108 protein-coding genes, 3 tRNA genes, 4 pseudogenes and 1 riboswitch (2 of these 116 running past the window's edge) are annotated in these 110,468 nt (G+C 66.8%); of the genes and pseudogenes, 70 read left to right on the forward strand and 45 right to left on the reverse strand.

Features of this window, described 5'->3' with window-relative positions:
* The 8 genes from NMQ03_RS02440 to NMQ03_RS02475 form a co-directional block, all read left to right on the forward strand.
* On the forward strand, positions 1-38 hold the 3' end of the coding sequence (locus tag NMQ03_RS02440) for a glycosyltransferase (RefSeq protein WP_255174232.1). The gene continues 997 nt to the left of window position 1, outside the view; the window shows 38 of its 1,035 coding nt (coding positions 998-1,035); its start codon lies beyond the left edge, outside the window; the stop codon is at positions 36-38.
* Entirely contained in the window at positions 35-1,300 is a 1,266-nt protein-coding gene (locus tag NMQ03_RS02445; RefSeq protein WP_255174233.1) for a glycosyltransferase, read from the forward strand. Before NMQ03_RS02440 ends, NMQ03_RS02445 begins: the two co-directional genes overlap by 4 nt.
* A 95-nt stretch (positions 1,301-1,395) precedes the next feature.
* A complete protein-coding gene (locus tag NMQ03_RS02450; protein ID WP_255175518.1) occupies positions 1,396-2,037 on the forward strand; it encodes an SIS domain-containing protein in 642 nt (213 codons plus the stop codon).
* The gene (locus NMQ03_RS02455; protein WP_255174234.1) at positions 2,034-3,428 is read left to right on the forward strand and encodes a PfkB family carbohydrate kinase; all 1,395 of its coding nucleotides are present in this window, start codon (positions 2,034-2,036) and stop codon (positions 3,426-3,428) included. Before NMQ03_RS02450 ends, NMQ03_RS02455 begins: the two co-directional genes overlap by 4 nt.
* A gap of 43 nt (positions 3,429-3,471) precedes the next feature.
* A complete protein-coding gene (locus tag NMQ03_RS02460) occupies positions 3,472-4,188 on the forward strand; it encodes an SDR family oxidoreductase (RefSeq protein WP_255174235.1) in 717 nt (238 codons plus the stop codon).
* Positions 4,189-4,271: 83 nt separating this feature from the next.
* Positions 4,272-5,723, forward strand: coding sequence for an aldehyde dehydrogenase (locus NMQ03_RS02465; protein WP_255174236.1), 1,452 nt, complete (start codon positions 4,272-4,274; stop codon positions 5,721-5,723).
* Positions 5,720-7,255: a D-glycero-beta-D-manno-heptose 1-phosphate adenylyltransferase gene (gene rfaE2 / locus NMQ03_RS02470; RefSeq protein ID WP_255174237.1), complete on the forward strand. Its 1,536-nt coding sequence runs from the start codon at positions 5,720-5,722 to the stop codon at positions 7,253-7,255. Before NMQ03_RS02465 ends, rfaE2 begins: the two co-directional genes overlap by 4 nt.
* Positions 7,256-7,315: 60 nt before the next feature.
* Positions 7,316-8,218: a spermidine synthase gene (locus NMQ03_RS02475; RefSeq protein ID WP_255174238.1), complete on the forward strand. Its 903-nt coding sequence runs from the start codon at positions 7,316-7,318 to the stop codon at positions 8,216-8,218.
* 47 nt (positions 8,219-8,265) lie between these two features.
* Here NMQ03_RS02475 and NMQ03_RS02480 read toward each other — a convergent pair whose 3' ends face one another.
* The gene (locus NMQ03_RS02480; RefSeq protein ID WP_255174239.1) at positions 8,266-9,162 is read right to left on the reverse strand and encodes a LysR family transcriptional regulator; all 897 of its coding nucleotides are present in this window, start codon (positions 9,160-9,162) and stop codon (positions 8,266-8,268) included.
* Positions 9,163-9,289: 127 nt separating this feature from the next.
* Here NMQ03_RS02480 and NMQ03_RS02485 point away from each other — a divergent pair, with 127 nt between their 5' ends.
* Positions 9,290-10,669 carry an MFS transporter gene (locus NMQ03_RS02485; RefSeq protein WP_255174240.1) on the forward strand — a complete coding sequence of 460 codons (1,380 nt, stop codon included), beginning with the start codon at positions 9,290-9,292 and terminating at the stop codon, positions 10,667-10,669.
* Positions 10,670-10,749: 80 nt separating this feature from the next.
* A complete protein-coding gene (locus NMQ03_RS02490) occupies positions 10,750-11,499 on the forward strand; it encodes a 3-hydroxybutyrate dehydrogenase (RefSeq protein WP_255174241.1) in 750 nt (249 codons plus the stop codon).
* Between the two features lie 4 nt (positions 11,500-11,503).
* On the opposite strand, the gene NMQ03_RS02495 is transcribed toward NMQ03_RS02490, so the two are convergent.
* Both NMQ03_RS02495 and NMQ03_RS02500 read right to left on the reverse strand, forming a co-directional pair.
* Complete coding sequence (locus NMQ03_RS02495) at positions 11,504-11,767, reverse strand: hypothetical protein (protein WP_255174242.1); 264 nt, start codon at positions 11,765-11,767, stop codon at positions 11,504-11,506.
* Between the two features lie 167 nt (positions 11,768-11,934).
* Complete coding sequence (locus tag NMQ03_RS02500; RefSeq protein WP_255174243.1) at positions 11,935-12,309, reverse strand: helix-turn-helix domain-containing protein; 375 nt, start codon at positions 12,307-12,309, stop codon at positions 11,935-11,937.
* Between the two features lie 121 nt (positions 12,310-12,430).
* Here NMQ03_RS02500 and NMQ03_RS02505 point away from each other — a divergent pair, with 121 nt between their 5' ends.
* Positions 12,431-13,294: an SDR family oxidoreductase gene (locus NMQ03_RS02505; RefSeq protein ID WP_255174244.1), complete on the forward strand. Its 864-nt coding sequence runs from the start codon at positions 12,431-12,433 to the stop codon at positions 13,292-13,294.
* Between the two features lie 122 nt (positions 13,295-13,416).
* Here the strand turns inward: NMQ03_RS02505 and NMQ03_RS02510 are convergent, their stop codons facing one another.
* The 3 genes from NMQ03_RS02510 to NMQ03_RS02520 all read right to left on the reverse strand — a co-directional run bounded on the left by NMQ03_RS02510 (position 13,417) and on the right by NMQ03_RS02520 (position 16,261).
* Positions 13,417-14,493 carry an ABC transporter substrate-binding protein gene (locus NMQ03_RS02510; protein WP_255174245.1) on the reverse strand — a complete coding sequence of 359 codons (1,077 nt, stop codon included), beginning with the start codon at positions 14,491-14,493 and terminating at the stop codon, positions 13,417-13,419.
* A gap of 65 nt (positions 14,494-14,558) precedes the next feature.
* Positions 14,559-15,425 carry an ABC transporter permease gene (locus tag NMQ03_RS02515; RefSeq protein WP_255174246.1) on the reverse strand — a complete coding sequence of 289 codons (867 nt, stop codon included), beginning with the start codon at positions 15,423-15,425 and terminating at the stop codon, positions 14,559-14,561.
* On the reverse strand, positions 15,422-16,261 hold the full coding sequence (locus tag NMQ03_RS02520) for an ABC transporter ATP-binding protein (RefSeq protein WP_255174247.1): 840 nt from the start codon (positions 16,259-16,261) through the stop codon (positions 15,422-15,424). The genes NMQ03_RS02515 and NMQ03_RS02520 overlap by 4 nt, the downstream gene beginning before the upstream one ends.
* A 231-nt stretch (positions 16,262-16,492) precedes the next feature.
* On the opposite strand from NMQ03_RS02520, the gene NMQ03_RS02525 reads away from it, so the two are divergent.
* The 3 genes from NMQ03_RS02525 to NMQ03_RS02535 all read left to right on the forward strand — a co-directional run bounded on the left by NMQ03_RS02525 (position 16,493) and on the right by NMQ03_RS02535 (position 19,662).
* A complete protein-coding gene (locus NMQ03_RS02525; protein ID WP_224024622.1) occupies positions 16,493-17,266 on the forward strand; it encodes an IclR family transcriptional regulator in 774 nt (257 codons plus the stop codon).
* 141 nt (positions 17,267-17,407) lie between these two features.
* Positions 17,408-18,733 (forward strand): CaiB/BaiF CoA-transferase family protein, encoded by a 1,326-nt coding sequence (locus tag NMQ03_RS02530; RefSeq protein ID WP_255174248.1) that lies wholly within the window; start codon positions 17,408-17,410, stop codon positions 18,731-18,733.
* On the forward strand, positions 18,733-19,662 hold the full coding sequence (locus tag NMQ03_RS02535) for a hydroxymethylglutaryl-CoA lyase (protein WP_255174249.1): 930 nt from the start codon (positions 18,733-18,735) through the stop codon (positions 19,660-19,662). The genes NMQ03_RS02530 and NMQ03_RS02535 overlap by 1 nt, the downstream gene beginning before the upstream one ends.
* A 55-nt stretch (positions 19,663-19,717) precedes the next feature.
* On the opposite strand, the gene NMQ03_RS02540 is transcribed toward NMQ03_RS02535, so the two are convergent.
* Entirely contained in the window at positions 19,718-21,226 is a 1,509-nt protein-coding gene (locus NMQ03_RS02540) for an amino acid permease (protein ID WP_255174250.1), read from the reverse strand.
* A gap of 227 nt (positions 21,227-21,453) precedes the next feature.
* Here NMQ03_RS02540 and NMQ03_RS02545 point away from each other — a divergent pair, with 227 nt between their 5' ends.
* The 5 genes from NMQ03_RS02545 (at position 21,454) to NMQ03_RS02565 (ending at position 28,041) form a co-directional block, all read left to right on the forward strand.
* Positions 21,454-23,097, forward strand: a complete 1,644-nt coding sequence (locus NMQ03_RS02545) for an HNH endonuclease signature motif containing protein (RefSeq protein WP_255174251.1) — start codon at positions 21,454-21,456, stop codon at positions 23,095-23,097.
* Between the two features lie 136 nt (positions 23,098-23,233).
* Complete coding sequence (locus tag NMQ03_RS02550) at positions 23,234-24,076, forward strand: IclR family transcriptional regulator (RefSeq protein WP_255174252.1); 843 nt, start codon at positions 23,234-23,236, stop codon at positions 24,074-24,076.
* 156 nt (positions 24,077-24,232) lie between these two features.
* On the forward strand, positions 24,233-25,942 hold the full coding sequence (hutU, locus tag NMQ03_RS02555; RefSeq protein ID WP_255174253.1) for a urocanate hydratase: 1,710 nt from the start codon (positions 24,233-24,235) through the stop codon (positions 25,940-25,942).
* A gap of 98 nt (positions 25,943-26,040) precedes the next feature.
* The gene (gene hutH, locus NMQ03_RS02560) at positions 26,041-27,633 is read left to right on the forward strand and encodes a histidine ammonia-lyase (protein ID WP_255174254.1); all 1,593 of its coding nucleotides are present in this window, start codon (positions 26,041-26,043) and stop codon (positions 27,631-27,633) included.
* A 162-nt stretch (positions 27,634-27,795) separates the two neighbouring features.
* On the forward strand, positions 27,796-28,041 hold the full coding sequence (locus tag NMQ03_RS02565; RefSeq protein ID WP_255174255.1) for a hypothetical protein: 246 nt from the start codon (positions 27,796-27,798) through the stop codon (positions 28,039-28,041).
* A gap of 76 nt (positions 28,042-28,117) precedes the next feature.
* Here NMQ03_RS02565 and NMQ03_RS02570 read toward each other — a convergent pair whose 3' ends face one another.
* On the reverse strand, positions 28,118-28,375 hold the full coding sequence (locus tag NMQ03_RS02570) for a hypothetical protein (RefSeq protein WP_255174256.1): 258 nt from the start codon (positions 28,373-28,375) through the stop codon (positions 28,118-28,120).
* Between the two features lie 205 nt (positions 28,376-28,580).
* On the opposite strand from NMQ03_RS02570, the gene NMQ03_RS02575 reads away from it, so the two are divergent.
* Positions 28,581-29,462 (forward strand): fumarylacetoacetate hydrolase family protein, encoded by an 882-nt coding sequence (locus tag NMQ03_RS02575; RefSeq protein ID WP_255174257.1) that lies wholly within the window; start codon positions 28,581-28,583, stop codon positions 29,460-29,462.
* Here the strand turns inward: NMQ03_RS02575 and NMQ03_RS02580 are convergent.
* The 4 genes from NMQ03_RS02580 to NMQ03_RS02595 are packed head-to-tail and all read right to left on the reverse strand — an operon-like array spanning position 29,459 to position 32,952.
* Positions 29,459-29,851, reverse strand: coding sequence for a universal stress protein (locus NMQ03_RS02580; RefSeq protein WP_255174258.1), 393 nt, complete (start codon positions 29,849-29,851; stop codon positions 29,459-29,461). The genes NMQ03_RS02575 and NMQ03_RS02580 overlap by 4 nt on opposite strands.
* A 51-nt stretch (positions 29,852-29,902) precedes the next feature.
* Entirely contained in the window at positions 29,903-31,441 is a 1,539-nt protein-coding gene (locus NMQ03_RS02585) for a tripartite tricarboxylate transporter permease (protein WP_255174259.1), read from the reverse strand.
* Complete coding sequence (locus NMQ03_RS02590; RefSeq protein WP_255174260.1) at positions 31,442-31,945, reverse strand: tripartite tricarboxylate transporter TctB family protein; 504 nt, start codon at positions 31,943-31,945, stop codon at positions 31,442-31,444. It abuts the gene before it with no gap.
* Positions 31,942-32,952, reverse strand: a complete 1,011-nt coding sequence (locus NMQ03_RS02595; protein WP_255174261.1) for a tripartite tricarboxylate transporter substrate binding protein — start codon at positions 32,950-32,952, stop codon at positions 31,942-31,944. The genes NMQ03_RS02590 and NMQ03_RS02595 overlap by 4 nt, the downstream gene beginning before the upstream one ends.
* Positions 32,953-33,260: 308 nt before the next feature.
* Here NMQ03_RS02595 and NMQ03_RS02600 point away from each other — a divergent pair, with 308 nt between their 5' ends.
* Both NMQ03_RS02600 and NMQ03_RS02605 read left to right on the forward strand, forming a co-directional pair.
* Positions 33,261-34,841 (forward strand): sensor histidine kinase, encoded by a 1,581-nt coding sequence (locus NMQ03_RS02600; protein WP_255175519.1) that lies wholly within the window; start codon positions 33,261-33,263, stop codon positions 34,839-34,841.
* A complete protein-coding gene (locus tag NMQ03_RS02605) occupies positions 34,838-35,503 on the forward strand; it encodes a response regulator (RefSeq protein WP_255174262.1) in 666 nt (221 codons plus the stop codon). The genes NMQ03_RS02600 and NMQ03_RS02605 overlap by 4 nt, the downstream gene beginning before the upstream one ends.
* 45 nt (positions 35,504-35,548) lie before the next feature.
* Here the strand turns inward: NMQ03_RS02605 and hutG are convergent, their stop codons facing one another.
* The gene (gene hutG, locus NMQ03_RS02610; RefSeq protein ID WP_255174263.1) at positions 35,549-36,502 is read right to left on the reverse strand and encodes a formimidoylglutamase; all 954 of its coding nucleotides are present in this window, start codon (positions 36,500-36,502) and stop codon (positions 35,549-35,551) included.
* Positions 36,503-36,698: 196 nt separating this feature from the next.
* On the opposite strand from hutG, the gene NMQ03_RS02615 reads away from it, so the two are divergent.
* Positions 36,699-38,003, forward strand: coding sequence for a sodium:proton antiporter (locus NMQ03_RS02615; protein ID WP_255174264.1), 1,305 nt, complete (start codon positions 36,699-36,701; stop codon positions 38,001-38,003).
* An 80-nt stretch (positions 38,004-38,083) separates the two neighbouring features.
* On the opposite strand, the gene NMQ03_RS02620 is transcribed toward NMQ03_RS02615, so the two are convergent.
* Positions 38,084-39,526, reverse strand: a complete 1,443-nt coding sequence (locus NMQ03_RS02620; RefSeq protein WP_159633691.1) for an NCS2 family permease — start codon at positions 39,524-39,526, stop codon at positions 38,084-38,086.
* A gap of 111 nt (positions 39,527-39,637) precedes the next feature.
* On the opposite strand from NMQ03_RS02620, the gene NMQ03_RS02625 reads away from it, so the two are divergent.
* Positions 39,638-40,291 carry a copper resistance CopC family protein gene (locus NMQ03_RS02625; RefSeq protein ID WP_255174265.1) on the forward strand — a complete coding sequence of 218 codons (654 nt, stop codon included), beginning with the start codon at positions 39,638-39,640 and terminating at the stop codon, positions 40,289-40,291.
* A 55-nt stretch (positions 40,292-40,346) separates the two neighbouring features.
* Here the strand turns inward: NMQ03_RS02625 and NMQ03_RS02630 are convergent, their stop codons facing one another.
* Positions 40,347-40,982, reverse strand: a complete 636-nt coding sequence (locus NMQ03_RS02630; RefSeq protein WP_255175520.1) for an NAD(P)-binding protein — start codon at positions 40,980-40,982, stop codon at positions 40,347-40,349.
* 422 nt (positions 40,983-41,404) lie between these two features.
* Between NMQ03_RS02630 and NMQ03_RS02635 the strand changes: the two genes are divergently transcribed.
* The 5 genes from NMQ03_RS02635 (at position 41,405) to NMQ03_RS02655 (ending at position 48,566) form a co-directional block, all read left to right on the forward strand.
* The gene (locus tag NMQ03_RS02635) at positions 41,405-42,445 is read left to right on the forward strand and encodes a universal stress protein (protein WP_255174266.1); all 1,041 of its coding nucleotides are present in this window, start codon (positions 41,405-41,407) and stop codon (positions 42,443-42,445) included.
* A 39-nt stretch (positions 42,446-42,484) separates the two neighbouring features.
* The gene (locus tag NMQ03_RS02640; RefSeq protein WP_255174267.1) at positions 42,485-45,334 is read left to right on the forward strand and encodes a PEP/pyruvate-binding domain-containing protein; all 2,850 of its coding nucleotides are present in this window, start codon (positions 42,485-42,487) and stop codon (positions 45,332-45,334) included.
* 84 nt (positions 45,335-45,418) lie between these two features.
* Positions 45,419-46,600, forward strand: a complete 1,182-nt coding sequence (locus NMQ03_RS02645) for a hypothetical protein (protein WP_255174268.1) — start codon at positions 45,419-45,421, stop codon at positions 46,598-46,600.
* 45 nt (positions 46,601-46,645) lie between these two features.
* A complete protein-coding gene (locus tag NMQ03_RS02650) occupies positions 46,646-47,692 on the forward strand; it encodes an ABC transporter ATP-binding protein (RefSeq protein ID WP_255174269.1) in 1,047 nt (348 codons plus the stop codon).
* A complete protein-coding gene (locus NMQ03_RS02655) occupies positions 47,682-48,566 on the forward strand; it encodes an ABC transporter permease (protein ID WP_255174270.1) in 885 nt (294 codons plus the stop codon). Before NMQ03_RS02650 ends, NMQ03_RS02655 begins: the two co-directional genes overlap by 11 nt.
* Positions 48,567-48,614: 48 nt before the next feature.
* Here NMQ03_RS02655 and NMQ03_RS21080 read toward each other — a convergent pair whose 3' ends face one another.
* The 5 genes from NMQ03_RS21080 to NMQ03_RS02675 all read right to left on the reverse strand — a co-directional run bounded on the left by NMQ03_RS21080 (position 48,615) and on the right by NMQ03_RS02675 (position 52,660).
* Positions 48,615-48,947: a C40 family peptidase gene (locus NMQ03_RS21080; RefSeq protein WP_369693194.1), complete on the reverse strand. Its 333-nt coding sequence runs from the start codon at positions 48,945-48,947 to the stop codon at positions 48,615-48,617.
* Positions 48,895-50,136 carry a glycoside hydrolase gene (locus tag NMQ03_RS02660; protein ID WP_369693195.1) on the reverse strand — a complete coding sequence of 414 codons (1,242 nt, stop codon included), beginning with the start codon at positions 50,134-50,136 and terminating at the stop codon, positions 48,895-48,897. The genes NMQ03_RS21080 and NMQ03_RS02660 overlap by 53 nt, the downstream gene beginning before the upstream one ends.
* A 183-nt stretch (positions 50,137-50,319) precedes the next feature.
* Complete coding sequence (locus tag NMQ03_RS02665; RefSeq protein WP_255174271.1) at positions 50,320-51,240, reverse strand: cation diffusion facilitator family transporter; 921 nt, start codon at positions 51,238-51,240, stop codon at positions 50,320-50,322.
* A gap of 10 nt (positions 51,241-51,250) precedes the next feature.
* Positions 51,251-51,679 (reverse strand): metallopeptidase family protein, encoded by a 429-nt coding sequence (locus NMQ03_RS02670; protein WP_255174272.1) that lies wholly within the window; start codon positions 51,677-51,679, stop codon positions 51,251-51,253.
* A gap of 9 nt (positions 51,680-51,688) precedes the next feature.
* A complete protein-coding gene (locus NMQ03_RS02675) occupies positions 51,689-52,660 on the reverse strand; it encodes a DMT family transporter (RefSeq protein WP_255174273.1) in 972 nt (323 codons plus the stop codon).
* Positions 52,661-52,739: 79 nt separating this feature from the next.
* On the opposite strand from NMQ03_RS02675, the gene NMQ03_RS02680 reads away from it, so the two are divergent.
* Positions 52,740-53,423 (forward strand): thioredoxin domain-containing protein, encoded by a 684-nt coding sequence (locus NMQ03_RS02680; RefSeq protein ID WP_255174274.1) that lies wholly within the window; start codon positions 52,740-52,742, stop codon positions 53,421-53,423.
* A gap of 41 nt (positions 53,424-53,464) precedes the next feature.
* Here the strand turns inward: NMQ03_RS02680 and NMQ03_RS02685 are convergent, their stop codons facing one another.
* Entirely contained in the window at positions 53,465-54,478 is a 1,014-nt protein-coding gene (locus NMQ03_RS02685; RefSeq protein ID WP_255174275.1) for a PHP domain-containing protein, read from the reverse strand.
* Between the two features lie 164 nt (positions 54,479-54,642).
* Here NMQ03_RS02685 and NMQ03_RS02690 point away from each other — a divergent pair.
* The 9 genes and pseudogenes from NMQ03_RS02690 to NMQ03_RS02730 all read left to right on the forward strand — a co-directional run bounded on the left by NMQ03_RS02690 (position 54,643) and on the right by NMQ03_RS02730 (position 59,494).
* Positions 54,643-54,715 (forward strand) — tRNA-Glu (locus NMQ03_RS02690).
* A 91-nt stretch (positions 54,716-54,806) separates the two neighbouring features.
* A tRNA-Asp gene (locus NMQ03_RS02695) sits at positions 54,807-54,880 on the forward strand.
* A gap of 48 nt (positions 54,881-54,928) precedes the next feature.
* Positions 54,929-55,004, forward strand: a tRNA-Phe gene (locus NMQ03_RS02700).
* Between the two features lie 443 nt (positions 55,005-55,447).
* Positions 55,448-57,040 (forward strand): glycoside hydrolase family 68 protein, encoded by a 1,593-nt coding sequence (locus NMQ03_RS02705; protein ID WP_255174276.1) that lies wholly within the window; start codon positions 55,448-55,450, stop codon positions 57,038-57,040.
* A 198-nt stretch (positions 57,041-57,238) separates the two neighbouring features.
* Entirely contained in the window at positions 57,239-57,688 is a 450-nt protein-coding gene (locus tag NMQ03_RS02710) for an Asp23/Gls24 family envelope stress response protein (RefSeq protein ID WP_255174277.1), read from the forward strand.
* Positions 57,685-57,876, forward strand: a complete 192-nt coding sequence (locus NMQ03_RS02715) for a hypothetical protein (RefSeq protein WP_159633655.1) — start codon at positions 57,685-57,687, stop codon at positions 57,874-57,876. Before NMQ03_RS02710 ends, NMQ03_RS02715 begins: the two co-directional genes overlap by 4 nt.
* Complete coding sequence (locus NMQ03_RS02720; RefSeq protein WP_255174278.1) at positions 57,873-58,253, forward strand: hypothetical protein; 381 nt, start codon at positions 57,873-57,875, stop codon at positions 58,251-58,253. Before NMQ03_RS02715 ends, NMQ03_RS02720 begins: the two co-directional genes overlap by 4 nt.
* Positions 58,250-58,886 (forward strand): annotated as a pseudogene (locus NMQ03_RS02725) (hypothetical protein). Before NMQ03_RS02720 ends, NMQ03_RS02725 begins: the two are co-directional and overlap by 4 nt.
* On the forward strand, positions 58,883-59,494 hold the full coding sequence (locus NMQ03_RS02730; RefSeq protein ID WP_255174279.1) for a hypothetical protein: 612 nt from the start codon (positions 58,883-58,885) through the stop codon (positions 59,492-59,494). The pseudogene NMQ03_RS02725 and the gene NMQ03_RS02730 overlap by 4 nt, the downstream one beginning before the upstream one ends.
* A gap of 35 nt (positions 59,495-59,529) precedes the next feature.
* Here NMQ03_RS02730 and NMQ03_RS02735 read toward each other — a convergent pair whose 3' ends face one another.
* On the reverse strand, positions 59,530-61,338 hold the full coding sequence (locus tag NMQ03_RS02735) for a glycoside hydrolase family 13 protein (protein WP_255174280.1): 1,809 nt from the start codon (positions 61,336-61,338) through the stop codon (positions 59,530-59,532).
* Positions 61,339-61,478: 140 nt separating this feature from the next.
* Between NMQ03_RS02735 and NMQ03_RS02740 the strand changes: the two genes are divergently transcribed.
* The 5 genes from NMQ03_RS02740 to NMQ03_RS02760 all read left to right on the forward strand — a co-directional run bounded on the left by NMQ03_RS02740 (position 61,479) and on the right by NMQ03_RS02760 (position 66,161).
* Complete coding sequence (locus NMQ03_RS02740; RefSeq protein ID WP_255174281.1) at positions 61,479-62,768, forward strand: ABC transporter substrate-binding protein; 1,290 nt, start codon at positions 61,479-61,481, stop codon at positions 62,766-62,768.
* Between the two features lie 7 nt (positions 62,769-62,775).
* Positions 62,776-63,813, forward strand: a complete 1,038-nt coding sequence (locus NMQ03_RS02745; protein ID WP_255174282.1) for a carbohydrate ABC transporter permease — start codon at positions 62,776-62,778, stop codon at positions 63,811-63,813.
* Positions 63,810-64,709 (forward strand): carbohydrate ABC transporter permease, encoded by a 900-nt coding sequence (locus NMQ03_RS02750; RefSeq protein WP_255174283.1) that lies wholly within the window; start codon positions 63,810-63,812, stop codon positions 64,707-64,709. The genes NMQ03_RS02745 and NMQ03_RS02750 overlap by 4 nt, the downstream gene beginning before the upstream one ends.
* Entirely contained in the window at positions 64,706-64,954 is a 249-nt protein-coding gene (locus NMQ03_RS02755; RefSeq protein WP_236800876.1) for a hypothetical protein, read from the forward strand. Before NMQ03_RS02750 ends, NMQ03_RS02755 begins: the two co-directional genes overlap by 4 nt.
* A gap of 151 nt (positions 64,955-65,105) precedes the next feature.
* The gene (locus NMQ03_RS02760; RefSeq protein WP_255174284.1) at positions 65,106-66,161 is read left to right on the forward strand and encodes a LacI family DNA-binding transcriptional regulator; all 1,056 of its coding nucleotides are present in this window, start codon (positions 65,106-65,108) and stop codon (positions 66,159-66,161) included.
* A gap of 20 nt (positions 66,162-66,181) precedes the next feature.
* On the opposite strand, the gene NMQ03_RS02765 is transcribed toward NMQ03_RS02760, so the two are convergent.
* A complete protein-coding gene (locus NMQ03_RS02765; RefSeq protein WP_255174285.1) occupies positions 66,182-67,066 on the reverse strand; it encodes a hypothetical protein in 885 nt (294 codons plus the stop codon).
* 34 nt (positions 67,067-67,100) lie between these two features.
* Complete coding sequence (locus NMQ03_RS02770; protein WP_255174286.1) at positions 67,101-67,907, reverse strand: exodeoxyribonuclease III; 807 nt, start codon at positions 67,905-67,907, stop codon at positions 67,101-67,103.
* Between the two features lie 160 nt (positions 67,908-68,067).
* Between NMQ03_RS02770 and NMQ03_RS02775 the strand changes: the two genes are divergently transcribed.
* The 4 genes from NMQ03_RS02775 (at position 68,068) to NMQ03_RS02790 (ending at position 71,771) form a co-directional block, all read left to right on the forward strand.
* Complete coding sequence (locus NMQ03_RS02775) at positions 68,068-69,192, forward strand: enoyl-CoA hydratase/isomerase family protein (protein ID WP_255174287.1); 1,125 nt, start codon at positions 68,068-68,070, stop codon at positions 69,190-69,192.
* Positions 69,185-70,210, forward strand: a complete 1,026-nt coding sequence (mmsB, locus tag NMQ03_RS02780; RefSeq protein WP_255174288.1) for a 3-hydroxyisobutyrate dehydrogenase — start codon at positions 69,185-69,187, stop codon at positions 70,208-70,210. Before NMQ03_RS02775 ends, mmsB begins: the two co-directional genes overlap by 8 nt.
* Entirely contained in the window at positions 70,207-70,983 is a 777-nt protein-coding gene (locus NMQ03_RS02785) for an enoyl-CoA hydratase (protein ID WP_255174289.1), read from the forward strand. The genes mmsB and NMQ03_RS02785 overlap by 4 nt, the downstream gene beginning before the upstream one ends.
* A 119-nt stretch (positions 70,984-71,102) precedes the next feature.
* Entirely contained in the window at positions 71,103-71,771 is a 669-nt protein-coding gene (locus tag NMQ03_RS02790) for a DedA family protein (RefSeq protein ID WP_255174290.1), read from the forward strand.
* Positions 71,772-71,788: 17 nt separating this feature from the next.
* Here NMQ03_RS02790 and NMQ03_RS02795 read toward each other — a convergent pair whose 3' ends face one another.
* From NMQ03_RS02795 to NMQ03_RS02815, 5 genes are all read right to left on the reverse strand, one after another.
* A complete protein-coding gene (locus NMQ03_RS02795) occupies positions 71,789-72,574 on the reverse strand; it encodes a TipAS antibiotic-recognition domain-containing protein (RefSeq protein WP_255174291.1) in 786 nt (261 codons plus the stop codon).
* A gap of 80 nt (positions 72,575-72,654) precedes the next feature.
* Positions 72,655-72,990: a hypothetical protein gene (locus NMQ03_RS02800; RefSeq protein ID WP_224024689.1), complete on the reverse strand. Its 336-nt coding sequence runs from the start codon at positions 72,988-72,990 to the stop codon at positions 72,655-72,657.
* Positions 72,991-73,111: 121 nt separating this feature from the next.
* Positions 73,112-73,315 carry a cold-shock protein gene (locus tag NMQ03_RS02805; protein ID WP_013599688.1) on the reverse strand — a complete coding sequence of 68 codons (204 nt, stop codon included), beginning with the start codon at positions 73,313-73,315 and terminating at the stop codon, positions 73,112-73,114.
* A gap of 132 nt (positions 73,316-73,447) precedes the next feature.
* A complete protein-coding gene (locus tag NMQ03_RS02810; protein WP_255174292.1) occupies positions 73,448-74,074 on the reverse strand; it encodes a response regulator transcription factor in 627 nt (208 codons plus the stop codon).
* Entirely contained in the window at positions 74,071-75,303 is a 1,233-nt protein-coding gene (locus tag NMQ03_RS02815) for a sensor histidine kinase (protein WP_255174293.1), read from the reverse strand. The genes NMQ03_RS02810 and NMQ03_RS02815 overlap by 4 nt, the downstream gene beginning before the upstream one ends.
* Positions 75,304-75,499: 196 nt before the next feature.
* Between NMQ03_RS02815 and NMQ03_RS02820 the strand changes: the two genes are divergently transcribed.
* Together NMQ03_RS02820 and NMQ03_RS02825 are read left to right on the forward strand one after the other, a co-directional pair.
* A complete protein-coding gene (locus NMQ03_RS02820) occupies positions 75,500-76,072 on the forward strand; it encodes a heme-binding protein (RefSeq protein WP_255174294.1) in 573 nt (190 codons plus the stop codon).
* Positions 76,073-76,081: 9 nt separating this feature from the next.
* Positions 76,082-76,771: an ankyrin repeat domain-containing protein gene (locus tag NMQ03_RS02825; protein WP_255174295.1), complete on the forward strand. Its 690-nt coding sequence runs from the start codon at positions 76,082-76,084 to the stop codon at positions 76,769-76,771.
* Between the two features lie 126 nt (positions 76,772-76,897).
* Here the strand turns inward: NMQ03_RS02825 and NMQ03_RS02830 are convergent, their stop codons facing one another.
* The 4 genes from NMQ03_RS02830 to NMQ03_RS02845 are packed head-to-tail and all read right to left on the reverse strand — an operon-like array spanning position 76,898 to position 80,997.
* On the reverse strand, positions 76,898-78,082 hold the full coding sequence (locus tag NMQ03_RS02830) for an acetyl-CoA acetyltransferase (protein WP_255174296.1): 1,185 nt from the start codon (positions 78,080-78,082) through the stop codon (positions 76,898-76,900).
* Positions 78,079-78,750 (reverse strand): CoA transferase subunit B, encoded by a 672-nt coding sequence (locus NMQ03_RS02835; RefSeq protein WP_255174297.1) that lies wholly within the window; start codon positions 78,748-78,750, stop codon positions 78,079-78,081. The genes NMQ03_RS02830 and NMQ03_RS02835 overlap by 4 nt, the downstream gene beginning before the upstream one ends.
* A 37-nt stretch (positions 78,751-78,787) precedes the next feature.
* Complete coding sequence (locus tag NMQ03_RS02840) at positions 78,788-80,227, reverse strand: short-chain fatty acid transporter (RefSeq protein WP_255174298.1); 1,440 nt, start codon at positions 80,225-80,227, stop codon at positions 78,788-78,790.
* 53 nt (positions 80,228-80,280) lie between these two features.
* Positions 80,281-80,997 carry a CoA transferase subunit A gene (locus NMQ03_RS02845; protein WP_255174299.1) on the reverse strand — a complete coding sequence of 239 codons (717 nt, stop codon included), beginning with the start codon at positions 80,995-80,997 and terminating at the stop codon, positions 80,281-80,283.
* Positions 80,998-81,158: 161 nt separating this feature from the next.
* On the opposite strand from NMQ03_RS02845, the gene NMQ03_RS02850 reads away from it, so the two are divergent.
* Positions 81,159-81,956: an IclR family transcriptional regulator gene (locus NMQ03_RS02850; protein WP_255174300.1), complete on the forward strand. Its 798-nt coding sequence runs from the start codon at positions 81,159-81,161 to the stop codon at positions 81,954-81,956.
* Between the two features lie 103 nt (positions 81,957-82,059).
* Here NMQ03_RS02850 and nadE read toward each other — a convergent pair whose 3' ends face one another.
* Entirely contained in the window at positions 82,060-82,914 is an 855-nt protein-coding gene (nadE, locus tag NMQ03_RS02855; protein WP_255174301.1) for an ammonia-dependent NAD(+) synthetase, read from the reverse strand.
* A gap of 123 nt (positions 82,915-83,037) precedes the next feature.
* Between nadE and NMQ03_RS02860 the strand changes: the two are divergent.
* The 5 genes and pseudogenes from NMQ03_RS02860 to NMQ03_RS02880 form a co-directional block, all read left to right on the forward strand.
* Positions 83,038-84,201 (forward strand): annotated as a pseudogene (locus NMQ03_RS02860) (FAD-dependent oxidoreductase); the annotation flags it as partial.
* Positions 84,202-84,297: 96 nt separating this feature from the next.
* Positions 84,298-84,882 (forward strand): orotate phosphoribosyltransferase, encoded by a 585-nt coding sequence (gene pyrE, locus NMQ03_RS02865; protein WP_255175521.1) that lies wholly within the window; start codon positions 84,298-84,300, stop codon positions 84,880-84,882.
* A 143-nt stretch (positions 84,883-85,025) separates the two neighbouring features.
* A complete protein-coding gene (locus NMQ03_RS02870; protein ID WP_255174302.1) occupies positions 85,026-85,772 on the forward strand; it encodes a GAF and ANTAR domain-containing protein in 747 nt (248 codons plus the stop codon).
* An 82-nt stretch (positions 85,773-85,854) separates the two neighbouring features.
* Positions 85,855-86,475: a hypothetical protein gene (locus NMQ03_RS02875; RefSeq protein ID WP_255174303.1), complete on the forward strand. Its 621-nt coding sequence runs from the start codon at positions 85,855-85,857 to the stop codon at positions 86,473-86,475.
* A 69-nt stretch (positions 86,476-86,544) separates the two neighbouring features.
* Positions 86,545-87,585 (forward strand): thioesterase domain-containing protein, encoded by a 1,041-nt coding sequence (locus NMQ03_RS02880; protein WP_255174304.1) that lies wholly within the window; start codon positions 86,545-86,547, stop codon positions 87,583-87,585.
* On the opposite strand, the gene NMQ03_RS02885 is transcribed toward NMQ03_RS02880, so the two are convergent.
* Positions 87,582-88,418, reverse strand: coding sequence for an HAD-IIA family hydrolase (locus NMQ03_RS02885; RefSeq protein WP_255174305.1), 837 nt, complete (start codon positions 88,416-88,418; stop codon positions 87,582-87,584). The two genes, NMQ03_RS02880 and NMQ03_RS02885, sit on opposite strands and share 4 nt — an antisense overlap.
* A gap of 71 nt (positions 88,419-88,489) precedes the next feature.
* On the opposite strand from NMQ03_RS02885, the gene NMQ03_RS02890 reads away from it, so the two are divergent.
* From NMQ03_RS02890 to NMQ03_RS02900, 3 genes are all read left to right on the forward strand, one after another.
* Complete coding sequence (locus NMQ03_RS02890; protein WP_210411303.1) at positions 88,490-89,146, forward strand: TrmH family RNA methyltransferase; 657 nt, start codon at positions 88,490-88,492, stop codon at positions 89,144-89,146.
* Between the two features lie 239 nt (positions 89,147-89,385).
* Complete coding sequence (gene fbaA / locus NMQ03_RS02895) at positions 89,386-90,405, forward strand: class II fructose-bisphosphate aldolase (protein WP_255174306.1); 1,020 nt, start codon at positions 89,386-89,388, stop codon at positions 90,403-90,405.
* Positions 90,406-90,828 (forward strand): DUF3151 domain-containing protein, encoded by a 423-nt coding sequence (locus tag NMQ03_RS02900; protein WP_255174307.1) that lies wholly within the window; start codon positions 90,406-90,408, stop codon positions 90,826-90,828.
* Positions 90,829-90,951: 123 nt separating this feature from the next.
* On the opposite strand, the gene NMQ03_RS02905 is transcribed toward NMQ03_RS02900, so the two are convergent.
* Complete coding sequence (locus tag NMQ03_RS02905; RefSeq protein ID WP_255174308.1) at positions 90,952-91,581, reverse strand: uracil-DNA glycosylase; 630 nt, start codon at positions 91,579-91,581, stop codon at positions 90,952-90,954.
* Between the two features lie 211 nt (positions 91,582-91,792).
* The gene (locus NMQ03_RS02910) at positions 91,793-93,001 is read right to left on the reverse strand and encodes a cobalamin-independent methionine synthase II family protein (RefSeq protein WP_255174309.1); all 1,209 of its coding nucleotides are present in this window, start codon (positions 92,999-93,001) and stop codon (positions 91,793-91,795) included.
* A gap of 13 nt (positions 93,002-93,014) precedes the next feature.
* A riboswitch (SAM riboswitch) is annotated at positions 93,015-93,119 on the reverse strand.
* Positions 93,120-93,335: 216 nt separating this feature from the next.
* Here NMQ03_RS02910 and NMQ03_RS02915 point away from each other — a divergent pair.
* The 5 genes and pseudogenes from NMQ03_RS02915 (at position 93,336) to NMQ03_RS02935 (ending at position 98,278) form a co-directional block, all read left to right on the forward strand.
* Positions 93,336-94,400: a M14 family zinc carboxypeptidase gene (locus NMQ03_RS02915; RefSeq protein WP_255174310.1), complete on the forward strand. Its 1,065-nt coding sequence runs from the start codon at positions 93,336-93,338 to the stop codon at positions 94,398-94,400.
* Positions 94,401-94,634: 234 nt separating this feature from the next.
* A pseudogene (locus NMQ03_RS02920) lies at positions 94,635-95,919 on the forward strand (adenylosuccinate synthase).
* 191 nt (positions 95,920-96,110) lie between these two features.
* Positions 96,111-96,482, forward strand: a complete 372-nt coding sequence (locus tag NMQ03_RS02925; RefSeq protein WP_255174311.1) for a DUF1508 domain-containing protein — start codon at positions 96,111-96,113, stop codon at positions 96,480-96,482.
* Positions 96,483-96,776: 294 nt separating this feature from the next.
* The gene (locus NMQ03_RS02930) at positions 96,777-97,328 is read left to right on the forward strand and encodes an RNA polymerase sigma factor (RefSeq protein ID WP_255174312.1); all 552 of its coding nucleotides are present in this window, start codon (positions 96,777-96,779) and stop codon (positions 97,326-97,328) included.
* On the forward strand, positions 97,325-98,278 hold the full coding sequence (locus NMQ03_RS02935) for a hypothetical protein (protein ID WP_255174313.1): 954 nt from the start codon (positions 97,325-97,327) through the stop codon (positions 98,276-98,278). The genes NMQ03_RS02930 and NMQ03_RS02935 overlap by 4 nt, the downstream gene beginning before the upstream one ends.
* A gap of 61 nt (positions 98,279-98,339) precedes the next feature.
* On the opposite strand, the gene NMQ03_RS02940 is transcribed toward NMQ03_RS02935, so the two are convergent.
* The 7 genes from NMQ03_RS02940 to NMQ03_RS02970 form a co-directional block, all read right to left on the reverse strand.
* Positions 98,340-98,834, reverse strand: a complete 495-nt coding sequence (locus NMQ03_RS02940) for a CoA-binding protein (RefSeq protein ID WP_255174314.1) — start codon at positions 98,832-98,834, stop codon at positions 98,340-98,342.
* Positions 98,831-100,183 carry an O-acetylhomoserine aminocarboxypropyltransferase/cysteine synthase family protein gene (locus NMQ03_RS02945; RefSeq protein WP_255174315.1) on the reverse strand — a complete coding sequence of 451 codons (1,353 nt, stop codon included), beginning with the start codon at positions 100,181-100,183 and terminating at the stop codon, positions 98,831-98,833. Before NMQ03_RS02945 ends, NMQ03_RS02940 begins: the two co-directional genes overlap by 4 nt.
* The gene (sfnG, locus tag NMQ03_RS02950) at positions 100,183-101,373 is read right to left on the reverse strand and encodes a dimethylsulfone monooxygenase SfnG (RefSeq protein ID WP_255174316.1); all 1,191 of its coding nucleotides are present in this window, start codon (positions 101,371-101,373) and stop codon (positions 100,183-100,185) included. The genes NMQ03_RS02945 and sfnG overlap by 1 nt, the downstream gene beginning before the upstream one ends.
* Complete coding sequence (gene acs / locus NMQ03_RS02955) at positions 101,370-103,298, reverse strand: acetate--CoA ligase (RefSeq protein WP_255175522.1); 1,929 nt, start codon at positions 103,296-103,298, stop codon at positions 101,370-101,372. Before acs ends, sfnG begins: the two co-directional genes overlap by 4 nt.
* A gap of 14 nt (positions 103,299-103,312) precedes the next feature.
* Positions 103,313-104,215: an ABC transporter permease gene (locus tag NMQ03_RS02960; RefSeq protein ID WP_255174317.1), complete on the reverse strand. Its 903-nt coding sequence runs from the start codon at positions 104,213-104,215 to the stop codon at positions 103,313-103,315.
* Positions 104,215-105,264 (reverse strand): aliphatic sulfonate ABC transporter substrate-binding protein, encoded by a 1,050-nt coding sequence (locus tag NMQ03_RS02965; RefSeq protein ID WP_255174318.1) that lies wholly within the window; start codon positions 105,262-105,264, stop codon positions 104,215-104,217. The genes NMQ03_RS02960 and NMQ03_RS02965 overlap by 1 nt, the downstream gene beginning before the upstream one ends.
* A gap of 137 nt (positions 105,265-105,401) precedes the next feature.
* Positions 105,402-106,217, reverse strand: a complete 816-nt coding sequence (locus NMQ03_RS02970; protein ID WP_255174319.1) for an ABC transporter ATP-binding protein — start codon at positions 106,215-106,217, stop codon at positions 105,402-105,404.
* Between the two features lie 317 nt (positions 106,218-106,534).
* Between NMQ03_RS02970 and NMQ03_RS02975 the strand changes: the two genes are divergently transcribed.
* A complete protein-coding gene (locus NMQ03_RS02975) occupies positions 106,535-106,960 on the forward strand; it encodes a CoA-binding protein (protein ID WP_255174320.1) in 426 nt (141 codons plus the stop codon).
* Positions 106,961-106,984: 24 nt separating this feature from the next.
* Here the strand turns inward: NMQ03_RS02975 and NMQ03_RS02980 are convergent, their stop codons facing one another.
* A complete protein-coding gene (locus NMQ03_RS02980) occupies positions 106,985-108,019 on the reverse strand; it encodes an isopenicillin N synthase family oxygenase (RefSeq protein WP_255174321.1) in 1,035 nt (344 codons plus the stop codon).
* A gap of 45 nt (positions 108,020-108,064) precedes the next feature.
* On the opposite strand from NMQ03_RS02980, the gene NMQ03_RS02985 reads away from it, so the two are divergent.
* From NMQ03_RS02985 to NMQ03_RS03005, 5 genes and pseudogenes are all read left to right on the forward strand, one after another.
* Positions 108,065-108,478 carry an MmcQ/YjbR family DNA-binding protein gene (locus tag NMQ03_RS02985; protein ID WP_255174322.1) on the forward strand — a complete coding sequence of 138 codons (414 nt, stop codon included), beginning with the start codon at positions 108,065-108,067 and terminating at the stop codon, positions 108,476-108,478.
* On the forward strand, positions 108,471-109,019 hold the full coding sequence (locus NMQ03_RS02990; RefSeq protein ID WP_255174323.1) for a DUF1990 family protein: 549 nt from the start codon (positions 108,471-108,473) through the stop codon (positions 109,017-109,019). The genes NMQ03_RS02985 and NMQ03_RS02990 overlap by 8 nt, the downstream gene beginning before the upstream one ends.
* Positions 109,016-109,336, forward strand: a complete 321-nt coding sequence (locus tag NMQ03_RS02995; protein WP_255174324.1) for a putative quinol monooxygenase — start codon at positions 109,016-109,018, stop codon at positions 109,334-109,336. The genes NMQ03_RS02990 and NMQ03_RS02995 overlap by 4 nt, the downstream gene beginning before the upstream one ends.
* Before the next feature lie 15 nt (positions 109,337-109,351).
* Positions 109,352-109,640 (forward strand): annotated as a pseudogene (locus NMQ03_RS03000) (DUF503 domain-containing protein).
* Positions 109,641-109,923: 283 nt separating this feature from the next.
* On the forward strand, positions 109,924-110,468 hold the 5' portion of the coding sequence (locus tag NMQ03_RS03005; RefSeq protein WP_255174325.1) for a hypothetical protein. 232 nt of this gene lie beyond the right edge of the window; the window shows 545 of its 777 coding nt (coding positions 1-545); the start codon lies at positions 109,924-109,926; its stop codon lies beyond the right edge, outside the window.

Raw genomic sequence — 110,468 nt, forward strand, 5'->3', positions numbered from 1 at the left:
GGATCCTTGTTCCGGCGCGGGAGAGGAAGACCCCATGAAAATCGCGATGATTTCCGAACACGCCAGTCCCTTGGCGGCACTGGGCGGGGTGGACGCCGGCGGCCAGAACGTTCACGTGGCCGCGCTGTCCGAGGCCCTTGCCAAGCGGGGCCACCACGTCACCGTCTATACCCGCAGGGACGCAACGGAGCTCCCCGAACGGGTCCGGGTGGGACGCGGCCTCGAGGTGGTCCACGTAGACGCCGGGCCCGCCCGCCACGTGCCCAAGGACGACTTGCTGCCCTACATGGGGGAACTCGCGGACGGGGTGGCCAAGGACTGGGGGCAGCGGCCGCCGGACGTGGTTCACGGCCACTTCTGGATGTCCGGCCTGGCGGCACTGGACGCTGCGAGGCGGCCCGAAACCGGGTACCGCGTCCCCATGCTGCAGACCTTCCACGCCTTGGGCACCGTCAAACGGAGGCACCAGGGCGCCGAAGACACCAGCCCGGAGGAACGCCGCTGGCTGGAACCGGGAGTGGGACGTTCCGCGGACCGGATCATCGCCACCTGTTCCGACGAAGTCTTCGAGCTCAAGGCCATGGGCATCGCCACCGGAAAGATCTCGATCGCGCCCTGCGGCGTGGACCTGAACTTCTTTTCGCCGGAGGGGCCGGTGGCCGCAAGGAAGCGCCGCTACCGCATCCTGTCGGTCGGGCGGCTGGTGCCGCGCAAGGGCGTCGACCTGGTGATCCGCTCGCTCCCGTACCTCAAAGCGGCGGGATTCGAGGACGTCGAACTCCTGATCGTGGGCGGTGGCGGTGACTCGAACGTCATGCACAAAGACCCAGAAATCCGCCGCCTGCTGGACCTTGCCGCCGAGCTTGGTGTGTCCGGACACGTGACGCTGCAGGGCCAGGTGTCGCGGGCTGAAATGCCGGGCATCTTCCGCAGCGCCGACGCCGTGGTGTGCGCGCCCTGGTATGAGCCCTTCGGCATCGTGCCGCTGGAGGCCATGGCGTGCGGCGTTCCGGTGGTGGCCGCGGCAGTGGGCGGCCTGCGGGACACCGTGGTGGACCACGCCACCGGCCTGCACGTGCCGCCCCGGGATCCCGAAGCCATTGCATCGGCACTGTCGCTGCTCTTGGAAAACCCAGCCCTCAGGGCAAAGCTCGGCCAGGCCGGAGAGCGGCGTGCCCGCAGCCGTTACTCCTGGGACCGGGTGGCCGCGGAAACGGAAAAGGCCTACCAGCTTGCCGTGGCCGGGGCGCCGGCCAGCGCTTCAGCCGGAATCGTACCGATGGAAGGAGCCGCACTGTGACCGCCGAATCGTCCCTGCGTGAATCAACCCTGCGCGAACCAAACCTGCGTGAAGCAGACCTGAGGGCCCTGACCGCAGCCCCGGCACTGCCGGCGGTGCTCCCCGGTGCCACGTTCGTTGATCCCGCCAGCGCCGACGCGGTCCGCCTGCACCTGGACAACGTGCTTCCGGCCCTGGACTCGCTGCGCAGCCAGTCCGGCCGGCTCGCCGCCTGGGGCGTGGAGCTGGCACAGCGGCTGCTGCGCGGCCAGCGGCTCCTGGCTGCCGGCAACGGCGGATCTGCCGCCGAGGCGCAGCACCTGACCGCGGAACTGGTGGGCCGGTTCGACAGCGAACGCGTCCCCTTCTCCGCCATCTCCCTGCACGCCGAGTCGTCAGCCGTGACGGCCATCGCCAATGACTACGGCTTCGACGACGTCTTTGCCCGGCAGGTGCGTGCGCACGGCCGCTCCGGCGACGTGCTGATACTGCTGTCCACCAGCGGGAAGAGCCCCAACCTGCTGCGGGCCGCGGACGTTGCCGCCCGGCTCAATATGACCACCTGGGCGCTGACCGGCGCCGGTCCCAACCCGTTGGCGGATGCCTGCGATGAGGCAGTCATGATTGACGCCCTGAACGCCAATGCCCAGGAAGGGCACCTGATCGCCCTGCATGCCATCTGCCGCGCCTTCGACCTCGAGGTTGCCCGGCACACGCCGGCCCCTTTCCCCGGGATGGCGAACGGGGGCCGGCCATGAGGATCGTCGTCGTGGGTGACGTCATGCTCGACGTCGACCTCTCCGGTGAAGCCACCAGGCTCAGCCCGGACGCCCCCGTCCCCGTCGTGGACATTTCCGGCGTCCGCCGTCGTGCCGGCGGCGCAGGCCTGGTGGCGCGCATGCTGGCCCAGGACGGCTGGCCCGTCACCCTGGTGACAGTGCTGGGGGATGACGACGCCGGCAGCCAGTTGCGCACGCACCTCGCCGGAGTGCAGCTCGTGGCGGGGACCACCGGCTACCCGTCGCCGGTCAAGACCCGCGTGCGGGCAGGCTCCCATCCGGTGGTCCGCTTTGACCAAGGCTGCGAACGCACTCCAATCCCGGACGTCACCCCGGCCATGCTGCGCGCAGTGGAAAAAGCCGGTGTGGTTATTGTGGCCGACTATGGCAGGGGACTGGCAGCCAACCCGCAGCTGCGCGGGCTGCTGGGCCGCCTGGCCGGTTCGGTGCCCATCGTGTGGGACCCGCACCCCTCAGGCCCCGAGCCGGTGCCGGGGGTTGCCGTGGTGACACCGAACATTTCCGAAGCGACCAAGGCGGTCCAGGCCGCCGGCAACGTCCCCACCTCTGTGGACGATGTTGCGCAGGTCCTGCTGGAGCGTTGGCGCAGCCAGGCCGTCCTGGTGACCAAAGGCGAGGAAGGGGCGGTCCTGCTGCAGCAGGGGGATGCTTCTTCCCGCGCCGTTCCCGCCCCAAGGGTGGAAGCCGGGGACCCCTGCGGAGCCGGTGACCGCCTGGCGGCCGGCCTGGCGGTGCACCTCCTGGCCGGTCGCGGGCTTCCCGAAGCTGCGGCCCTCGCCGTCCACGACGCCGCCGATTTCCTGGCGGCCGGAGGCGTGTCGGCACTGCCTGATACCCAGGGGCAGGATGCGGCCCCGGACCGCCACGGGGGTGTACCGGCGCGGGGCCGGCGCACCACCGAACCGTTGCTGCTGGCCCGTTCCGTGCGCGAAAGCGGCGGGAAGGTAGTGGCGACCGGTGGCTGCTTCGACCTGATCCACGCCGGACACATCAGGTCCCTCGCCGCCGCCAGGGAACTGGGGGACTGCCTCATCGTGTGCCTGAACTCGGATGATTCGGTGCGGCGGCTCAAGGGCCCGCAGCGTCCCATCATCGGCCAGCACGACAGGGCCGAACTGCTCCTCGCGATGGAATGCGTGGACGCGGTGATGGTCTTCGACGAGGACACCCCCGGGGCCGCCCTGGACCGGCTCCGCCCCGATATCTGGGTCAAGGGCGGCGATTACAAGGGAGCCAGCCTTCCCGAGGCCGACCTGGTGGAAAGGTGGGGCGGCCGCTGCCTTACCGTTCCCTTCCACCCGGCCCGCTCCACCACAGGCCTGGCGGACGCGCTCGCCAAGGTCAGCTGAACTTCTTCCCACTTGTCTTGTTTTCCCCATTGAAAGGAACACCATGACCGCAGAATCAACCGCCACTGCCGCCACCACGCCCGGACGCGTCCTTGTCACCGGAGGTGCCTCCGGACTGGGGGCCGCCGTCGTCGACGCCGTCCTTCGCTCCGGCGGGACGCCGGTAGTCCTGGACCGCGACATCAGCACCGTCTCCGGGGTGAAGGCGTTCGAAGTGGACGTCGCGGACCGCGCGGCCGTGGAGCACGCAGTCCGGGAAGCCGCCGAAACCTTGGGCGGCCTGGACGCGGTGGTCACTGCTGCCGGGATCGACCGCTGCGGCAAGCTGGCCGACGTCGAAGCCGCCGAATGGGAAAAGGTCATCGGGGTCAACCTGATGGGCACCGTTTCGGTGGTGCGCGCGGCCCTGCCCTACCTCAAGGAAACCCACGGCCGCGTGATCACCGTGGCGTCCACCCTGGGCAAGCGCGCCGTGGCCGATGCCACCGCGTACTGCGCCTCCAAGTTCGGCGTGGTGGGGTTCAGCCACGCACTGGCCGCGGAAACCGGCGGCGAAATCGGCGTGACCACCATGATCCCCGGCGGCATGAAGACCCGGTTCTTCGATGACCGGACCGAGCAGTACAAGCCGCAGGACGATTCCCGGCTCAACGACCCCGCCAATACGGCGCAGGCCATCCTGTTCGCCTTGAACCAGCCCACCGGCTGCGAGGTCAGGGAAATGCTGATCTGCCATGAGGAAGAGGGCTCCTGGCCCTAAGCCGGGTACCGGCCGCCACACCCTGGCGGTACAGCAGGACCACCAGCACCGACATACCAGCACCGAAAGGCGGGAGGAACACCATGCCCACCACAGCCACTGAAACAACCGCAGGCAACGAAACAGTCGAGGGCGCCGGCATCACCATCCAGGACCCGCGGACCGGTGAAGTGCTCTGGACGGTTCCCCAAGCGGGCCCGGACGCAGTGAATGATGCCGTGGACGTGGCCCGCAGGGCTGCGCCCGGCTGGGCGGCGACGGCTCCGGCCGAGCGCGGTGCGGCACTCCGCGCCGCCGCCAAGGCGCTGGACGCTGCCGCCCAGGAGCTCGCGGGGCTGAATGCCAGCGAAACCGGGCGGCCGGAAGCGGAGGCGCTGGCAGGCATCGCCGCCGCCGTGTCCACCCTGGAACAATATGCCGAACTGGGCCCGGTCCACCGCGGCCACAGCCTCCGCGGCAGCCGGCTCGCCTCTGACTACACGGTCGCCGAGCCGCGCGGCGTGGCCGTCCTGCTGACCCCGTGGAATGATCCGGTGGCAGTAGCCTGCGGCTTGATTGGGGCCGCGTTGGTGACGGGCAACGCGGTCATCCACAAGCCCAGCGAGCGCTGCCCTCGGCTGGGCGAGGCGCTGGGCGAAGTCCTGGCACCGGCTTTCCCTGCCGGCGTCTTCCTGACCATCTCCGGCGGCGCGGACGTGGGGGCAGCCCTGTCACAGGCGGAGGTGGATGTGATCGCCCACGTGGGTTCCAGCGCCTCAGGTGCCCGGATCGCGGAGGCGGGAGCCCGTACCGGCGCACACGTCATCCGGGAAAACGGCGGCAATGATCCCCTGCTGGTGGACCGCGACGTGGACCCGGCGTGGGCTGCGGAGCAGGCAGCGATCGGCGCCTTCAGCAACAGCGGGCAGATCTGCACGGCCGTGGAACGCATCTACGTCCATAAAGACATCGCTGCCGCGTTCTGCAGCGCGCTGGAGGCCGAGGCCGCACTGCGGAACAGCAACGGATCCGTGGCGCCGCTGGTGGACCTCCGGATGCGGGACGCCGTCCACGGGCACGTCGCCGAGGCCCTGGGCCAGGGGGCCCGCGCCGTTGAGGGCGGTACCCTGCCGGACGGGCCCGGCTCGTTCTACCCGGCCACCGTGCTCCTTGGCTGCACCGAAGGGATGCAGGTCATGACTGAGGAAACCTTCGGGCCTGTGGCTCCGGTCCAGGTGGTGGACACGTTCGACGACGGCCTGCGCCTGGCGTGCAGCGGCAAGTATGGCCTGGCAGCCACCGTCCTGAGCAGCAACATTGGGCACATCCAGCAGGCGGTGGCGGCGCTGCCGGTGGGAACGGTCAAGGTCAACGCGGTCTTCGGCGGTGCTCCGGGCGGGGCAGCCCAGCCCCGCGGGGAGAGCGGCGCCGGGTTCGGCTACGGGCCCGAGCTGCTGGACGAGTTCTCGCAGGTCAAGGTGGTCCACATCGCCGCGCCACCGGCGCCGGCGGACCCCGGCACGGGATCCGTCATCGATGAACAGGACCTGCCATGAGCACGTCCCCGGACTCCATTGACCTCTCCACCCAGCGGGCATTGTCCGACTGGCTGCCGGGCAGGCTGGCAGCGGAACAGCCGTCGATCCTGGTGATCGGCGACGTCATGCTCGATGGCTGGTGGAGCGGCAGCATCGAACGGCTGTGCCGCGAAGCCCCCGCACCCGTGGTGGACATCCAAACCCGCGAATCGGTTCCCGGCGGGGCGGCCAACACCGCCATGAACCTTGCGGCCCTGGGGGCGAAGGTGGCGGTGGCCGGCATCATCGGCACGGATGACGCCGGTGAGGACCTGCGCGGGCAGCTTGCCGCGGCGGGCATCGATGTCCAGTACCTGCAGTCCCACCCGGACATGGTCACCACCACCAAGATCCGCATCAGCAGCGGTGGGCAGGTGATGCTGCGCCTCGACGACTCGGCCAAGGCTGTCCCGGCCGACGCCCTGGACGCGCTCGCCGCCTCGGTGCGTGCCGCCGTCGAACACCGGGACGCTGTCCTGGTGTGCGACTACGGGACCGGGGTGGTGGCGGACCCCGTCCGCACGGCCATGGCCGATGTCCTGGGGAGCGGCGCTGCTGGAAAGTACCGGCCGCTGGTGGTGGTCGATGCCCACGACCCCCGGGCCTGGGCTGCGCTGCAGCCTGACCTGGTGACTCCGAACGCGCAGGAAACGGCGCGGCTGCTGGACCGGAAGCTCCCGGAGGGACAGGCGCGGGTGGAAGCCGTGGCCGCCGAGGCGGAGGCGCTGCTCCAGGGCACCGGCTCACGCGCCGTAGTGGTCACTTTGGACCGGGACGGAACCGTCCTGCTGACTCCCGACGGCGTCCGGCACCGGACGTGGGCTCGGCCGGCTGCGGAGAAACAGGCATCCGGGGCGGGCGATACGTTTGTCGCTGCCCTGACGCTGGCCCGCGCGGCCGGCCTGCCACTGACCGCCAGCCTGGACCTGGCCCAGTCGGCTGCCGACGTGGTGGTCCACCAGCCCGGCACATCAGTGTGCAGCACCGCCCAGCTCAGCCGGTACCTGGAAGCCTTCGCCGATACTGCCCTGAGTGCGGACGAACTGGAGCGGCAGATGGAGCTCCACCGCGCCCAGGGCCAGCGGATCGTGCTGACCAACGGGTGCTTCGACGTCCTGCACAGCGGCCATACCCGGTACCTCAACCAGGCCAAGCAGCTGGGCGACATCCTGGTGGTGGCGCTGAACAGCGACGATTCCGTGCGCCGGCTCAAGGGGGACGGTAAGCCCATCAACAACATGGCAGACCGGGCAGCGGTGGTGGCGGCGCTGAGCTGCGTGGACTACGTCACGGTGTTCGATACCCCCACGGCAGCGCCGCTGATCCGCAGGCTCCGGCCCGAGGTGTACGCCAAGGGCGGGGACTACACCCCCGAAATGCTGGCGGAAACCCCCGCGGTGGAGGAGTACGGCGGCCGCGTGGCCATCCTGGACTACGTGGCGGAACGGTCCACCACCGCCGTGGTGAACCGGATCCGGGACGGCCAAGGGGCTGCCAGCCCTGCCACCTAGGGCCCGCCAACCAGGGCCTGTCACATAGGGTTGAAGCATGACTGAAGCGGAGCACGGGTAATGGGCAAACGCGGAAAGTCAGGAGGCAGGGCCGGCCGCCCGGCAGCCGGCGTGGTCGAGGTGCCCAGGGGATCCGTGGTGAACGGACCGGTGGAGGGCGTCTACTACATCGATACCGGCGACTGCGAGCTGATTGCCGACCAGGACAACTCCACCGGCTGGCTCCTGAAGATCAACGGCGTCATGAGCTCGCACATCGACCTCGCGGACCCCCTGTTCCTGGACTTCGAGTACATGCGGTGGATGGCGGCTCTCATTGAGTCCCGCTGGCCGCCGTCGGCCGCGCACAAATTGCGCGGGCTGCACCTGGGCGGCGGCGCCTGCTCCATGGCCCGCTACTTCTCTGCCGCCTACCCGGACGCGCGCCAGGTGGTGGTGGAGCTGGACGGGAAGCTCGCCGAGTACGTGCGCGGCTGGTTCGACCTTCCCAAGGCACCCCTGCTGCGGATCCGTGTGGGGGAGGCCCGAGCCGTCACGGAAACCCTCACCGCCCAGACCCGGGACTTCATCATCCGCGACGTCTTTGCCGGCGCATTGACCCCCCGCCCGCTGACCACCGCCGAATTCACCGCGCATGCCAAGCGGGTCCTGGCCCCCGGCGGGCTTTATGTCGCCAATTCCGGGGACGCACCGGACCTGAAAAACGCCCGGGAGGACGCCGCCACCATCGCGGCGGCCTTCAAACACACCGTGATCATTGCCGATCCCGCCATGCTGAAGGGCCGGAGGTACGGAAACATGGTGATGGCCGTCAGCGACGTGCCCTTGGGCGATGATCCGCAGCTCCGGCGCCGGCTCCTCGGCGGGGCCGTCCCGGCACACCTGTGGGATGACGCGCAGGTGCGGGCATTCGCGGCCGGAGCGCCGGTCCGCCACGATTCACCCCCATCGATTGCTGAGTAATCGTCGTTTTCAGCGGTCAAAACGGCATTTACTCAGCAATCGACGGGCTAACCCTTGCCCAAAAGCGCGCCGCGGTGCTCGGCCATCCGTTCCCGGAGTGCCTGCACGACGGCGGCCACCGCGGGACGGCGCAGTGAGTCGGGGCGCAGGACCATCCAGTAGGGGAGCAGTTCGCCGATCTTGTCAGGAAGCAGGCGGACCAGGTCATCGTGGAGATCGGCCATGAAGCACGGCAGGAACCCGACGCCCGCGCCGGCCCGGGTGGCCTCCACATGGACGAACACGTTGGTGGAGGTCAGCCCGTCCTTCATGGCGGGAACCAGCCGCCGCGGCGCGTCCAGGTCGTCCACCTGGAGCATCGAGTCCACGAAGTAGACCAGCGGGTGCCTATTCAGTTCTGCCACGGAGGCCGGCGTCCCGTGCTCCGCAAGGTAGGCGCGGGAGGCGTACATGCCCAGGCGGTATTCGCCGAGCCGGATGGCCTCCGCGCGGTGCACCTGCGGCTCGCCCACCACCACCTCGATGTCCAACCCGGACCGCTGCTGCAGCGCCCGGCGGGTCATGGTGACTACCTCCACGCTCAGGCCGGGGTGGTTCCGGCGCAGCCGCGCCACCGCCGGAGCGGCAATGTAGGCGCTGAAGCCATCCGTTGCGGTCATGCGCACGACGCCGGCAACCGGGTCGGGTGCCTGGCCGGCCGGTCCCAGCGTGCCCAGCACCGCCTCCACCTGTTCCGCAGCCCGCACGGCCCGCTCGCCCAGCTCCGTCAGCTCCCAGCCACCCGCGGCGCGGGACAGCACCCGGCCGCCCAGCGACTTCTCAAGCGCGGCGATCCTGCGTGAGACCGTGGTGTGGTTCAAGCCCAGGGCCTGGGCCGCCGTCGTGAATCTGGCAGAGCGGGACACTGCCAGAAGGACCAGCAGGTCATCAGGATTCGCATTCATATCTGCAATTGTGCACACATTGACTGCCTCTTTGGCCATTGAAGTGCATCCTTTGTGCAGCAATACTCATCTGAGTCACTTGTGCTGGAGATCACAGCGCGTGTCAATGTGGACACTAGGAGAAACAATGAGCGTAGAGCAGCGCCCGGCCAACAACGCCGGGCATGCACCCGAAGGATCAGGACTGAAGAGGATTGTTGCCGCCTCCATGGTGGGCACCGTTGTGGAATGGTACGAGTTCTTCCTCTACGCCACCGCTGCCACCCTGGTCTTCGGCAAGTACTTCTTTCCGTCAACGGGCAATGACCTGGACGGAATCATCCAGGCCTTCCTCACCTACGCCGTGGGCTTCATCGCCCGTCCCCTGGGCGGCATCGTGTTCGGCCAGATCGGTGACAAACTGGGCCGCAAGCCAACCCTGCAGCTCACCATCGTGATCATCGGCATCTCCACGTTCCTGATGGGCTGCCTGCCCGGCTTCGCCGACATCGGATACCTGGCCCCCGCGCTGCTGGTGGCCCTGCGCTTCATCCAGGGCTTCGCGCTCGGCGGCGAATGGGGCGGCGCCGTGCTCCTCGTGGCCGAACACAGCCCCAACAAGACCCGCGCCTTCTGGTCCAGCTGGCCCCAGGCCGCCGTCCCGGTGGGCAACCTCCTGGCCACCCTGGTGCTGTACATCATGTCCACCACCCTCAGCAGCGAGGCGTTCCTCGGCTGGGGCTGGCGGGTGGCGTTCTGGCTCTCCGCCGTAATCGTCTTCGTGGGCTACTACATCCGCACCAACGTCAGCGAGTCGCCCATCTTCCTCGAAGCCAAGGAACTGGTGGAGAAGGAACAGGCCGTCAGCTACGGCGTCTTCGAGGTCCTGCGCAAGTACCCCAAAGGCATCTTCCAGGCCATGGGCCTGCGTTTCGCGGAAAACATCATGTACTACCTGGTGGTCAGCTTCGCGATTGTGTACCTCAAGAGCGTGCACAAGTACGACACTTCATCGCTCCTGCTGGCGCTGCTGATCGCCCACGTGATCCACTTCGCCATCATTCCGCAGTACGGCCGCCTGGCGGACCGGACCGGCCGCAAGCCCGTCTACCTCGCGGGCGCCATCCTCGGTGCCACCTGGCCGTTCTTCGCCTTCCCGATGTTCGATACCCGGAACGCAGTGGTCATCGTCCTGGCAGTGACCATCGGCCTGTGCCTGCACGGCCTGATGTACGCGGGACAGCCGGTCATCATGGCCGAGATGTTCCCCACCCGCATGCGGTACTCGGGCGCATCCCTCGGCTCGCAGGTCACGTCCATCTTCGCCGGGTCCCTGGCTCCGTTGCTGGCCACCCAGTGGCTGAAGGACACCGGTTCGTGGGTGCCCACCGCCATTTACCTGGTAGTGGCCTGTGCCATCACCACCGTGGCCGTGCTAAGCCTGAAGGAAACCAAGGGCGTCGCCCTGGAGGATGTGGACAAGGAAGACGCAGCCCGCGAAGGCCTGCTGACCGCTGCACGGCGTTGAGCTGGCTGCCACTGGACTGATGGAGCCACTGGACCGTTTGGCCGCACAAGAGCGTTTGGCTGCACAAAAGGAGAACTGCAATGGATAACACGTTGAACGGACGCAAGGCGCTGGTCACCGGCGGCGCGAGCGGAATCGGCGCCGCGACCGTACGGGCACTTGCCGCGCGGGGTGCGAAAGTGGTGGTGGCCGACGTCGATTCCTCCGCCGCGGAGAGCCTTGCCGCAGAGGTGGGCGGCACGGCCTGGGCCGTGGACCTGCTGGACGTCCACGCCCTGGCCGGGCTGAGCCTGGACTGCGACATCCTGGTGAACAATGCAGGAATCCAGCGCATCAGCCCCATCGAGGAGTTCGATCCTGCGGACTTCCGCCGGCTAATCAGCCTGATGCTGGAGGCGCCGTTCCTGCTCATCCGGGCCGCCCTGCCGCACATGTACGCCAACAAGTTCGGCCGCATCATCAACCTGTCCTCCGTGCACGGCCTCCGCGCATCTCCCTTCAAAAGCGCGTATGTCTCCGCCAAGCACGGTCTCGAAGGACTCAGCAAGGTGACCGCACTTGAAGGCGGCCCGCACGGTGTCACGTCGAACTGCGTCAACCCCGGATACGTGCGCACGCCCCTGGTGGAAAAGCAGCTCGCGGACCAGGCCAAGATGCACGGAATCCCGGAGTCCGAGGTCCTGGCCAAGGTGATGCTCACTGAAGCCGCCATCAAGCGCCTGGTGGAACCGGACGAGGTAGCCTCCCTGGTGGCCTGGCTGGCGTCCCCGGATGCCGGCATGGTCACCGGTGCCAGCTACACCATGGACGGCGGCTGGTCCGCCCGCTAGGACATCACTCCAGGGGTTTGACCAGCCGGTGGTCGAAAAAGAAGACGCCGTACGGGGTCTTCACTCCCACTGATCGGCGGTCCTGCCACACGACGACCCCTTCGCGCCTGCCGCTGAAGGGGTCGTCGCCTATGACTGTGTCCCCTACCCGGTAAGGGCAGCGGGGGCTGAAGGCAGTCAGCGTCCGGCCCCACGCCCCTGAAAGGGCAGCCCCGAGGCTGACGGGCCGGCCCATGCCGGCAAGATCCTGTACGTAGTCCTTGGCCATGCGACCAACTCCTCCGGGCGGCAGCCCGCCGCCTGCTAACGGTGCTGGTTGGCGGAATGCTCCCAGCAGAGGATGGTCCTCCCATTCCGGCCGCCACCGTACGCCCACGTTATGCGCTATTCACACCAGCCACACCAGTAACAGGTACTCGAGTTTGGGTGCCGGTACTACTTGGCCTTTCCGGTCCCGTTGATGATCTCGTCGGCGTTGTCGAACGCCCAGGCCACCAGCGGCACCAGCAGCGCGCTCAACTCGTAGCCCCGCTCGGTAAGGCTGTAGTCCACCCGTGGAGGGATGACCGGCTGCGCGTTCCTGCTGACCAAACCGTCGCGTTCCAGCGTCCTCAGCGTCTGTGCCAGCATTTTCTCGCTGATGCCCTCAGCCCGCCGTCGTAAGTCACTCCACCGCTGCTCACCCTCGGACAGTGCCACCAGGATCAGGACGCCCCATTTGCTGGTGACATGGTCCAGCACGGTCCGGCTGGGGCAGCCGGCCGCGAACACGCCGTCGGCAAATGCGGGAGGCAGGGGAGCTGCTTTCATGGCCCCAGCTTACCTTGAGGTCAGTACCTTACTTCAAAGTACGTACTCTCTTTCGGGAAGTTATCTGCCGCCGGGCCGGTTGTGCCCACTGACAGAGTAAAAGTTCCCGAAAGGAATCATTGTGAGCATCGTTGTTACAGGCGCCACCGGACAGCTTGGCCGCCACGTTCTTGAAGCCCTCCTGGAACGCGGCGTGCTTACCGAAGATATCGTCGCGGCCGGCCGGTCCGTTGAAAAGCTCGCTGACTTCGCTGCACGCGGGGTTCATGTACAGCCCATGGACTATGCCGACGCCGCTTCAGTCCAGGCCGCCCTGAAGGGTGCCAAGCGCGTGCTGCTGATCTCCGGCAGCGAAGTGGGACAGCGGGTGGACCAGCACCGCACGGTCATCGAAGCCGCCAAGGCCGAGGGCGTAGAGCTGCTCGCCTACACCAGCATCGCCAACGCTGACACCACCGCCATGTTGCTGGCCGACGAGCACAAGACCACCGAAGCCCTGCTGCGTGAATCGGGTGTCCCCTTCGTGCTGCTGCGCAACGGCTGGTACCTGGAAAACTACACCGAACAGCTTCCCGGGACCCTCGCGCAGGGAGCCGTCGCAGGAAGCGCCGGTGACGGCAAGGTCAGCGGTGCCTCACGGGCCGACTACGCCCACGCAGCCGCCGCGGTCCTGGTGGCCGACGACCAGGCCGGCAAAGTCTACGAACTGGGCGGCGACGACGCGTTCAGCATGGCCGACCTCGCATCGGAGATCAGCGCTGCCACCGGAAAGTCCATCAGCTACAACAACCTGCCCGCGGGGGAGTACGCAGGCCTGCTCGCATCCGTGGGCGTGCCGGAGGCTTTCGCTGAAATCCTTGCGGACTCCGACCTTGGCATTGCGCGCGGCGATCTCCTGGTCAGCACCGGCGACCTCCGCCGGCTGATCGGGCGCCCGACGACGTCCCTTGGCCAGGCGGTCAGGGCCGCCGCTGCTGCCGCTTAGGACGGCGGAACGCCAAAGGTGCCCGGCCCCATGAGGGGCCGGGCACCTTTTTTGTTGTGCTTGCCGGGGCGCGGCGTTATTCGCTGGTTAGGCGCCGCCCGCGGTCAGGACATAGCGTGGCATCACTTCACGAGGTCGTTGGTGTACGTATCGGCCAGCTTGATCTCCTTGTTTCCGACGTCCGGGTTGGCTACCTGCTGGGTCTTCAGGACTGCCTGGACGCCGTCGTCGGTGAATGTGCCGTCCTTGCTCAGGGTCTTCTTGAGGTCCTCGATCACCTTGGCATAGAGGTCCTTGTCTCCGCCGGCGAAGCTTTCCGGCATCTTGGCCGCGATTTCGGCGCCCGAATGCCCGTTGATGTACTCCAGGGTCCGCTTGATGGCCTTGGCCAGCTTGGCGGCGGTGTCCTTGTTCTGGTTCAGCCACTCGGTCTTGGCGTAAAGGCAGGCGGAAGGCCAGGAATCGGTGGCGAATACTTCCTTCAGGCCCTCCGACGTGCGGACGTCCTCCAGCACTACGGGATTGTGGCCGATGCGCTTGGTGAGTACTGACACGTCCGGTTCGAGCATCACGGCTGCATCCACCTGGCCCTGCTCGACAGCGGCGACGGCGGAAGACCCGGCGCCGATGGCGGACACGGCTGCATCAGTCTGTTGCATGTTGTTCTTCGCCAGCAGGAACTTCACGAACATGTCCGTGGAGGAGCCCGGAGCCGTGACGCCGACGTTTTTGCCCTTTAGGTCGGCAATGGATTTGATCTGGCCTTCATTCTTCGGGGCCACCAGCAGCGCAAGGCCCGAGGACTGGCCCATGTCCACGAACGCCTTGATCTGCTGGTTCTTGGCCTGCATCTGGATGGTGTGCTCGTAATACCCGCTGGTTACGTTGGTGCTGCCGCCAATCATGGCGGTCAGGGCCTTGGAGCCGCCTTGGAGGTCCTGAAGCTCAACGTCCACGCCCTCATCCTTGTAGTACCCAAGTTGCTGGGCCAGGGTGGTCGGCAGGTAGGTCAGGAGGGTCTGTCCGCCGACGCCGATGACCACCTTGCCGCCCCCGCCGCCGGCAGCGGCGGATCCGCTTTGTCCGGGAGGGGCGGCCGCGGGGGCGCCACAGGCGGAGAGCGCCAGGGCAACCGACGCAATCAGGGCCAGTGGCCGGAGGAGGACCCGGCCACGGCGCCGGGTTGCTTTCTGTGTCATGAGTGTCCCTTTCAGGCGGGTTGTTGAGTTTCTGCGCCGGTAAAGCAGCTGTTGGCCGGTCGGGGTCAGGAAGACCGGACCGGGCGCCACCTGAGCAGGTGCCGTTCCAGGCGGTTGACGAGGAGGTCGATGATCAGCACGACGATCATGAGGATGAACATCCCCGCGAACACGCCCCTGGTATCGAATACGCCCTGCGCCTGTGCGATGGCGTATCCCACACCGCCCGAAGCGCCCAGGTACTCACCCACCACTGCGCCGGTAATGGCGAAGCCGACGCTGATATGCAGGCTGGAGAAGATCCAGGTCAGTGCACTCGGAATGAAGACGTGGCGCAGGAGCTGCTTTTCGCTGGCCCCCAGCATCCTGGCGTTGTCCACCAGGACCCGGTCCACGCTCTTGACGCCTTCCAGGGTGTTGAAGAAGACGATGAAAAACACCAGGGTGAAGCCGAATGCGACCTTGGACCAGATGCCAAGGCCGAACCACAGCAGGAAGATCGGAGCCAGGACCACGCGGGGGAGCGCGTTGAACATCTGGAGGAAGGGGTCCAGCAACCGTTCAAGGAAGCGGACGCGGGCGAGGATGAAGCCCAGGAGGAGTCCGACGGCGGCCCCGACCAGGAAGGCGAGGATGGCTTCCTGCATGGTCACCCAGAGATGGGGGAACACGAACCCTGAGGAGACCCAGAGCCACACGGTCTGGAAGATGTCCGAGGGAAGGGGGAAGAAGAATTCGTCAATCACCCCGGCCCGGCCCAGGACCTCCCACGCTCCCAGGACGAGAACCGTGAGGAGGAGTTGGATGCTCCGCATGGCCAGGGGCGACATTTCGCCCCGGCGGGCGGGGCGGCTGACCGGGCTGCGGTCATGGGTGCTGCCGGGTGAGCCGTTCCCGCGGGAACCCGGCCTCCGTGAACCGAGGATGGTCATGCTGCCTCACCTTCCTCCGCCATGGCGCTTTCGTAGGTCTTTGAGACTTCGATTTTCAGGCGGCCCCAGATCTCCCGGTGGAGGGCAACGAAGCGCGGGTCATCTCGGATGTCCAGCAGGTCGCGGGGGCGGGGAATGTCGATCTGGTAGCTTCCCACCACGGTGCTCCCGGGGCCTGCGCCCAGGATGAGCACTTCGTCGGACAAGGCAATCGCTTCGTCGAGGTCGTGGGTAATGAAGACCACCGCCTTGCCGGATTCCTGCCAAAGCTGCAGGAGTTCGTTTTCCATGATTTGGCGGGTCTGGACGTCGAGGGCAGAAAACGGCTCGTCCATGAGGAGGATGTCCGGGTTTACGATCCAGGCCTGGGCGATGGCGGTGCGCTTGCGCATCCCGCCGCTGAGCTGGTGCGGATAGCGGTCCGCAAAGTTCTTGAGGCCCACCTTTTCGAGCCAGCGCCGGGATTCCGAGTGGGCCTCGGCCTTGGAGACGCCGGCCATGGTCAGGCCCAGGCTGACGTTGTCGATGACGGTTTTCCACGGCAGCAGGGCGTCCTGCTGGAACATGTAGGACGCCCGGCGGTTCACTCCCGACACCGGTTCGCCGAAGCTCTTGACCTCGCCGAAGCTGGGTGTCAGAAGGCCTGCAGCCATGTTCAGGATGGTGGACTTTCCTGATCCGGTCGGGCCAACGATCGAGACGAAGCGGCCGGGTTCAACCTTTAGGTCGATGTCGCGGACTGCGAAGTAGGTCTCGCCTCCGGAGGTTGGAAATTGTTTGGTGCACCCGGTGAGCTCCACGGCATATCCGGACGTGGCTGGCTGTGCAGCTGGCATCTTTGCCTCTTCCCGGCCAACTCCGGCCGCTTGTTTCCCCCTGCTGGTTCACGCTCTCGGAACGATGATGGTGCATCGGTCCGCGTCCGGAGTCCCGTGTACGGACTCCGTTTGTACTACTCATCAGCAGAACTGGCCTGCCACATCGTGGGTTTTCCATCATGATGTGGACCTGATGCTAACAGTTACTTCGGTCACACTCAACGCCCCCACGGCTCATACACTTTCCCCATGAGCTCCAGCGAAACGTCGGCCACGCCCCTGTTGGTCCTGCGAAAGATCACTGCCATCCTCGATGCCTTTTCCCTCGTCCGGCCCGAGTTGTCGCTGGCTGAGATCCGTTCCAGCACGGGGGTGCCGCACTCCACGGTGCAGCGCCTGGTGGCGAACATGGTGCAGGAAGGGATCCTGGACCGGCACGGGGACCGTTACCGGGTGGGGGTGCGGATGGCCCACTGGGCGGCGCCGGCAACCCAGGGCCTGGATTTCCTGGAACTGCTGACCCCCGTGCTGCGGAGGCTTCGTGACGAACTGGGTGAGACGGCCTGCATCTTCCGCGAATCCCAGGGAAAGCGCGTCTGCATTGCCTTGGCCGAGACCCGCCGCATGCTCCGGCGGGCGGTGAGCGTGGGTGAAATCATGCCGCTGCACGTGGGTGCGGCGGGCCGGGTCCTGCTGGCCTGGAACCCGGAAGTTGCGGATGAGGTGTACCGGTCGGGCCTGGCGTCCCTGACCGACCAGACCATTACCGATGCCGCGAGCCTGGAGGAATCCGTTGCGAAAGTCCGGGCAGATGGTTTCGCCATCACTACCGGTGAGCGCGTGTCCGGCGCCAGCGGAATCTCAGCTCCGATTTTCGGGCCGCAGGGTGAACTCTTCGGGGCCCTGACGGTGATGGGTCCTGCGCTGAGGATGCCCTTCGATGTCTGTGCCTCCTGGGTGGAACAGGTGCTGGCGGCCGCCGAGGAGGGCACCCGGATGATCGGCGGCACCATCCCCCAGTAGAACCGGTTCTCGGATCCCTCTATCCACATTGTGAATTTGGGTCCACAATATGAGTTGTCGTGCCAACGATGCTTCGCGATCCACGGCAGGCCGGGCAACGCGGCCCGGGCACCGGCTGCCGACAGAACAGGAGTCCCAAAGATGGTGGAAACTTCACAGAGCGCGCCCACTGGCGGCGTGCGCCGTGGTCAGCACACAGACTTCGGACCTGGCGCCCGAGAGTGGGCCGGCCCCGGCGCTGCACCTGCCCTCGGTGCCGTGGGAACGGCCGGCGGGCCGCTCGCCGGCGTGCGGGTCCTGGAGCTCGGCTCACTGATCGCGGGCCCGTTTGCAGGACGGCAGCTCGCAGACTTCGGTGCGGAGGTTATCAAGATCGAGTCCCCTGACCGTCCCGACCCCATGCGTGAATGGGGCCGGGCCCGGATCCACGGCCACACCCTGTGGTGGTCGGTGCAGTCCAGGGGGAAGAAATGCGTGACTCTGGACCTCAAGTCGGCCCGCGGACGTGATCTGTTCCTGGAACTCTGCAGGGAAGCCGACGTCATCCTGGAGAACTTCCGCCCTGGAACACTCGAGAAACTCGGGCTCGCCCCCGAGGTGCTGTGGCAAAGCAACCCGGGCCTGGTCATCGCCAGGGTTTCCGGCTACGGCCAGACCGGACCGGATGCGAATAAGCCGGGCTACGCTTCCGTGGCCGAGGCCCGCGGCGGCCTGCGCCACCTCAATGGATATCCGGACCAGGCACCGCCACGGACGGGCATCTCGCTGGGGGACAGCCTGGCGTCGCTCTACGCGCTGCAGGGAATCCTGCTTGCCCTGTACTGGCGGGACGCCAAGGGAGGGACGGGGCAGGTTGTGGACGTGTCCCTCGTAGAGGCCTGCTTCTCCCTTTTGGAAAGTGCCGTTCCCGACTACGCGGCTGCGGGCGTTGTGCCGGGTCCCAGCGGTTCCGGTCTGAAGGGGATAGCGCCGTCGAATATCTTCCGCTCCAGCGACGGAAAGTGGGTGGTGATCGCTGCCAACCAGGACTCGGTGTTCGTGCGGCTGGCTGCCGCAATGGGCAGCCCGGAGCTGGCTTCCGACCCCCTCTACAGCAACCACGCATCCCGGGGTGTCAACCAGGAGGCGTTGGAACAACTGATCGCCGAATGGGCCGCCGGCTTCGACCACTCGGAACTGGTGGCGTGCCTTGATCGGCACGCTGTTCCCAACAGCACTGTGAGTACCATCGAGGACATCTTCGAAGACCCCCAGCTTCGGGCGCGCGGGATGCTGGTGGAAGTTGCCGACGAACAGTTGGGAACGGTGGTCCAGCCAGGCGTCATCCCCAAGCTGTCCCGGACCAGCGGGGGCATTGCATGGAACGGGCCGCTGGCGCCCGGCTCCCACAACAGCGACGTCTACGGGGGTCTGCTCAACATGGATGTCGAAGAACTGCAGCATGCCAAGGACGAGGGTGCCATCTGATGAACGGAATGACGGGAACCGGTACTCCCGGGGGAGCAGTCTCAATCGTGGACGTCAGTCCCCGGGACGGGCTGCAGAATGAAAAAGTTCCGGTCAGCACCCGCGACAAGCTGCGCCTTATCAACGATCTGATTGCCCTGGGCGCCAGGCGGATTGAGGCGGTGAGCTTCGTAAACCCCAAAAAGGTTCCGCAAATGGCCGATGCCGATGCCGTCATGGCGGGGGTGCCGCGGGACGCCGGTGCCAGCTACATCGGTCTGGTGCTGAACACCCGGGGCGCCTACCGGGCGGTGGATGCGGGGGTGGACGAGATCAACTATGTCCTGCCGGTGACCGATGCCTTTGCAGCGGCCAACCAGAACACGACGGTCGCCGCCGCCCTTGATGCCCTGGAGGAAGTATCCGGAATCGCTGCCTCGGCGGCCATCCCGCTCACCGTCACAGCCGCCGTCGCCTTTGGCTGCCCGTACCAGGGCGACGTGCCCGGGGAACAGGCTCTTTCGGTCGTCCGGAGCGCCCTGCAACGAGGCCAGCTGGCCGAGGTTGCCTTGGCGGACACCATCGGCTGCGCCGTCCCCTGGCAGGTCAACGGGGTCTTTGCCGCCCTGGCGTCTGAAACGGATATGCCGCTGCGGGCCCACCTGCACGAGACGCGCCACACTGCGTTGGCGAATACCTATGCCGCCATGGCGGCCGGGGTCAAGGTCTTCGACAGTGCCGTGGGCGGCCTGGGCGGTTGCCCCTTCGCCCCCGGCGCGGCCGGCAATGTTTCCACGGAGGACCTGGCATGGATGCTGGAGCGGGCAGGGTTTTCCACCTCGATTGATCCGCTGGCTGCGACCGAGCTGGGCCGCTGGATCTGCGCCAAGGTGGAGACCGCGCCGCGCTCGGGGCTGGCCGGCGCGGGAGTGTTCCCCAAGGCCGCGTAGGCGCCGGGGAACACTCCGCACCGAACTCCCGAACGGCGGCTATCGGCGTCTTTTCCTAGCCCCGGCTGCTCCGGGCGGCAGCCTCCATCCCGCCGTCCCTGGCGACCACCGGCAGCGGCGAGGTTTCGTCCTCAAGGTGGGCCCGCCGTCGTCCGTCACCCTTGATCCACAGCCGGTACGCCAGGACCAGCAGCCCCAGCCACACGGCGCCCACGCACAGTGCGATCCGGGTGTCCTCGAACGCGCCCAGCACGGCGATCACCAGCGCCATGAAAGCGATGGTGAGGACAGAGGCGGCAGGCCACCACGGGGAGGGGAATTCCGACGCCGGCAGACCCTTCCGCGCGATTTCCCGCTTCATGGCCACGTGGGACGCCAGGATCATCACCCACACCCAGACGGTGGCGAAGGTGGCGATGGAGGCAATAACGAGGAACACGTCTTCCGGGGTGACGGCGTTGAGGACCACGCCCACCAGCAGGATCCCGGCCATCATGACCACGGTCATCCAGGGGACGCCGTGCCGCGAGACCTTCCCGAAGGCTGCGGGCGCGTGGCCCTGGTTGGAGAGTCCGAAGAGGATGCGGCCGGCACCGAAGATGTCGCTGTTGATGGCCGACAGCGCCGCCGTGATGACCACCGCGTTGAGGATGTGCGGTGCGGCCGGGATGCCCAGGCTGCTGAAGATCTGGACGAACGGGCTGCCGCTGGTGCCCACCTGGTCCCACGGGAAGAGACTCATCAGGACGCCCAGGGTGAGGACATAGAACAGCAGCACCCGCACCGGCACCGTGTTGACGGCCTTGGGGATGACCTTCTTGGGATCTGCTGCCTCGCTTACCGTGATCCCCAGCGTCTCGATCCCGCCGAAGGCGAACATCACTACCGCGAAGGATGCCAGCAGGCCTTCGAAGCCGTTGGGGAACAGCCCTCCGTGCCCAACAAGGTTGCCCAGTCCGGGCACCACGGTGGAGTCCGCGGCCTGGAAGCCGAAAACAATGATGGCGGCGCCGCCGGCGATCATGGCGATAATGGCTGCCACCTTGATCAGCGAGAACCAGAACTCCAGCTCGCCGAAGACCTTGACGCTGAGCAGGTTAAGCGCGGCCAGGAAGCAGATGACGGCCAGGATCCAGATCCAGCGGTCCACCTGCGGGAACCAGAAGCCCATATAGATGCTGAATGCGGTGACATCGGCGATGGCTACGATCGCCATCTCGAACACGTACGTCCAGCCGGTCACGAAGCCGGTCAGGGGTCCAAGGTAGCGGCTCGCGTACTGGCTGAAGGACCCGGATACCGGGTGCCGCACCGCCATCTCGCCGAGGGCCCGCATCACCATGAACACTGCGGCGCCGCCGATGATGTATGCCAGCAGGACGGCCGGTCCTGCTTTCTGGATCGCCGAAGCGGAACCGTAGAAGAGGCCCGTACCGATGGCCGAGCCCAGGGCCATGAAGCGGATGTGCCGGACATTGAGGCCCCTGTTAAGGACTTGTCCGACGACGGCTGCCGGTTTTTGCGTTTCCACCGGACTTTGGGTCCGGGTTGGGGTGGGTTGCATAGAGTTACCTTCTCGTCTTTGGGAGGGGAGCCGCTAACCAGCAGACCATTTCCGGCCCGTTCGTGATGAGGCTCACGGAGGCTTGGTGTCTTCGGTTCCAGACTGTGGGCAGTGAGATGCGTTCGACGGCGGCACGCGGATTGACGCGCTGAGGCACCATCCGCTGCAGAGGGCCTGGCGGTAGCAGCCCCGGCGTGAATGTCAGTGGGTCGATGGATGATGTGGTTATGGGAATCAGCGGTGGTCTTGGGGCGGTGTTGGAGGGTGTCCGCGCCTCTGTTGCTGCCCTTGATGCGCTGGAGAAAGAGGACGCTTTCCTGGCTTCCGGGGCTCATGGTGGTGCCGGTGTGGATATTGGTGCGGGTACGGATGTGTTGCAGCGGCGGTATGGGATCCGGTTGGAGCGGCTGGAGCTTATGGCTCGGCTGGAAGCGCAACTGGCTGCGGTGAAAGCGGAGACCGCTGCTGAGGCAGTGGAGTTCCAGCAAGCGATGACGCCGCCGGACGCATCGATCCAGGACCGCACTTACGCGGACATGTCGGTGGTGGAGGAGATCGCCGGGGTGCTGACTATCAGCTCCGCGGCCGCGGGCGCGTTGGTGGAGCAGTCACGGCGCATCTGTTCCCTGCCGCTGGTGTTCGATGCACTGTCCGCCGGGGACATGTCGTGGCAGCACGCCCGCATCATTGCGGACGAGACCGAAGGCCTCACCCCGGAGGGCGCGCTGGCGTTGGTGGCGCATTTCTTCGACCCGGCTGCACCCCAGCCCGCCCGCGGCGCCGCCCCGGGTGAGCTCATTCCGTGCCGGTTTCGGGCCAAGGTCCGTGGGTGGCGGGAGCGCCATCATCCGGAATCGATCGAGAAGCGCCATGTAAAGGGTGTGGCGGACCGGCGGATGGAATACATCCCCGACCGGGACGGCATGGCCTGGGTCTCGCTCTACCTGCCAGGGGATACCGCGTGCGCGATCTGGAACCGGACCACCGCCACGGCCCGCGGACTCCAGGGCCCCGACGAAGAGCGCACCCTCACCCAGCTGCGCCCCGATATCGCCGCCATCCTCCTCCTCGGAGCCGGGCAGATGGCGGGCGAGGGGTCCACCGGCACCGCCCCGGGCACGCAGGGTGTCACCGGGATCGGGAAGCTCCCTGCGCCGCGGGCTGATGTCCTAGTGATGGTGCCGGTATTCGCCCTCCTCGGAGCGACCGACGAACCCGCCGTACTGGATGGCTTCGGCCCGATCCCGGCCTCCATGGCACGGAAACTGGTCGCCGACGGGGCGGAATCGTTCTACCGGGTCCTGGTCGACCCCAGGGACGGGGCACCGCTGGAGATCGGCCGGAAATACTACCGGCTCACGGAGGCCATCAAACGGTGGGTCAGGCTGCGCGATGCCAAGTGCACCTTCCCCGGCTGCACCAACCGCACCCCCGACAACGAAACCGACCACCTACAAGCGTGGCAACACGGCGGCACCACCAACGTCAGCAACCTGGCCCAACTCTGCCCCAAACATCACCGGCTCAAACATCACAGCCAATGGACACCGGACCCGGCCAACAAGAATGAACCACCCGGCTGGACCTCACCAACAGGCAGGCACTACAACCCAGAACACCCCGACCCCGAACCAACCCACTGGCCACAACGGCTCCTGGCGTTGTTCGGCGACGCCTCGGAACGGGAGACTTCAACCGGGGCACTGGAGTGGCCGGACGGGTACGTGCCCGAACACTTTGGCATGCTCCAGGAATTGGATGTGCCTGATGATCCTGGTCCCTCCGAAACTGAACTGGCGGCTGACCCTTTCCCTGAATGGTCTCTGTTCCTGGACTTTGAGGACCTGGAAGCGCCGGTTCTCTCGGGCTGAGCGTGCCGAGTCCCGGGAGCGTTTGTCTGGTATTTCAGACGATAAGGTTCAAAATGAGTCGCTCAAGGCTCCCGGAAGGACGCAAGCTTAAGTACGGGATACCGGACAGAGCTAGCCAGAAAGACACTTCCACTTCATGAGCACTGCACTAAGCGCCGCAACACCAAACGCCGAAGCCCAGGCTCCCCGGGTGTCCGCAAAGGCGTCGTCCAAGGTTCCCGCCGCAGAAAACACCTTGCGCATCCTCAAGTTGCTGGCTTCCAGACGGGGGCCGATGGCGGCGTCGCAGATTGCCTCCAGCCTGGACCTGCCCCGCTCCAGCGTGTACCACCTGCTGGGGGTGATGGAGGCGAATGGCTTCGTCCTTCATCTCCACGAGGAGCAGCGCTACGGCCTTGGCATCAGCGCCTTCGAACTCAGCTCCGCCTACTCCCGGCAGGAACCGCTGTCCAGGCTGGGCCGTCCCCTGCTCGCCAGCCTGGTGGACGCGATCGGCGAGAGCGCCCACCTTGCCGTGCTCCATGGCCGGGACGTGCTGTACATCGTCGAGGAACGGGCCAAGAACCGCCCGTCCCTGGTGACCGACGTCGGCGTCCGCCTTCCCAGTCACCTCACGGCCAGCGGCCGCGCCATCCTTGCCGCCCTGCCCAAGTCCCAGGTTCGTGCGCTCTACCCCAACGCCGCCGCCTTCAGCGCGCGGCACGAGGTGGCGGGTGCCATCATGAAGTACTCGGCGCTTTCCTCGCACCTGGACCAGGTCAGGCAACGCGGGTATGCCACCGAGCACGGCGAAGTGACCCCGGGCTTCGGTTCCATCGCCGCCGCCGTCACCGACCACCTGGGCTGGCCCACTGCCGCTGTCGCGGTCACCTTCCTGGAAGACAGGTTGGCCCCGGAGGAATGGCCGTCGCTGGCAGCCCGGGTCCAGAAGGTGGCTGATGAGCTCTCGGTCCGGATCCACGGACGCCCCACCAAGTAAAAGCTGTCAACCATGAACCCTGGCAGCAGGCCTCGGGCGCGTCTGGCATCCCGGACAGCACCCACGCAAAAGCCCTGTGAAGCCCTTCCCCGAGGGGCTTTAGTGGATACAGAACTTCTTTCCTCCACCAGATAAATCACCCAGAAGGAGCCCACCATGGCACCCGCCGATTTCACCACCGGTGCCCGCCCGGTCAAAGCAGCCCGCGGCACCGAGCTCACCGCCAAGTCCTGGCAGACCGAAGCGCCCCTGCGCATGCTGATGAACAACCTGGACCCTGAAGTGGCAGAACGCCCCGATGACCTGGTGGTCTACGGCGGCACCGGACGCGCCGTCCGCTCCTGGGCCGCCTTCGATGCCATCACCCGCACCCTGCAGACCATGGAAAAGGACGAAACCCTCCTGGTCCAGTCCGGCAAGCCCGTGGGCGTGTTCCGCACCAACGAGTGGGCGCCCCGCGTGCTGCTGGCCAACTCCAACCTCGTCGGCGACTGGGCCACCTGGCCCGAATTCCGCCGGCTCGAGGCCGAAGGCCTCATGATGTACGGCCAGATGACCGCCGGCTCCTGGATCTACATCGGCACCCAGGGCATCCTGCAGGGAACCTTTGAAACCTTCGCCGCGATTGCCCGGAAGCTCACCGGCGACGAAAACGGCACCCTCGCCGGCACCCTGACCCTGACCGGCGGCTGCGGCGGCATGGGCGGCGCCCAGCCGCTGGCCGTCACCCTGAACGAGGGCGCCTGCCTGATCGTCGATGTCGACGAATCCCGCCTGCGCCGCCGCGCCGGCAAGCGCTACCTGGATGAGGTGGAAACCGACCTCGACGCCGCCATCGCCAAGGTGCTCAAGGCCAAGGAGGAGCGCCGCGGCTGGTCCGTGGGCTACGTGGGCAACGCGGCCGAGGTCTTCCCCGAAATCCTGCGCCGCCACAATGCGGGCGAGCTCACCGTGGACATCGTCACGGACCAGACCTCGGCACACGATCCGCTGTCCTACCTGCCCGAGGGCATCACGGTGGACGAGTGGCACCGCGAGGCTGCAGCGGATCCGGAAGGCTTCACCAAGAAGGCCCAGGCCTCCATGGCCCGCCACGTGCAGGCCATGGTGGAATTTCAGGACGCCGGTGCCGAGGTCTTCGACTACGGCAACTCCATCCGCGACGAGGCCCGCAAGGGCGGGTACGAGCGAGCCTTCGCGTTCCCCGGCTTCGTTCCCGCCTACATCCGGCCGCTCTTCTGCGAAGGCCTGGGCCCGTTCCGCTGGGTGGCCCTCTCCGGCGACCCCGAGGACATCCGCGTCACGGACGAGGCCATCAAGGAGCTGTTCCCCGAGAACAAGCACCTGCACCGCTGGATCGACGCAGCCCAGGAACGGGTGGAATTCGAAGGCCTGCCGGCCCGCATCTGCTGGCTTGGCTACGGCGAACGCGCCAAGGCCGGTCTCCTGTTCAACCAACTCGTGAAGGAAGGCAAGGTCAAGGCGCCCATCGTGATCGGCCGCGACCACCTGGACTCCGGCTCCGTGGCCTCCCCGTACCGCGAAACCGAGGCCATGGCCGACGGCTCCGACGCCATTGCCGACTGGCCCATGCTGAACGCCCTCCTGAACACGGCCTCCGGCGCCACCTGGGTCTCCCTGCACCACGGCGGCGGCGTGGGCATCGGCCGCTCCATCCATGCCGGCCAGGTCTCCGTCGCCGACGGCACCGACCTCGCCGCCGAAAAGCTCGAACGCCTCCTGACGAACGACCCCGGCATGGGCGTGATCCGCCACGCCGACGCCGGCTACGAGCGCGCACTCGACGTTGCCAAGGAACGCGGCGTCAGGATCCCCATGCAGGAAACCGGAACCGAAAACAGCTGACCCGGCAAAACCCCGCATCGATTGCTCCGTAACTGCCGTTTTGAGCCTCCAAAAGGACCGTTACGGAGCAGTCGATGAATCAACCCAAGGAACTTAAATTGACCACGATTACCCACGAACCGCTGACTGTCACCCTCGGGTCCGCCGGCGTCACGCCCCAGGACGTTCTCGCCGTCGCGCGCCACGAGGCAAAGGTCACCATCGCACCCGAAGCCCTGGAAACCGTGGCCAAGGTCCGCGCCCACATCGACAGCCTGGCCTCCAGCGACACCCCTGCCTACGGCATCTCCACCGGCTTCGGCGCCCTGGCCAACCGCCACATCCCCAACGAGCTGCGTACCCAGCTGCAGAAGTCGCTGATCCGCAGCCATGCGGCAGGCATGGGCCCGGCAGTGGAGCGGGAAGTGGTGCGCGGCATCATGTTCCTGCGCGCCAAGACCCTGGCGTCCGGCCGCACCGGCGTCCGCCCCGTGGTCCTGCAGACCATGGTGGACGTCCTCAACGCCGGGATCACCCCGATGGTCCGCGAGTTCGGTTCGCTGGGCTGCTCCGGCGACCTCGCGCCGCTGTCGCACTGCGCCCTGGTCCTGATGGGCGAGGGGGAAGCGGAAGGGCCCGACGGCGTCACGTACGGCGGGCGCGGCGAGCGGCCCGTCGCCGAGCTGCTTGCAGAGCACGGCATAGAGCCCGTCACCCTCGCTGAAAAGGAAGGGCTGGCGCTGGTGAACGGCACCGAGGGCATGCTGGGCATGCTCCTCATGGCCATCGCGGACCTGCGCCAGCTGCTGGCGACGGCGGACATCACCGCCGCGCTGAGCGTCGAGGCGCTGCTGGGCACCGACCAGGTGTTCCTGCCCGAGCTGCACGCCGCGCTGCGGCCGCACCCGGGCCAGGCGGCCAGCGCGGACAACATGCTGCGCGTGCTCTCGGATTCGCCCATTGTGGCCTCCCACAAGGTGGGCGACTCCAGGGTCCAGGACGCCTACTCCCTGCGCTGCGCCCCGCAAGTGGCCGGTGCCGTCCGCGACACCGTGGACCACGCCGAACTGGTGGCAACCCGGGAACTGGCGGCAGCCATCGACAACCCCGTGGTACTTCCCGACGGCCGCGTCAGTTCCAACGGCAACTTCCACGGCGCACCCGTGGCGTACGTCCTGGACTACCTCGCCATCGCCGTCGCCGACCTCAGCTCCATCGCCGAACGCCGCACCGACCGGATGCTCGATCCTGCCCGTTCGCACGGCCTCCCGGCGTTCCTCGCTGCCGACCCGGGGGTGGACTCCGGCCTGATGATCGCCCAGTACACCCAGGCCGGCCTGGTCTCCGACAACAAGCGGCTGGCCGTTCCGGCATCCGTGGACTCGATCCCGAGCTCTGCCATGCAGGAGGACCACGTGTCCATGGGCTGGCACGCGGCGCGGAAGCTGCGCAAAGCCGTGGAGAACCTCCGCCGCGTCCTGGCCATCGAACTGGTGACCTCGGCCCGGGCCCTGGACATCCGCACGCAGCTTTCAGGCGGCGTGCTGACGCCGGGGCCTGCAGGCTCCGCTGTTGTGGCTGCCCTGCGGGCAGTGGTGGAGGGGCCGGGGACAGATCGTTTCCTGTCCCCGGAACTGGAGGCGGCTGACCGGCTGGTCGCTTCAGGTGAGGTGCTTCGCGCGGCGGAATCCGCCGTCGGGCCGCTCACCTGACACCGAAGAATCTTCAGCGCCTGCACGGCTTCTGTCCGAAGGGCGGAATTTCCGGCGCCGCGGCCCACCGCGGCGCCGGGAGTGTAGTAGAACTGAAGGTGTAGTGAAAGTCACATCAAAGAGGCTGTGGCGGCAGAACGATACAAAGGGGTAGAAGTTCAAATGAAAGCACGTGGGGCAGTTCTGTCGAGGCGCAACGCCCATTCCGCCGCGGTGTCCAACTGGAAGACCCTCCAGGCCGGGGACCGCGTCGAGATCATCAAGCATGCACATGTGGTGGCAGCCGGGGAGGTGGAAGAGGTGTCGCAGAGCGGCAACGTCCTCTGGCTGGTGCCGGCGGGACCTTCAGGTCCTGCGGAGAAAGAGCTTTTCCTGAAGTCCGACGGCGTTGAGGTCCGCCGCGGCTAGCAGTCCGGCCGTCAGCGACCAGCAACAAAAAATCCCCGCACGCCATGACGGTGTGCGGGGATTTTTGCGGTTATGGTCAGGCGGCGATGGACTCGTAGGTCTCGCCGAAGGGCACTGATTCGTCCAGGGCCACGGTGTAGCGTCCCGGGTGCAGCCTGGTAACCAGGATGCCACAGGCGGCGTCATGTGCTGCTACTTCAATCAGTTCGGCTACCGCCTCTTCCAGTCCGGCGTGGACCTCGCTGGCGCTGGAGAACTCCAGGCTGATGGACCGCGGCGCGGGTCCTTCGGGGGTCTGGGAGGCGGGGATGCGCTCCAAGGTAGCTGTAGTCATGTACTGAACTTTCTGTGTTTCGTGCCAGGATGGCTCCAACATTCTACCTTCTGCTCCCTTTATATGTCAGATGACTGTCCTTTGAAAGCCCCGATCAAGCGGTCACAAAGCGTTTCGTTCCCGACCGCGCGGCGAAATCAAGGACCATGGAGGCGGGGGCCCAGAGGGCCCGAAACCTGTCGATACAGCTTGAGGAGAATTCGGTATGAAGATCATGCGCCTGGGCGAAAGTGGCAGCGAGCAGCCTGCCGTCCTGGTTCCCTCCGCGGACGGCGTCGACCGGTACTTCAGCCTGCTGCCCCTCACCAACGACGTAAACGGCGCGTTCCTTGCCGCCGGCGGCCTGGACAAAACCCGGAAGGCCCTGGAGGCGGGGGAACTGCCGGTCCTGGAAGGTGCCGCTGCACTCCGCGGTGGTTCCCCCGTGGCCCGGCCCGGCTGCGTGGTGGGCATCGGGATGAATTACGCCGCCCACGCCGCGGAATCGGGGGCAGAGCCGCCCACCATTCCCGTGGTCTTCCTCAAACCCAGCAACACGGTCACCGGCCCGTTCGACCCCGCCCCGCTTCCGCCCCGCTCCACGCAGTACGACTGGGAGGTGGAACTGGGCATTGTCATCGGCAGGGAAGCCAGCTACCTCGGTTCCACGGAGGAAGCCGCCGCCTGCATTGCTTACTACGTCACCGCCAATGACTTTTCTGAACGGGAGTACCAGCTCCCGGGAGCTGCTTACCAGTGGACCAAGGGCAAATCGCTTCCCGGGTCAACGCCCCTGGGTCCATGGCTGGTCCCTGCAGAGGAGACCGACGGCGGAAACCTGCGGCTGCGCAGCTGGGTGAACGGTGAGCCCCGGCAGGATTCGACGTCGGCGGAGCTCATTTTCGATGCGCCCACCCTGGTCCACCACTGCAGCCAGTACATGCGCCTGGAACCGGGCGACGTGATCCTCACCGGAACACCGCAGGGGGTGGCCTTAAGCGGCCGTTTCCCCTACCTCCAGCCCGGCGACGTGGTGGAGGTAGAGGTGGACGGCCTGGGCCGCCAGCGCCAGGAGCTGTTCCGGACGCCGGCGGCCACAGCGGTTTAGCCCGCCTTTACCGCTAGGACCGGGCACTCAGCTTCAAGCAGGATCCGCTGTGACGTGCTGCCCATGATCAGCTTGCCCACCGGGGTACGGCGGCGCAGGCCGATCACGATCAGGTCGGCGTTGTGTTCCTCAGCGGCATCCAGCACCTCGGCGGCGGCGTCATGGCCGCGAACGGGCCGCTTGACCAGGTACTGGATACCCTGGCTGGCCAGCCGCTGCTCGATGTCGTGGATGTCGCCTTCCTGGGCGAAGCGGTTGTCCACGGTTGCCTCGCCCTTGGAGGAGTTGATCAGCACCAGGGTGGTGTTGCTCTTCCGGGCTTCGGCGATGGCCTGCGTCAGGGCGGCTTCGCCCTCGGGTGTCGGGACGTATCCCACAACGACGGTCATGGTGTCTCCTTGCTTCTGCTCGATGTGCGTGGATGGCTTTGGTGCGGCTGCTTAGTCACTGTAATCCGCTGCACCCGAGTTGGCCGGGATCAGCGGCCTGCGCTCGGGACGGTTGCGGCGGATCAGCTTGTAGGCAAAGGGCCAGACCAGGATGAGGGCAATGATGACATAGATGCCGACGGCGATCGGCTCACCCAGGAGCCCTGCCGGATCGCCCGCGCTCAGCTGAAGGGTCTTGCGGAGCTGCCCTTCGATCCGCGGACCCAGGATCACGCCGAGGATCAGCGGCAGCACGGGAAGGCCGAAGCGCCGCATCATGAACCCGAGTGCGCCCAGGATCAGCAGGATCACCAGGTCGAACGCCTGCAGGTTCACCGAGTAGGCGCCCAGGGTGGCGAAGAACAGGATGCCTGCGTACAGATACGGGCGGGGCAGCTGCAGCAGCTTGGCCCACAGCGGTGCCAGCGGCAGGTTGATGATCAGGAGCAGCAGGTTGCCGATGAACAGGCTGGCGATCAGGGCCCACACCAGGGGCCCCTGGCTTTCGAAGAGCTGGGGACCCGGCTGGATCCCGTAGCTGGTGAAGGCGGCGAGCATCACGGCTGCGGTGGCGTTCGTGGGCAGGCCCAGCGCCAGCATGGGGGTCAGGGTCCCGGCGGCCGCAGCGTTGTTGGCTGCTTCCGGACCGGCCACGCCTTCGATGGCACCCTTGCCGAACTCTTCCGGGTGCTTGCTGAGGCGTTTTTCCGTCACGTAGGACAGGAACGTGGGGATCTCGGCCCCGCCGGCCGGCAGGGCACCGAACGGGAAACCGAAGGCGGTACCGCGCAGCCACGGCTTCCAGGACCGCTTCCAATCCGATTTGCCCATCCAGGGCTGGCCCACGGGGATGGCATGCAGGGGAGTGCGGCGCAGGTGTGCCGCCACCCAGAGGGCCTCGCCCACGGCGAAGATGGCGACGGCCACCACCACGATGTCCAGGCCGTCCGCCAGGAGCGGCTGGCCGAACGTCAGGCGGCGCTGGCCGGTGACGGAGTCCATGCCCACCAGGCCGATGGCCAGGCCGAGGCCCAGCGAGGCGAAACCGCGCAGCCGGGAAGAACCCAGTACGGCGGTGACGGCCAGCAGTGCCAGGACCATGATGGCGAAGTAGCTGGGTGCGCCCAGGCTGACGGCGAACTTCACCACGATCGGTGCGCAGACGGCCAGCAGCGCCGTGCCAATGGTGCCGGCAACGAACGAGCCGATTGCCGCCGTCGCAAGCGCCTGCGCCGCCCGGCCCGCCTTGGCCATCTTGTTGCCTTCGATTGCGGTGACCACGGAGGACGATTCGCCGGGGGTGTTGAGCAGGATCGAGGTGGTGGAGCCGCCGTACATGCCGCCGTAGTAGATGCCGGCGAACATGATGAAGGCGCTGGTGGGTTCCAGCGCGTAAGTGACGGGAAGCAGCAGGGCGACGGTCATGGCCGTCCCCAGGCCGGGGAGGACGCCGACGGCGGTGCCCAGGATGACGCCGATCACGGCGTACAGGAAATTCATGGGGGTGAGGGCGGTGGCGAAACCGTCCATCAGGGAGGACCAGACGTCCATTTAGAGGATTCCTTCCAGGAGGCCGGCCGGCAGTGCGATGCCCAGGCCGAGGTAGAAGCCGTAGAAGGTCAACAGGGACAGGGCCACGGAGATCAACCCGTCCCGGACAAAGTGTCGGCTGCCCAGGGCCAGGACGCTGCCCCAGAACAGGACCGTTCCGGAGATCACCCAGCCGGCCCAGTCGATGAGCAGGATGTTCAGGATGAAGGCACCCGCCAGCGGCAGGACGGTCTTCCAGTCGGCGGGGTGCGTCAGGTCGACGTCCTCCCCGCCTTCGGCTTCACCCTTGCCGCCGCGCAGGACGTTGATGGCCAGCAGGACGGCGCAGGCCACCAGCATCCCGGCCACGATGAACGGGACGGTTTTGGGCCCGACCGGATCAGACTTCGAATACGGGGTGACCAGGCCGTTGGCGTCAAGGAAGACCAGGACGCCGGCCGCTCCGAGCAGGAGTGCAACTCCCAGCTCGGAGCGGCCTTTAAGGCCTGTGGTCAGGGATGTCACGCCAACCCAAGCTTGGTGAGGACGTCCGCCACCCGCTTGTCCTGCTCGGTGAGGAAGGTCTTGAACTGGTCGCCGGTGATGAAGGCATCGGTCCAGCTGTGGGTCTTCAGCGCTTCCTTCCAGCCCTCAGTGCCGTGCATCTTCTCCAGGGCCGCGATCAGGGCCGCCTTGTCCTTGTCGCTGATTCCCGGAGGGGCCACCACGCCACGCCAGTTGGTGAAAACGAGGTCGATGTTGGATTCCTTCAGCGTGGGTGCGTCCACACCGTCCAGCCGCTTATCACCACTGGTGGCCAAAACGCGGACTTCGCCGGATTCGATCTGCTTCAGGTACTCGCCGGCGCCGGAGGCCGCGAAGCCGAGCTTGTTGCCGAGGATCGCGGGCAGCAGGTCGCCGCCGCCGTCGTAGGCAACGTAGTTGACCTTGGTGGCGTCAATGCCCACGGCACCGGCGAGCTGCATGGGCAGCAGGTGGTCCGGGCCGCCGGGGGAGGAGCCGCCGCCAACGGCAATGGAGCCGGGATCGGCCTTCCAGGCCTTTACCAGGTCATCGATGGTCTTGTAGGGCGAATCCTTGCCGACCATGATGGCGCCGGGTTCCTCGATGAGGCGGGCCAGCGGGGTGGTCTCGGTCAGTTTGGATTCAGACTTGTTGGTGTAGCTGGCGCCCACTACACCCAGTCCCATGAGCATGGCCAGGTCGCCGTTGCCCTTTTCATTGACAATGCGGGCCAGGCCCACAGTGCCGCCCGCGCCTGCAAGGTTAAAGACTTCGGTGTTGGTGGAGATCTTCGCGTCGTCCAGCACCTTCGCAGCGGCGCGCGCGGTGGTGTCATAGCCGCCGCCCGGGGAGTTGGGGACCATGATCTGCAGGCCGGTAATGGGTCCGGCGGCAGCGCCGGAGCTTTCCGAACCGGTGGAGCTCTTGCCGGTGGCACCGCAACCGGTGGCCATCAGGGCGATGCCGGCAGCAACGGCGGCAACGCGCAATGCGCGGATCTGGCGCATGTGTTCCTCTTCTCTCAAAAACAAATCAGACCAGCACCGGCTGACTAGTGGTTCCGGTGCCTTGTGGTTCCGATGCTAGGGGCGGCCGTGACGGCGATCACTCTTGTGTACGCAGAGAAAGTTGTGTTCATTGCGTTCACGTTTCCGAATCCCCACAGCGGCCCTGCTGCGGGCTTTGGGATATAGTTCCCGGTACCACCCCAGGCCCTGCGCCCATATCCTGCGCGCACCGCGGCCTGCCACCCCTGCCGGACAACCCTTGCCCTGCCCGCAACACCAGGAAGACCATTGTGACTCGACGACGAGGAATGTCCCTCGCGGGACAGTACCTTCTGCTGCAGTTGCTCATTGTCCTGGCCGTCCTGGTGGGTGTTGTAGCCATCTCGCTGGCCCAGTCTGCTGCGGCCTTCGAACGCATCGAAGGCCGGCGCGCCCTGTCGGCTGCGGAAGCCCTGGGCGGAAACCCCGTGGTCCGCGAACTCCTCCCCGAGTCCCAGGCCCGCGGCGGCGCCGTGCTGCCGGCAGTGGCAGAGTCCGTGCGGATCGTCTCCGGCTCATCCAGGGTGGCGCTGGCAAAAATCGACCGGACTGTGGTGGCGTCCTCGGATCCCAGCCTGCTCGGTGAACCGCTGGAACTCGGCGCCAGCAGGGTGATGGAAGGCAGGGCCTGGACCGGAGTGGTGGGCGGAACTCCGGCCCCGCTGCTGTCCGCGCACGTCCCGGTCCTGGATGACACCGGGCGCATGATCGGTATCGCCTCCATCAGCCGCAGCTATCCCACAGTGCTGGAACGGCTGGGCGATGCCGTTCCCAACCTCCTTACCTACCTGGGCGTGGCAAGTGTGCTGGGCATTGCCGGGTCCTTCCTGCTGTCGCGCCGCGTCAAGCGGCAGACCCTGGGCATGGAACCCAGCGAGATCACCAGCCTGGTGGAAAACCGCGAGGCCATGCTGCACGGCCTCAAGGAAGGCGTTGTGGCACTGGACCTGCACGACCGGATCACAGTGGCCAACCACAGCGCCCGTGCCCTGCTCGGCCTCCCACCCGACTGTGTTGGCAAGCGCGTGGCGGGACTCGCCGTCGAACCCGCCCTTAAGGACGTCCTCACCCGCGAGCAGCCCGGCCCGGACCAGTTGGTGCTGGTGGGAGACCGGCTGGTGGTGATGAACCGGGTGCCGTTCGAATCCCGCGGCAGGGTCATCGGCTCGGTGACCACCCTGCGCGACCGCACGGAACTCTCTGAGCTGGAGCACGAGCTCGGTACCACCCGCACCGCCACGGACACCCTCCGCGCCCAGGCCCACGAGTTCGCCAACCAGCTCCACGTCATCTCCGGCCTGATCCAGATCGGCGAGTACGATTCCGTGGTCCAGTTCGTCAACGGTGCCACCGTGGACCGTACCCGGCTCAATGACGAAGTGACCGCCCGCATCAAGGACCCCGCACTCGCCGCCCTGCTGATCGCCAAGTCAAGCCTTGCCACCGAACGGGGCGCTGCACTGCAGCTGGACCCGGATTCCGTGCTGGACGCCGTCGATGATGGGTTGTCCCGGGACCTCACCACCGTGGTGGGGAACCTGGTGGACAACGCGTTCGACGCCGTCACAGGGCTCCCGCAGGCAGCCGTCCGGGTCCGGGTGGACGGCAAAGCCGGGGGAGACGTGGTGGTCACCGTTCGGGATAACGGTCCCGGCGTCCCCAGCGGCTCCACCGACCACATCTTCCGCCAGGGCTTCACCACCAAGGAACCCGGCCCGGTAAGCAGCCGCGGTTTCGGCCTGGCGCTGTCCCGGGTGGTGTGCCGCCGGACTGGCGGAAACCTGGTGGTGGCCAACGATAATGGGGCTGTCTTTACCGCTGTGCTGAAACGAGGGAGTACCCAGCCATGATCAAGGTCCTGATCGTCGATGACGACTTCATGGTGGCCAAGGTGCATGCCGGCTTCATCCAGCGCACGCCGGGCTTCACTGTGGTGGGCGCGGCGCATACCGGCGCCCAGGCGGTTGCCGAGACCGAACGCCTCCAGCCGGACCTGGTGCTGCTGGACATCCACCTGCCGGACATCAACGGCCTCGACCTGATGCAACGCCTGCGCGCTGTCGCCCCCGAACTGGACGTGCTGGTCATCAGCGCCGCGCGGGAGGTTGAAACAGTCCGTAAGGCCCTGCGCGGCGGCATTGTCCATTACCTGATCAAGCCCTTTTCCCAGACAGACCTCCAGGAGCGGCTGGAGCACTACCGCCACGCCTACCAAAGCCTGGATGCGTCCAAGGACGTGGCCGAACAGTCGGACGTCAACCGGGTGTTCGGCCTGGACCGCGCCGAACGGCCCCTGCCCAAAGGCTGCAGTATCGAAACGCTGAAGCTGGTGGAGGCGGCACTGAACGCTTCAGCCGGTGACGTCTCGGCAGCCGAGATGGCCGAGGAGCTGGGCACCTCCAGGGTCAGTGCCCGCCGCTACCTTGAATACCTGCACGACGAAGGAACGCTGGACGTGCGGCTCAAGTACGGGGTGGGACGGCCCGAACGGCGGTACGTGCTCAAGGCGTGACGGGACCCGCCGGCCCGCCCGTGTCCCCCTCCCGCGGACCAGCTCTCAGCGCAGCAGCGTGTCAATCAGCCGGGCAGCTGTCCGGGCGGTCCGGCCGTCAATGTCGAACGCCGGATTCAGTTCCGCCACGTCCAGGTGCAACAGCTTCCCGCTTCGGGCCACCTGCCGGCACACCGCCGAAATGACCGGAAGCGGCACGCCGTAGGCTGCCGGCGCGCTGACGCCGGGGGCCACCGCGGCGGGCAGCACGTCCAGGTCGATGGTCAGGTACAGGACGTCGATCTCCGCCAGGAACTCCGCCACGAAGTCCCGGATCCGTTCCGGTTCGCAGTCCTCATCCAGCAGGTAGCGGACCCCCAGTTTGTCCGCGGTGTCGAACAGGACCCGGGTGTTGTTCGGCTCCGAGATCCCGGCGACGGCGTAGCGGAATTCGCGTCCGGCGTCCGCTTCCGCGCGGGCCATCTGCAGGAACGGTGTGCCGGAGCTGGCCACCGGCTCGTCGCGGAGGTCGAAGTGGGCGTCGAGGTTCAAGACGCCCAGGCGCTGCCCGGTTTGAACCGCGGCTGAGGCGCTGACGCCAAGGTAGCTGGCGTAAGCGGTTTCGTGCCCGCCGCCCAGCACTACAGTCTGGTGGCCGGCGTCGAGCAGGGCAGCCAGCACCCGGCCAAGCCGTTCCTGGCCGGCCTCCAGGTCTTCCCCGGACACCACCACGTCACCAGCGTCGGCCACCGTCCGGTCCAGGTGGAAGGCCAGCGGGCCCAGCGCTTTTCGCAGCGCCGCCGGGGCGGCGGCTGCCCCGGTCCGGCCCTGGTTGCGGCGGACCCCCTCGTCGCTGGAAAATCCCAGCACGGCGGCGGGCCTGCGTCCGGGCGCGGCAGGCTGAAACTCATCGGAGGCGGTGACCGCCTGCCACCAGCGGCGGTGGCCGGGACCATCGCCGTCGAACCTGCCGGTCCAGGGCCGGGGCGGGACGTCGACGGCGGGAAGCTTGGGGAACATGCCTCAAGCTCACCGCATGCCGGGCACGAAAACCAGCGCCGGCGCCGTCGTCCTGTCCGGAATCCAAGAACCCGCGCAACGGCCGGGCCGGACATCGGTGCCTGATGCAGGGGTTAAGGTGAGATCAGCCCACCGGTCCAGGGATGACCTGGCCGCTCCGGATCCACGCACCACTCCCAGGCTGGAGAGCCGCTCCATGTTTGAAGCCCCAGATATCCTCTTTGCCGCGGCCGGACTGGCCGTGTTCGTCGCTGCGGTCCTGCCCAAGCTGCTGCGTGACATGCCGCTGTCCATGCCCATGGTCTTCCTGGGCGCAGGGATGGCAGCCTTCGCGTTGATTCCATCGCTGCCCAACCCGAACCCGGTGGAACACAGCGACTTTGTCATGCACCTCGCGGAGGTCTGCGTGATCATTTCCCTGATGGGCGCGGGGCTTGCCCTGGACCGGCCCGTGGGACGCAGGCGCTGGTCCACCACGTGGCGGCTCCTGGGCATCGCCATGCCGCTCTGCATCGTAGGGCTGACCCTGCTGGGCATGTGGTTCCTGGGCCTGGGGCTCGGCGCGGCGCTGCTGGTGGCGGCCAGCCTGGCGCCCACGGACCCCGTCCTGGCCTCGGAAGTGCAGGTGGGCGAGCCGGCCGACCAGGATGAATCCACGGACAAGGAGGACGAGGTCCGTTTCGGCCTTACGTCGGAAGCCGGGCTCAACGACGGGCTGGCGTTCCCGTTCGTCTACCTTGCCATTGCCATCAGCGTTGCCGGAGCGGACCCCTCCGCCTGGTTCGGTGAGTGGTTCGGCCTGGACGTGGTGTGGCGGCTGGCTGTCGGGCTTGTGGTGGGGTTCCTCACCGGAAAGCTGCTCGCCAGGCTGTTCTTCTCGGCCCGTGCCGACAGCCTTCGGCTCTCCAACCACTCGGAGGGCTTTGTTGCCCTGGCGGCGACGTTCCTGGCGTACGGGCTCACGCAGATGGTGGAGGGCTACGGGTTCATAGCGGTGTTCGTCTGTGCCGTGACCATCCGGGCCGCTGAACGGACGCACGGCTACCACCGGGTGCTGCACTCCTACGTGGAACAGCTGGAACGGCTCCTGACGGTGGTGATCCTGGTCCTGCTCGGCGGTGCCATCGCCCGCGGGCTGCTGGCCGGGATCGGGCTTCCTGAACTGCTGGTGGCGCTTGCATTCCTGCTGGTGGTGCGGCCGCTGGCGGGCTGGCTGGGCCTGCTGGGCGGCAAGACCGGTCCCCGGGAACGCGTGGCACTGTCCTTCTTTGGCATCCGCGGCATCGGTTCCCTGTATTACCTGGCCTTTGCGCTAGGCGAAGGCCACTTCACGGACCAGGGGCACTGGCTCTGGTCCTTCATCGGGCTGGTGGTGGCACTGTCCATCGTGATCCACGGCGCCACCACTTCGCCCCTGATGAACCGGCTGGACCGGCTGCGCCAGAAGAAGGCCCTGGCAGTCTCCGGCGACGAGGGACTCGCCCCCAACACCCCGGTCTAGGCCGCCGGTCATGGAAACCCCGCGGTAAGCAAAAAGGGCTGGTACGGCAGACGCCGCACCAGCCCTTTCCGTGTCAGGGGTTACTTCATCCCCAGGGCCGCCTCGATGGGGCCGATGGCGAAGAACAGCGCGAACGCCGCGGCCACAGCCCACATCAGCGGGTGGATGTCCTTGACCCTGCCCTGGACCGTGCGGATCAGGACGTAGGCGATGAAGCCGGCACCCAGGCCGTTGGCGATGGAGTAGGTGAAGGGCATCAGGGTGAAGGTGAGGAACGCGGGGATCGCGATGCCCCAGTCCTGCCAGTCGATCTTGCCCACCTGGGAGACCATCATGAAGCCCACCACCACCAGCGCCGGGGCCACGGCCTCGAAGGGCACCAGGTTGATCAGCGGGGTGAAGAACATGGCCACCAGGAACAGCACCCCGGTGACGATGGAGGCCACGCCCGTGCGGGCGCCTTCGCCGATGCCTGCACCGGCTTCGACGTAGATCTGGTTGGAGGAGACGGAGGCGCCGCCGCCGATAATGGCACCGAGTGCGTCCACCTGGAGCACGCGGTCGACGTCGGGAATGTTGCCGTGTTCATCCACCGTGCCGGCTTCGTTGGCCAGGCCCACCATGGTGCCCATGGCGTCGAAGAAGATGCTGAGCAGGATGACGAAGGCCAGCAGCGTGGCGGCCACGAAGCCGAGGTGCTCGAAGGCACCGAACGGGTTGGCCTTGCCGATCAGGGAGAGGTCCGGGGCCGCCCAGCCGGAAAACGCCGGGGCCACCAGGGACCAGCCCTGCGGGTTGAAGTTCTTGCCGTCGAAGCTGGGGCCGATGTGCAGGGTTGTCTCAAGGATGACGGACAGCACCGTGGAGGTGATGATGCCAATCAGGATGGCGCCCTTGACCTTGCGCACCACCAGGGCGATGGTCAGGATCAGGCCGAACACGAACACGGCGGTGGGCCAGCCAAGGAGCTTGCCTTCGAAGCCCAGGCCAACGGGCACGGTGGTGCCTGCGACGTCCGGGATGCGGCGCACGAACCCGGCGTTGACCAGGCCGATCAGGGCAATGAACAGGCCGATGCCCACCACGATGGCGGTCTTGAGTCCGTCCGGCACGGCCTTGAACACGGCCGTACGGAAACCGGTGAGGACCAGGATCAGCATGGTGACGCCGGAGAGGACCACCAGGCCCATCATGTCCGGCCAGGTGAGCCCGGGATTGGTGGCCACGGTGACGGCCACGAAGGCGTTGACGCCCAGGCCGGTGGCCAGGGCGAAGGGGTGCCGGCCCCACGCCCCCATGAGGATGGTGAGGATGCCTGCCACCAGCGCGGTCACGGCAGCCACCGCGGGGAAGCCCAGCGTGGTGCCGTTGGAGTCGGGCCCGGACAGGATCAGGGGGTTCAGCACCACGATGTAGCTCATGGCGAAGAACGTGGCGAACCCGCCGCGGATCTCGCGGGAAAGGTTGGAACCGCGCTCGGTGACCCTGAAATACCGGTCCAGGGCAGAGCCTTGCTTAAGCATTAGTCCTCCGGGGAAGTGTGTGGGGATACCTGCATCCTAAGGGAGCGGCAGGGAGTGGGCCGGCAAATTCGCCTAGTCTGTAAGGAAGCCAACACGAGGAGCAGCCCAACCATGCGCCAGGTCCGCCGCCAGTTGCTGAGCCTTGTGCTCGGCTTGTTTGTCTTTGCCGCCGCCGCGCTGGGCTTGGCGGGCCCCGCCTCCGCGCATGATGCTGCCGAGTCCACCAGCCCGGCGCAGGGGGCTGCGCTGGCTGCCCCGCCCGCCGAGGTTTCGGTGACCTTCAGCAACAAGCCCCTGGGCATCGGTTCGTCCTTCTCCATCAAGGACGCCGGCGGCACCGAATGGGCTGATGGCTCCGTGCAGATCGTGGACAACGTGGCCACCCAGAAGCTCCGCCCGGGCGGTCCGGCGGGCATGTACACGGTGGCGTGGCGCGTGGTCAGCTCGGACTCACATCCCATTGAGGGGACGTTCACCTTCTCCGCGGCCTCCGGTGCCCCCGGTGCCGTTTCGTCGGGGACACCCACGGCTGGAAGTCCGACGGCGGCGGGTGCGGTCCCTGGCATGGGCACCGCCCAGCCCGGGGTCACGGAAGAGCCGTCGGAGCCGGCCGGCGCGGGCGAGCCGTTCCAGTGGAGCATTGTTATTTTTGCGGTGGTGGCCGTGGGGCTGCTGGTGGCGCTGGGCGTCCTTGCCCGCCGCCGGCTCACCGGCGACGGGGACACCGAAGATGACGGGGAGGTCGGGAACAGGGCCGGGGAGTAGCGCCCGCCGGCAGGCCCGGTTCCTTCCAGCCCTGCAGCGCGTACCGGGGCCGCAGTCAGCAGCCCAGGGCAGCAAAGCTTCCCGTTGCCGGGAAGACGCCGGTGGACGGGAGGGCGCCGTCCGGGTTGACCTTGGCAGAGATTGCCTGGCCCACGGTCTTGGCCTGGCGCAGCACCTCTTTGGGCGATGGCGTGATGAGTTCGCCCACTCCCACCAGGTAGATGCCGATGGCCCGCATGGCTGCCGCCACGTTCCGGCCCACGGCGATGCCGAAGTCGTTGAGCATGCGCCGCAACTGGCTGTGGGCGCAACGGGTGAGGACGATGTGGTCCGCCACCAGGATGCCCGTGGGGGTGTGCACCTGCCACTGCGGGGCGGCCTGGTCAGGTGCTTCGATCATGCTCAGCTGCACCGCCCGGGTGGTGTTCCGCACGTCCACGCTGTGGCTTGCGGCGTAATTGCGCAGGTGGCGCAGGATCTCGTTCCGCTCGCGCAGGGTGCCGCTGTCCGCCGCATCGCAGCGCTGCAGTGACGTAGTGTTCGCGGGCTGGGCCTGGCCCAGGATGTCGAGGCCGTCCACCACGATGGAGTCCACCCCATGGCGGCGCAGCTCAGCAGCCACGGCCAGTCCGGACAGGCCCGTGCCAATGACGATGGTGGTGGTCTGTTCGGTCCCGGCAATCCCAGGCATGCTTGACACTACAGTTTCCCTCCTATGGAGCTTCGGCAGGTGCCGCATCCTCGCTACTCGCGTCCCGTTACCCCCAAGCACGGCCGCAGCGCATGGCCGGGACCGTCCTGACAGGAAGAAGCAGTTGGCGTCCCGGACCAACAATGTCCTGAAGACTACAGAACAAAAGCGGCCGTGGATAGCCCGTGAACGAAATCATTTTCGTGGCGAGAAGGCGCTTTCCGGAACCCGGCAAATTGCCTGTGGATACTTGGCCCATCAGCCCCTGAGCAGGCTTGCTAAGGCTTGGGGGACAGAGAATAGTGGGAATCGGGAGCGGTCCTTTTCCTGCCGGTGCCACCGCTGGGCCGGGTGCGCGGGGAGCGGCCCGTTTTCTGGCAGAATAGCCGCAACATCAGGCGTATCGCGAGGAGGCGGCCCCCATGGGCTCACGAGAGTTGCATCCGGACCCGGCCCGGGACGGTGGGGGTGGCGCGGCCGCTCCCCACGGCATCGTGGTGGGCGTTGACGGTTCGGACCATGGCCAGTGCGCCCTGGTGTGGGCCGCGCGGGAAGCCCAGCGCCGTCGTCGCCCGCTTCACATCGTCACCGCCTACTCCGTGCCGATCTTCGCCGCGTCCGGCCTGGACGGCGGCTACGCCACCGTGGATGATTCCGTCATCCGCGAAGGCGCCGAAGCCATTGCCAGGCAGGCCCTGGAAAAGATTGCCGCCTACGACGTGGACGTCAGCTCCGCCGTGGAGAACGGCGACGCCGCCGGAGTCCTGCTGGACATTTCCGAAACCGCGGAACTCCTGGTGGTCGGCACCCGCGGCCGCGGCGGCTTTGTGGGCCGGCTCCTGGGATCAGTCAGCAGTGCCCTGCCCGCCCACGCAAAATGCCCCACGGTGACGGTCCCATTGTTCTGCTCGGACCGGCTCGGCGAGTCCACGGAGGACCGTCGCGTCAAGGCCGAGCAGGCCAGGTCCGGGCACCGGCCGGTGGAGAACGTGGTGGTGGTTGGCGTGGATGGCTCCGAGCAGGCCCGCGTTGCCGTCCTTGAAGCAGCCGACCAGGCCGAACGCCTTGGCGCATCCCTCCGCGTGGTCTGCGCCGTTCCCCAGTACAGCGGCTCGCTGGCCTGGGTTCCGGCGCCCATGGACCGGAAGGCCCTGTTCGATGACATCCGGGTCACCCTGGAAGCCGGCATGGCCTGGCTCCGCAGCCATTACCCCAACCTCCAGGCCGGCTACGAGCTGAAGGACGGCTCGCCGGTGGACGTGCTCGTCGAGGAAAGCCGGCACGTTGAACTGGTGGTGGTGGGCACCCGCGGCCGCGGCGGCTTCACCGGAATGCTCCTGGGCTCAACATCAGACGGCGTGCTCCACCATGCCAAGGGCCCGGTCATGGTGGTCCCGGACCGGGAGGACCCCCGCCTGGCCGACCGCGGGCGGTTCGGCCCCATCCTGGGCGACGCCGCCTAGACCGCGCCTTTCCCGGGGAGCCGGCGGGGGACCGCGGACATGACGCAGCAGATGACAGCCGGTGAGGTGTCCGAGGGGCTGGTGCTCGGCCTGGGCAGCCTCGACGCAGGGATGCTGGCGCTGGTGGGCGGCAAGGCAGCCAACCTTGGGGAGTTGTTGTCTGCCGGGTTGCCGGTTCCGGACGGCTTTTGCCTGACCACCGCCGCATACCGCCAGGCAATAGGTGCCCCCGAGGCCCTGCTTCCCGCGTTGGCAGGGGTTTACGCCACCATGGTGGAGACGGCAGGGGCCGCCGGGGACCTTCCCGACGCAGCCGGCTTGGCCGCAACGGCGCGTGCAGCAATCCTGGACGCTCCGGTTCCGGCAGCCGTAGCCCATGCCGTGGAGCAGGCCTATACGGCACTGGGGCCGGACGTTGCGGTGGCAGTGAGGTCCTCGGCCACCGCTGAAGACCTGCCCTTCGCCAGCTTCGCCGGTCAGCAGGACACCTTCCTGAACGTCGTGGGGGTGCCCGCGGTGCTGGACGCCGTCCGGAGGTGCTGGGCGTCTTTGTGGACGGACCGGGCAACCGCGTACCGGGCAAGCCTCGGAATCGACCCGGCAGCCGTTTCGCTCGCGGTGGTGGTCCAGCGGATGGTGGACGCCCAGACCGCCGGCGTGATGTTCACGGCGAATCCCCTCACCGGCAGCCGCCGGCAGATAGTCATCGATGCCAGCCCCGGCCTCGGCGAGGCCGTGGTCTCCGGTGCCGTCAATCCGGACCACTTCGTGGTGGACGCACTGACCGGCAGGGTGCTGGAACGGAAACCCGGCGATAAGGGCGTGGAGATACGGCCGGTTGCCGGCGGCGGGACCGAAATCCGCCAGGTGCAGGGCGCCCAGGGCACCGCGTGCCTTCCAGACAGCCAGGTGGTTGGCCTGATGCGGCTGGGGCTGCAGGCCCAAGGGCATTTCGGTTCCCCGCAGGACATCGAGTGGGCCGTCGACGGCGCCGATGGGCTGTGGCTCACGCAGTCCAGGCCCATCACCACCCTCTACCCGGTCCCGAAAAGCAACGGTGCTGCCGGCAGGGTTCCGCAGGCAGCGTCCGCCGTTGGCGGGACCAGGGCCTACCTCTGTTTCAGCCTCGCGCAGGGACTGACACGGCCGCTGACACCCATGGGCCTGGCTGCTGTCCGCCTCATCGCCTCCTCCGTCGCCACCGCCGCCGGCTTCCCTGTTTCCGATCCCCGGGAAGGGCCATCCCCCTACGCCGAGGCGGGGCAGCGGATATACGTCGACTTCACCACTCCCATCCGCAGCACCGTTGGCCGCCGGCTCGTGCCGCGGGTCTTCGACATCATGGAGGCACGGACGGCAACGGTCATGCGGCAGCTGTTCGCGGACCCCGCCTTTTCGGTGACCACCAGGACGCCCCTCGGGCTGCTGCGCCACGTCGGACCCGCGGCAATCCGTGCAGAGGTTCCCGCCACCTTCCTCCGTGCGCTGGTCCGGCCCGGGGCGGCCCTCCGCCGGCTTGACCGCTTCACCCGGACCTTCGAGGCGTCCCTGGCTCCCGGCGGCGCAGCAAGCGCCCTGGCCCGCCTGGACCATGCCGAGTCCCTCGCGGGATCGCGCCTGTTCCCCATTGTTCCGGCCATCCTTCCCCTTCCCGCCTTGGGCTTCACGATGCTGGGCCTTGCCGGAAAGCTCGTGGGCGGCAATGCGTGGGACGGGCTGCAACCGGTGATCCGCGGCCTGCCCAACAACGTCACCACGGAAATGGACCTGGAATTGTGGCACCTGGCGCAGGCAATCCAGGAAGACGCCGAATCACGCACCGCACTGATGGCCCGCGATCCAGCAGCCCTCGCAGCCGCTTTCCAGGCCGGCCAGCTGCCGGCGCGCCTGGACGCCGGCCTCGCCAGGTTCCTGGACAGATACGGCCACCGGGCGGTGGGCGAGATCGACGTCGGACTGCCCCGGTGGTCGGAGGAACCGGAACACATCCTGGGCATCCTCGCCAACTACCTCCGGCTGGACGACCCCGCGCTGGCGCCGGATGCCCAGTTCAGCAAGGCCGCCGAGGACGCAGAAGCGCAGGTTGACCGGCTCGTTGCCCGGGCCGCTGCCCGCAGCAGGATCCGGGGACGGCTGGTGGGTGCCGCACTCCGGCGGGCGCGCATGTTCGCAGGCCTGCGGGAGCTGCCGAAGTACCAGCTGGTGCTTGGCCTTGGGGAAGTCCGGCGGCAGCTGCTCCTGGTGGGTACCGAACTGGAGCAGGCGGGCACGGTGGAACAGCCGGACGACGTGTTCTTCCTCGATTTCGCGGAGGTCCGCCAGGCATTGACCCGAACAACCGCGGGCAGCCCGGCGCCTGCCCCGGACCTGAAGGCACTCGTGGCGGCCCGGCGCCAGGACTACGCCCTGGAGCTCAGGCGCCGGCACATCCCCCGGGTGCTGCTTTCGGACGGCACCGAACCCGAGGCAGTGCGGGCCGACGCCGGAACCGCCGCGAACGGAGGTCCGGCCAACGGAACCCTGGTAAGCAGCCCGGCCTCGGCCGGGACGGTGACCGCTGCGGCGCGGGTCATCCTGGATCCCGTCGGAGCCCGCCTGGAACCGGGAGAGATCCTGGTTGCACCGTCCACGGACCCGGGCTGGACTCCGCTGTTCCTGACGGCAGGAGGACTGGTGATGGAGATGGGTGGACCCAACTCCCACGGCGCCGTGGTGGCCAGGGAATACGGCATCCCGGCCGTCGTTGGTGTGGCGGACGCCACCGGCCTGATCAGCACGGGCCAAAAGATAACGGTCGACGGCGGTGCGGGAACCGTTGTGCCGGAACGCCCCGGTACGCCGCAGAACGGGCAAGTTCCCCGGGGCACGGACCCCCCTGCACGGGCGTAGTCTGTATCTATGGGCTCCGACAGGCTGGATTCCAGCGGACCGTTCCAACACGTACAGGTGCAACGAAACACCACAAGGCGCAGGATGTGGCTGCGGTGGCTGCCCGCCGTCGCGGCTCCGGTGGCCATTGCCTCCGGTGCCCTGGTCGGGTCCCTCCCGGCCGTCGCCAGCAACCCGCTGCTTACCAAGACGCCTGCCGAGGTCCTGGAACTGGCGGCCAGCCACCAGGTGCGCACGTTCTCGGGGACGGTGGAGCAGTCCGCTGAACTGGGACTGCCGGAACTTCCGGTTGCCGGCAAGCCGTCCGGTGCTGCGTCCGGACCTGCGTCCGCCGGCAGCGTGGCGTCGGTGATCGAGCTGTTGTCAGGCAAGCACACCGCGCGCATCTACGTGGACGGCGAGGATAATGCCCGTGTGCAGGTAATGGACCAACTGGCCGAACGGGACGTGGTCCGCCACGGCAGCGACGTCTGGCTCTACTCCTCAAAGGACAACACGGCAGCGCACCTGTCCCTGCCGGCGCACACCCAGGACCCGGCGAACGGCACTGAGCCTGCACATGCCAAAGACCCTGCGCATGCCAACGACCCACGGCTTCCGGGTGAAACGCAGGGCGGCATGCACACTCCGGCTGAGCTGGCCCGGCAGTTCCTGGCCAAGGTGGACCCCAGCACCGCCGTATCCGTGGGCCCGGACGTTTCCGTTGCAGGGCGCGCCGCCTACAACCTGCTGATCGAGCCCCGCACGGACACAACGTTGGTAGGCAAGGTGGCCATCGCCGTCGACGGTGCCAGCGGGATGCCGTTGTCAGTCCAGGTGACCCCGCGCGGCGCGGACAAGCCTGCCTTCGCGTCCGGGTTCACCAGCCTTTCCCTGGACGCCCCGGACCCGTCAGTATTCGCCTTCACCCCGCCGCCCGGCAGTTCCGTCAAGGAACTCCCCGTACCGGACAAGTCCCATGACCCCGCCAAATCCCATGACCCCGCCGATGCCCATAACCCGGCTGCCATGCGCGGCGGCGCCAAGGGAGATATCTCCGTAACCGGTGCCGGCTGGGAGACAGTGGCAGGCACAGCACGTGGATCCGCCGCCGCCGCCGAATCAATACTGCAGGACCCGCTGCTGTCCCAGGCCGCCGTCGCCGTACCCGGTGGCCGGCTGCTGTCCACGGCACTGCTCAACATCCTGATTACCGACGACGGCCGGATCTTCGCGGGAATGGTGCCGCCGGAGAGGCTGCAGGCCGCAGCAGCAGCGGCCCGGTAGGCCTTGGACGGGCGGGGGAGTGGCAGCCGGGCCGGGGCTGGCGCGGTGACTGCCGGCCTGGCGATTGAGACCAGGGGCCTCAGCAAGCACTTTGGCCAGCAGGCCGCCGTCGACAACGTGGACCTGGCCGTCCCGCACGGGACGGTCTTCGGTTTCCTGGGCCCCAACGGCTCCGGCAAGACCACCACCATCCGCATGCTGCTGGGGTTGGCAGCCGCGTCGGCAGGGACAGTGAACCTGCTGGGCCAGGAGATGCCGCACAAGCTTCACGAGGTGTTGCCGCGCGTGGGCGCGTTGGTGGAAGGCCCGGCCTTCTACCCTTTTCTGTCCGGCGCCGCAAACCTCCACCGGCTGGACTCCGCCAGCCCGCATTCAGTGCCCGCCACGCGCAAAGCCCGCGTGCAACAGGCACTGGAGCGCGTGGGCCTGGAGCACGCGGCAGGGAAACGCGTGCACGCCTACTCCCTGGGAATGAAGCAGCGGTTGGGCATAGCCAATGCCCTGCTCTCACCCCGGGACCTGCTGGTACTGGACGAACCCACCAACGGGCTGGATCCACAGGGCACCCGCGAAGTGCGCAACCTGGTGCGGTCCCTGGCACACCAGGGCACCACCGTTTTCGTCTCGAGCCACCTGCTGGCCGAGGTGGACCAGATGTGCACCCACGCCGCCGTCATGAGCGCGGGAAAGCTCGTGGCACAGGGTCCCCTGGCCGAGCTGCGGCAGGCCGGAAGCACCCGCCTGCGGTTGGTAACGCCCGACGGCGGCGCGGCGCGGCAGGTCCTGGCGGGGCTGGGGTTGGCACCCGGGCCGGCAGACCCGGAGGCACAGGCTGAACGTCGCGCCCTACCCGGACCTCCCGCCTTTCCCGTCCTTCCGGGGCCGCAGGAACCCCAGCGCCCACAGCTGGATGGGGAGACCATCGTTGCGGCGATGGGTGCCGCGGCCGGGCAGACTGCGGTGCTCCCGGAGGATGTTGTGGCGCACCTGGTGAAGGCCGGTGTCCGCGTCCGGGGCTTCGCCGTCGAGCGTGAAAGCCTTGAAGACCGCTTCGTTGCCCTGACCGGGGAAGGATTCGACGTTGCCCAGTAGCGTTCCCGCCGAGATACCGGAAACCGCCAAAGCCACCCGGACGGCCGCCGTCCCGCGCAGCCCGGGACTATCCCTTCTGGGGTCGGAGCTCAAGGTGCTGTTCGGGCGCCGGCGGACCTGGGCGCTGCTCCTGGCGCTCGCCGCCATTCCGGTCCTCATTGCCGTGGCCGTGAAGGTTTCCTCTGCGGTCCCACCGGGGCGCGGTCCTGCGTTCCTCGACCGGATCACCCAGAACGGGCTGTTTGTGGCCTTCACGGCCATGCTGGTCTCCGTCCCGTTATTCATGCCGCTGGCCGTGGGGGTGGTGGCGGGGGATACGATCGCCGGGGAGGCCAACCTGGGGACCCTCCGGTACCTCCTGGTGGCGCCGGCAGGGCGGGTGCGGCTCCTCCTGGTCAAGTATGCCGGGGCGCTGGCCTTCTGCATCGTGGCTCCACTCACCGTTGGATTGGCGGGCGCGGCGATTGGTGCGGCGCTGTTCCCGGTAGGCCCGGTGACACTGCTCTCCGGCGGGGTGGTCCAGCCCGCCGACGCTGCCCTGCGGATAGTGCTGATCGCCGCCTACCTGGCAGTGTCGCTGGCCGGGCTGTCGGCGATCGGGCTGTTCCTGTCCACCATGACGGTGGTTCCCGTTGGGGCGATGGCCGCAACCGTGGTGGTCTCGGTGGTTTCCCAGGTCCTGGACCAGCTTCCGCAGCTGGACTGGCTGCACCCATGGCTCTTCAGCCACTACTGGCTTGGTTTCGGCGACATGCTCCGCCAGCCCCTGGTGTGGGATTCCTTCGTGGACAACGCCCTGCTCCAGGCCGGCTATGTGGCAGTGTTCGGCGCGCTCGCCTATGGCCGCTTCGTCACCAAGGACATCCTGAGCTGACGACGGCGGCGGGAGCCTCCAGGTCCTGCCGCGCGCCCAGTCCGCTGGTCAGTAACGGGCGGCGTACGGGTACAGGTCCATGCCCACCATGGAGCTGATGCTGGAAACCGTGATGCCTTCCTGCGGGTTCAGGGCCTGCACCACCTGGCCGTTCCCCAGATAGATGGCCACATGGTAGAAGTTCGGCGCCGAACCCCAGACCAGCAGGTCGCCGCGGCGGGCCTGCGAGATGGGAACGTGGACCGGGGCGGAGGCATACTGCTGGGATGCGGTGCGTGGAAGGTACGTCCCGGCCGCGGCGAAGGCATTCTGCACCAGGCCCGAGCAATCAAAGCCGTAAACGCCCGTGCCGCCCCACTGGTAGTAGTACGGCGCGCCCACCTTCCCCAGGGCAACCGAAATGGCTGCCTCGTACGTGCCCGAGCCGGTGGGAGGCGCGGGGGCCGGGGGCCGGAGCCGGAGCCGGGGCCGGGGCTGGAGCCGGGGCCGGGGCAGGGGCGGGCGCCGGTGCTGGAGCAGGCGCGGCAGGTGCAGGTGCCGGGGCTGCCGGAGCAGGAACAGGTGCCGGCGCCGCCGGAGCCGGAGCCGGGGCCGGAGCCGGAGCGGCAGGCGCTGGCCCGGCCGGGGCGGGTGCCGGCGCTGCAGGGGCCGTGTCCTGGCCGCCGCCGTTCCGTCCGGCGGGCCGGTTTTGGCCGGCGTTGTCCTGCGCTGACTTCTCCTGCGCTGCCTTGTCCTGCTCAGCCTTCTCCCGCGCCGCCTGGTCCGCGGCGGCGGATAAGGCAGCAAGGCGTGCCTCTTCGCGTTGCCGGTCAAGGGCATCCACCCTGGCCGATTCGAGCGCCACAGTCGTGTTGCGGAGTTGGGCCAACTGGTCCACCAGGATGGTCCGCTGTGCCTTGGCGTCGGCAACGGCTTTGACCTGCGCGGCGTTGGCCTGTTCCGCCTGGGTCTTGCGTTGCTCGGCCGTCTTTGCGGCATCATCGGCGGCTTTGGTGGCGTCCTCCGCAGCTGCGGTCAGGGAACGGTAGGCGGTGGCAGCAGCGTCCGCAGCCTCAAAGGCCCGGCTGCGGCTGGCGGAAAGTGCCTCAAGCGTGGCGGCCTGCTGCAGGCTTTCGCTGCCGCTGGCCAGGGTTCCGAGGGTGGGGTTCAGGCCGCCATTGCGGTACAGGTCACCGGCGAGCTGACCCACCTGCTTCCGGGTTTTGTCCTGCTGGTCGCGCGCGGAGGAGGCTCTGGCTGCGGCAGCTGACGCCGCTTCCGTCCGTTGCTGCAGCTCCACGAGAGCCTCGCTGTAGGAGTTGTTGGCCTGCATGGCCACCGCGAACGCTGCCTGTTGGGCTGTGGAGGCGTCCGCCAGGATGCGCTCGATCGCGCTGACCTGGTCCGCCGTCGCGGCTTCACTGGCTTTCGCTGCTGCGATGTCGTCCGGCGAGGGAATTGCGGGCGACGCAGGAACGGTCACGGGGGCCGATGGTGCCGGCACCGCGAGTGCCGGTGTTGCCACGGATGCAAAGAGTACGACGGCGGCGCACAGCGCAGCCGTCCTGCGGCCGGATCCGGGTAAAGCCATCTGCAGAGACCTCGCAACGGTAAGACTGGGAGTGAGGTTCTGGATGCGGCACGACTATGCCCCTCAGCTGCTCGCCAGCAGTCCGAGGCTACGTGACCTTATGCACATTAGCAACAACAGTCACATCAATAACATAAACCACAAGCGTGTCATTTCCCGGTGAAATGCACGGGTGTGTCGGGGTCAGGCGTGTTGATGTTCCTCGTGCTCTGAGTGGCTCGCAGGCTCCAGTTGGAAGGTGCAGTGGTTGGTATCGAAATGGGAACCCAGGCACGTGATCAGCTTGTCCAGCAATTGGTCGGCACCCCGTGCGTTGAGCACGCCGTCCTCCACCACCACATGGGCCGAGAAGACGGGGACGCCGGACGTGATGGTCCAGATGTGGATGTCGTGGACATCGGTAACGCCGGCAACCGAGAGGATGTGCTCGCGGATCATCTGCACCTCCACCCCCTTCGGACTGGCCTCCAGCAGGACATCCACCACGTCGCGCAGCAGGCTCCAGGCCCGCGGCAGGATCATCAGCGCGATAAGGACGGAGGCAATGGTGTCTGCAGCCTGGAAGCCGGTCACCATAATGACCACGGCGGCAATGATGACGGCCAGCGAGCCCAGGAGGTCGCCCAGCACCTCCAGGTACGCGCCACGGACGTTCAGGCTTTCATCCTGTGCCGTGCGAAGGATCAACAGCGACACCAGGTTGGCCACGGCGCCGAGGATGGCGGCAAACAGCATGATGTCTGTCTGCACCTCCGGCGGTGCGCCGAACCGGCGGACCGCCTCGGTGAAGATCACCACGGAGATCACGATCAGGATCAGAGCATTCGCCAGGGCCGCGAGCACCTCGGCGCGCTGGTAGCCGTAGGTCCGCTGGTCGCTCGCCGGGCGGCCCGCGATCCAGGCGGCAAGCAGTGCAATGGTGACGCCGGTCGCGTCGGAGAGCATATGACCGGCGTCCGCGAGCAGGGACAGCGAACCGGACAGCACCGCTCCCACGAGCTGGATGAGGACGACGCCGAGGGTGATCCCCAGGACGGCCACCAGCCGTTTCCGGTGCCGCCCGGTGGCGGTGATCCCGTGGCTGTGGCTGTGGTCGTGTCCCATGCTTACAAGGCTAGCCCCAGCCCAGCTCGTGCAGCCGGTCATCGGAAATGCCGAAGTGGTGCGCGATTTCGTGGACCACCGTGACGGCCACTTCGTGGATCACGTCCTCCCGGGAGGCGCAGATCTCCAGGATGGGCTCGCGGAAGATGGTGATCCGGTCGGGAAGGGAACCGGCGTCCCACCACGAATCGCGTTCGGTCAGCGGGACGCCTTCGTACAGCCCCAGCAGGACGGTGTCCGGATCTTCCCCCGGACCGGGCACGTAGTCGTCGTCGATGAAGACTGCCACGTTGTCCATGGCACGGGCCAGCCGGTCCGGGATACTGGCCAGGGCATCCTCGACGGCCACCTCGAATTCGTCAGCAGACATGGTGAATGGGGACGATTCGTGCGGGCCGTCGGGAACGATGGGCAGTCCCGGCGGGAGGCTGGCTGGCATACCCCGACTCTAGTGCCCGGGCCGCTGCCCGGGTGCCCGCGTCCTGCGCCGGGTCAGCCCTACGCCCACCAGGCACACCAGCCCGCCCACCAGTCCCCAGGCGGTGGGGATCTCACCGAGCAGCAGCCAGGAGATGAGGACCGTGGTCCCGGGCACCAGGTAGGTGGTGGCGGCCAGCTTCCCGGCGTCCACCAGGGACAGTGCGTAGGCCCAGGTGGTAAAGGCAATGGCCGTGGGGAAAACGCCCAGGTACACCAGCGCCCAGGTGGCCTGCGGGGGAGCGGCCTGCACTTCGGACGCCAACTGCCCGGCGAACGGCAGGCAGCACAGTGCTCCCACCATGATGCCGAACCAGGTGGCCTGTGCCGCGGGGAACTTCCGCACCACTGGCTTCTGGATGATGACGCTGACTGCGGCGAGCACTGCCGCAAGGAGGCAAAGCGCCACGCCTGCCAGGTCCGTCGTCGAACTTTCCCCGGGGCTGCGCGCCTGTCCGGAACCTAGGGCGATCAGTGCAACACCGGCGAACGCCACCGTGCTGCCGATGAGCAGCCAGCGGGGAAAGCCCTCTTTGAGGAAAATGCCGGCCATGATGGCCACCAGGATCGGGTTGACGTTGATCAGCAGGGCGCTGGTGCCGGCATCAAGGATGTGTTCGGCGGCGTTCAGGGCAACGTTGTAGCCGCCGAACCACATCACGCCATAGGCGAGGATGGGCAGCCATTCGCGCCGCCTGGGCAGCACCCGGCTCCTGAGCAGCTGCGGCACCACCAGGAAGGCCAGCACGACGGCGGCGACCGCCAGCCTGCCGAGCGTCAGGGAGCCGGGGGAGAAGTGCGGCCCAATGGCGCGGATGCCGACGAACGCGGAGGCCCACAGCACCACCGTGACCACCATGGCCGCCACGCCAAGGGCCTTTACGGGCGTGGGTGCTGCAGCGGGGGAAGGCAGGGGCCGGCGGGCGCGGCTGGTGGAAGGCATGAGTCAAATGTACGGCTGCTGCAGGCACCGAACTGGCGGAAATCGGCCATGTGGGTGGCCGCGGGCTAGGATGCGGACCATGGCCTCTCCTTCGGTTCCCGCCCGTGACACCCCGCGCCTTGTCAGGAAAATCATCTGGATTGCGCTGGCTGCCATCGTCCTGGGCGGCGTTGCCTGGTACGCCATCTTTACCGCAACGAAGCCCCAGCAGGTGGCGTCTCCGGCCGCCGGCGCTGAACAACTCGTTCGTGCCGACAGCCACCGCCTCACTGCGCCTGCCGAGGAGAAGGCCCAGCTGGTGGAATTCCTGGACTTCGAGTGCCCGTCCTGCGCCGCCGTCCATCCTTTCGTGGAGGAGCTCAAGGCGGAGTTCGGGGACAGGATCACCTTCGTCAACAGGTACTTCCCGCTGTCCGCCCACCCCAATTCCGGCCAGGCTGCCCTGGCGGCGGAAGCAGCGGCGCAGCAGGGCCAGTACCAGCAGATGGCCGCCAAGCTGTTCGAAAACCAGTCCCAGTGGGCCGGCAGCCAGCAGTCGCAGGCACCCCTGTTCCGCACCTACGCCGGGCAGTTGGGGCTGGACCTGGCGCAGTTCGATGCCGTCGTGGCCGACCAGAAGACCGAGGACCGCATCCTGGCCGACATCGCGGACGGCAACGCCCTGGGGGTCAACGGCACGCCCACCTTCTTCCTCAACGGCGAGAAGCTCACGCTGTCCACCAAGGCGGACTTCCGCCAGAAGCTGGCAGACGCCCTCAAGTAGCGGCGCTCAGCCCCGCTGACGCGGCCCGGGACAACACCGCCCTACTTGCCGGCCCACGCAAGCAGCTTGTCCACCGGCCAGGTGGTGATGATCCGCTCGGGCGGCACGTTATTTCGGGCTGCCCGCTCGGCGCCGTACTGCAGGAAGTCCAGTTGTCCCGGTGCGTGGGCGTCACTGTCGATCGAGAACAGGCACCCAGCCTCCAGTGCCAGCTGGATCAGGGCATCGGGCGGGTCCTGCCGCTCCGGGCGGGAATTGATCTCCACGGCAACGTTGTGTTCCGCGCACGCTGCGAAGACTTCCTTGGCGTCGAATTCCGACGGCGGCCGCGTCCCGCGCGAACCTTCAACGAGCCGTCCCGTGCAATGGCCAAGGACGTTGGTCTGCGGAGACCGGATGCCCCCGAGCATCCGGGTGGTCATGGTCTTCCGGTCCGCACGGAGCTTCGAGTGGACGCTGGCCACCACGATGTCCAGGCGGTCCAGCAGCGCCGGTTCCTGGTCCAGGCTGCCGGATTCCAGGATGTCCACCTCGATGCCCGTCAGCAGCCGGGTGGCCCCGCCGTTGCTGTTGATGCCTGCCACCACGTCCAGCTGCTCCCGCAGGCGCCCGGCGGACAGCCCGTTGGCGATGGTGAGGTTGGGGGAGTGGTCGGTCAGGGCCAGGTATTCGCGGCCCAGCACCTCAGCGGCCGCCACCATCAGCTCAATGGGGGAGCCGCCGTCGGACCATTCGCTGTGGCTGTGCAGGTCGCCACGGAGCGCCGCTTGGAGCTCCGTCCCGCCTGATGCCAGCGGCTGGGCACCCTTCTCCCTGAGGTCTGCCAGGTAGTCAGGGACCTGTCCGTCCACGGCCTGCCGGATCACGGCGTAGGTCCGGTCGCCGATTCCCTTCATGGATTTGAGCCGTCCGCTCCGGGCGCGTTCGGCTACTTCCGCGGGGCCGAGGGGGCTGATGGCGGCGGCTGCCTTCCGGAAGGCCTGGACCTTGAACGTGGCCGCGCGTCCGCGCTCCAGCCAGAAAGCGATCTCGTTGAGCGCGTCGACGGCATCCATCCGTCCATCTTCACCTGCGCAGCCGCCAAACGGCGGGGTTTTTCGCCAATTTTGGAATATTCCCGGTTAGCCCCTATAGTTTTAGAGTCCAGTTCGGAGAAACACAGAGGACAAAGACGGAAAGCCCCGCTTGACGCCTTTTATTTTGTTCCGAACGGGTTCTGGCCCCCATCGTCTAGCGGCCTAGGACACCGCCCTTTCACGGCGGCGGCACGGGTTCGAATCCCGTTGGGGGTACGCAAGGAACTGGTCAAGCAGGCTAAAAAAGTCTGGTAGGCTGGAAGCCTTGAAAAAAGCGGTAGAGATACTGCAAAAGCAAGAAACGCAAGGCCCTGTAGCGCAGTTGGTTAGCGCGCCGCCCTGTCACGGCGGAGGTCGCGGGTTCAAGTCCCGTCAGGGTCGCTCTGATTGTTGGAAGAAATTCCGGCTGTCATGGTGACTAGTCACCTAGGCTCTGTAGCTCAGTTGGTAGAGCGTTCGACTGAAAATCGAAAGGTCACCGGATCGACGCCGGTCGGAGCCACCACTGGGAAGCATCAGTTCTTCGGAACTGGTGCTTTTCTTCATTTAAAGCCGTGCATTGCGTGCACGTGACGTGGTGCACGCAACAACGCATCCCGCGCTGAAAAAATTCTCGGGGGCCTGACGAAACATTTGACCCCTGCTGACGGGATGTGGCACGCGCGCGCGATGACTTGCGTAAGCGCTTGCACTCTACTGGGCAGTAACCAGTTCCGGCTACCGAAACAGGGTTTGAAGTGCTCCCTCCACCCCGTCTACGGTTGAGCGCGGCCGAAGGACAGCACGCTTTCCATCGGCCAGGCAGGCCCTACCCAGGCCTGGAACCCCCACAACACAACGGCGTCCCGGATGACGCCAGAGGTGTTGCCGGGGCCGCGGTTGGTTTCGGGGTCATGGGCACTCGCCCGCCTTCCACGAATAGTTACAACTCCGCGAGAAGAGCAAGACATGCACAAGCACCCCCAACACCGGCTGCTGCGGTGGCGCACCGGCGCCGCGGCGCTGGCGGCAACCCTGGCTGCCTCGGCCTTCCTGGCCGTCCCCGCGGCACAGGCCAACGAGCCTTCCGACCCGCCTGCCGTCCAGCAGATGCCGGCCCCCGCCCCGGGCTTCCCCCTGCCCACGCAACACACGCAGCAGGCCTTCGACCCGGCGTCGGACTTCACCTCCAAGTGGACCCGCGCAGACGCACGCCAGATCATGGCGCAGAGCGACTCCACGGTCTCCCCGGGCGCCAACTCCATGAGCCCGGACGTCACCATGCCGGAAATCCCGCAGGACTTCCCCGCCATGAACGACGACGTCTGGGTCTGGGACACCTGGTCCCTGACGGACGAAAACGCCAACCAGATCAGCTACAAGGGCTGGGACGTCATCTTCTCCCTGGTCGCTGACCGGCACGCCGGATACGGCTTCGACCAGCGCCACTGGAACGCCCGGATCGGCTACTTCTTCCGGAAGACCAACGCGGACCCGGCCAAGGACAAGTGGAAATACGGTGGACACCTGTTCCTGGACAACACCTCCATCGGCAACACCGAATGGTCCGGTTCCACGCGCCTGATGCAGGGCAACCACGTGAACGTCTTCTACACGGCCACTACCTTCTACGATGTGGCTGAGCGGAACGCCGGCGGCGGTGGAATCGCCCCGGACGCTGTGATTGCCAAGGCGCTGGGAAACATTCATGCCGACCAGAACGGCGTCACGTTTGACGGGTTCCAGCACACCAAGCTGCTGGAACCGGACGGAAAGATGTACCAGACCAAGGCGCAGAACGCCGGATTCGCATTCCGCGACCCCTACACGTTCGTGGACCCGGCCAACCCCGGGAAGACGTACATGGTGTTCGAAGGCAACACAGCAGCAAAGCGCGGCGACTACCAGTGCAAGGCCGAGGACCTGGGCTACCGGCCCGGTGACCCCCATGCGGAGAGCGTTACCGACGTCCAGAACAGCGGTGCCTACTTCCAGACAGCCAACGTGGGGCTGGCAGTGGCGGACAACAAGGACCTGACCAAGTGGTCCTTCCTTCCGCCCATCCTTTCCGGCAACTGCGTGAACGACCAGACCGAGCGTCCGCAGATCTTCATCCAGAATGAAAACGGCAAGAACAAGTACTACCTGTTCACCATCAGCCACCAGTTCACCTACGCTGCGGGCATGCGCGGTCCCGACGGCGTGTACGGCTTCGTGGGCGACGGCATCCGCTCGGACTACCAGCCGATGAACAACAGCGGCCTGGCCTTGGGTTCGCCCACGGACCTGAACCTTCCGTCCGAGTCCCCGGAGGCACCCACCCCGAACCAGAACGGTAAGCAGTTCCAGGCATATTCGCACTATGTGCAGCCCGGCGGCCTGGTGCAGTCCTTCATCGACAACGTCAACGGCGTCCGTGGCGGCTCCCTGTCACCGACGGTGAAGATCAACTTCCGCAACGGTGTGTCCCAGGTGGACAGGAACTTTGGCCGGAACGGCCTGGGCCCGTTCGGCTACCTGCCCACCAATGTGAGGGTTGGCGGCGAAGGCCTCTACAAGTAGGTCCTCACGCACCAGCGGCTGGTCGCCGCACGTGAACCAGGCGGGGAGCCCCCACGGGATTCCCGCCTGGTTCCTTTTAACCCGGCACGGAAATCCCCGGCACGGAACGCCTTCTGCGGTGCGGCCCGCGCGGGGGTTTTCCAGCACATGTGCCGCAGCCTGGTTATAGGGTGGAACCAACAGAAGGGGGAGTGCCTGATGGAATACCAGAACCCGCACCCCGTGGTGCCAAGCCGTCCTGCCGCCAGTCCGGCTCCTGGTCCGGGACGGACCGTAATTTCCGAGACCGCCGTGGCAAAAGTCGCGGGGATCGCCGCGCGGTCGGTCCCCGGCGTCTACTCCCTGGGTTCGGGCCCGTCCCGTGCCCTGGGCGCCATCCGTGACGCAGTCGGAAGTTCCGATCATGCCGCCGGCGTCCACGCGGAAGTGGGCGAAACACAGGTAGCCGTGGATATCACCCTGGTGGCCAGCTACGGAACGCCCCTGCATGCACTGGCCAATGACGTCCGGGCCGCCGTTTACCGCGCGGTCGAAGAACTCGTGGGGCTGCAGGTCATCGAGGTGAACGTCGAAATCACGGACGTCTACGTGCCGCCGCCCGTCAAGACAACCGCGCCGGTTGCTCCCGAACGGGAGGCGCTGCTGTGAACCTCACCGTGGCAGGCACGGCCATGGGCGCCTTCGTGGCATTCATGTCCCTGCAGTTCGGCCTGTGGGGCTTTCTCGTTTCCCTTTTGTTCATGGCCATCGGGGCGCTCCTGGGCCGTGCCGCCGAAGGAAAGCTGGACCTGCGCGGCATATTCGACGCCATCACCGGCCGGCGCTCCTCCTCATGAGCTCGCCCGCGCCCGTTGTGCGTGGGCAGGCGCTCAGCGGCCATAACCGGATCAGCACCCAGGCGCTGACCAGCCTTGCCAAGGCAGCTGCGGCGCAGGCGCTGGGGGTCGACGCCCAGGACGTGCGCGCGGACTGGACGGACGACGACGGCCTGCTGGCCTTGTCCCTCGTCACCCCCATCAGCATCCCGCCTTTGCAGTCCGTGGTGCTGGACCCTGCCAGGGTCGAGATCGCGGGCGGATCCATCTGGGACCGCACGGTGAAGGCCAAGGAAAGCATCCTGGCAAGGGTCTCGGAACTGAGCGGCTCGCAGTTGAGCCGGGTGGACATCCGAGTCAGCGGGGCAAAGATCAGCAGAGGAGGGCGGGTACGGTGAGCAGCAGGGTGGAAAGCCGCCGGGCCAACAGCGGATCCCGGAGAAACAACGGCCCGGACATGGGCAGGGTGGTTTACCGCGAAACCCATTCCTCTAGGGCCGTGGTCTCGGTCGTGGGCGCCGTCCTGGTCCTGGTGCTGGCCGTCTACGGCGTCCTCGAGTCCGGAGTGCATGCCGTGGGGCAGCCGGCCTGGTTGATCGAGCCGCAGGTGGCTGCCCAGCGCATCGTCGACCTGCCTGCCGGAATCCCCCCGCTGCTGCTGGCAGCGATCGGTGCTGTGCTGGCGATGCTGGGACTGGTTTTCCTGCTCAACGGAATCCTTCCCGGGAAACGTGCCCGCCATCTCCTGGTGCGCCCCGGGCGAGGGACTTCCGGCCGTGGTGGTGGATGACGAGGTCGTCGCATCCTCGATCGCCCGGCGCGCGCGGCTGGCGGCCAATGTCACCCCCGACCAGGTCATGGTGGTCGTCTCCCAGCGCCAGGTGCTGGTGAACGTCCGGCCAACCTCCGGTGTGCCCGTGGACCCGGACCGTGTCCTTGAGGCCGTGCGGGACGAGCTGGACCAGATGCTGCTGGAGCCGTCGCCGGTTCCGCGCATCAATGTGACCCCGTCCGGGGTGATCGGAGCATGAACAGCACCCCGGCACTGCTCAACCGCATCCTGCTCACCGTGCTGGGCCTGATCCTGCTGGGCACCGGACTCCTCCTGGTGCTGCTGGCAACCGTGCCCCCGGTGGGCTCCTGGTGGCATTCCTGGTCCGCCGGAGCATGGGACGGTGTCAGCCGGCTGTTCGAGTCCGCCCGGTTCCCGGGCCGGCCGGAGAGCTGGCTGTGGATCGTCGTGGCGCTGGCGCTCCTGGCACTGATGGGGCTCATGGTTGCCTGGATCGCCCAGCAAGGCAAGGGCCGGTCAAACCTGCTGGCCGCGGAATACGATCCCGGAGAGACTCCCGGCGACGTCCGGATCGGCGGCGGGGTGGCCGAGCAGGCCCTCCGGCAGGCCCTTGAAGGACGGCCGGACCTGGCAGGCGCCACCGTCACCACCTACGACGTGAAGGGTTCCCCGGCGTTGAAGGTCCGGCTCCTGCCACGCCAAGGGGTGGCCCCGCACCTCCTCGCAGCCGAGGTCTCCGGGCTCCTGAATGCCCTGGAGTCTGTTGTGGGCAAGGAGATTCCCGTCCTCATCCACATCGGGGCCGGGGCGCGGACACGCTTCAGCCGGGCAGAGCGCGTCCGCTGAACTGCCTCTGCGTGGGCAGCCCGGGCACCCTGCTGCTACCGGCCGCCCAGAAGGTACACGGTGCTGTCCACGGGCACCTCCCGCATCCCGGCCCATTCATCGACCGGCTCGGGACCGCTTGAGAGCACCACGGTGTAGCCCTCCGGCACAGGGGCGGAGGCGAAGCCCAGGTTGGACAGGACCACCACATCCCCGTTCCGGAACGCCAGCAGTCCGCTGTCCGGCGCGTGTTCATCAGTCCATTCCACGCTGCCGCTGCCCAGCTGCTGTGCTGACCTGAAGGCCAGGGCTGCCCGGTACAGCTCAAGGGTTGAGCCCTCCTCGCCATCCTGCTGGTCGGCGGCCAAGGGGCCAAAGCTTTCCGGCTGGGAAAGCCAGGGCCCGGACGCCTTGGCGGAGAGTGCCCCGGAGAATCCGAACCCGGGCTGGTCCTGGGCCCACGGCAGCGGGACACGGCAGCCGTCACGCCCGATTTCAGCCCCATGCGTCCGGAAGAACGTGGGGTCCTGCCTGGCGGAGTCGGGAAGCGCAGTGTGCTCGGGAAGCCCCAGTTCCTCTCCCTGGTAGAGGTAGGCGGAACCAGGCAGTGCCAGCTCAACCAACGTGGCGGCACGGGCGCGGGCAAGGCCCAGTGCTGGGTCGGGCTGTTCGTCGGCGGGGCCGATGCCTTTCGGAAACGTCGTGGGATCCTTGAGTCCAAACCGGGTGGTGTGCCGTACGGTGTCGTGGTTGCTGAGCACCCACGTACACGGGGCCCCCACTGATGCTGCCGCTGCCAGGGATGCGTCGATGGCGTCCGCCATCCGTTCGGCATCCCACCCCGCCAGCAGGAAATCGAAGTTGAAGGCCTGCTGCATTTCGTCCGGCCGGACATAGCGGGCCAGGCGCTCGGCCGTCTCCACCCAGGCCTCGGCCACCATCATGCGGTCCCCGCCGTATCCGGCCAGGACGTGGTTCCAGTCCCGGTAGATGGCGTGGACCCCGTCCTGGTCGAAGAAGGGCGACGGCGGATACATGGGGGACACTGCCCTGTGGGGTTCCTCGGCATCGGTGTGGGCGTGCGGAGCGTCACCGGGCAGGTGGCTTTCCCGGTGGGGAGCGGAGGTTCCCTCCACCATGACTGCAACGCCATCCCAATCCGGAAGCCCTGCCTCCTTCACCAATCCGTGGGCGACGTCCACCCGGAAGCCGTCGGCGCCGCGGTCCAGCCAGAAGCGCAGCACTGAACGCATCTCCTCCTGGACTTCCGGGTTGTCCCAGTTCAGGTCCGGTTGCCGGGTGTCAAAGAGGTGGAGGTACCACTGGCCCGGTGTCCCGTCGGCTTCATTCACGCGGCTCCAGGCCGGCCCGCCAAAGATGGATTTCCAGTTGTTGGGAGCCCGGTTGCCGTCGCCGGATCCTGGCACGTCGTCCTTGCCGTCCCTGAAGATATACCGGTCCCGTGCAGGAGTTCCCGGGGCGGACGCCAGCGCCTCCTGGAACCATGCATGTTCATCCGAGGTGTGGTTGGGAACCAGGTCCACGATGACCTTCAGGCCGAGGCGGTGGGCTTCCTGCAACATGGCGTCAAAGTCAGCCAGCGAGCCGAAGAGGGGGTCCACCTGGCGGTAGTCCGCCACGTCGTAACCGCCGTCTGCCTGGGGCGACTTGTAGAAGGGTGACAGCCAGATTGCGTCCACCCCGAGGGCCTGAAGGTAGGGAAGCCTTCCCGTGACGCCGCCCAGGTCGCCCATCCCGTCGCCGTTGCCATCGGCGAACGAACGGGGGTAGATCTGGTAGACCACGGCGTCGGCCCACCACGCGTGGGAGGCTGGACGCGGCGCGGGAACGGACGGATCTGTCATTTGGTTCCCCTCTGATAACTTTTTGATGTAAACGCTTGCATTGCAGACAGCAACCTTACTAGTGTGATGGTCACCACATCAACCTCACCTAGCAAGCGCACTGTCGACTTACTTGTCACTCAGCGAGGAGCTTCAAGCTAATGAAAACCCCGAGATTCCTGCTTCCGGCTGCCACTGCCGGCATTCTGGCCCTTACGTTGTCCGCCTGCGGCGGCGGAGGTGGAGGGGGCACCACGGGCGGTGGGGGCAGCGACGCTGACGCCAACCTCGACGGCCGCGGCCCCATCACGTATGTACAGGGCAAGGACAACAGCAACGTTGTCCGCCCCCTGGTCGATAAGTGGAATGCGGCCCACCCGAACGAAAAGGTCACCTTCAAGGAACAGACCGACCAGGCCGACCAGCAGCACGATGACATCGTCCAGCACTTCCAGGCCAAGCAGTCCGATTACGACGTTGTGGATGTGGACGTTGTCTGGACCGCGGAATTCGCAGCCAAGGGCTGGCTGCAGCCGCTGAAGGACAAGATGGCGATCGACACCAGCGCCATGCTCAAGCCCACCGTGGACAGCGCAACGTACAAGGGCACCCTGTACGCGGCTCCGCAGACCTCTGACGGTGGCATCCTGTACTACCGCAAGGACCTGGTTCCCACCCCGCCCAAGACCTGGGACGAGATGATGAGCATGTGCTCCATCGCCAAGCAGAACAACATCGGCTGCTACGCAGGCCAGTTCAGCAAGTACGAGGGCCTCACGGTGAATGCTTCCGAGGCCATCAACTCGGCCGGCGGCTCGGTCCTCAACAAGGAAGGCAAGCCCGACCTGAACACCTCCGAGGCCAAGGCCGGCCTGGGGAACCTGGCGAAGGCCTACGCTGACGGCAACATTCCCAAGGAAGCCATCACCTACAAGGAAGAGGACAGCCGCCAGGCGTTCCAGAGCGGCAAGCTCATGTTCCTGCGCAACTGGCCCTACGCATTCAACCTGATCACCACTGAAGGCTCGTCGGCTGTGAAGGACAAGACCGGCCTGGCTGCCCTGCCGGGCAAGGACGGCCCCGGTGCCTCCTCCCTTGGCGGCCACAACCTCGCCGTCAGTGTCTACTCCAAGAACAAGGCCACCGCGCTGGACTTCCTGAAGTTCATGACTTCGGCCGAAACCGAGAAGTTCTACGCTACGCAGGGCTCCCTGGCCCCGGTGCTTGGTTCGCTGTATGAGGACCAGGAACTGGTTGCCAAGCTGCCCTACCTGCCGGTCCTGAAGACGTCCATCGAAAACGCTGTGCCGCGTCCGGTGACGCCTTTCTACCCGGCTGTCACCAAGGCAATCCAAGAGAACGCCTACTCCGCAATCAAGGGAGAAAAGTCCGTGGAAACCGCACTCTCTGACATGCAGAAGTCCATCGAATCCGCCGGTGCGGGATCGTAGTTCTGCCATGGCAACCGAACTAGGCCCGACGCCGGTCAAGTCACCGGCGTCGGGCGGTACCCCCGTCCATCACGCGCCCAAGGGCGTGGGGGAGGACAACAGGATTGCAAGCCAGGGGCGCTGGGCCTCCTGGCTCCTCGCCCCCACCATCATCGCCCTCGCCGTGGTGATCGTTTACCCGATCATCAGCGCCATTGTTATGTCCTTCCAAAAGGATGCCGGCCTGGATCCGGCCACGGGCCTCTTCACCGCAGGCGGCCCGGCGGGTATTCAGAACTACGTCAACTGGCTGGCGCAGCAGTGTTCGGCACCGGACGGCGGAACCGTAGCCTGCCCGCCGGGCACCCTGGGTGGGCAGTTCTGGTCCGCTACAGCCACCACGTTCTTCTTCACGGTAGTGACTGTGGCGTTCGAAACTGTCCTGGGTTTCTGGATGGCCATGATCATGGCGCGTACGTTCCGCGGACGCAGCCTGGTCCGCGCCGCCGTGCTGGTGCCCTGGGCCATCCCTACTGCTGTGACGGCCAAGCTCTGGTTCTTCATTTTCGCTTTCGAGGGCATCGCCAACAAGCTGTTCAATACCACCATCCTGTGGACAGGCAGCGAGTGGCCGGTCAAGTGGGCCGTGATCATTGCCGACGTCTGGAAGACCACGCCGTTCATGGCGCTGCTGATCCTTGCCGGCCTGCAGATGATTCCGGCGGAAGTTTATGAGGCAGCCAAGGTGGACGGCGCCACTGCCTGGCAGCGGTTCCGCCTGATCACCCTTCCGCTGGTCAAGCCGGCGCTGATGGTGGCAGTCCTGTTCCGTACGCTGGACGCGCTGCGCATGTTCGACCTGCCGTACATCCTCACCGGCGGTGCGAACAACACCACCACTTTGTCCATCCTGGTGATCAACCAGATCAGGCAAGGCTTCAACTCGGCGGCCGCACTGTCCACCATCACGTTCATCATCATCTTCCTCGTCGCCTTCATCTTTGTCCGCTTCCTCGGGGCAAACGTGGTTGAGCAGAGCGGTGCCACAGGAAAGGGGAAGAAATGACCACGGCAACAGCAGACGCCACCGCCCTGCGGGCACGCCAGGACAAAGGCCGTAAGGCTGCCCAGAACCGGGAAAAGTGGGCCCAGGGCAGGACCTATGTCAGTGCCATCGTCATTTTGATCTGGTGCCTGGCGCCGGCGTACTGGATGGTGGTGACCGCTTTCCGTGAGGTGGGGTTCACCTACGACACGTCCATCCTGCCCACCCACGTCACCTTGGACAACTTCAAGACCGCCTTCGATACGTCCTTTGGCAACAGGTTCGGCCAGGCACTGTTGAACAGTGTGTTCATCGGCGGCGTGGTGACGATCGTTTCCCTGCTCATTGGTGTGTTCGCCGCCTACGCACTTGCCCGGCTGAACTTCAAGGGCAAGTTCCTGGTACTCGGCTTCATCCTGGGCGCCTCCATGTTCCCCGGCGTTGCCCTGATCACCCCGCTCTTCCAGCTGTTCACCAATATCGGCTGGATGGGTACGTACCAGGCACTGATTATCCCGAACATCTCCTTCGTGCTCCCGCTGACGGTCTACACCATGACCTCGTTCTTCCGGGAAATGCCCTGGGAGCTTGAGGAATCGGCACGCGTGGACGGCTGCACCCAGGGACAGGCTTTCCGCAAGGTCATCATGCCCCTGGCTGCACCGGCAATCTTCACCACGGCAATCCTGGCGTTCATTTCCTCGTGGAATGAGTTCCTGATTGCCAGCCAGCTGTCCAGCGACGCAACCCAGCCGGTGACGGTGGCCATCGCCAACTTCGCCGGCGCACAGCCCAACCAGATCCCGTACACGGCCATCATGGCCGCAGGCACCATTGTCACCATTCCGCTGGTGATCCTGGTGCTGGTCTTCCAGCGCAAGATTGTCGCCGGCCTCACGGCAGGTGCAGTCAAGTGACGGACAACGGTTCCCGCCCCCGCACACCGGGGGCGGGAAACCGCAGCCGGTTGGTCCGCTCGGGCGAGGACTTCGACATCATCATTGGCTTCCTCGCATTCTGGGCCCTGGTCCTCCTGGTGGTCACTGTGTGGATGGAAGTTACTGCCCAGCCTGCCCTTGGATGGGCGCTGGGACTGCTGGCAACTTTGCTGGCCCTGTATGGCATGGTCCGGCTCCGCCGGAAACTCCCGGCCCGCAGGTAGGAATGCGGACGGCGCCGGGCCGCCGCCGTGATGGTGGTGCATGCGCGGCCACCGGGCCGGTTAACACTGCCTGCCCGCGGAGTGGAAAAATACAGGGCCGGGGTAAACGCAGGGCCGTCCTACGCCGCAAAGGAGTTAAAGAGGGGACACGGTGGCACGGACAACGGAAAGGTCCCAGCGGGGCGGCCATAACGGCGTCAGCATCGAGGACGTGGCGGCTGCCGCCGGAGTCTCAACCGCCACAGTCTCCCGGGCAGTCCGCGGATTGCCGCGGGTTTCGCTTACCACCAGGAAAAAAATCCTGGAAGTGGCAGGGGACCTGGGCTATGTCGCTTCATCTTCGGCCTCCGGCCTGGCCACCGGACGCACCAAGACCATTGGTGTCCTGGCCCCGTTCGTCAGCCGGTGGTTCTTCTCCAAGGCCATCGAGGGCGCCGACCGGGAACTGCATGCCCGCCACTACAATCTTTCGCTGTTCAACCTTGGCGGCCATGGCAGCAACCGGGAACGGCTTTTCAGCAAGACCATGGTCTACAAGCAGATCGACGCGCTGCTGGTCCTGTGTATGGCGCTCAGCCACGAAGAGATCGAGCACCTGCAGAAGATCGATATTCCGCTGATTGTGGTGGGAGGGCACGTTGAGGAATGCCCGTACATCGGCATTGACGATTATGCTGCCGCGTCCACCGCGGTCCGGCACCTGATCGACCTCGGACACCGGGACATTGCCCTGTTGCATGGCGACGACGAGACCGACTTGAATTTCGACGTCCCCCGGGTGCGCATCCTGGCGTTCAAGGACGTGATGGCGGCCGCCGGCCTGCCGACCCGGCCGGAATGGGATGAGTGGGGGGACTTCACCGTCCGCAGCGGCCAGGAAGCCTTGCGCCGGCTGTGGTCCCGGCCGGGGCAGAAGCCCACCGCCATCTTTTGCGCCTCGGATGAAATGGCCATGGGGGTCATTTTTGAGGCCAACCGCATGGGCGTCAGCGTCCCCGGCGAACTGTCCGTGGTGGGCATCGACAACCACGACTTTGCCGATGCCATAGGCCTGACCACCGTGGGGCAACGCCCGGACGAGCAGGCCGAACTGGCCACCAAGATGCTGCTGGACGAGCTGGATGGCGAGGCCGGTGCGGTCCGTTCCGCCGTCGCCCCCCACGAACTGATCATTCGGCGCACCACTGCGCCTCCCCAAAACCCCTAACAGCAGGAAACCGGGGACCGTTACGACGCGCGGGCCAGCTGCCGGATGGGAATCCAGCGCGAGGCCAGCCGCCGGTAGGCCGCGGCGGCGCCCGTCATGTCACCCTCGGCCAGGCATTCGATGCCCAGCCTGATGTCCATGGGGGATTCGTCCGGGTACACCTTGTCCGCCACGGCACCGTAGTCCAGCTCCACCATGGAATTCACGTGGAACAGCTCAAGCCATTCCGTCAGCTGCGCCAGGTCATCGAGCATATCCAGGTCCGGGGCGGCGAGGGCCAGGTTGGCCACCGCGTAGCGGGCCCGCTCCAGTGCGTCGGTGATGGGCGCCCAGACGCGGACGGTGAGGATGCGCCCCGCGGCTTCCACCACATCCTTGCGGTCGGATTCCATGAACAATGAGAACCAGCTGAACGGAATGCCCCAGGTTGACGCCCGGGTGTGGACGCGGACGGAACCGTCACGGGCCTTCACCAGGTCGATCCGCTCCTGGTGCCGGTCCCGCTGCTCCTCCGGAATCAGCAGTTCGGCCAGCGGGCCGTGGATTCCCTCCATCAGGGCGTTCGCAGCCAGACCGGCGCGCAGGACAAGCTGGCTGGGGCAATACAGGAGGACTGGCTCAGTGCCGGCGTCAGCACCGTCGTCGGCCGTTCCGCTTTCCGGCGCCGTGGTGACGCGCACCAGGTCGGTCCGGCCCGTGGGGAACGGATCGCCGCCCGTGCGGGTGATACGTCCCAGCGACGCCAGCAGTTCCGCATTTTCGACGGCGGCGCGGGACATGGCCTGCGCGCCGGCGGCCTTGATGGCCGGGCGTTGTTCCTCCGGAAAGGCTTCCAGAGGTTCGTAGACGCGCAGGGTGGAGGAAAATGGCAGGCCGGCCTGGCCCCGGTAGAGGTTCCCCGTCATCACGGTCTCCTTGGAAGGGTCCAGGGTGCAGTCATCAGTCCGCCAGTTCCACCAGCACGGGAGCGTGGTCAGAGGCGCCCTTGCCCTTGCGTTCCTCGCGGTCGATCGAGGCGCCGGTGACGCGGGCCGCCAGCGCGGGGGAGGCCAGGACGAAGTCGATCCGCATGCCCTCTTTCTTGGGGAACCGCAGCTGGGTGTAGTCCCAGTAGGTGTAGACGCCCGGGCCGGGGGTGTAGGGGCGCACCACGTCGGTGTAGCCGGTCGCCTCGAACGCGTGGAACGCCTCCCGCTCCGGAGGGCTGACGTGCGTGGACCGGTTGGCGATGAACAGGTCGATGTCCCAGACGTCGTCGTCAAAAGGCGCGATGTTCCAGTCACCCATCAAGGCCACCTGCGCCTGCGGGTTGTCCGTGACCAGGGCCTGGGCGTGCGTCTTGAGGCTTTCCAGCCACTTGAGCTTGTACGGCATGTGTTCGTCGTCCAGGGAGCGGCCGTTGGGGACGTAGAGGCTCCAGACACGGATGCCGCCGCACGTGGCAGCCATGGCCCGGGCTTCCTGGACGGGATCCTTGCCGGCCTTGCCGAACGAGGGCTGGTCCAGGAACGTCCGTTCCACGTCCTCAAGCCCCACCCGGGAGGCGATGGCCACGCCGTTCCACTGGTTCACCCCGAAGTGGGCCACCTCGTAGCCCATCCGTTCAAAGAGTTCCCACGGAAAGTTGTCGTCCTTGCACTTTGTCTCCTGGATGGCCAGGACGTCGCAGTCGCTGCGCTGGAGCCAGGCTTCAACGCGGTCGGCGCGGGCACGGAGCGAGTTCACATTCCAGGTAGCTATCTTCACGGTTCCTAACTTACCTTGGCAGCCGTGCGGCAGGTAAAGCCCTCGAAGGGCCCCGCCCGCGGCGCGGGCACGGTTGGTCCCGGGCAGCAGGCGGCGGGTATATTCGCACCAGAATGACCTGGATCACACGTCCGGCCACCATGCGAAGGAGCACCAGCCGATGACGGCAGCTACGGGCAACATCACGGACAGCACGGCAGGGAACGGAACCGCGGAAGTGCTTTTTGACCGCCGAGGCCAGCTCGGCGTGATCACCCTCAACAGGCCACGGGCGGTCAATGCGCTCACCGCCGGAATGGTGGACCTGCTCCTGCGGCAGCTCACCGCATGGGCAGGGAACGACGGCGTGGCGGCCGTCCTGGTGCAGGGCGCCGGGGAGCGGGGCCTGTGCGCGGGCGGAGACATCGTGGCCATCTACAAGGACATGCTGCACGGCGGAGACCGGACCGCCGGCTTCTGGCAGACCGAGTACCGCGTGAACTCGCTCATTGCCCGGTACCCAAAGCCCTATGTTGCCCTCATGGACGGCCTGGTCCTTGGCGGCGGCGTGGGTGTCTCGGCGCATGGGAATGTCCGCGTGGTCACCGAGCGGACCAGAATGGGGATGCCGGAAACAACCATCGGGTTCGCCCCCGACGTCGGCGGCACCTTCCTGCTGTCCCGCGCGCCGGGCCAAACGGGAACCCACGCGGCCCTGACCGGGGCACACCTTGACGCCGGCGATGCCTTGTTCCTGGGCCTTGCCGACCATTACGTCCCGTCACACGCGCTGCCCCGGCTGGTGGCGGCGCTGGAGGACGAAAGCCCGGAAGCCGCCGTCGCCCGCTGCGCCGAACAGCCTCCGGCCTCAGCCCTGTCCGGGCAGCGGGACTGGATCGATGCCTGCTACGCCAGCGACGATGCCGGGGAAATTGTTGCCCGGCTCCGGGCCTGGACCGGGCCTGGCCGGGAAGATGCCACGGAAGCGGCGGACACCATCGAAGCCAAGTCGCCCACCTCGGTCAAGGTCACCCTGGCGTCCCTGCGCCGGGCCGCCAACCTGACCCTTGATGAGGCCCTGGCCCAGGAATACCGGGTAGGAATCCGCCTCCTGGCCGGACCTGATTTCCGCGAGGGAATCCGCGCCCAGGTAGTGGACAAGGACAGGAACCCGCAGTGGAAACCGGCCACGCTGGCCGAGGTGCTGCCCGCGCAGGTGGACAGGTTCTTCCAGCCGCTGGACGGCGGGGAACTGGACCTGCAGCCCGGGCCGGACCTGGACGTGAAGGAGGCGGACCATGCCTGAAACGGGCGCTGTGGCCTTTCTGGGCCTTGGACACATGGGCGGTCCCATGGCCCTGAACCTGATCCGTGCCGGTTACCGCGTGACCGGGTTCGACGTGGTGCCGGCAGCCGTGGAGGCTGCCCGGGCACAGGGTGTTCCGGTGGCAACCAGCGCGGTGGATGCGCTGGCGGGCGCCGACGTGGTGCTGACCATGTTTCCCAGCGGCCGGCACGTCCTGGACGCCTACCGGGGCGGCGCTGGACATTCTGGACAACCGGAGGAACCAGGGCTGCTGGCTGCCGCGCGGCCCGGGACCATGTTCCTGGACTGCTCAACCATCAATGTGGAAGAGGCGCGGGAAGCCGCGCGCCTGGCCACCGAAGCGGGCCACCGTTCCGTTGACGCCCCCGTTTCCGGCGGCGTGGTGGGAGCGGAGGCAGGCACCCTGACCTTCATGGCCGGCGGTGAAGCGGAGGACTTCGAGGCAGTGCGGCCGCTCCTGGAGGTGATGGGCAAGCGGGCGGTGCACTGTGGTGCCCACGGAGCGGGACAGGCCGCCAAAATCTGCAACAACATGATCCTGGGCGTCTCGATGATCGCGGTCAGCGAGGCCTTCGTGCTGGGGGAAAAGCTGGGCCTGACCCACCAGGCCCTGTTCGACGTCGCCTCCGCCGCGTCAGGGCAGTGCTGGGCGCTGACCACCAACTGCCCTGTGCCCGGGCCGGTCCCCACCAGCCCCGCCAACAGGGACTACCAGCCGGGCTTCGCCTCGGCCCTCATGGCCAAGGACCTCAACCTGGCCGTCAACGCGCTCGGCAGTACCGGGGTGGCAGGGCAGATGGGAGCGCTCGCCGCCCGGATCTACGATAGGTTTGCCGCGGAGGGCGGCGCGGGCCGCGACTTCTCCGCCATCATCACCGAAATCCGCGGCGCCTCGGAGCGGCAGGCCGGGGACGGTCCCGCAGGGGAGCACAGCGGCACGGAGTTGCCGGACCAGCGCAGGGCCACAACAGCACACGACGACGGGAGTCCCGAATGACGGAGTACGCCAACATCCTGGTGGAGCAGCAGGGCAGGGTAGGGCTGGTGACCCTCAACAGGCCCTCGGCACTGAACGCACTGAACAAGGCCACCATGGAAGAGCTGGTGGCCGCCGTCACCGCCATGGATTCCGATCCCGGGGTCGGTGCCGTCGTGATCACCGGCTCCGGCAAGGCCTTCGCTGCGGGCGCCGACATCAAGGAAATGGCGGACCAGGGCTACATGGACATGTACGTGGCGGACTGGTTCCGGGGCTGGGAAGACTTCACCCGCCTGCGGATCCCCACCATCGCCGCGGTATCCGGCTTTGCCCTGGGCGGCGGCTGCGAACTGGCCATGATGTGCGACCTGATCATCGCGGGGGACAACGCCAAGTTCGGGCAGCCGGAAATCAACCTGGGCGTGCTCCCGGGCATGGGCGGCTCGCAGCGCCTCACGCGGGCCGTGGGCAAGGCCAAGGCCATGGACATGATCCTCACCGGCCGGTTCATCGACGCTGAGGAAGCAGAGCGGTGCGGGCTGGTCTCCCGGGTGGTTCCGGCGGCAGACGTGGTGTCCGAGGCACTCAAGGCAGCCGGGGTGATCGCCGCGAAGTCAAAGCCTGCGGCGATGGCAGCGAAGGAAGCCGTGAATGCTGCCTTCGAAACCGGGTTGGCCCAGGGGGTGGTGTTTGAACGGCGGCTCTTCCACTCCCTGTTCGCCACGGAGGACCAGAAGGAAGGCATGGCGGCGTTCACCGGGAAGCGCCAGCCGGAATTCAAGCACCGCTAGTCCGGGCCCTTGCATGCCCTGACGGGCGGGGCCGGCACGGCATGCGTCCGCCGGTCCCCGTAAGGTAGGGAGTACGGGCCAGCACGCGGCCACGGCATGCAGCGGAACGGGGTAAGCGTATGTGGACGATGATGACCGGTGCAGCCAGTCCCACCGAGGGACTTACGGGAATCGTGGGCTTTGCCGCGAGGTCCATCGACGCCCTGGGGGAGTGGGGCGTGGGGGCGTTTACCCTCGCGGAGACTGTGGTGCCGCCTATCCCCAGCGAGGTGATCCTCCCGCTTGCGGGGTATCTTGCCAAGCAGGGCTCCCTGAATCTCTTCCTCGTCTTTGCCACGAGTACCCTTGGTGCGTATTTGGGGGCGTTGTTGCTCTACCTGCTGGGGGCCAAGTTAGGGCTGGACCGGTCCATCCGGGGGTTGTCCAAGCTGCCACTGGTGGACCGGGAAGACTTCGAGCACGCGGCGGGCTGGTTCCGGCGGCACGGCAGGTCGTCCATTTTCTTCGGCCGCCTGCTGCCCGGGGTCCGCAGCCTGATCTCCCTGCCGGCGGGCGCGGCGGCCATGCCGCTGGGAACATTCACCCTCTTCACCCTTGCCGGCAGCGGGCTGTGGAACGGTGCCCTCATTGGGCTGGGCTATCTCCTGGGCACCCAGTACCGGCTCATAGAGGAGTACTCCAGGTTCCTGAACTACGCGGTCTATGGCGCATTGGCCGTTGCGGTGGTGCTGCTCGTCCTCCGGCGGACCAAGCGGGCCAGGGCCCAACGGGTGGACGTAGGCCGCTGAGGCAGCCTCCCGGTGCCCTAGAGGTACTTCTCCGCGAAGCTGTGCAGGGCGGCCCGGACGAAGCGTGCCCCCTCCGGGCCGCCGTAGTTGGCGGCGAAACGGGGGTCTTCCACGTACATGTCCGCCAGCCCGGTGACGTATCTCCTGATATCCCCGCCGCTTTGGGCCGCAGGTGTTCCGGGGATGGACTTCAGCCATGCCACGTGCCGCCCTGCCAGCTCCCGCGCTTCCGGCCCGTCGGCAGCAAGCCTGGCTCCCGCAGCCGCCGTCCAGTCCCGGGCAAGGCCCTCTGCCATGGACTTCCACTCCCGCTTTTCCGCTGCCGCCATTCCGCGCCACCATGAGTCGGATGTGGCGTAGGCGTCCTTGCCCCAGCGCTCCTCGACTTCATCCTTGTATTCGGTGTGGTCGAAGCCCTGGAACATGTTCTCTGCCATCAGCTGGCCTCCTGCCTTTACTGTTTCGATTGTTTGCCGGACTGATTCGGCCTGCAGGGCCAGCCGCTCCTGCTCCCGGCCGAGCCAGTCGAGATGGCGGCTGAGTGCCGCCACGGGATCCGCCCGGCGCTGGAGGAGCTCCCCGATCGCCGGCAGGCCCAGGCCCAGTTCCCGCAGCAAAAGGATGCGCTGGAGCTGGAGGAGGGCGGCGCCGTCGTAATACCGGTAGCCGTTGTGGCCCACCCGGCTGGGCGTCAGGAGGCCAATCTCGTCATAGTGCCGGAGCGTGCGGCTGGTGGTGCCGGCGATCCTGGCCACGTCCTGGATGGACCAGTCCCTGCCGCCGGCGTCGGGGAAATCCTGCATGCTCCGAGCCTAGGCATTGACGCTGCGTCAAGGTCAAGGTCAAGGTCAAGGTCAAGGTCAAGGTCAAGGGCGGCTGACCGTCACCCAACCCGCCGGCCGTGGGGCCTGCGGCGCCTGGCCTGGGCCACCAAGCGCGTGAAGGCGAAAACAAAGATGGCCTCGATGAGCAGCATGAGGCCCAGCAGCAGCCACTGCTGCCGGCTGATGAAGACGACGCATCCGGTCAGGGCCAGGATGGTCCCCAAGGCCAGCGCGTAGACGGCGAAGCCGACGGCGACCCGGGCGCTGCGGACCCCCGTCCGGAAACCGAAGCCGTGCGGCTCCCCGCCGGGCTGTCCGGGGACACGGTCCGGTGCTGCGGGGCCAAGGGAGTCAAACTCCTCCCAGGGATCCCTGTCCTGGTCCTGTCCGGTCATGAATCAATTATCCCAAATACGGAAACCCAGAGACGCTGCGCACAAAAACAGCGGTTCCTCCAACCTGGGTTGGAGGAACCGCTGGATGGGGTCCCGGCGTATACCGGAGGCCGCCGAAGACTTAGAGCGGGCGGATGTTCTCTGCCTGCGGGCCCTTGGGACCCTGGGTCACATCGAATTCGACCTTCTGGTTCTCGTCCAGTGAGCGGTAGCCGCTGCTGGCGATTGCCGAGTAGTGGGCGAATACGTCAGCGGACCCGTCATCGGGGGCAATGAAGCCAAAACCCTTTTCGGCGTTGAACCATTTAACTGTGCCTGTTGCCATGGCTGCATTCCTTCATGTGACTCTGATTCTCTCCCCGGGGAACGTCCCGGAGTGTGCGGGAGTTAGTCCCCCACAGACCCCAACGTACGGGGCTCAGGCTCTGGGTGCAAGGGTAGGCGCCATAAAGTGCCGTCAGCGCATGCCTTCGCGGCGGATCGCGGTGGCGATGGCGGCCGCCCTGGTGTCCACGCCGAGCTTGGCATAGATGTGCGCCAAATGGGTTTTGACCGTGGCCTCGGAGATAAAGAGTCGCCGGCCGAGTTCGCGGTTGCTGAGGCCCTCGGTGAGGAGGCCCAACAGCTCGGCCTCCCGTGGCGTCAGGACTTCGTCGGGATTGCGGAGCTGCTGGAACAACCGGGATGCCACCGGCGGGCTCATCACGCTCCTGCCCACGGCCGCACCCCTGATGGCCGCAAAAATCTCCTCCGGGGCAGCGTCCTTCAACAGGTAGCCCATGGCGCCGGCATCCACGGCGCGGACGATATCGGCATCGGAGTCGTACGTGGTGAACACCAGGATGGCCTGCCGGCCGTTGAGGTCCCTGATCCGCCTGATGGCTTCGAGCCCATCCATGCCCGGCCCCATGGCAAGGTCCATCACCACCACCGAGGGGGAGAGAGCCTGGGCCAGGTGCAGGGCATCCTCGCCGGATGCGGCTTCGGCCACCACCTCGATATCCGGCTCCGTGCTGAGCAGTGCACGCAGTCCGCTCCTGACCACCAGGTGGTCGTCCACCAGCAGGACGGTGATGCCGTTCATCTGCCTGCCTCCACCGGCAGCTGCGCCGCCACGATTGTTCCGTCGCCGGGGGCGCTCTGCACGGAGAATGTTCCGCCCAGCTGCTCCACCCGCTGCCGCATGGCCCGCAGCCCATAGCCTCCCGCGTGCGACGGCGGAGCTGCCGCCGCCGGATCGAAGCCGTCGCCGTCGTCGTAAATGTCCAAAGTCACGGCGTCCGGCAGGAAGCCCAGGGTTACCGTGGCCGCCGACGCGGCCGCGTGGAGCAGGATGTTCGACGCAGCGCTTTGCACTACGCGCAGCAGGGCGTGGCGAACGTCAGCGGAGACCGGCCGCAGCTCACCAGTCACCAGCAGCGTGGTCCCGGGAACGTACTGGCAGGCGGTGGCCAGCAGTGCCTCCGGCAATGGAACCGATTCCAAACCGGGCGAGGCCAGCTCATGGACCAGGCTCCGGGTCTCCGCCAGGTTCGCGCGGAGCAGGCTGGTGGCCTGGAGAAGGCCGTCACGGGCTGCTGCACTGGGCCATCCGCGGCCGGCGGCCTCGAGCAGGAGCAGGCTGCTGGCGAGGCCCTGGGTGACAGTGTCGTGGATTTCCCGCGACACCCGCTCCCGTTCGGCAATGGTGCCCGCCCGGCGCTCACTCGCGGCCAGCTGGCCCTGGGCCAGGGAAATGTCCGCATGCAGGCGGCGCTGCTCCTCGGCGTCGTGCTGTATCCGGTCGTAAATCAGTGTCAGCATGGCGCCCACGGCCAAGGGCCCCAAAAACATGGCCAGGTCGGTGCCGTTGCCCAGCCGGAACAGGCCGGCGGCGGTGGCGAGTGTGATGGCGCCCGCCAGGACGTAGGACGCGGCACCGCGCAGGGCGCTCCTGCAGAGGAAGAAAAGAGCGAAGGAACACCACGCGAAACTCGGCGCAGCCACGACCAGGACCGCCCAGACAGCCACCAGGGCCACCATCCACGGGGTTCCGGGGCGGTCCTGCACCGAGAGGAGGGCCACGACGGCGTAGAGCACGCAGGCGGCAGCGGCGAGTCCCAGGACCAGGAGATTGTCGGCCGGGGTATGCCGCATGACGTACCGCACCACCGAGGCCACCAGGAGGACGGCGAAGCCCAGGTGGACGGCTGCCTCGATGCTGCCCGGCCGGCCTTTGGCGCTGGGAGGCACGGCACGGCGGGAGCACGTGGCGCCCTGACCGGCGACGGCTTGGGCTGGCCCGGTGTGCTGGGGGGTGTCTCTGGCGGGCATGCTGGATCCGGATCTGGTGGCTGGAAGTGCTGCCTTCCATGCTAGGGCTCACCGGTTGTCCGGTGCCTCAGCCTTTTGGCTGATACGGCTGGCCTTTCGTCGGAGCCGGGACCAGGCGAATGCCCGATGGCAGGGCCGCTGTTTCCCGGAAACATGGAAAGCGGCAACACGATCCCCCCTGACCTAAGGAAATACTTTGAAGAAGTCCACCAAAGCCCTCGCCGCTGCCGCAGCCGGAGCCCTCCTGATAACTGCCGGAGCAACGGCTGCCGCCAACGCCGGTACCGCGGGCACTACGGAAGCACCCGTCGTCGTACCCGCCGTTGATGTCCAGCCGGCTCCGGAAACCGTGGTGCAGCAAAACCGCATAGCAGCCGGCGCCTCCGCCCAGGCCGTCGCTGCTGCGCTCGCAAAGTGCCAGGCCGACAAGCTGCCGTTTGTCACGGTGGCCCTCGTTGACCGCTTTGGTACGGTCCAGGCTTTGCTCCGGGGTGACAACGCCGCCGCCCACACCATCGAAGCGGCAAAGCAGAAGGCCTATACGGCAGCCGCGTTCGGTGCCCCCACCAGCGAGTTGGCCAAGCGGGTCAACGGCAACGGTCCCTCAATCGCGGACCTGCCGGGCACCCTGTTCCTCGCAGGCGGTGTCCCACTGAAGGTCAACGGTGTCTCCGTGGTAAGCATCGGCGTCGGCGGGGCCCCCGACGGCGCCCTGGACGAAGCCTGCGCGGCGGCCGGCGCGGAAGCCATCGCCGGCCCCGCGAAATAGGCAGGACGCATGAGGCCTGGCAGCACCGCAGCACTCATGACCGTGGCCGCGCTGGGGTTGCTCCTTGCCGCGTGCCAGGCCAGTCCCGGCCAGCCGCAGGGAGTGGATACCCCACCATCCGCTGCCTCGGTCAGTCCCGGCGCCGGTGCCGGGACCCCGACGCCACCTTCCACTGCGTCCCCACCCGCACTGTCTCCCGCGGACCAGGCACGGCTGGACCAGGACCTCATTGCAGCCGCCAAAGCCAACAACGCCCCGTTGGTGGCCGAACTCATCGGCCGGGGTGGCGATGTCAACGCCAAAGACCCGATCCAGGACTCCGCGTTCCTGTACGCCGGGGCGGAGGGGCTCAACGAGGTACTGCAGCTGACGCTGGCCGCCGGCGCAGACGTCACCAGCATCAACCGCTACGGCGGGACGGCGTTGATCCCGGCCAGCGAGCACGGACACGTGGAAACGGTGAAGGTCCTCATTGCGGCGGGAGTTCCTGTCAACCATGTCAACAACCTTGGCTGGACCGCCATGCAGGAGGCCATCCTGCTTAACAACGGCGGGCAGCGCCAGCAGGAGGTGGTGCGGCTGCTGCTGGCGGCCGGCGCAGACCCCGGAATCCGCGATCCGGAAGGCCGGACGGCGCTGCAGAACGCTGAGCGGCTCGGTTTTTCGGAGATTGCCGCTTCGATCCGGGGCCGGGGTTAGCCCGTCCGCGTGCCGAGCCGCCGAGCCTGCCCACCTTTGCCGGACAACGACGGCGGCGCCCCGCACTTTCGGTGCGACGCGCCGCCGTCGGGCTTGGAAGCCGGGGAAATTCAGCAGCCCCTCAGCTCAGACGGCCTCAAGCACGCTGACATAGTTCGCGATGCCCACGCCGCCCATGTTCTGCACAGCCGCCCGCCGTGGCGCCGGGAGCTGCATGTCGCCGGCAGTACCGGTGAGCTGCATGGCGGCGATGACGTGCTGCGAAACGCCGGTGGCACCCACCGGGTGGCCCTTGGCCTTGAGGCCGCCGGAGACGTTGATGGGAAGCTTGCCGTCCTTGAAGACCCAGCCTTCCTTCACCGCCGTGGCCCCCTGGCCGGGTTCGGCCAGGCCGATGGCCTCGTACATGAGCAGCTCCGCGATGGTGAAGCAGTCATGCACCTCCGCGAAGTCCAGGTCCGCCAGGCCGACGCCGGCCATCGCCATGGCGCGCTGCCAGGAAGCGCGGGTGGCTGCGAAAGCGGTGGGGTCCCGGCGCTCGGCGGGGAAAAAGTCGTTGGCCTGGCCGAAGCCCGCGAGCCGGACCGGGGCGGTGGTGCCGCCGGTGGGGGAGACGGACAGCACGACGGCGGCCGCCCCGTCGGAAACCGGTGAACAGTCAGTGCGCCGCAGCGGGTCCGCCACCATGGGGTTCTTGTCCGAGACAGTCCGGCAGAACTCCTCCCCAAGATCCTTGCGGAGCTGGGCGTAGGGGTTGTCAACGCCGTTGCGGTGGTTCTTCGCCGCGATGCTGCCCAGCACATCGGAAACGGGTCCGTACCGCTTTTCGTAGTGTTTCGCGACCTCGGCGAAAAGACCGGTGAAGCCGGTGGTGGAGGGCTTGCCGGCCATGTCATAGTCAGCGCCGAGCAGGGCGGCACCCACCACGTCTGCACCGGCGTGGGTCATCTTCTCGGCGCCGATCACCAGGACCGTCTTCGCGGTGCTTACCAGCAGTGACTTGGTGCCCTGCTGGAAAGCGGCCGACCCGGAGGCGCAGGCGTTTTCCACCCGTGTGGAAGGGACGTTGGCCAGTGCCGGGGAGACCTGCAGGGCCAGTGAGGACGGGAAAGCCAGCGGCATCATGCCCGAATTGAACTGGCCCACGTAGATCTCGTCGATCTGCCCGGGGTCGATTCCGGCATTGCCGATCGCTTCGGTGGCCACCTGGACGATCAGGGACTTGAGGGTCTCCTCCGTCAGCTTGCCGAACCGGCTGTGTCCCCAGCCGGTGAGCAGGACGTCCTTCCCGAACTGTTCCTTCAGGCTCATGCCACCACTTCCTTGGTCTCAAGCCGGATGTCGAATCCGGCCTCGGTCTTCTCACGGATCTCCTCTTCGGTGACCCCCGGTGCCAGGCGGGTCAGCGTGAGCTGCTTACCGCCGTCGTCCGTTTTGTAAAGGTCAAAGACGGCGAGGTCGCTGATGATCCGGTCCACGCAGCTGAGCCCGGTCAGCGGCAGCGTGCACTCGCGCACAATCTTTGCGGTGCCGTCCTTGGCGTTGTGCTCGGTGAGGACCACCACGCGCGGCGTTCCGGCCACCAGGTCCATGGCGCCGCCCATGCCCTTGACCATCTTGCCCGGGATGGTCCAGTTGGCCAGGTCGCCATTGCCGGAGACCTGCATGGCGCCCAGGATGGCCACCTTGACGTGCCCGCCGCGGATCATGCCGAAGGAGGTGGCGGAGTCGAAGATGCTGCCGCCGGGCAGGACCGTCACGGTCTGTTTGCCGGCGTTGATCAGGTCCGCGTCCTCTTCGCCCTCAAAGGGGAACGGGCCCATGCCCAGCAGGCCGTTTTCGCTCTGCAGGACCACCCGCACGCCCTCGGGCAGGTTGTTGGCCACCAGCGTGGGGATGCCGATCCCCAGGTTCACGTAGTCGCCGTCGTTCAGTTCCTCGGCCGCGATGGCAGACATTTCATCCCTGGTCCATCCCATGGGGTTTCTCCTTGGTCTTCTAGCTGTTCCCGTTGACTTAGTTGGGTATTACCGGCGGCACGAACTCGAACGTCATGCCCAGCAGCCACGCGAGCAGCAGCACCACCGGCAGGTGGAACAGGAACTGCTGGAACGTGAAGCCCACCAGGTCCCGGGCCCGCAGGCCCAGCACCGCCAGCAGCGGGAGCATGAAGAACGGGTTGACGAGGTTGGGCAGGGCCTCGGCCATGTTGTAGATCTGCACGGTCCAGCCAAGGTTCATGTTCACGTCCGTGGCGGACTGCATGACGTAGGGCGCCTCCACCAGCCACTTTCCGCCGCCGGACGGGACGAACATGCCCAGGATGGCCGTGTAGATGGCGATGATGACGGCGAACGCCCCGTTGCCGCCGATGCTGGTGAAAAAGTGTGCCAGGTGCTCGGACACCGACAGGCCACCGGCCCCCGGGGCCTTGGTCAGGATGGCCGCCATCGCCGCATACAGCGGAAACTGCACCAGGATTCCTGCCGTGGCGGGTACGGCCTTGGTGACCGACTGCAGGAATTTGCGCGGGGTGCCGTGCAGCACCAGCCCCAGCATCAGGAAGACCAGAAGGTATCCGTTGAGCGAACTGACCACGCTGAGGATGGGCAGGGTCAGCAGCTGGGACACCAGCCAGCCCAGGGTCAGCACGCCGGCCAGGATGGGCAGGATCCGGCTGTATTCCAGCCATTCGCCGGGCCGGGACTTTTCGGCCGTCGGTTCAGGCTGGTCATCGAGGTCGACGCCGAGATCGGCCGCCGTCTTCACACCGGCTCCCGTCGGGGCCGAGAAGTGCGCGATGACCGTGGTCAGGAGCATCAGGATGGCCAGGGTGAGCAGGGACTGCCAGGTGAAGATGGTGGTCCCGAAATCCAGGACGCCGGTGATCTTCAGCAGCGCCGGCGGTATGGAGGCCTTGGTCGCCTGGAGCTGGGCGGCGGAGGAGGACATGCCCAGGGCCCACACAGCACCCAGCCCCATGAAGGCCGCGGCGCCGAGGGCCCGGTAATCGACGTGGAGGTCCTTGCGCCGGGCCACGGCCCGCGCCAGGAGGCCGCCGAAGATCAGGCTCAGGCCCCAGTTCACGAACGAGACGGACATGGACAGGACGGCCACGAAGCTGACGGCGGAGCGGGCGGAGCCGGGAACCTGAGCCAGCCGGTCAATCAGCCTGGCCACGGGCGGTGAAGTTGCCACGACGTAGCCGGTCAGTACCACCATGGCCATCTGCAGCGTGAAGGCCGTGAGGTCCCAGAACCCGTTGCCGAACGAATCGACCACAGCCTTGGGTGAGGCGCCGATGGCCAGGGCCGCGATGGCTACCAGCAGCACGCCCGCCAGGGCAAAGATATAGGCGTCCGGAAACCACTTCTGCGTCCACCCGGCCAGCGTTTCAGCCATCCGGGCCAAACCCTTCTGGCGGATGTCCTGGTGGGTGAGCTGCGTGCTGGTCATGAGGGTGTTTCTCTCCGTTGAGTACTGTGATTCAGGGGCAGGCGTGGGTTCGGTCAGGCCGGGACAAGGCCGGTGCGCTGCCGGACGGTGCGCTGCTCGATGTCCTTGACCCGGTCCGTGGCCTGCACCAGCCGCTGGACAAAGACGCCGGGGGTGGCGATGTGGTTGGGGTCCAGGTCGCCCGGCTCAACGATGACCTCCGCCTCGGCAACGGTCAGGATCCCGGCCGTGGCCACCACCGGGTTGAAGTTGCGGGCCGTGTAGCGGTAGGCGAGGTTGCCGTCCGTGTCGGCGGTGTGGGCGTGGACCAGTGCGACGTCGGCGCGGATGGCCCGCTCCTGGACGTACGTTTCGCCGTCGAACACTTCGTGCGGCTTGCCTTCGGCAACCAGGGTGCCCACCCCGGTCTTGGTATAGAAGGCCGGGATTCCGGCGCCGCCGGCCCGGAGGCGCTCAGCCAGGGTGCCCTGCGGGGTGAACTCCACCTCCAGCTTGCCGGCGAGGTACTGCTCGGCGAACAGCTTGTTTTCGCCGACGTAGGAGGCGATCACCTTGCGGACCTGGCCCGCCTCGATGAGGATGCCCAGTCCTTTGCCGTCCACGCCCATGTTGTTGGAGACCACGGTGAGGTCCCGTACGCCGGAATCCCGGACGGCTTCGATGAGGTCGGCCGGGATGCCGCTCAAGCCAAACCCGCCGACGGCGAGGGTGATGCCGTCCTGCAGGGACCCTTCCATGGCCGTGGCGGCAGAAGCCTGGAGTTTCTTCATGACGTCTCCTCGTTGAGCGCGGTAGTCCACTTAGTGGACGGTTGGGATCTGAGTTTGGAGACTACGGGGCCCTCGAAGAACGTGTCAAGAATCACTGGCGAGTGCCCTACAGTATGGACAGTAGGGTTAAAAGCATCCATATTGTGGACAAAGGGGAAGTAATGGCATCGACGCCGGTGCAGGGCGCCCAGGTGGTGGCACGGATCGCCGAACTGCTGCGGCTGGTGGGCCGCGGCGCGGAGGGGATGCCCCTCCCGGCCCTGGTCCGGGAGTCGGGCCTCACCCGCCCAACGGCCCACCGGCTCCTGACATCGCTCGCCGCGGAGGGCTTGCTGGACCACGATCCCGTTACGGGCAACTGGGTCCTGGGTCCCGAAATCCTCCTGATGGGATCGGTGGCCTCGGCACGGTTTCCCATGGAGGACATCGCGCGGCCCAGCCTGCGCCGGCTGGCCCAGGCCACGGGGGAGAGTGCCTTCTTCTCCATCCGGCGAGGCAGTGAGACGGTTTGCCTCCTGCGTGAGGAGGGCAGCTTCCCTGTCCGGTCCTTTGTCCTGCACGAGGGCGTCCGCTTCCCGCTGGGCGTCGCGTCAGCCGGGACGGCCATCCTGGCCTTCCTGCCATCGAATGAGCAGGAGGAGTTGCTGGGCCGGTGGCCGGAGCATGCGGGCGCCTTCGCGGCGAACCACACTGTTGACCTGGTCCGGAAGAACCTGTCCCGCACCAGGCTGGCCGGTTACTCGGTGAACCCGGGGCTGGTCCTGGAGGGAAGCTGGGGGATGGGCGCTGCGGTGTTCGACCGTTCAGGGCGGCCCGCCTGGGCGTTGTCGCTGACCGGCATCGAACCGCGGTTCAAGGCCGAACGGCAGGAGGAACTGGGCGGCCTGCTGATGGCGGAGGCCCACCGGATTACGCAGCAGCTGGGCGGCGGCCCCGACGGCGGGCGCCGGACCCGCTGAGCCTCCACTGCTGTCCCCGGATACGACGACGGCGCGCCGCGCTGTCAGGTGCGGCGCGCCGTCGTGCGTTTCCGGAGAGGGGTGATTCGGCGCAGGTGGGTTTCTATAGTCCAGCGCGGGGCTGTTCGGGACCTTCGCCCTTCCACCACGTGTCAAAGATGGTCACCGGCACGGTGCGCTTGTGGCGGGTCCGGAGATACTTCTGTTCAATCGACTCGGCAACGGCGTCCGGAACGTTGCGGCCTTCGAGGTAGTCGTCGATCTGGTCGTAGCTGATACCCAGCTCGTCCTCGTCCGTGCGCCCCGGCCGGTCATCGAGGAGGTCGGCGGTGGGCACCTTCTCCCACACCCGCGCCGGTGCCCCAAGCTCAGCCAGCAAGGCCCGGTTCTGCCGCTTGTTGAGGCCGAACAGGGGAAGGATGTCAGCCCCGCCGTCGCCGTACTTGGTAAAGAAGCCCGTGACGGACTCCGCGCCGTGGTCGGTGCCGAGCACCAGGTAGTTGAACTCGCCGGTCAGTGCATACTGGGCGATCATCCGGGTGCGGGCCTTGGTGTTTCCCTTGTGGAAGTCGGAGATCTCCGAACCTACGGTCTTCTCGAACTCGTCCTCGAAGCCGTCCACCGCTGCCGAGATGTTGAACGTCCATTCCGTCTTGGCCTTGATGAAGTCCAGTGCTGCCTGGGCGTCTTCCTCATCGTGCTGCACGCCGTAGGGCAGGCGGACTGCAACGAAGTTGGCCTCTACGCCCTCGGCCTCAAGCTCATCAACCGCCAGCTGGGCAAGCTTTCCGGCCAGCGAGGAATCAAGTCCGCCGGAGATGCCCAGGACAAAACCTTTGGTGTGGGTGGCCTTCAAGTATTCCTTGAGGAATGTGACGCGTTTGCGCACCTCCCCTGCGGGATCGATCCGGGGCTGAACGCCCATTTCTTCAATGATCTTGGCCTGGAGTTCGCGCATGTTGTCCAGCCTAGCCAGCGCTGTCAACAACCCTCAACTGTTCCGGGCGGGCCCTGCGCGGCGTAGCTTTAGTGCATGGAGCGGACGGGATGCGCCGTGGTGGGCGGGGGCCCGGCAGGGATGATGCTGGGCCTTCTGCTGGCACGGGCCGGAGTGCAGGTGGCGGTCCTGGAGAAGCACCGTGATTTCCTGCGGGATTTCCGTGGCGACACCGTGCATGCGTCCACTATCCGGCTGATTGACGAACTCGGCCTGGGCGCCGGATTCCGGGCCCTGCCGCAAAGCCGGCTGAGCAACGTCGCCGTCCCGGTCCCCGGAACCGGGCTTGTCACGCTGGCGGCTTTTGACTCCCTGAAACCCCCGTACAACTACGTGGCCATGATGCCCCAGTGGGACTTCCTGGATTTCCTCGCCGCGGCCGCCGCCGCGGAACCGACGTTCACCCTGCTCATGGAAACGGAGGCCACCGGCCTGGAGTTCGATGGCGGACGCGTCACCGGAGTGCGCTACCGGTCCACCGCCGGCGGCGCGGAGGGCCAGGAACAGGTGCTGCACGCCGACGTCGTGGTGGCCGCGGACGGCAGGCATTCAGTGCTGCGCCAGGCGGCAGGGATGCGGGCAAAGGAGTATCCGGTGCCCTTTGACACCTGGTGGTTCAAGATCCCGCGCCACGCCTCGGAGCGCGGGGAGGTCGCCGGAGTGGTGCCTTCGCTGGGCGATCGGGATGCCATGATTGCGCTCAACCGCACCGACTATTACCAGATGGGCTACCTCGCCCCCAAGGGCTCAGATGCCAGGATCCGGGAGGGCGGCGTGGAACGGTTCCGCCAACGGGTGGCAGCACTCCGGCCTGACCTCGCCGACCGCGTTGATTCCATCCACAGCCTGGCGGACCTGCACTGGCTGGACGTCAGGCTGAACCGGCTGCGGCGCTGGTACGTGGACGGTTTCCTCTGCATTGGAGACGCCGCGCACGCGATGTCCCCCGCGGGCGGGGTGGGCATCAACCTGGCCATCCAGGACGCAGTGGCAGCCGCGGAACGCCTGGCGCCTGATTTGCGCCAAGGGCGCGTACGGACCAGGACCCTTGCTTCGATCCAGCGCCGCCGCCGCATGCCCACGGTGCTGGTCCAGACCGTGCAGCGGATCATGCACCGGGTGGTGTTCGTTCCACTCTTCGCGGGCACATTGTCCGGCGACGTGCTGGCCCGCGTGGGGGACCGGACACCGTTCTCCATCCAGCGCCTGCTTTTCTTCATCCTGCGCCACAACCCCGTGGTCAAGCGTGTCCTGCCCCGGGTCATTGCGATCGGGCCACGCCCCGAGCACGCGCCCGGCTTCGCCCGCCCGCTCACCGTCCCGCCACCCACTAAACTTGGGGCCATGACTTCGCCCACTGACACTGCGGTAGACACCGCGGCAGCCCGCGCCCGACTGCTCGAACTGATCAAGGAACTTGCCGTGGTCCGCGGCAAGGTGATCCTCTCCAGCGGAGCCGAGGCCGATTACTACATCGACCTGCGCCGCATCACCCTGCACCATGAGGCGTCCAAGCTGGTGGGCCAGGTAATGCTGGCACTGGCGGACGACGCCGGCATCGACTTCGAGTGCGCCGGCGGGCTCACCATGGGTGCCGACCCCGTTGGCACTGCGGTGATGCACGCTGCCGCTGACGCCGGCCGGACGGTTGACGCGTTCGTGGTCCGGAAAGCCCAGAAGTCCTACGGCATGGGCCGCCAGGTGGAAGGCCCGTCCGTTGAGGGCCGCAAGGTGCTGGTCCTGGAAGACACGTCCACCACGGGCGGCTCTGCGCTGACCGCAGTGGAAGGCGTCCGGAAGGCCGGCGGCAACGTCGTGGCAGTAGCGGTGATCGTGGACCGCGATACCGGCGCCAAGGAAAAGATCGAAGCCGAGACCGGTGTTCCCTACCTGTTCGCCTTCGGCAAGGACGAGCTGGGACTGCACTAGTCCCGGACGGGGCCGGCCCCGGCGGCCGGCCCCGGGAAGCATGGGGACCAGTGTTGGCCTGCCGCTGGTGGCTGATTTATTATTTGCGTTAACACCTTTCAGTTGCTTGGAGATCCTGCATTTTGCTCCCCCCACAACAGCCGTTGAGCGCAACGGACCAAGTCCAGAACCTCATCCTGGAAAGCGCCGATTTCGAGGACTTCCTCAACGAGTTGGCGCGCTTCTCCGTGCACCAGATGGCAGGCGACGGCGATGACGCCCTGTGCGGCATCACGTTGCTCCGCGACCGGAAGGCAGCCACCATCGGCTGGAGCAGCGAAACGGCACGGGAAGTGGATGAAATCCAGTATTCCCTCGCCCAGGGACCGTGCCTGTCCGCGGCAAAGGAAGAGCGGGAAGTGTACGTCCCGGACCTTCTGCAGGAGGACCGGTGGGGTCCGGACTATGCGGCTGCCGTTGCCTCCCACGGGTTGCGTTCGGTGCTTTCCCTGCCGTTCAACCTGCAGGGGGAGGCCAAAGCCGCACTGAACCTCTACTCCGACGCCCCAAACAAGTTTGACGGCCGGGCGGCGGACAGGGCGCGGGACTTCACCCGGGAAATTTCCGAAGCACTGCGGCTGGCTGTCCGGTTCTCGCTGCACGCAGACAGCGCAACAAACCTTCGGGCCACGCTTGAGTCGCGGACCATCATCGACATCGCCATCGGCATCGTCATGGCGCAGAACCGGTGCAGCCAGGAAGCCGCCGTCGAAATCCTCACCGAGGCATCCAGTAACAGCAATATCAAACTCCGGGACATCGCCAAGTCGCTGGTGGATTCGGTGGGCGGTACCGGTGCGCGTACCCACTACCAGGAACCGGGCAAGGTCAGCCAGGGTCCCAGGGCCTGATCGGCAGGTTGTGCGCAGGCCGGGTGAGGGTTAGGCTTGCGGAGGTTGAGCCGTCGGCCATAGAACCTCTTTTGGAGTACCTATGGACCGCGCGCTAGACGCACTCGTTAACCTCGATGTCCCCGCGGACATCGTCCGGATTGAAGTCCGGGGAGCCCTTCACCACGACTCCCGTGCTGAACTGGGCCACATCATCCGCCGCGTCCGGAGGATGGGCATCCGTTGCCGTATCTGCGTCGATCTTTCGCAGGCTGAACTTGTCGAATCATCCGCGCTGGCAGGTCTTCGCAGCGACCTCAACGCCATGGACACCACGTCCCTGCTGGGCGTTCCCTCCGCCGGGGTGTCCCTTCAGCTCACGCCCGCTGCGTACGACTGGGCGCAATGGGACGCTTCCAGCCGCCGGCCGCTTCTGATGGATGATGACGTCAGGGAGCTTTTCCCCGGCGGTGAGTTCGCAGGAGAATACCCCCAGTTGCCGGTGATGTGGATCGAAGAGCTGTACGGCCGTCCGCTGACCGAATACACGGAGCAGGAACTGCTGCACGCCAGCGACTCCGCCTTTGCCCTGCTGGACAACCCGGACGCACCCGACGGTGCTGACCTGCTGGGCCGTTATAACGACATTGGCCTGGAGATCCTCCGCCGGCAGCAGGAACCGCAGGCGCCATTCCCGGCCACGGAGGGGCAGGCCGCCAGCTGACGCGCAGCGTCACCGAACGTTAACATCCGCGGTTGCCGTGGTGACTTTCCCGGGGCTTACGGTAGGAGTGTGCCGTATGAGGGGGAAGTTAATCCACAGAGCCGGCGCGGGGTCTCCGATGCCCGGCTGCTGGCGGAAGCGGCTGCCCTCAAACGCTTCTCGCGGCGTGCGTTCCTGGCAGGGGCCGGCGCCTCCGGGCTGCTGGCCGCGGACATGCTGATGACCCGTGAAGTGCAGTCGCAGCGCCGGAGCACCAGGATCCTGACCGTTGCGGATAGCTTCGCCGATGTTTACTACCCGGACGCCAGCTGGTTCCTGTTCCCCGGGTACAAGACCAGCTGGGAAGAGGCGCAGTGGATCCTGAACACGCTCAGGGGCGCACTGAACAAGCGCGCCCGGCTCGCCGCCGTCGGATATTCCAACCTGGGGCTGAACATCACCGAGGTGGTCAACGCGATCACCGACTACATCACTGCTGAGAAGATCACCAAGCTCTTCTTTTACGGGCACAGTTTCGGCGGCATGCTCGCCACCCAGGTGGCAGCCCGGCTCCTGGCCCTGCAGGGCGTCCAGGTGCAGTTCATTCTCCTGGACTCCAGCCCCTACAGCGCCCACGACGTCCTGGACCAAAGCTGGTTCGACGGCGTGGTGTTCCTCTACGAGAGCGGCGTCAGGTTCCCCTCCACCCTGCGCGGCGGGTATGAACTGGGGGAGCGGATCATCCACAAGGACGAACGGAGCTGGCGCCAGATCCTGAACCAGACGCTGGAGCAGCTCTCACCCATTGCCCCGTCCAACGTCCTGGTCCAAACGGAGTCCGCCTACATCTACCACTTCGAGGGAAGCCAGTTCGCTTACCACCTCGGCACGGCCAAGATGGCCTACATCGGCAACCGCAAAGACGGGACTGTTGACTATGAGACCGCGGCCGAAACATGGGCGGTGGTGTTCAAGGACAACATGGTCTCCAGCAACCTGCAGACTACGGGGGCGGCGCCCGCCCACGCCAGCCCCGGCTGGAACCCGCAGATCTACCGGCCCCTGGTCACGGAACTGCTGGACGAGTACTTCCCACTGCCCCGGGGCGGCTCCCGGGTCAGTATCTTCTAGATCTGGTTTTTCAGGTCCGCCACGGAATTCAGCACCTGGTTGGGCCGGAAGGGGTATGCGGCGATGTCGTCCTTGTGCGTGATGCCGCTGAGGACCAGGACCGTGTGCAGGCCTGCCTCCATGCCGGCGATGATGTCCGTGTCCATCCGGTCACCGATCATGGCGGTGGTCTCGGAGTGTGCATCGATCTGGTTCATCGCCGACCGGAACATCATGGGGTTCGGCTTGCCCACAATGTACGGTTCGCGGCCGGTGGCCTTGGTGATCAGGGCCGCGATGGCACCTGTGGCCGGCATGGGGCCATCCTTGGAGGGGCCGGTGGCATCCGGGTTGGTGGCGATGAACCGCGCACCGGCGAGGATCAGGCGGATGGCCGTGGTGATTGCCTCGAAAGAGTACGTGCGCGTCTCGCCGAGCACCACGAAGTCCGGGCTCTGGTCGGTGAGAATGAAGCCTGCCTCGTGCAGCGCCGTCGTCAGCCCTGCCTCGCCGATGGTGTAGGCGCGGTTGCCCGATTCCGATCCTCCCGCGGACACCTGGTCCTTCAAGAACTGGGCGGTGGCCAGCGCGGAAGTCCAGATGTTCTCCTCGGGGATCTCCAGCCCGGAAGCGCGCAGGCGGGCGGCGAGGTCGCGGGGCGTGAAGATGGAGTTGTTGGTCAACACCAGGAAGCGCCTGGACGTATCCACCCAGCGCTGGATGAGCTCCGCCGCCCCGGGGATGGGCTGGTTTTCATGCACCAGGACACCGTCCATGTCCGTCAGCCAGCACTCAATCTCCTGGCCGCTCCGGTATACCGCCGGGTTGCCTGCTACCTGGTCCTCGTCTGCCATGCCCTGCCTCCGCCTGTGATGATTGCCCGAAGAGTCCAGTCTAGTGTTGAAGGGTGAACCAAACGCCCGGCATGACAGACGAACCCGACCACCAGCCCGGGGAGGCCGAACCCGCGAAGGCGGAGGTCGGCGTCGGGCCCTGGGAGGGGGAACTGCCGGAAGGCGACCACTGGGACCCTGACCTGCTGGCGGACGGCGACCGGCGCAACGTCCTGGACAAATACCGCTACTGGAAGCACGAGGCGATCGTGGCGGAGCTGGACTCCCGGCGGCACAATTTCCACGTGGCCATCGAAAACTGGCAGCACGATCTCAACATTGGCACCGTGGTTCGTACTGCCAACGCCTTCCTCGCCAAGGAGGTGCACATCATCGGTCGACGGCGTTGGAACCGGCGCGGGGCCATGGTCACCGACCGCTACCAGCACGTCCGCCACCACCCCACCGTGGAGGACTTCGTCCAGTGGGCGCAGGGGGAGGGGCTGGCGATCATCGGGATCGACATCTTCCCGGACTCGGTGCCCCTGGAGACGTACGAACTGCCGCGCGACTGCGTGCTGGTGTTCGGGCAGGAGGGCCCGGGCCTGACCCCGGAAGTCCACCAGGCCGCCGCCGCCACCCTGTCCATCGAGCAGTTCGGCTCCACCCGGTCCATCAACGCCGCCTCCGCCGCGGCTATTGCCATGCACGCCTGGATCCGCCGGCACGTCTTCAACCAGCACGTGTAGCCCAGACCTGCGGGTGGCGGGCCCACGCACGCGGGGTTCCCTGGCCGAGCTTGCGAGGCTAGGGTGCGGGTGGCGGGCCCACGCACGCGGGGTTCCCTGGCCGAGCTTGCGAGGCTAGGGTGCGGGTGGGGCGTAACCCAGAGCACTCCGGGCCCGGGAATGGCTAGGATGGTGCCAAGCCGTAAGCGGTCTATTTGAGGGTCATCCACCCACAGACGAAACTCAGCAGAGGAGCCAGCATGCCCATTGCAACCCCAGAGATCTACGCCGAGATGATCGACCGCGCAAAGGCGGGCGGATTCGCCTTCCCGGCCGTCAACGTCACGTCCTCGCAGACGCTGAACGCGGCACTGCGCGGCTTCGCGGAGGCAGAGTCCGACGGCATCGTGCAGGTCTCCACCGGCGGTGCCGCCTACTGGTCCGGCGCCTCCACCAAGGACATGGTTGCCGGTTCCCTGGGCTTTGCGGCTTTTGCCCGCGAGGTGGCCAAGAACTACGGCGTGAACATCGCCCTGCACACCGACCACTGCCCCAAGGACAAGCTGGACGGTTTTGTCCTGCCCCTGCTGGCGGCCTCCGAAGCTGAGGTCAAGGCCGGCCGCAACCCGCTGTTCAACTCCCACATGTGGGACGGCTCGGCAGAGACCCTGCAGGAGAACCTGAAGATTGCCCGCGACCTGCTCCAGCGCACCGCCGCTGCCAAGATGATCCTCGAGGTGGAGATCGGCACGGTCGGCGGCGAGGAAGACGGCGTGGAGAACGCCATCAACGACAAGCTCTACACCACGGTGGAGGACGCCCTCGCCACCATCGACGCCCTCGGCTCCGGTGAGAACGGCCGCTACATCACCGCCCTGACCTTCGGCAACGTGCACGGCGTGTACAAGCCCGGCGGCGTTAAGCTCCGCCCGGAGATCCTCAAGGACATCCAGGCGCAGGTGGGTGCCAAGATCGGCAAGGACAACCCGTTCGACCTGGTGTTCCACGGCGGCTCCGGCTCCTCCGACCAGGAAATCGCCGACGCCGTCTCCTACGGCGTGATCAAGATGAACATCGACACCGACACCCAGTACGCCTACACGCGTCCGGTGGCTGACCACATGTTCAAGAACTACGACGGCGTCCTGAAGGTCGACGGCGAAGTGGGCAACAAGAAGACCTACGACCCCCGTGTCTGGGGCGCCTCCGCCGAAGCCGGCCTGGCAGCCCGCGTGGTGGAAGCCACCAAACAGCTCGGTTCGGCCGGAAAGACCTTCTAGATGTCGGACGAGTTCCGCCGGAACCTGATGGGGCCGGAGCCCACGCTCCTGCCTGCCGAAACCGAGGTGTACGGGCAGCTGGATGCCGGTCACGAGGCATTGGACCTGGTGGCCAAGCACCCCACGTCCTCCCTGCTGTGGGCCGTGCTCGCCGAGGAGGCGTGGGCGGAGGGCCGGGTCATCGACTCCTACGCCTACTCCCGGGTGGGCTACCACCGCGGCCTGGACTCGCTGCGCCGCAACGGCTGGCGCGGCGTCGGGCCCATCCCGTGGGAGCACGAGCCCAACCGCGGATTCCTGCGGGCCCTCTACTCCCTGGGCAGGGCTTCGTCTGCCATCGGCGAGGCTGACGAGCCGGAGCGGATCGAAAAGTTCCTCAACGACTCGGACCCCACGGCGAAGGCAGCCATCGAGGGCAAGTAACTCCCTACCGCCTCCCTGGCTTCGCTTCGCTGAGCCAGGGAACCCTCGGCGGCGGAGGCCCCTAGATACGACGACGGCGGGTGGTTACCTTTCCTGGAAAGGTGACCACCCGCCGTCGGTCGTTTAAGGCTTGGCGATTCCGGTGCGTGCCATGGCGTCGGCGTAGGCCGCACGCATGTCCTCGAGGTACTCCTCCTGGCGCGCCGGGGAACCGGCGAAGGCGCGGCCGCTCAGTGACCTGACCTTGTAGGTCTTCAGGCCGCGGCGCCACAGCAGGGGCACTTCGGTCTTCAGCAGCAGGTTGGCCAGGCGGTTGGCCTCGGTGCCGTGCGCCACGATGACCGAGGCACGGGGCACCAGTGCCAGGAACTTCAGCAGCGGCTTCAGGCCTGCCTGGATCTGGTCGGGAGTGAACTTTCCGTTGGCCTCACCGGGGACGTGCCACGGGTGGACGTTCCACGGCATCACGAACTCAGGGCGCAGGCCCAGCTTCCACTGCAGGCCAAGCATGCGGGTCGCGGCATCCTGGTCCCCGGCGGTGATGAACCCGGACGGGTCCGCCTCGCCAATGTTGGAGAACAGGCTGATGATGCGGCATTCCTCCACGTCGTGCATGGGATCCACATAGGGGACCACGGTGCCGGGCTTGGTCTCCCGAAGGGAATCACACAGCTCGTTAACGGCAGCAACGCTGGGGTCGTAGCGGCGGCTCATGAGCTGTTCGTGGAATGTTTCGGGTGCCAGGGCTGTCATGAAGTGCTGGTTCTCCTGCGGGGATTGGCGTTGCTGCCGCCACGGAAATGGGCACGCGGGGGCGCGACACATCAGCGGCGGTTGATTGGGGTGGGCCGATTCCTGGTCGGCCTTACCCAGTTTAGCAAGCCCCGGGAAACGAAACGCCGGTCCCGTGCACCTGATTCAGCCAGGCCACGGAACCGGCGGGTCCCGGCTTCGCCGTCCGCAGCTACCAGAGGCGGGTTGTGGCCCGGCGGGCGCCCTCGCCGAGGGCCTCCAGCTTGGCGAAGGCGATCTGCGGGTGGACCCGGCCGCCCAGGCCGCAGTCGGTGGAGGCGATGACATTCTCGCGGCCCACGACGTCGGCAAAGCGGACAATGCGGTCTGCCACCAGGTCCGGGTGTTCCACCACGTTGGTGGCGTGCGAGACGACGCCCGGGATGATCACCTTGCCCTCGGGGAGCTTGGTGTCCTCCCATACCCGCCATTCGTGTTCGTGCCGGACGTTGGCCGCTTCGAAGGAGTAAGCGCCGGCGTTGACCTGCAGCACCGAGCCGATGATGTCGGCGAACGGGATGTCCGTGGTGTGTGGGCCGTGCCAGGAACCCCAGCAGACGTGCAGCCGGATCTGTTCCTGGGGCAGGTCGCGGAGGGCCCAGTTGGTGGCCTCGACGCGCAGCTGGATGAACTTCAGGTAGTCCTCCAGGGATGGCTCGGGATTGATCTGGTCCCAGCTCTCGGCCAGGGACGGATCATCGAGCTGCACGGTCAGGCCGGCATCGATGATCGCCTTGTATTCCTCCCGCATCGCATCCGCGCACGCGTAGACGAGTTCCTCATCCGAGGTGTAGTACTCGTTGGCCACACGGGCGCAGGAGCCGGGGGAGAGGGACGCTACGAAGCCGTCCGACAACCCGGCGGCGGCGAGGCCGGTCTTCAGGTTCCTGATGTCCGACGCCACCAGGTCCTGGCCGGTGTAGGTCAGGGGTCCGGCGATCTTGGGCTGCGTGACGCTCTTGCGGTGGGACAGGATGCCCGACGAGGGATCGTTGTAGGCCTCGTTGAACGCCTGCCGGTCCCGCCGGTCCGGGAAGGAGGTCAGGACGATGTTGCCGGGGGAAGAACGGTGCACCTGCGCATCGGCCCAGCGGTCCACATTCGTCGGCTCCAGGCCGCCCAGCCGTGCGAAGGAGTAGTTCCACCAGGCACCGTAGTCCACGGAACTGGACATCGTGTGCCCGTATTCGCCGTCGTTGGGAATGTCGATGCCGAGGTCCTTCTGGCGCTGGACCACCTCCACCACGGAGGCCTCCAGGAGTTCCAGGAACTCAGGGGTGACGCCGTCGGTTTCCTTGGCGGCGTTGGCCGCGATGAGTTCCGGGGTGCGGGGCAACGATCCTGCGTGGGTGACGCGAATGTGGTCGGTGTTCAGGGACATGCTGGAATCTTCCTTTCCATCGGTCCTGGCAGTAGCACCTTCGGGCGGCAGGAATCCTGCGGGACCGTGGTTGCTGCGGCGTCATCGAGCCAGGTCTCTCGGCCGCTCCGGATGGTTCACTCTCACATAAATCCAGATGCCTGCCCCGGGGCAAGTCTGCTCCGCTTTATGTCGCGACAGGTCGCGTCTGAAGCTTCCCTGCCGAAAACATGCTTACAGCCTTTGTTCAGGTTATTGACAGGTTTCGTTAAGCTTGGTTGGCTGAGGTCACATGCCGCTGCCCGCGACGGAGCTGGCCGTCGCACCCCGATGCACTCGAAAGAGGTAACGCACTGTGAAGAAATCCCTGGCAAATTTCGGGACCTTCGCCGTCTCCGGCGCCCTGGCGCTGGCCGTCGTCGCAGGTCCCGCCCCGCTGGCACACGCGGTAGGCGAAGGCCCCAACTACGACGGCAACGGCCAGATCACCACGTCCAAGCTCGCCACGTACGAACAGATGGTCTCGTTCCTGAAGGACCAGGACGCGCGCCAGCCGGCAATGGAGCTGGAGGTCATCGGGCAGACGGTCAAGGGGCGCGACATCCACCTGGTCAAGTACATTTCGGACCCGGCCAAGCCCACCATTCTGTACCTGACCCAGCAGCATGGCAACGAGCAGCTCACCACCGAGGGCGCCATGGAGTTCATCAAGCACCTGGGGACCGGCAAATCCGCCGACATCCTCAAAGGTGTGAACATCCTGGTGGTGCCCATGCTCAATGCGGACGGCGCCATGGGGGACGTGAACTTCTCCCTGGACAATTACCTTGCCAAAGGGGACCGCCACCTCACCCGCTACAACGCCGAGGGCGTGGACCTGAACCGCGACCATGTGGCCAAGATCCAGCCGGAGACCCAGGCGCTGCACAACAACGTCATGCGCAAATACCGGATCGACTACATGATCGACCTGCACCACCAGGGCACCCGGGCGGAGCGTGACGGCAAGCTGGTATCCGGCTCCATCCTGTACCCCACCACCCCCAACGCCGACCCCGCCGTCGTCGAAAAATCCAAGCAGCTCGGCGCGGTGGTCTTCAACAACGTCGACTCCACCGGCTGGGGACACCTGGGCAAGTACCAGGGCGGCAGTGCCGAAACCATCAGCCGCAACGGCATCTCCGTGGAGTACGGCATCGCCACCCTGCTCTTCGAGATGCGCGGCATGTCGGACCACTATTTGGACGGCTATGCACTCGGACAGCGCAGCAACGGCTACCTGATCAAGCAGACCGTCACCACGCTGACCTCCACGGCCGCGGCCATCGCGGACGGGTCCATTGCCGACGCCGACACCTCCTTCTGGAACACGCTCGCCGAACAGACGTCCCGGCCCGCCGGGGAGGCTGAGGACGAGTAGGCGGCACCGGCCGCCGCGGCCTTTTGGCAGAAAGGGCCGCGGCGGGCCACAACAGTGGACAAAGTGCCCTATCGGCTAAACTTGGGTGGTAAGAGCCCCGGAACTCTTGCTTCGCTGCGCCGTGCTGCGGCTGTGCGAAGGCCGGTATGTTCGGGGCATTCTCATGAACGGCGCTGCATGGGCCCGCCACCTGGTGGCAGGACCGGGCAGTCCGAACGAATGGGGGAGGATCCCATGCCAGCAATTGTGATCGTAGGAGCCCAGTGGGGCGACGAAGGAAAAGGCAAGGCCACCGACCTGCTGGGCGGCCGTGTTGACTACGTCGTCAAGCCCAACGGCGGCAACAACGCCGGGCACACCGTCGTCGTAGGCGGTGAAAAGTACGAACTCAAGCTGCTGCGGCATTCTCAGCCCCAACGCTGTTCCCATCATCGGCAACGGCTGCGTGGTGAACCTTGAGGCCCTCTTCCAGGAAATCGACGGACTCCAGGCGCGCGGCGCCGACACCTCAAAACTGCGGGTCTCCGCCAACGCCCACCTGGTGGCCCCGTACCACCAGGTGCTGGACAAGGTGACCGAACGCTTCCTCGGCAGCCGCGCCATCGGCACCACCGGCCGCGGCATCGGCCCCGCCTACATGGACAAGGTGGCACGGCTGGGCATCCGCGTCCAGGACGTCTTCGACGAATCCATCCTCCGCCAGAAGGTGGAAGGCTCGCTGCGCCAGAAGAACGAACTCCTGGTCAAGGTCTACAACCGCCGCAGTGTTGTGGTGGACGAGATCGTGGAGTACTTCCTGTCCTTCGCCGAGCGGCTCCGCCCCCTGGTCATCGACAGCACCCTGGTCCTGAACTCCGCGCTGGACGAGGGCAAGGTAGTCCTGATGGAGGGCGGCCAGGCAACGTTCCTGGACGTGGACCACGGCACCTACCCGTTCGTGACCTCCTCCAACCCGACCGCAGGCGGCGCGTCGGTGGGTTCCGGCATCGGGCCCACCCGCATCTCCCGCTCCATCGGCATCATCAAGGCCTACACCACCCGCGTCGGTGCCGGCCCGTTTCCCACGGAGCTTTTCGATGAGATGGGCATGTACCTGCAGAAGACCGGCGGCGAATTCGGCGTCAACACCGGCCGCCCGCGCCGCTGCGGCTGGTACGACGCCGTGCTGGCACGTCATGCTTCCCGCGTCAACGGCTTCACGGACTACTTCGTCACCAAGCTGGACGTCCTGACCGGCATCGAGCAGATCCCGGTGTGCGTGGCCTACGACGTCGACGGCGTGCGCCACGACGAGATGCCCATGACGCAAACCGAGTTCCACCACGCCAAACCGATCTTCGAGTACTTCGATGGCTGGACCGAGGACATCACGGGAGCCCGGACGCTGGCGGACCTTCCCGAGAACGCCCGCAACTATGTGCTGGCCCTGGAGAAGCTCTCCGGAACCCGGTTCTCGGCCATCGGCGTTGGCCCGGACCGCGACCAGACCATCGTGGTGAACGACCTCATCAACGACTGACTTGTGGGCCCCGCCTGCTAGGGAGCGGGTGGGGATTACGACGGCGGCAGGCCACCTTTTGCAGGTGGCCTGCCGCTTGTTTTTGCTGGCGGAAAGCGAATTTACACAGGCTTAACGCGCGCGGTCTTGTGAGACTTCCGGTGCCGCGGCCAGACTCGTCTGTACAACCTGGTGCCCAAGGAAGGATCGTCATGGCCGGAAAATTTGAAGCATTCATCGACGCTGATTCGTTTTTCCGGTTCCGTCTCCTGGCTCCGGACGGGGCCGTTATCGCCGTCTCCGGCCCCTTCGAGGACAAAGCCGCTGTGGCGGCAGGGATCGCCGCGGTGCGTGAATGTGCCGGGACCGGCCTGGTCACCGACCTGTGCCCCGCCGGAACCGTAGCCCGTCCCGCGCCTGCACCCGCTGCGGCTGCTGCCGCTGTTCCGGCCGGGCTGCCCGCCGCCGTCGTGCCCGTGTGCGGAGAGGAACGCGCGCCCTCCACGCGGCACGCCTTTGCACTGGCCAATACGCCGCGCCGGCATGCCACGGCCCCCCGGTGGACCAGGACAGCAACCCGCTGACGGACGGGGAAGAAAGTTTTCAAAAGTTTTTTTGAAAGCGCGTAACCCTTTGGGGTGCCCCAGCGATTACCCCTATGAAGTGCCGGTCTGGAACCTGTCCCCCATCACGTTCCAGGCCGGCTCTTTTGTCTTTCCGCAAGGGTGGCCGCACCGCCTGGCCCGGCACTGGCCCTGTTTCCGGCGCCGTGGCGGTTCCGGCGGGGTGGTTACCGGAGGGTAAAGTAGGGGCAGCGTTCCGGATGTACTGAACGCCCGCCTTGCCAACACCCTTCTTTGACGGAAAGCACCACGTCAGTGACCGATGCACAGACAGACGAGGCTCCGGACCAGCCGCTTTCCGGGACTGCCGCCTTCAACCTTGTCTACAAGACCTACGCATCACAGGTGCTGGGCTACCTCACAGCCCGGGGAGTCGAGGATCCGGAGGCCGCCATGCAGGAAGTGTTCCTTTCCGTGCTGCCCCGCCTCCACACCGTGCACGGCGGCGAACCCGGCCTGAGGACCTTTATCTTCTCCGTCGCCCACGCCCGCATGGTGGATGACCACCGCCGGCAAAGCCGGACCCCGGTCAAGCTGCCTTTCGAGCCCGAGCTCGACCAGCGGGTAGACACCTCAGCGGAAAAGGAAGCCCTGCAGCGCCTGTCGCCCCAGGAGGTCCTTAGGCTGCTGGACGGGCTGCCGCAGGACCAGCGGGACGTGCTGTCGCTGCGCCTGGTAGGAGGCCTCACGGTGGAACAGACAGCGGAGGCCATGGAAAAGAGCGCCGGTTCGGTGAAACAGCTTCAGCGGCGCGCATTGTTGAAACTCCGGGAACTCGCCGCAGTGAAGGAGTACCTCGCGCCATGACACCCGCCCCGGAAAACCGCGCCGCCCTTGTTGATGACATGCTGCTGGACGCCGGCTGCCACCTGGATGCAGACCTTCGCAACGCCCTGCTGTCGCTGGGCACCCTGGCGTCGCTGCCCGCGCCCGCACCCAGCGGTGAGCTTGCCGCACTGCTTACGGCCGGGGGACCTTCACCGTTGGAAGGCCCGGCTCCGGCCGGGGAGCCGGGCGAGGAAGCAGCTGAAGAGGCACCCGAACAGCCCGGTGGACAGCCCGATGCGCAGCCTGGGGACGAACTGGCGCGCCGCCGCCGGCACCGCCCCACCGCGCTGGGCCTGGTGCTGGTGGCCGGGATGGGGCTGGGCGTGGGCGGGGTAGCCGCCAGCTCCAGCACTTCCGGGACCAGTCCCGTGGAGCACCTGCTGGAGGATTGGGCGCCCTGGAAAGGTACAGCCGGGGAACCGTCCGCAGCCGGTTACAGCTACCGGGGCCCCCACGTGGCTTCCGACGGGGACCTTGCCGCTGCCGGTCCACCGGCACCGGGTGCGGCCACCGATGCCGCGAATCTTTCCTCCAGCCTACTTCGGGATCCTGCCGGCTCCTCCCGCCACACGGGACGGGCGCACACTGGGTTCCCGCCGTGCGTCGGTCCGGTCAAACACGAGGCCGGCGCCGGCGCCGAAGCGTGCACGTCCGCGGCGCCCGGGACTTTTTTGCAGGGCAATGGAACCGGCAGGGGCAAAGAGAATCCCGGCGCTGCGACGGGCGGGATGCCGGCGGAGCCGGGGGCTGCCGGGGCCGCGAAGGCCGGACTCCCGGCGGCCAACACCGGGCCGTCAGCCGGGGGTGCAGCCACGGAAGCACAGAAGGCGGCGGGCTCCGCGGCCAACGCAACGCCGGCGCAGGGCCAAACAGGCTCCCAGACGGCAGGACAGGGAACCGGGCCCAAGCCCACGTCTCCGGCGAAATAGCCCAAACACAGCAACAGCGGGCCCGTCGGACGGACCCGCTGTCGCCTTATTCAGTCGCCGGTCAGGCCATGACCTGGCGCTTGGAGGAAATCACGCCGGTATCGAAGCCGGCCAGGTGGAGTCCACCGTGGAAGCGCGCGTGCTCGATCTTCACGCAGCGGTCCATCACCACGTTGAGCCCCGCGGCTTCCGCGCCTGCCGCGACGCCTTCGTGCCAGGAACCCAGCTGCAGCCAGAGTGTTTTGGCGCCGGCGGCCAGGGCCTCGTCCAGGACGCCCGGAAGATCGTCGTGCCTGCGGAACACGTCAACGATGTCCGGGCTCTCCGGCAGGTCCGCCAGGGACGCATACGTGGGCTGGCCCAGGATCTCCTTGACCACCGGGTTCACGAAGTACACCTTGTAGCGGGTGGAGGACAGCAGATAGGTGGCCACGAAGTAGCTGGCCCGCGACGGCTTGTCAGAGGCTCCAACAATGGCGATGGATTTCGCCTGCCGGAGCAGGGCCAGCCGCTCAGGTGCCGACGGGCCGGACCAGGTGCGTTCGGCGGTACTCATGCGTTTGCTCCGATCGTGCAGGCGTCTGCGGGTTCTTCCAGGACGGCGGCGTCCTGGGCCGCTGCGTTGGAGGCCTCGGTGAGTGCCTGGTCCAGGTCCCACAGGATGTCCTCGATATCCTCGAGGCCCACCGAGATGCGGACCAGGTCCTCCGGCACGCCCGCGGATTCCAGCTGGGCTGCGCTGAGCTGCTGGTGCGTGGTGGAGCCGGGGTGGATCACCAGGGTACGGGAGTCACCCACGTTGGCCAGGTGGGAGGCCAGCTGCAGGGACTCGATGAACTTCTGCCCTGCGGCGCGCCCACCCTTGACCCCGAACGAAAAGACCGACCCGGGGCCCAGCGGCAAGTACTTCCGTGCCCTGTCGTAGTGCGGGTGGGAGGGCAACCCGGAGTAGTTGACGTAAGCCACCCTGTCATCGTTTTCCAGCCACTCGGCCACGGCCCGCGCGTTCTTCAGGTGCTCGTCCAGCCGCTGCGGCAGTGTCTCAACGCCCTGGAGCAGCTGGAACGCCGACTGCGCCGAGAGGGCCGGGCCGATGTCGCGCAGCTGCTCGCTGCGCAGCTTGGTGAGGAAGCCATACTCACCGAAGTTGCCCCACCAGGAGACGTTGCCGTAGGAAGCCACGGGCTCGGTCATGGTGGGGAACTTGCCGTTGCCCCAGTTGAACCGGCCGCTTTCCACCACCACGCCACCGAGTGTGGTGCCGTGGCCGCCCAGGAACTTCGTGGCGGAGTGGATCACGATGTCCGCCCCGTGCTCGATGGGCCGCACCAGGTACGGCGTGCTCAAGGTGGCGTCGACGACCAAGGGGATGCCGGCGTCGTGCGCCACCTTTGCCAGCCCCGCCAGGTCCTGGACCTCCGACGACGGGTTGGCCACCACCTCCACGAAGATGGCCTTGGTGTTGTCCCGGACCGCCGCGGCGTAGTCGGCAGGGTCGGTTCCGGGCACGAAGGTGGTGTCCACGCCGAACCGGCGCAGGGTCACGTCCAGCTGGGTCACCGTGCCGCCGTACAGCTGGGAGGCTGCCACGATGTGGTCGCCTGCCTGCGTCAGGGCGGCGAAGGTGATGAACTCCGCTGCCATGCCCGACGCCGTCGCGACCGCTCCGATGCCGCCCTCGAGGGACGCGATGCGCTCCTCGAACGCCGCGACAGTGGGGTTGCCGATGCGGGAGTAGATGTTGCCGTACTTCTGCAGTGCGAACAGGTTGGCGGCGTCGTTGGTGTCTTTGAAGACGAAGGACGTGGTCTGGTAGATGGGAACGGCACGGGCGCCGTGTTCGGCGTCAGGGGTGCCGCCGGCGTGCAGGGCGCGGGTGCGGAAACCGAAAGTACGCTCAGCCATCAGACACCCACTGCCTGGGCGGCGGGAGTGGTTGAGAGGTCGAGCTCTGTGCCGTGCTTCCGGGCCAGGTCCGCCTCAAGCTCCCGGACGATCGGCAGGATGTCCCGGCCGAATGCGGCCACCTCCTCCTGGAAGTGCAGGTAGCAGGTGAGGAACAGGTTCACGCCGATCTTCTTGTATTCGACGATCCGTTCGGCGATCTGCTCCGGGGTGCCGATCAGCTGGGTCTTGAAGCCGTCGTTGTACTGGATCAGGTCCTCGAACGTGGAATCCGCCCACATGCCCTTGCCGTCCTTGGTGGCGGCACCGGCCTCCTGCACCGCGTCCCGGAACCCCTGGACGGCGGGCTTGTGCGCCTTTTCCACGATCTCGCGCAGGGTGTCCCGGGCCTCCTTCTCCGAGTCGCGCGCAATGACGAAGCCGTTCAGCCCGAAACGGGGAGCGGCCAACTGGCCGGCAGTGCCGCGGCGGGCCTCGCCGGCAGAGGCGACGACCCCGGCGATGTTGTCCTTGAAACCCTCAAGGTCCTTGCCGTTGGAGAAATACCAGTCCGCCACGCGGCCCGCGGTGGCCTGGGCCGCCGTCGAGTTTCCACCGAAGAAGATCTCGGGGTGGGCGCGGCCGGGGACGTCCACCGGGGCGGGGTTCAGGGTGAAATCGGTGATGTTGTAGTACTTGCCGGACTGGCTGTAGTCCTTTTCGGTCCACAGGCCGCGCAGGACGTTGATGAATTCCTCCGTGCGGACATAGCGCTCGTCGTGCTCCAGCCACTCCAGGCCGAAGTTGGTGAACTCGCTCTTCAGCCAGCCGGAGACGATGTTCACGGCAGCGCGGCCATTGGAGACGTGGTCCGCGGTGATGATGTACTTTGCCAGCACGCCCGGGTGCCACATCCCGGGGTGAACAGCGGCAATCACCTTGAGGCGCTCCGTGGCGGCCAACAGGGCCAGGCTGAACGACGTCGCCTCGTGCTGCTTGTCCGCGCCGTAGGAGGCGGCGTAGCGCGTCTGCGTCAGGGCATATTCGAAGCCGGACTCCTCGGCGATGCGCGCCAGTTTTTTGTTGTAGTCGAAGTCCCAGCCGGTGCGCTGTTCGATGGTGGATACCACCAGGCCGCCGGAGACGTTGGGCACCCAGTAGGCGAACTTGAGCGGTTCGGAGAGTCGTGCGACGTTGCTGATCTCGGTCATGAATTTTCCTTCGGTAGGGCCCGCTGGCGCAGGACGTCCTGGATACCGGCGATGGCCGGTTCGTTCTGGAGGGAGGTTGTGTCGCCCAGCGCAGTTCCCTCGAACAGCTGGGTGAGCAGCCGGCGCATGATCTTGCCGCTGCGGGTCTTGGGGACATCGGGAACCACGACGACGTCGCGTGGCTTGGCGATGGGGCCGATCTCCTTGGCCACGTGATTCCGGAGTTCGTCGATACAGTCGGCCGGGGACCCGGCCTTCAGCACGACGAAGGCAACCACCGCATGGCCGGTCTTCGGGTCCGCCACGGGGCAGACCCCGGCCTCCACTACGTTGGGGTGCGACACCAGCGCGGACTCGATCTCGATGGTGGAGAGCAGGTGGCCGGAGACGTTCAGGGTGTCATCAACGCGGCCCAGGATCCAGATGTCGCCGTCGGCATCGTACTTGGCGCCGTCGCCGGCGAGGAACCAGCCCTGGTCCGCGTACTTGCTCCAGTAGGAGTCGAAGTAGCGGCGCGGGTTGCCCCAGACGGTACGGGCGATGGCGGGCCCGGGGGAGTCAACCACGATGTATCCCTGGACGCCCGGCGCAACTGTTGTGCCGGCGTCGTCCACGATCCTGGTGCTGACTCCCGGCAGGGGACGCGCCGCGCAGCCGGGCTTGAAGCTGCTGTCCGTCGGCGCGGGGGAGAGGATGGTGGCGCCGGTTTCGGACTGCCACCACGTGTCCACCACCGGTGCGGTGCCGGCGCCCACGTTGTCCCGCAGCCAGCGCCAGGCCTCCGGGTTGACCGCTTCTCCCACAGTCCCCAGCAGGCGGATGGAGGACAGGTCATAGGTGTCGGGTACGCCGTCCGGGAACCAGCCCATGAGGGACCGGACCAGGGTGGGCGCCGTGTAGTACTGCGTCACGCCGTAGCGTTCGATGACCTCAAAATGCCGGCCCGGATGCGGAGTGTTGGGCGTGCCCTCGAAAATCACCTGGGTGACCCCGTTGGACAGCGGGCCATAGATCTCGTAGGTGTGCGCCGTGACCCAGGCGAGGTCCGCGGTGCACCAGTGCACGTCCTGGTCGCGCAGGGCCGGATCCGGGTTGCTGAACAGGTGCTCGAAGCTCCAGGACGCCTGCGTCAGGTAGCCGCCGGAGGTATGCACCAGCCCCTTGGGCTTTCCGGTGGTCCCGGACGTGTACATGATGAACAGCGGCGTCTCGGCGTCGAACGCCTCCGGCTCGTGGACGTCAGAGGCGCTTCCGACGACGTCATGCCACCACACGTCGCGGCCTGCGGTCATGGGGACGGCAGCCAGGTTGTTGGCAGGGGTGGTGCGGTTGACCACCAGGACGTGCTCGATGGCATTGTCCCCGGCGACGGCGGCGTCCGCGTTGTCCTTCACGGGAACCGCCACGCCGCGGCGGAACTGGCCGTCGGTCGTGACCAGGAGCTTGGCGCCGGTGTCCTCCACCCGGAACTTCAGCGCTTCCGCGGAGAACCCGCCGAACACCAGGGAATGGATGGCACCGATGCGGGCCACGGCCAGCGTGATAATGACCGTCTCGGGGATGACCGGGAGGTGCATGACTACGCGGTCGCCCTTGGTGATGCCCAGGGCCAGGAGCGCATTGGCCGCCTTGGCCACCTCGCGCTGGAGTTCGGCGTACGTGATGGACCTGCGGTCGCCCGGCTCGCCTTCGAAGTGGAGGGCCACCTTGGCGCCGCGGCCGGCCGCGACGTGGCGGTCCACGCAGTTGGCGGCCACGTTGAGCTTTCCGCCTTCAAACCAGGTGATGCCCGGCCCGCGGCCCGCTTCACGGTCCGCCGGATTCCAGCGGTGCGCCGTGTGCCACGGGGTGTCCCAGTCCAGGCGCAGCGCCTGCTGCTCCCAGAAGGCAACGTTGTCCGGGTGCACCCCCGCGTTCAGGTCCATCGTCTCGGTGGTGCTCACGCCCATCGTTTCACCGCCCATTTTTCAGCCAGGCCCAGCAGGGCATCGGTAATTTTTCCAATAACGGCCAGCATCACGATGGCCAGGAGCAGACGGTCGGTACGGCCGTTGTTCTGCGAATCGATCAACAGGAAGCCCAGGCCCATGGAGGAGGCGATCAGCTCAGCGGCCACCAGGAACAGCCAGGCCTGGGCGAGTGCCAGGCGGAGGCCGGAGAACACAGCGGGGACCACCGCGGGAAGCTGCACGGTGGTCAGCAGCCGCACACCCTTCAGGCCGAAAGCGCGGGCGGCTTCCACCAGGTTCCGGTCCACGTGGCGCAGCGCCAGGGACACGGTGGTGAATACCGGGAAGAACGCGCCGATGATGATGAGGGTGACCTTGGAGTCCTCGCCGATCTTCATCCACAGGATCAGCAGCGGCACCCAGGCGAGCGACGGCACCGCGCGCAGTGCGCCGATGGTGGGTGCCAGCAGGGCGTCGGCCAGTTTGGACAGGCCCACTGTGGCGCCCAGGACCAGACCCAGGACCGCTCCCACCAGGAACCCGATGAGGACCCGCTGGGTGGAGATGGCGATGTGGGTGCCCAGCTCGCCGCGTTCCACGAGCTCGCCGGCAGCAGCCAGCACCATGGCGGGCGGTGGCAGCTGGACCACGGTGAACATACCGTTCGTGGAGGCCACCTGCCATGCTGCCAGCAGCGCAACGGGAATGATGAGGCCAAGGGGCAGACGCGCCCAGTTCCTGGAACGGACTCCGGCGGGAGACCATCCCGGTGCCGGAGCGGATGCCGTAGCGGCGCCCGTCTGGGCGGCGTCTGCCGCGGTTGCGGCGGCGGCTGCAGCACGCCCGTCCGCAACACTGCCGCTGGTGGTCTTCGGCTCTCCTGGGTAGCTCATCAGGAGGCCTTGATGGCTGACGGATCAGCCTTCTTCACCAGCGAGTCGTCGAGAAGGGAGCCCACGGCGTCGTCAATCTGCTTCTGCGTTTTGACGTCACCTGTTTCCACAAAGGTGGGGCCGATCTTCTCCAATACTTTGCGCTGCGCGTCACCAGGCACCGGGTCCACGTCCAGGTTGCTTCGCTCCAGGACCACGGTCTTGGCCACGGCGAGGTCCAGTCCGGCTACGTCGGCCAGGATCTGGGCGGTCTGGTCCGGGTTCTGCGCCGCCCAGGCGCGCGCCTTTTCATAGGCGTTCACCACGGCCTGGGCCAGCTCAGGTTTGTTCTTGAGGAACGATTCGGTGGCGTTCAGGAAGCCGTAGGTGTTGAAGTCCAGGTTGCGGTAGAACAGCTTGGCACCCTTCTGCTCCGCCCCGGCCATGATGGGGTCCAGCCCGGACCAGGCCTGGACCGAGCCGTTTTCCAGGGCGGTGCGGCCGTCCGCGTGCTGCAGGTTCTGGACGGTCACGTCACCGGGCTTGAGGCCGGCCTGCTCGAGTGCCTGGAGCAGGAAGAAATAGGGGTCGGTGCCCTTGGTGGCGGCCACGGACTTGCCCTTGAGGTCGGCCACGGAGGTGATGTCCGAGCCGGCGGGTGCCACCAGGGCCGCCCACTCGGGCTGGGAATAGATGTCGATGGTCTTGATTTCCGAGCCGTTGGCCCGGGCCAGCAGCGCTGCGGATCCGGCGGTGGAACCCACGTCGATGGCGCCGGAGCGGAGGGCTTCGTTGGCTTTGTTGGAGCCCGCGGACTGCACCCAGTTCACGGTGACGCCCTGGTCCTTGAGGCTGGCCTCGAGCCAGCCCTGCTTCTTGATGACCAGGCTCAGCGGGTTGTAGGTGGCGAAGTCGATGTTGAGCGTTCCGCCCTTGCTGCTGCCGGCCGCCGCCGCGCTGCCGGAGGAGCCTTCCCCGGCGACGCAGCCGGTGAGTGCCAGGACCGCGGAGGCAGCAAGGGCTGCTGCGCCAAGGACTGAACGGCGGGTGATGGGCAATGCGTGCGGCATGGGTTTCCTTTGGAAGCGGGTGATGGAACGGTGCGGAGAAGGGGTGGGCGGCCGGGTGCCGGGGAAGGGAGCGTGAAGTACGACGACGGCAGGCGCCAACCGGGGCCGGTGGCGGTCCCGGAGGTGTCAGGGGGCGCTTAGTGCCCGTCGACGCCCAGCGTCGCCAGCAGCGAACTGCGCATGAGCGCGAGTTCGGCGGAGGCACGCTCGCGCGGCCGTCTGCCGGGCACCTCGATGGTCCTGACGATGGTGGCGCCTGGGCCTGCCGCATCAGGGCCAAGGACGATGATGCGGTCGGCGAGCTGAAGGGCTTCGTCAACGTCGTGGGTCACCAGCAGGACGGTGGTGGGCTCTTCCCGGTGGATGTCCAGGAGCAGGTCCTGCATCTTGATGCGGGTGAGGGCGTCCAGCGCGCCGAAGGGTTCGTCGAGCAGCAGGACGCCGGGGTTCCGGGCCAGGGCCCGGGCAAGCGACGTGCGCTGCGCCATGCCGCCGGAGACCTCACGGGGACGGTGTTTGGCGAAGTCCTGGAGCCCCACGAGTTCCAGGAGCCGCGCCACCTTGGCTTTGCCTTCTTTCGCGCTGGTTCCGGCAGGCAGTCCGATGGCGACGTTGGCCTGCAGGGTGTGCCAGGGAAGCAGCCGGGGCTCCTGGAAGGCGAAGGCGCACCGGGGATCGATGCCGTGCACGGGGGTGTCCTCGATGACCACCGACCCCGCGCTTGGATAATCCAGGCCGGCGGTGGCGCGCAGGAGGGTGGACTTTCCGCAACCGGAGGGTCCCAGGATGGCCAGCACCTCGCCCGCTGCCACATCGAAGGTCACGTCCCGCAGGACGGTGTGGGCAGCGGAACCGGTACCGAATGTGCGGCGCAGGCCCCGGAAGGACACCGGAAGGGCTGGGGCGTGGGCGGTGCCCGCCCCGGCAGGCAGGGGCGATAAAACTGCGGTCATAGGATCACTCCATCGGTCCTGGCAGTAGCACCCTACGGAGCCAGCCGTCCGGAGTGGTCAGTTCCGGATACCCGCGGCTGCGGTCCTTGCTATCGCCGGGGCGTTGGGGCGCGTCCGGCGACCAGGGTTGCTGCGGCGTCATCGATCCAGGTCTCTCGGCCGCTCGGGATGGTCAAAGACCACTACACAGCAATGAATCGGCGAGAGCAAACTCTCGCGTGCGCCGCGTAATATTCGTTCACGCGGCCGTCTGCAAGGGCAGATCGTTCTTTTATTCGACGCTCTACGAGTCCGGGCATGGCGCGTAGGCTGATCCCATGGGCCACACGAACGATCCTGCAGTCATTGAACGCCTCATGCGAACCAAGGGCCGCTGGGCCATCGTCGGCCTCACCACCAATGAGTGGCGCGCAGCCTACGATGTTTCGCTCTTTATCCGCGACAAGCTTGGCATGGACATCATTCCCGTCAACCTGCCCGGCGATGCTGTCCACGGCGAAACCGGGTACCCAACCCTGGCCGACATCCCGGCGGAAAAGCAGCCCATCGACGTCGTGGATTGCTTTGTGAATTCGCAGAAGGTGGGCAGCGTGGTTGACCAGGCCATAGCCGTGGGGGCCAAAGCGGTGTGGCTGCAGCTGGGCGTCATCGATGAAGCGGCGGCGGAGCGCGCCGAGGCGGCCGGCCTCGATGTGGTGATGAACGCCTGCCCGGCGCAGCTCGCCTGGAAGTACAAGCTGTAGCGCTTCAGCGGCCCCGGCACTTCATCAGCTGCGGCCCTGCATCAAGTGGGGATAATGCCGCTCTGTAACGTCAGGGTGCGCGCGCATACGGCCTTTGAGCATGTTCAGGCCGAAGGAAGCCAGCAGCGGGTTGGCGGGATCGTCCGTGATGCCGCGGGCCGCCGCCTTCAGCCCGGGAGCCAGCGGAACCGGTTCGATGACTGCATCGAGCCGGGGCGACCAGAAGAACGGTACCGAGTAGCGGTCCACACCCGGCGGCGGGGCCTGGACGCGGTGGATGGTGGCGGCGAGGTATCCCTCCGTGGCTACTTCCAGCATCTCGCCAAGGTTCACCACCAGGGCTCCGGGAAGGGGCTCCACGGGCAACCACTGGCTGGTGCCGGGCGGCAGTACTTCCAGGCCGCCCACGCCGTCCTGGAGCAGGAGGGTCACGAACCCGTAGTCGGCGTGCGAACCGACGCCCTGGTCACCGGCGGCTTCCACCACGCCGCCCACGTAGTGCACCAGCTTGCCCATCCACGCCGGGGTGTCCTGGAACGGTTCATCGAAGTAGTCCTCCGGCAGCTGCAGCGACACCGCGATGGCCCGCAGCAGCTCCATCCCTACCTCCGACATGAGTTCGGCCCATTCCATGGCGGCAGGCCTAAGCCCGGGGAACGCTTCGTCCGGCCAGAGGTTGGGCCCCTGCAGCAGCCAGAAGGGCTGGTCCTCCGGATAGTCCTTCACCGGCTCACGTTCCGGGGAGTAGTCGATCTGCTCCCTCGCGTCCGCCCGGCCCTGGGTCACTTCGGTGCCCATCCGGGTGTAGCCGCGGAAGTGCGGGGACAGCCGGTTGTCCAGCTTCATCCGTTCCTCAAGCGGCAGGCTGAAGAAGCGCCTGAGGAGGTCCAGCAGCTCTTCTGCCTGGCCAGGGCGGCCTCCGTAGCCGGTGATTTGGAAAAAGCCCACATCGTGGGTGGCATGCCGCAGCTGCTCGATGAACTCCGGGCTGAAGGGCCCGTAGGGCTGCCGTGCGGTACTCAGATCCAGAACAGGTATGGCTCCCTGGTCGCGTGACATCCTCGCAGACTAGCACCGTGCAGGCCTGCTTTATAGGCTTCCTTCATGGACCCAAACGCGCTGCGGACGATCTGCCTTTCGTTTCCGGGAGCCTACGAGGATTTTCCGTTCGGACCGGAAACATCGGTCTTCAAGGTCCGGGCCCACATTGCCGGCGGCACCCGCCATGAGGCCAAGCTGTTTGCCCTGTCATCCATGGATGAGGACGACTTCTACGTGAACCTGAAGTGCGAACCGGCGCTCGCGGTGCAGCTGCGGGCGGTGCACCCGGCGATTACCGGTGCGTGGCACATGAACAAGACCCACTGGAATGGTGTCCGCCTTGACGGTTCGCTGCCGGACACGATGATCAGGGACATGGTGGAGGACTCCTACGACCTTGTGGTGTCAGGCTTGAGTCGGAAGCAGCAGGAACAACTGGGGTGGGCCCGCCTCGGGAAGGAAGGCAGCATTGACTGACAAAGCAGCGGCCAGGCTGGACTACCCGGGAGTCGGAGGCACGGAACAAGGCACCGCTCCCGAGGGGTACGGCCGTGTCCTGGAGGAGGCGCGGCTGGGGACCGGACTGGACGTTTACCGTCGCGTGGCGAACGGCATCCTCGCCTGGGAGCTGCAGCGGCGGGCGGGGCTGCACGTCCGCGCAGACTCGCCGAAGGCTGTCCCCGGCGCACGCGTGGTGAGCGGATTCGGCGTCGGGCCCTTCCGCCTGCCGGCCCCCTGCCAGGTGGTGTGGGTCCATGAGCCGACGCCGGACGGTGTTCCGCAATCGGCGGGTTTTGGCTACGGGACGCTGCCCGGACACCCTGCCCGCGGGGAAGAATCCTTTGAAGTGGAGATTAACAACAAGGGGGAGGTGTGGCTGCGGATCCGGGCGTTCAGCAGGCCTGCCAACTGGTTCTACGCGGCCGTCGGCGTGGTCACCCGTGCGGCGCAGCGCTACGTTACTTCCCGGTACATTGAAGGGGCACGCAGTCTCGCCGCGGAAGGAAAATCCCAGTGATCTTTATTGTCGTCAAGTTCAAGGTCAAGCCCGAGTGGTCCGAGCGCTGGCCTGCCCTCGTGGCGGACTTCACCGAAGCCACCCGGAAGGAATCCGGCAACCTCTGGTTCGACTGGTCCCGCAGCCTGGACGACCCCAACGAATACGTCCTGGTGGAGGCCTTCAAGGACGACGCCGCCGGCGACCACGTCAACAGCGACCACTTCAAGAAGGCCATGGCGGACATGCCGCAGGCCCTCGCCGAAACGCCAAGGATCGTCAGCCGACAGCTCGACGGCGATGGCTGGGACCGGATGGGCGAGCTCACCATCGACTAGGGGAGGTCCGGAGCCATGTGGATTGGCTGGATCGAGTTCGACATCCTCCTTGGCGACGTGCACAGCCTGAAGGAGAAACGGTCAGTCGTCAGACCGCTCCTGGCCGAGCTCAAACGCCGCTTTGAGGTGTCGGTCGCCGAGGTGGGGGATCACAGCCAGTACCGGCGCACGCAGCTCGGCGTCGGCCTGGTGGCAGCGGACCGGCCACACCTCATGGAGGTGCTTGCCGCCGTCGAACGCTTTGTGGCGGCCCGAGATCGAGCTGCTCAGCGCCCGCCAGCGCGAGCTCCACAGCGAGGACTGACCCCGCCGATTGCTGAGTAAACGCCCTTTTGGCGCCTCAAAAGGGCGTTTACGGAGCAGTCGATGGAGGATGTGGATAACTTCTGCGGACATGCGGCTCCTTCTGCTCTGATGTAGCAATGAAGACTGCACGTCCGCTTCCTGAAGTACTTGAGGGCAGGCCCTTCACTGCGGCTGAGGCGGCAAGGGCGGGGGTCTCAGCCAAGCGCTTGAGGCATCGTTCCCTCAGCAGGCTTGGTAAGGGCATCAGAGCAGACGGCCCGACGGCGGAGCTTGCGTTGGCCATGCGGGTGCGGCCCTTCATCGAAGTCAACGAGCTGTGTGCTGCCTCGCACGTTACGGCCGCGGAGCTTCATTCGCTGCCGCAGCGGCGCCGGGACGACGCCTTCGACGCTTTCCACCTCATCCGTCCCGAGGGCGCAGCCCACCTGGACCGGCCCCACGTCATCGTGCACCGCATGAAGCTGTACGGGGACGAAGTCGCAACGATGGACGGGATTCCGGTGACAACGCCGGAGCGGACGTGGCTCGACATGGCGGAGCTGCTGTCCATCGATGAAATCGTGGCCATGGGGGATGCCTGCGTTCGCGTTCCGCGCCTCGAATTCGAGGGCCGAAGCATGCCGCTGTGCAGCATGTGGGATCTGCAGCGGACGATTGACAGGCACCGGGGAAAGCGGGGACTCCGGAAGGCCAAGGAGGCCCTGGAACTCATCCGCGTCGGATCGGATTCGGCCCAGGAAACCATGCTCCGGCTCGCGATTGTCCGCGCGGGCCTGCCCGAACCCGAGCTGAACGTCCCGATCATCACTGAGGACGGCGTCAGGCA

The organism is Arthrobacter sp. DNA4 (genome assembly GCF_024362385.1).
Lineage (GTDB): Bacteria > Actinomycetota > Actinomycetes > Actinomycetales > Micrococcaceae > Arthrobacter.

Bases quoted from the DNA above. Each gene is read 5' to 3' on its own strand.
- NMQ03_RS02825 (WP_255174295.1), top strand. From the start codon at position 76,082: ATGAGGCCTGGCAGCACCGCAGCACTCATGACCGTGGCCGCGCTGGGG.
- NMQ03_RS02985 (WP_255174322.1), top strand. From the start codon at position 108,065: ATGGACCCAAACGCGCTGCGGACGATCTGCCTTTCGTTTCCGGGAGCC.
- NMQ03_RS02640 (WP_255174267.1), top strand. From the start codon at position 42,485: ATGACGCAGCAGATGACAGCCGGTGAGGTGTCCGAGGGGCTGGTGCTC.
- NMQ03_RS02540 (WP_255174250.1), bottom strand. From the start codon at position 21,226: ATGCAACCCACCCCAACCCGGACCCAAAGTCCGGTGGAAACGCAAAAA.
- NMQ03_RS02680 (WP_255174274.1), top strand. From the start codon at position 52,740: ATGGCCTCTCCTTCGGTTCCCGCCCGTGACACCCCGCGCCTTGTCAGG.
- NMQ03_RS02620 (WP_159633691.1), bottom strand. From the start codon at position 39,526: ATGCTTAAGCAAGGCTCTGCCCTGGACCGGTATTTCAGGGTCACCGAG.
- NMQ03_RS02745 (WP_255174282.1), top strand. From the start codon at position 62,776: ATGGCAACCGAACTAGGCCCGACGCCGGTCAAGTCACCGGCGTCGGGC.
- NMQ03_RS02460 (WP_255174235.1), top strand. From the start codon at position 3,472: ATGACCGCAGAATCAACCGCCACTGCCGCCACCACGCCCGGACGCGTC.
- NMQ03_RS02635 (WP_255174266.1), top strand. From the start codon at position 41,405: ATGGGCTCACGAGAGTTGCATCCGGACCCGGCCCGGGACGGTGGGGGT.
- NMQ03_RS02885 (WP_255174305.1), bottom strand. From the start codon at position 88,418: ATGGCAGACGAGGACCAGGTAGCAGGCAACCCGGCGGTATACCGGAGC.
- hutU (WP_255174253.1), top strand. From the start codon at position 24,233: ATGGCACCCGCCGATTTCACCACCGGTGCCCGCCCGGTCAAAGCAGCC.
- NMQ03_RS02815 (WP_255174293.1), bottom strand. From the start codon at position 75,303: ATGCCCGCCAGAGACACCCCCCAGCACACCGGGCCAGCCCAAGCCGTC.
- NMQ03_RS02905 (WP_255174308.1), bottom strand. From the start codon at position 91,581: ATGACAGCCCTGGCACCCGAAACATTCCACGAACAGCTCATGAGCCGC.
- NMQ03_RS02850 (WP_255174300.1), top strand. From the start codon at position 81,159: ATGGCATCGACGCCGGTGCAGGGCGCCCAGGTGGTGGCACGGATCGCC.
- NMQ03_RS02740 (WP_255174281.1), top strand. From the start codon at position 61,479: ATGAAAACCCCGAGATTCCTGCTTCCGGCTGCCACTGCCGGCATTCTG.
- NMQ03_RS02705 (WP_255174276.1), top strand. From the start codon at position 55,448: ATGCACAAGCACCCCCAACACCGGCTGCTGCGGTGGCGCACCGGCGCC.
- NMQ03_RS02810 (WP_255174292.1), bottom strand. From the start codon at position 74,074: ATGAACGGCATCACCGTCCTGCTGGTGGACGACCACCTGGTGGTCAGG.
- NMQ03_RS02720 (WP_255174278.1), top strand. From the start codon at position 57,873: ATGAGCTCGCCCGCGCCCGTTGTGCGTGGGCAGGCGCTCAGCGGCCAT.
- NMQ03_RS02980 (WP_255174321.1), bottom strand. From the start codon at position 108,019: ATGTCACGCGACCAGGGAGCCATACCTGTTCTGGATCTGAGTACCGCA.
- NMQ03_RS02500 (WP_255174243.1), bottom strand. From the start codon at position 12,309: ATGAAAGCAGCTCCCCTGCCTCCCGCATTTGCCGACGGCGTGTTCGCG.
- NMQ03_RS02925 (WP_255174311.1), top strand. From the start codon at position 96,111: ATGGCCGGAAAATTTGAAGCATTCATCGACGCTGATTCGTTTTTCCGG.
- NMQ03_RS02615 (WP_255174264.1), top strand. From the start codon at position 36,699: ATGTTTGAAGCCCCAGATATCCTCTTTGCCGCGGCCGGACTGGCCGTG.
- NMQ03_RS02735 (WP_255174280.1), bottom strand. From the start codon at position 61,338: ATGACAGATCCGTCCGTTCCCGCGCCGCGTCCAGCCTCCCACGCGTGG.
- nadE (WP_255174301.1), bottom strand. From the start codon at position 82,914: ATGCGCGAACTCCAGGCCAAGATCATTGAAGAAATGGGCGTTCAGCCC.
- mmsB (WP_255174288.1), top strand. From the start codon at position 69,185: ATGCCTGAAACGGGCGCTGTGGCCTTTCTGGGCCTTGGACACATGGGC.
- NMQ03_RS02575 (WP_255174257.1), top strand. From the start codon at position 28,581: ATGAAGATCATGCGCCTGGGCGAAAGTGGCAGCGAGCAGCCTGCCGTC.
- NMQ03_RS02730 (WP_255174279.1), top strand. From the start codon at position 58,883: ATGAACAGCACCCCGGCACTGCTCAACCGCATCCTGCTCACCGTGCTG.
- NMQ03_RS02670 (WP_255174272.1), bottom strand. From the start codon at position 51,679: ATGCCAGCCAGCCTCCCGCCGGGACTGCCCATCGTTCCCGACGGCCCG.
- NMQ03_RS02510 (WP_255174245.1), bottom strand. From the start codon at position 14,493: ATGACACAGAAAGCAACCCGGCGCCGTGGCCGGGTCCTCCTCCGGCCA.
- NMQ03_RS02480 (WP_255174239.1), bottom strand. From the start codon at position 9,162: ATGAATGCGAATCCTGATGACCTGCTGGTCCTTCTGGCAGTGTCCCGC.
- NMQ03_RS02530 (WP_255174248.1), top strand. From the start codon at position 17,408: ATGGTGGAAACTTCACAGAGCGCGCCCACTGGCGGCGTGCGCCGTGGT.
- NMQ03_RS02535 (WP_255174249.1), top strand. From the start codon at position 18,733: ATGAACGGAATGACGGGAACCGGTACTCCCGGGGGAGCAGTCTCAATC.
- NMQ03_RS02875 (WP_255174303.1), top strand. From the start codon at position 85,855: ATGGACCGCGCGCTAGACGCACTCGTTAACCTCGATGTCCCCGCGGAC.
- NMQ03_RS02515 (WP_255174246.1), bottom strand. From the start codon at position 15,425: ATGACCATCCTCGGTTCACGGAGGCCGGGTTCCCGCGGGAACGGCTCA.
- NMQ03_RS02525 (WP_224024622.1), top strand. From the start codon at position 16,493: ATGAGCTCCAGCGAAACGTCGGCCACGCCCCTGTTGGTCCTGCGAAAG.
- NMQ03_RS02475 (WP_255174238.1), top strand. From the start codon at position 7,316: ATGGGCAAACGCGGAAAGTCAGGAGGCAGGGCCGGCCGCCCGGCAGCC.
- NMQ03_RS02495 (WP_255174242.1), bottom strand. From the start codon at position 11,767: ATGGCCAAGGACTACGTACAGGATCTTGCCGGCATGGGCCGGCCCGTC.
- NMQ03_RS02605 (WP_255174262.1), top strand. From the start codon at position 34,838: ATGATCAAGGTCCTGATCGTCGATGACGACTTCATGGTGGCCAAGGTG.
- NMQ03_RS02520 (WP_255174247.1), bottom strand. From the start codon at position 16,261: ATGCCAGCTGCACAGCCAGCCACGTCCGGATATGCCGTGGAGCTCACC.
- NMQ03_RS02765 (WP_255174285.1), bottom strand. From the start codon at position 67,066: ATGACGGGGAACCTCTACCGGGGCCAGGCCGGCCTGCCATTTTCCTCC.
- NMQ03_RS02485 (WP_255174240.1), top strand. From the start codon at position 9,290: ATGAGCGTAGAGCAGCGCCCGGCCAACAACGCCGGGCATGCACCCGAA.
- NMQ03_RS02645 (WP_255174268.1), top strand. From the start codon at position 45,419: ATGTGGCTGCGGTGGCTGCCCGCCGTCGCGGCTCCGGTGGCCATTGCC.
- NMQ03_RS02445 (WP_255174233.1), top strand. From the start codon at position 35: ATGAAAATCGCGATGATTTCCGAACACGCCAGTCCCTTGGCGGCACTG.
- NMQ03_RS02835 (WP_255174297.1), bottom strand. From the start codon at position 78,750: ATGGGATGGACCAGGGATGAAATGTCTGCCATCGCGGCCGAGGAACTG.
- NMQ03_RS02595 (WP_255174261.1), bottom strand. From the start codon at position 32,952: ATGCGCCAGATCCGCGCATTGCGCGTTGCCGCCGTTGCTGCCGGCATC.
- NMQ03_RS02970 (WP_255174319.1), bottom strand. From the start codon at position 106,217: ATGACCGCAGTTTTATCGCCCCTGCCTGCCGGGGCGGGCACCGCCCAC.
- NMQ03_RS02465 (WP_255174236.1), top strand. From the start codon at position 4,272: ATGCCCACCACAGCCACTGAAACAACCGCAGGCAACGAAACAGTCGAG.
- NMQ03_RS02565 (WP_255174255.1), top strand. From the start codon at position 27,796: ATGAAAGCACGTGGGGCAGTTCTGTCGAGGCGCAACGCCCATTCCGCC.
- hutG (WP_255174263.1), bottom strand. From the start codon at position 36,502: ATGTTCCCCAAGCTTCCCGCCGTCGACGTCCCGCCCCGGCCCTGGACC.
- NMQ03_RS02965 (WP_255174318.1), bottom strand. From the start codon at position 105,264: ATGCCGCACGCATTGCCCATCACCCGCCGTTCAGTCCTTGGCGCAGCA.
- NMQ03_RS02625 (WP_255174265.1), top strand. From the start codon at position 39,638: ATGCGCCAGGTCCGCCGCCAGTTGCTGAGCCTTGTGCTCGGCTTGTTT.
- sfnG (WP_255174316.1), bottom strand. From the start codon at position 101,373: ATGACCGAGATCAGCAACGTCGCACGACTCTCCGAACCGCTCAAGTTC.
- NMQ03_RS02845 (WP_255174299.1), bottom strand. From the start codon at position 80,997: ATGAAGAAACTCCAGGCTTCTGCCGCCACGGCCATGGAAGGGTCCCTG.
- NMQ03_RS02665 (WP_255174271.1), bottom strand. From the start codon at position 51,240: ATGGGACACGACCACAGCCACAGCCACGGGATCACCGCCACCGGGCGG.
- NMQ03_RS02585 (WP_255174259.1), bottom strand. From the start codon at position 31,441: ATGGACGTCTGGTCCTCCCTGATGGACGGTTTCGCCACCGCCCTCACC.
- NMQ03_RS02550 (WP_255174252.1), top strand. From the start codon at position 23,234: ATGAGCACTGCACTAAGCGCCGCAACACCAAACGCCGAAGCCCAGGCT.
- NMQ03_RS02945 (WP_255174315.1), bottom strand. From the start codon at position 100,183: ATGGCTGAGCGTACTTTCGGTTTCCGCACCCGCGCCCTGCACGCCGGC.
- NMQ03_RS02805 (WP_013599688.1), bottom strand. From the start codon at position 73,315: ATGGCAACAGGCACAGTTAAATGGTTCAACGCCGAAAAGGGTTTTGGC.
- NMQ03_RS02960 (WP_255174317.1), bottom strand. From the start codon at position 104,215: ATGAGCTACCCAGGAGAGCCGAAGACCACCAGCGGCAGTGTTGCGGAC.
- NMQ03_RS02570 (WP_255174256.1), bottom strand. From the start codon at position 28,375: ATGACTACAGCTACCTTGGAGCGCATCCCCGCCTCCCAGACCCCCGAA.
- pyrE (WP_255175521.1), top strand. From the start codon at position 84,298: ATGACTTCGCCCACTGACACTGCGGTAGACACCGCGGCAGCCCGCGCC.
- NMQ03_RS02795 (WP_255174291.1), bottom strand. From the start codon at position 72,574: ATGCAGGATTTCCCCGACGCCGGCGGCAGGGACTGGTCCATCCAGGAC.
- NMQ03_RS02545 (WP_255174251.1), top strand. From the start codon at position 21,454: ATGGGAATCAGCGGTGGTCTTGGGGCGGTGTTGGAGGGTGTCCGCGCC.
- fbaA (WP_255174306.1), top strand. From the start codon at position 89,386: ATGCCCATTGCAACCCCAGAGATCTACGCCGAGATGATCGACCGCGCA.
- NMQ03_RS02910 (WP_255174309.1), bottom strand. From the start codon at position 93,001: ATGTCCCTGAACACCGACCACATTCGCGTCACCCACGCAGGATCGTTG.
- NMQ03_RS02600 (WP_255175519.1), top strand. From the start codon at position 33,261: ATGTCCCTCGCGGGACAGTACCTTCTGCTGCAGTTGCTCATTGTCCTG.
- NMQ03_RS02900 (WP_255174307.1), top strand. From the start codon at position 90,406: ATGTCGGACGAGTTCCGCCGGAACCTGATGGGGCCGGAGCCCACGCTC.
- NMQ03_RS02490 (WP_255174241.1), top strand. From the start codon at position 10,750: ATGGATAACACGTTGAACGGACGCAAGGCGCTGGTCACCGGCGGCGCG.
- NMQ03_RS02750 (WP_255174283.1), top strand. From the start codon at position 63,810: ATGACCACGGCAACAGCAGACGCCACCGCCCTGCGGGCACGCCAGGAC.
- NMQ03_RS02685 (WP_255174275.1), bottom strand. From the start codon at position 54,478: ATGGATGCCGTCGACGCGCTCAACGAGATCGCTTTCTGGCTGGAGCGC.
- NMQ03_RS02830 (WP_255174296.1), bottom strand. From the start codon at position 78,082: ATGAGCCTGAAGGAACAGTTCGGGAAGGACGTCCTGCTCACCGGCTGG.
- NMQ03_RS02940 (WP_255174314.1), bottom strand. From the start codon at position 98,834: ATGAGTACCGCCGAACGCACCTGGTCCGGCCCGTCGGCACCTGAGCGG.
- NMQ03_RS02580 (WP_255174258.1), bottom strand. From the start codon at position 29,851: ATGACCGTCGTTGTGGGATACGTCCCGACACCCGAGGGCGAAGCCGCC.
- NMQ03_RS02455 (WP_255174234.1), top strand. From the start codon at position 2,034: ATGAGGATCGTCGTCGTGGGTGACGTCATGCTCGACGTCGACCTCTCC.
- NMQ03_RS02630 (WP_255175520.1), bottom strand. From the start codon at position 40,982: ATGCCTGGGATTGCCGGGACCGAACAGACCACCACCATCGTCATTGGC.
- NMQ03_RS02710 (WP_255174277.1), top strand. From the start codon at position 57,239: ATGGAATACCAGAACCCGCACCCCGTGGTGCCAAGCCGTCCTGCCGCC.
- NMQ03_RS02790 (WP_255174290.1), top strand. From the start codon at position 71,103: ATGTGGACGATGATGACCGGTGCAGCCAGTCCCACCGAGGGACTTACG.
- NMQ03_RS02935 (WP_255174313.1), top strand. From the start codon at position 97,325: ATGACACCCGCCCCGGAAAACCGCGCCGCCCTTGTTGATGACATGCTG.
- acs (WP_255175522.1), bottom strand. From the start codon at position 103,298: ATGGACCTGAACGCGGGGGTGCACCCGGACAACGTTGCCTTCTGGGAG.
- NMQ03_RS02675 (WP_255174273.1), bottom strand. From the start codon at position 52,660: ATGCCTTCCACCAGCCGCGCCCGCCGGCCCCTGCCTTCCCCCGCTGCA.
- rfaE2 (WP_255174237.1), top strand. From the start codon at position 5,720: ATGAGCACGTCCCCGGACTCCATTGACCTCTCCACCCAGCGGGCATTG.
- NMQ03_RS02840 (WP_255174298.1), bottom strand. From the start codon at position 80,227: ATGACCAGCACGCAGCTCACCCACCAGGACATCCGCCAGAAGGGTTTG.
- NMQ03_RS02800 (WP_224024689.1), bottom strand. From the start codon at position 72,990: ATGACCGGACAGGACCAGGACAGGGATCCCTGGGAGGAGTTTGACTCC.
- NMQ03_RS02975 (WP_255174320.1), top strand. From the start codon at position 106,535: ATGGGCCACACGAACGATCCTGCAGTCATTGAACGCCTCATGCGAACC.
- NMQ03_RS02775 (WP_255174287.1), top strand. From the start codon at position 68,068: ATGACGGCAGCTACGGGCAACATCACGGACAGCACGGCAGGGAACGGA.
- NMQ03_RS02660 (WP_369693195.1), bottom strand. From the start codon at position 50,136: ATGGCTTTACCCGGATCCGGCCGCAGGACGGCTGCGCTGTGCGCCGCC.
- NMQ03_RS02785 (WP_255174289.1), top strand. From the start codon at position 70,207: ATGACGGAGTACGCCAACATCCTGGTGGAGCAGCAGGGCAGGGTAGGG.
- NMQ03_RS02890 (WP_210411303.1), top strand. From the start codon at position 88,490: ATGACAGACGAACCCGACCACCAGCCCGGGGAGGCCGAACCCGCGAAG.